Origin of the sequence: Shewanella alkalitolerans (genome assembly GCF_019457575.1) — a bacterium.
GTDB classification, from domain to species: Bacteria; Pseudomonadota; Gammaproteobacteria; order Enterobacterales; family Shewanellaceae; genus Shewanella; species Shewanella loihica.
Map to the genome: position 1 here is coordinate 3,971,495 of NZ_CP080422.1, position 115,343 is coordinate 4,086,837.

At 53.4% G+C, this 115,343-nt stretch carries 85 protein-coding genes, 3 tRNA genes and 7 rRNA genes (2 of these 95 running past the window's edge); 49 read left to right on the plus strand and 46 right to left on the minus strand.

Going from position 1 to position 115,343, the window contains the following annotated elements; all coding sequences use genetic code 11:
* The 4 genes from arfB to accC all read left to right on the plus strand — a co-directional run.
* Positions 1-214, plus strand: the 3' portion of a protein-coding gene (gene arfB / locus K0J45_RS17215) for an alternative ribosome rescue aminoacyl-tRNA hydrolase ArfB (protein WP_220043447.1). 197 nt of this gene lie to the left of the window's left edge; only the last 214 of its 411 coding nucleotides appear in the window; its start codon lies beyond the left edge, outside the window; the stop codon is at positions 212-214.
* Positions 215-330: 116 nt separating this feature from the next.
* Positions 331-783 (plus strand): type II 3-dehydroquinate dehydratase, encoded by a 453-nt coding sequence (gene aroQ / locus K0J45_RS17220; protein WP_011867159.1) that lies wholly within the window; start codon positions 331-333, stop codon positions 781-783.
* A 6-nt stretch (positions 784-789) separates the two neighbouring features.
* Positions 790-1,221 (plus strand): acetyl-CoA carboxylase biotin carboxyl carrier protein, encoded by a 432-nt coding sequence (gene accB / locus K0J45_RS17225; protein WP_220043448.1) that lies wholly within the window; start codon positions 790-792, stop codon positions 1,219-1,221.
* 54 nt (positions 1,222-1,275) lie between these two features.
* Positions 1,276-2,628 (plus strand): acetyl-CoA carboxylase biotin carboxylase subunit, encoded by a 1,353-nt coding sequence (gene accC, locus K0J45_RS17230; protein WP_220045347.1) that lies wholly within the window; start codon positions 1,276-1,278, stop codon positions 2,626-2,628.
* A gap of 73 nt (positions 2,629-2,701) precedes the next feature.
* On the opposite strand, the gene K0J45_RS17235 is transcribed toward accC, so the two are convergent.
* The 4 genes from K0J45_RS17235 to K0J45_RS17250 form a co-directional block, all read right to left on the minus strand.
* The gene (locus K0J45_RS17235; protein WP_220043449.1) at positions 2,702-5,899 is read right to left on the minus strand and encodes an HD domain-containing phosphohydrolase; all 3,198 of its coding nucleotides are present in this window, start codon (positions 5,897-5,899) and stop codon (positions 2,702-2,704) included.
* An 80-nt stretch (positions 5,900-5,979) separates the two neighbouring features.
* Positions 5,980-7,032, minus strand: a complete 1,053-nt coding sequence (locus tag K0J45_RS17240; RefSeq protein ID WP_220043450.1) for an MJ1255/VC2487 family glycosyltransferase — start codon at positions 7,030-7,032, stop codon at positions 5,980-5,982.
* A 25-nt stretch (positions 7,033-7,057) separates the two neighbouring features.
* Complete coding sequence (locus K0J45_RS17245) at positions 7,058-7,588, minus strand: phosphatase PAP2 family protein (protein WP_011867164.1); 531 nt, start codon at positions 7,586-7,588, stop codon at positions 7,058-7,060.
* A gap of 104 nt (positions 7,589-7,692) precedes the next feature.
* A complete protein-coding gene (locus K0J45_RS17250) occupies positions 7,693-7,947 on the minus strand; it encodes a YgjV family protein (RefSeq protein WP_011867165.1) in 255 nt (84 codons plus the stop codon).
* A gap of 335 nt (positions 7,948-8,282) precedes the next feature.
* On the opposite strand from K0J45_RS17250, the gene rraA reads away from it, so the two are divergent.
* A complete protein-coding gene (gene rraA / locus K0J45_RS17255; protein ID WP_011867166.1) occupies positions 8,283-8,768 on the plus strand; it encodes a ribonuclease E activity regulator RraA in 486 nt (161 codons plus the stop codon).
* 511 nt (positions 8,769-9,279) lie between these two features.
* On the opposite strand, the gene K0J45_RS17260 is transcribed toward rraA, so the two are convergent.
* Together K0J45_RS17260 and K0J45_RS17265 are read right to left on the minus strand one after the other, a co-directional pair.
* Complete coding sequence (locus K0J45_RS17260) at positions 9,280-9,600, minus strand: hypothetical protein (RefSeq protein WP_220043451.1); 321 nt, start codon at positions 9,598-9,600, stop codon at positions 9,280-9,282.
* A gap of 24 nt (positions 9,601-9,624) precedes the next feature.
* Positions 9,625-10,692 (minus strand): HEPN domain-containing protein, encoded by a 1,068-nt coding sequence (locus tag K0J45_RS17265; protein ID WP_220043452.1) that lies wholly within the window; start codon positions 10,690-10,692, stop codon positions 9,625-9,627.
* A gap of 834 nt (positions 10,693-11,526) precedes the next feature.
* Between K0J45_RS17265 and K0J45_RS17270 the strand changes: the two genes are divergently transcribed.
* The 11 genes from K0J45_RS17270 to hemB all read left to right on the plus strand — a co-directional run bounded on the left by K0J45_RS17270 (position 11,527) and on the right by hemB (position 21,921).
* Entirely contained in the window at positions 11,527-12,570 is a 1,044-nt protein-coding gene (locus K0J45_RS17270) for a formimidoylglutamase (protein WP_220043453.1), read from the plus strand.
* Between the two features lie 213 nt (positions 12,571-12,783).
* Complete coding sequence (ubiE, locus tag K0J45_RS17275) at positions 12,784-13,539, plus strand: bifunctional demethylmenaquinone methyltransferase/2-methoxy-6-polyprenyl-1,4-benzoquinol methylase UbiE (protein WP_220043454.1); 756 nt, start codon at positions 12,784-12,786, stop codon at positions 13,537-13,539.
* A 234-nt stretch (positions 13,540-13,773) separates the two neighbouring features.
* Positions 13,774-14,397 carry a ubiquinone biosynthesis accessory factor UbiJ gene (locus tag K0J45_RS17280; protein WP_220043455.1) on the plus strand — a complete coding sequence of 208 codons (624 nt, stop codon included), beginning with the start codon at positions 13,774-13,776 and terminating at the stop codon, positions 14,395-14,397.
* Complete coding sequence (gene ubiB / locus K0J45_RS17285) at positions 14,394-16,043, plus strand: ubiquinone biosynthesis regulatory protein kinase UbiB (protein ID WP_220043456.1); 1,650 nt, start codon at positions 14,394-14,396, stop codon at positions 16,041-16,043. Before K0J45_RS17280 ends, ubiB begins: the two co-directional genes overlap by 4 nt.
* Before the next feature lie 60 nt (positions 16,044-16,103).
* A complete protein-coding gene (gene tatA / locus K0J45_RS17290; RefSeq protein ID WP_011867172.1) occupies positions 16,104-16,334 on the plus strand; it encodes a Sec-independent protein translocase subunit TatA in 231 nt (76 codons plus the stop codon).
* Between the two features lie 6 nt (positions 16,335-16,340).
* Positions 16,341-16,739 carry a Sec-independent protein translocase protein TatB gene (gene tatB / locus K0J45_RS17295; protein WP_011867173.1) on the plus strand — a complete coding sequence of 133 codons (399 nt, stop codon included), beginning with the start codon at positions 16,341-16,343 and terminating at the stop codon, positions 16,737-16,739.
* 3 nt (positions 16,740-16,742) lie between these two features.
* A complete protein-coding gene (tatC, locus tag K0J45_RS17300) occupies positions 16,743-17,498 on the plus strand; it encodes a twin-arginine translocase subunit TatC (protein WP_011867174.1) in 756 nt (251 codons plus the stop codon).
* A gap of 111 nt (positions 17,499-17,609) precedes the next feature.
* Complete coding sequence (locus K0J45_RS17305) at positions 17,610-18,149, plus strand: hypothetical protein (protein WP_220043457.1); 540 nt, start codon at positions 17,610-17,612, stop codon at positions 18,147-18,149.
* Entirely contained in the window at positions 18,149-18,958 is an 810-nt protein-coding gene (locus K0J45_RS17310; RefSeq protein ID WP_220043458.1) for a TatD family hydrolase, read from the plus strand. Before K0J45_RS17305 ends, K0J45_RS17310 begins: the two co-directional genes overlap by 1 nt.
* Positions 18,945-20,813, plus strand: a complete 1,869-nt coding sequence (locus K0J45_RS17315; protein WP_220043459.1) for a sensor domain-containing diguanylate cyclase — start codon at positions 18,945-18,947, stop codon at positions 20,811-20,813. The genes K0J45_RS17310 and K0J45_RS17315 overlap by 14 nt, the downstream gene beginning before the upstream one ends.
* 91 nt (positions 20,814-20,904) lie before the next feature.
* Positions 20,905-21,921, plus strand: coding sequence for a porphobilinogen synthase (gene hemB, locus K0J45_RS17320; RefSeq protein WP_011867178.1), 1,017 nt, complete (start codon positions 20,905-20,907; stop codon positions 21,919-21,921).
* 75 nt (positions 21,922-21,996) lie between these two features.
* Here hemB and K0J45_RS17325 read toward each other — a convergent pair whose 3' ends face one another.
* The 6 genes from K0J45_RS17325 to K0J45_RS17350 form a co-directional block, all read right to left on the minus strand.
* Positions 21,997-22,557: a hypothetical protein gene (locus K0J45_RS17325; protein ID WP_220043460.1), complete on the minus strand. Its 561-nt coding sequence runs from the start codon at positions 22,555-22,557 to the stop codon at positions 21,997-21,999.
* 224 nt (positions 22,558-22,781) lie between these two features.
* Complete coding sequence (gene ubiA, locus K0J45_RS17330) at positions 22,782-23,642, minus strand: 4-hydroxybenzoate octaprenyltransferase (RefSeq protein WP_220043461.1); 861 nt, start codon at positions 23,640-23,642, stop codon at positions 22,782-22,784.
* A 117-nt stretch (positions 23,643-23,759) separates the two neighbouring features.
* The gene (uvrD, locus tag K0J45_RS17335; RefSeq protein ID WP_220043462.1) at positions 23,760-25,925 is read right to left on the minus strand and encodes a DNA helicase II; all 2,166 of its coding nucleotides are present in this window, start codon (positions 25,923-25,925) and stop codon (positions 23,760-23,762) included.
* Positions 25,926-26,083: 158 nt separating this feature from the next.
* Positions 26,084-27,019: an SPFH domain-containing protein gene (locus K0J45_RS17340; RefSeq protein ID WP_011867182.1), complete on the minus strand. Its 936-nt coding sequence runs from the start codon at positions 27,017-27,019 to the stop codon at positions 26,084-26,086.
* Positions 27,016-27,942, minus strand: a complete 927-nt coding sequence (locus tag K0J45_RS17345; protein ID WP_144202573.1) for an SPFH domain-containing protein — start codon at positions 27,940-27,942, stop codon at positions 27,016-27,018. Before K0J45_RS17345 ends, K0J45_RS17340 begins: the two co-directional genes overlap by 4 nt.
* Positions 27,943-27,971: 29 nt before the next feature.
* Complete coding sequence (locus K0J45_RS17350) at positions 27,972-28,433, minus strand: NfeD family protein (protein ID WP_220043463.1); 462 nt, start codon at positions 28,431-28,433, stop codon at positions 27,972-27,974.
* 300 nt (positions 28,434-28,733) lie between these two features.
* Between K0J45_RS17350 and K0J45_RS17355 the strand changes: the two genes are divergently transcribed.
* On the plus strand, positions 28,734-29,486 hold the full coding sequence (locus K0J45_RS17355) for an outer membrane protein OmpK (RefSeq protein WP_220045348.1): 753 nt from the start codon (positions 28,734-28,736) through the stop codon (positions 29,484-29,486).
* 76 nt (positions 29,487-29,562) lie between these two features.
* Here K0J45_RS17355 and udp read toward each other — a convergent pair whose 3' ends face one another.
* On the minus strand, positions 29,563-30,321 hold the full coding sequence (gene udp / locus K0J45_RS17360; RefSeq protein WP_220043464.1) for a uridine phosphorylase: 759 nt from the start codon (positions 30,319-30,321) through the stop codon (positions 29,563-29,565).
* Positions 30,322-30,764: 443 nt separating this feature from the next.
* On the opposite strand from udp, the gene K0J45_RS17365 reads away from it, so the two are divergent.
* Positions 30,765-30,980: an HP1242/YdcH family protein gene (locus K0J45_RS17365; RefSeq protein WP_220043465.1), complete on the plus strand. Its 216-nt coding sequence runs from the start codon at positions 30,765-30,767 to the stop codon at positions 30,978-30,980.
* Positions 30,981-31,046: 66 nt separating this feature from the next.
* Here K0J45_RS17365 and K0J45_RS17370 read toward each other — a convergent pair whose 3' ends face one another.
* Together K0J45_RS17370 and K0J45_RS17375 are read right to left on the minus strand one after the other, a co-directional pair.
* Positions 31,047-32,222, minus strand: coding sequence for a type III PLP-dependent enzyme (locus K0J45_RS17370; protein ID WP_220043466.1), 1,176 nt, complete (start codon positions 32,220-32,222; stop codon positions 31,047-31,049).
* Between the two features lie 223 nt (positions 32,223-32,445).
* Positions 32,446-32,901, minus strand: coding sequence for a hypothetical protein (locus tag K0J45_RS17375; protein WP_220043467.1), 456 nt, complete (start codon positions 32,899-32,901; stop codon positions 32,446-32,448).
* 231 nt (positions 32,902-33,132) lie between these two features.
* Here K0J45_RS17375 and K0J45_RS17380 point away from each other — a divergent pair, with 231 nt between their 5' ends.
* A complete protein-coding gene (locus K0J45_RS17380) occupies positions 33,133-33,966 on the plus strand; it encodes a mechanosensitive ion channel family protein (RefSeq protein ID WP_011867190.1) in 834 nt (277 codons plus the stop codon).
* A gap of 44 nt (positions 33,967-34,010) precedes the next feature.
* On the opposite strand, the gene K0J45_RS17385 is transcribed toward K0J45_RS17380, so the two are convergent.
* Positions 34,011-34,889, minus strand: coding sequence for a radical SAM protein (locus K0J45_RS17385; protein ID WP_220043468.1), 879 nt, complete (start codon positions 34,887-34,889; stop codon positions 34,011-34,013).
* Between the two features lie 295 nt (positions 34,890-35,184).
* Between K0J45_RS17385 and K0J45_RS17390 the strand changes: the two genes are divergently transcribed.
* Entirely contained in the window at positions 35,185-35,361 is a 177-nt protein-coding gene (locus K0J45_RS17390; RefSeq protein ID WP_258406130.1) for a hypothetical protein, read from the plus strand.
* Between the two features lie 155 nt (positions 35,362-35,516).
* On the opposite strand, the gene K0J45_RS17395 is transcribed toward K0J45_RS17390, so the two are convergent.
* Positions 35,517-35,969, minus strand: a complete 453-nt coding sequence (locus tag K0J45_RS17395) for a GNAT family N-acetyltransferase (protein WP_220043469.1) — start codon at positions 35,967-35,969, stop codon at positions 35,517-35,519.
* 383 nt (positions 35,970-36,352) lie between these two features.
* On the opposite strand from K0J45_RS17395, the gene K0J45_RS17400 reads away from it, so the two are divergent.
* The 7 genes from K0J45_RS17400 to K0J45_RS17430 all read left to right on the plus strand — a co-directional run bounded on the left by K0J45_RS17400 (position 36,353) and on the right by K0J45_RS17430 (position 44,853).
* On the plus strand, positions 36,353-36,649 hold the full coding sequence (locus K0J45_RS17400) for a c-type cytochrome (protein ID WP_011867194.1): 297 nt from the start codon (positions 36,353-36,355) through the stop codon (positions 36,647-36,649).
* 372 nt (positions 36,650-37,021) lie between these two features.
* Positions 37,022-39,088 (plus strand): transcriptional regulator NosR, encoded by a 2,067-nt coding sequence (gene nosR / locus K0J45_RS17405; RefSeq protein WP_434086970.1) that lies wholly within the window; start codon positions 37,022-37,024, stop codon positions 39,086-39,088.
* A gap of 52 nt (positions 39,089-39,140) precedes the next feature.
* Entirely contained in the window at positions 39,141-41,027 is a 1,887-nt protein-coding gene (gene nosZ / locus K0J45_RS17410; protein WP_144202555.1) for a TAT-dependent nitrous-oxide reductase, read from the plus strand.
* Between the two features lie 158 nt (positions 41,028-41,185).
* The gene (locus K0J45_RS17415; RefSeq protein ID WP_220045350.1) at positions 41,186-42,559 is read left to right on the plus strand and encodes a nitrous oxide reductase family maturation protein NosD; all 1,374 of its coding nucleotides are present in this window, start codon (positions 41,186-41,188) and stop codon (positions 42,557-42,559) included.
* A 4-nt stretch (positions 42,560-42,563) separates the two neighbouring features.
* Positions 42,564-43,532, plus strand: coding sequence for an ABC transporter ATP-binding protein (locus K0J45_RS17420; RefSeq protein ID WP_220043470.1), 969 nt, complete (start codon positions 42,564-42,566; stop codon positions 43,530-43,532).
* Positions 43,529-44,347 carry an ABC transporter permease gene (locus tag K0J45_RS17425; RefSeq protein ID WP_220043471.1) on the plus strand — a complete coding sequence of 273 codons (819 nt, stop codon included), beginning with the start codon at positions 43,529-43,531 and terminating at the stop codon, positions 44,345-44,347. Before K0J45_RS17420 ends, K0J45_RS17425 begins: the two co-directional genes overlap by 4 nt.
* On the plus strand, positions 44,347-44,853 hold the full coding sequence (locus K0J45_RS17430; protein WP_258406721.1) for a nitrous oxide reductase accessory protein NosL: 507 nt from the start codon (positions 44,347-44,349) through the stop codon (positions 44,851-44,853). The genes K0J45_RS17425 and K0J45_RS17430 overlap by 1 nt, the downstream gene beginning before the upstream one ends.
* A gap of 39 nt (positions 44,854-44,892) precedes the next feature.
* Here the strand turns inward: K0J45_RS17430 and K0J45_RS17435 are convergent, their stop codons facing one another.
* Together K0J45_RS17435 and K0J45_RS17440 are read right to left on the minus strand one after the other, a co-directional pair.
* Positions 44,893-46,509 carry a DHA2 family efflux MFS transporter permease subunit gene (locus tag K0J45_RS17435; RefSeq protein WP_220043472.1) on the minus strand — a complete coding sequence of 539 codons (1,617 nt, stop codon included), beginning with the start codon at positions 46,507-46,509 and terminating at the stop codon, positions 44,893-44,895.
* Positions 46,506-47,582 carry an HlyD family secretion protein gene (locus tag K0J45_RS17440; protein ID WP_220043473.1) on the minus strand — a complete coding sequence of 359 codons (1,077 nt, stop codon included), beginning with the start codon at positions 47,580-47,582 and terminating at the stop codon, positions 46,506-46,508. The genes K0J45_RS17435 and K0J45_RS17440 overlap by 4 nt, the downstream gene beginning before the upstream one ends.
* 110 nt (positions 47,583-47,692) lie before the next feature.
* On the opposite strand from K0J45_RS17440, the gene K0J45_RS17445 reads away from it, so the two are divergent.
* The 3 genes from K0J45_RS17445 (at position 47,693) to K0J45_RS17455 (ending at position 50,886) form a co-directional block, all read left to right on the plus strand.
* Entirely contained in the window at positions 47,693-48,628 is a 936-nt protein-coding gene (locus K0J45_RS17445; protein WP_220043474.1) for a LysR family transcriptional regulator, read from the plus strand.
* A 108-nt stretch (positions 48,629-48,736) separates the two neighbouring features.
* Positions 48,737-49,462 (plus strand): YebC/PmpR family DNA-binding transcriptional regulator, encoded by a 726-nt coding sequence (locus K0J45_RS17450; RefSeq protein WP_011867204.1) that lies wholly within the window; start codon positions 48,737-48,739, stop codon positions 49,460-49,462.
* A 392-nt stretch (positions 49,463-49,854) separates the two neighbouring features.
* A complete protein-coding gene (locus tag K0J45_RS17455; RefSeq protein ID WP_220043475.1) occupies positions 49,855-50,886 on the plus strand; it encodes a DUF4382 domain-containing protein in 1,032 nt (343 codons plus the stop codon).
* 102 nt (positions 50,887-50,988) lie between these two features.
* Here the strand turns inward: K0J45_RS17455 and K0J45_RS17460 are convergent, their stop codons facing one another.
* On the minus strand, positions 50,989-52,413 hold the full coding sequence (locus K0J45_RS17460) for an SO_0444 family Cu/Zn efflux transporter (protein WP_220043476.1): 1,425 nt from the start codon (positions 52,411-52,413) through the stop codon (positions 50,989-50,991).
* Positions 52,414-52,416: 3 nt separating this feature from the next.
* The gene (zntR, locus tag K0J45_RS17465) at positions 52,417-52,893 is read right to left on the minus strand and encodes a Zn(2+)-responsive transcriptional regulator (RefSeq protein ID WP_011867207.1); all 477 of its coding nucleotides are present in this window, start codon (positions 52,891-52,893) and stop codon (positions 52,417-52,419) included.
* Positions 52,894-53,191: 298 nt separating this feature from the next.
* On the opposite strand from zntR, the gene purH reads away from it, so the two are divergent.
* From purH to K0J45_RS17480, 3 genes are all read left to right on the plus strand, one after another.
* Positions 53,192-54,781 (plus strand): bifunctional phosphoribosylaminoimidazolecarboxamide formyltransferase/IMP cyclohydrolase, encoded by a 1,590-nt coding sequence (gene purH, locus K0J45_RS17470; RefSeq protein WP_220043477.1) that lies wholly within the window; start codon positions 53,192-53,194, stop codon positions 54,779-54,781.
* Between the two features lie 51 nt (positions 54,782-54,832).
* The gene (gene purD / locus K0J45_RS17475; protein ID WP_220043478.1) at positions 54,833-56,134 is read left to right on the plus strand and encodes a phosphoribosylamine--glycine ligase; all 1,302 of its coding nucleotides are present in this window, start codon (positions 54,833-54,835) and stop codon (positions 56,132-56,134) included.
* A gap of 288 nt (positions 56,135-56,422) precedes the next feature.
* Positions 56,423-59,425, plus strand: coding sequence for a hypothetical protein (locus K0J45_RS17480; RefSeq protein WP_220043479.1), 3,003 nt, complete (start codon positions 56,423-56,425; stop codon positions 59,423-59,425).
* Between the two features lie 109 nt (positions 59,426-59,534).
* Here the strand turns inward: K0J45_RS17480 and K0J45_RS17485 are convergent, their stop codons facing one another.
* Together K0J45_RS17485 and K0J45_RS17490 are read right to left on the minus strand one after the other, a co-directional pair.
* A complete protein-coding gene (locus tag K0J45_RS17485) occupies positions 59,535-60,341 on the minus strand; it encodes an SDR family oxidoreductase (RefSeq protein ID WP_144202533.1) in 807 nt (268 codons plus the stop codon).
* A gap of 89 nt (positions 60,342-60,430) precedes the next feature.
* Positions 60,431-63,004: a sensor domain-containing protein gene (locus K0J45_RS17490; protein WP_220043480.1), complete on the minus strand. Its 2,574-nt coding sequence runs from the start codon at positions 63,002-63,004 to the stop codon at positions 60,431-60,433.
* Positions 63,005-63,327: 323 nt separating this feature from the next.
* Here K0J45_RS17490 and K0J45_RS17495 point away from each other — a divergent pair, with 323 nt between their 5' ends.
* The 4 genes from K0J45_RS17495 to K0J45_RS17510 all read left to right on the plus strand — a co-directional run bounded on the left by K0J45_RS17495 (position 63,328) and on the right by K0J45_RS17510 (position 67,089).
* Complete coding sequence (locus K0J45_RS17495) at positions 63,328-64,029, plus strand: spondin domain-containing protein (protein WP_220043481.1); 702 nt, start codon at positions 63,328-63,330, stop codon at positions 64,027-64,029.
* Positions 64,030-64,035: 6 nt separating this feature from the next.
* Positions 64,036-64,767: a spondin domain-containing protein gene (locus K0J45_RS17500; protein WP_434086942.1), complete on the plus strand. Its 732-nt coding sequence runs from the start codon at positions 64,036-64,038 to the stop codon at positions 64,765-64,767.
* 97 nt (positions 64,768-64,864) lie between these two features.
* A complete protein-coding gene (locus K0J45_RS17505) occupies positions 64,865-65,593 on the plus strand; it encodes a response regulator transcription factor (protein WP_220043482.1) in 729 nt (242 codons plus the stop codon).
* A 2-nt stretch (positions 65,594-65,595) separates the two neighbouring features.
* Positions 65,596-67,089 (plus strand): sensor histidine kinase, encoded by a 1,494-nt coding sequence (locus K0J45_RS17510; protein ID WP_220043483.1) that lies wholly within the window; start codon positions 65,596-65,598, stop codon positions 67,087-67,089.
* An 8-nt stretch (positions 67,090-67,097) separates the two neighbouring features.
* Here K0J45_RS17510 and K0J45_RS17515 read toward each other — a convergent pair whose 3' ends face one another.
* Together K0J45_RS17515 and hemE are read right to left on the minus strand one after the other, a co-directional pair.
* A complete protein-coding gene (locus K0J45_RS17515; RefSeq protein WP_220043484.1) occupies positions 67,098-67,313 on the minus strand; it encodes a hypothetical protein in 216 nt (71 codons plus the stop codon).
* A gap of 177 nt (positions 67,314-67,490) precedes the next feature.
* Positions 67,491-68,555 carry a uroporphyrinogen decarboxylase gene (hemE, locus tag K0J45_RS17520; RefSeq protein WP_011867218.1) on the minus strand — a complete coding sequence of 355 codons (1,065 nt, stop codon included), beginning with the start codon at positions 68,553-68,555 and terminating at the stop codon, positions 67,491-67,493.
* Positions 68,556-69,032: 477 nt separating this feature from the next.
* On the opposite strand from hemE, the gene K0J45_RS17525 reads away from it, so the two are divergent.
* Complete coding sequence (locus K0J45_RS17525) at positions 69,033-69,503, plus strand: Rsd/AlgQ family anti-sigma factor (protein ID WP_011867219.1); 471 nt, start codon at positions 69,033-69,035, stop codon at positions 69,501-69,503.
* 109 nt (positions 69,504-69,612) lie between these two features.
* Here K0J45_RS17525 and acnB read toward each other — a convergent pair whose 3' ends face one another.
* Positions 69,613-72,210: a bifunctional aconitate hydratase 2/2-methylisocitrate dehydratase gene (acnB, locus tag K0J45_RS17530; RefSeq protein ID WP_220043485.1), complete on the minus strand. Its 2,598-nt coding sequence runs from the start codon at positions 72,208-72,210 to the stop codon at positions 69,613-69,615.
* Between the two features lie 413 nt (positions 72,211-72,623).
* Between acnB and hxpB the strand changes: the two genes are divergently transcribed.
* Positions 72,624-73,295 (plus strand): hexitol phosphatase HxpB, encoded by a 672-nt coding sequence (hxpB, locus tag K0J45_RS17535; protein ID WP_220043486.1) that lies wholly within the window; start codon positions 72,624-72,626, stop codon positions 73,293-73,295.
* 87 nt (positions 73,296-73,382) lie between these two features.
* On the opposite strand, the gene K0J45_RS17540 is transcribed toward hxpB, so the two are convergent.
* The 9 genes from K0J45_RS17540 to ampD form a co-directional block, all read right to left on the minus strand.
* Positions 73,383-75,437 carry a M13 family metallopeptidase gene (locus tag K0J45_RS17540; protein WP_220043487.1) on the minus strand — a complete coding sequence of 685 codons (2,055 nt, stop codon included), beginning with the start codon at positions 75,435-75,437 and terminating at the stop codon, positions 73,383-73,385.
* Positions 75,438-75,568: 131 nt separating this feature from the next.
* Positions 75,569-77,782 (minus strand): patatin-like phospholipase family protein, encoded by a 2,214-nt coding sequence (locus K0J45_RS17545; protein ID WP_220043488.1) that lies wholly within the window; start codon positions 77,780-77,782, stop codon positions 75,569-75,571.
* A 95-nt stretch (positions 77,783-77,877) separates the two neighbouring features.
* The gene (locus K0J45_RS17550; RefSeq protein ID WP_220043489.1) at positions 77,878-82,332 is read right to left on the minus strand and encodes an EAL domain-containing protein; all 4,455 of its coding nucleotides are present in this window, start codon (positions 82,330-82,332) and stop codon (positions 77,878-77,880) included.
* Positions 82,333-82,474: 142 nt separating this feature from the next.
* Positions 82,475-83,902, minus strand: a complete 1,428-nt coding sequence (gene lpdA / locus K0J45_RS17555) for a dihydrolipoyl dehydrogenase (protein ID WP_011867225.1) — start codon at positions 83,900-83,902, stop codon at positions 82,475-82,477.
* Between the two features lie 153 nt (positions 83,903-84,055).
* Positions 84,056-86,014, minus strand: coding sequence for a pyruvate dehydrogenase complex dihydrolipoyllysine-residue acetyltransferase (aceF, locus tag K0J45_RS17560; protein WP_220043490.1), 1,959 nt, complete (start codon positions 86,012-86,014; stop codon positions 84,056-84,058).
* Between the two features lie 11 nt (positions 86,015-86,025).
* The gene (gene aceE, locus K0J45_RS17565) at positions 86,026-88,692 is read right to left on the minus strand and encodes a pyruvate dehydrogenase (acetyl-transferring), homodimeric type (RefSeq protein ID WP_011867227.1); all 2,667 of its coding nucleotides are present in this window, start codon (positions 88,690-88,692) and stop codon (positions 86,026-86,028) included.
* A gap of 70 nt (positions 88,693-88,762) precedes the next feature.
* Complete coding sequence (gene pdhR / locus K0J45_RS17570) at positions 88,763-89,515, minus strand: pyruvate dehydrogenase complex transcriptional repressor PdhR (protein WP_011867228.1); 753 nt, start codon at positions 89,513-89,515, stop codon at positions 88,763-88,765.
* Positions 89,516-89,753: 238 nt separating this feature from the next.
* Entirely contained in the window at positions 89,754-90,605 is an 852-nt protein-coding gene (gene ampE / locus K0J45_RS17575; RefSeq protein WP_220043491.1) for a beta-lactamase regulator AmpE, read from the minus strand.
* Positions 90,606-90,661: 56 nt separating this feature from the next.
* Positions 90,662-91,207: a 1,6-anhydro-N-acetylmuramyl-L-alanine amidase AmpD gene (ampD, locus tag K0J45_RS17580; RefSeq protein WP_220043492.1), complete on the minus strand. Its 546-nt coding sequence runs from the start codon at positions 91,205-91,207 to the stop codon at positions 90,662-90,664.
* Positions 91,208-91,492: 285 nt separating this feature from the next.
* Here ampD and nadC point away from each other — a divergent pair, with 285 nt between their 5' ends.
* The 10 genes from nadC (at position 91,493) to mutT (ending at position 101,022) form a co-directional block, all read left to right on the plus strand.
* A complete protein-coding gene (gene nadC / locus K0J45_RS17585) occupies positions 91,493-92,371 on the plus strand; it encodes a carboxylating nicotinate-nucleotide diphosphorylase (protein ID WP_220043493.1) in 879 nt (292 codons plus the stop codon).
* 42 nt (positions 92,372-92,413) lie between these two features.
* A complete protein-coding gene (locus tag K0J45_RS17590; RefSeq protein WP_220043494.1) occupies positions 92,414-94,066 on the plus strand; it encodes a PglL family O-oligosaccharyltransferase in 1,653 nt (550 codons plus the stop codon).
* Positions 94,067-94,541: 475 nt separating this feature from the next.
* Positions 94,542-94,907: a prepilin-type N-terminal cleavage/methylation domain-containing protein gene (locus K0J45_RS17595; protein WP_220043495.1), complete on the plus strand. Its 366-nt coding sequence runs from the start codon at positions 94,542-94,544 to the stop codon at positions 94,905-94,907.
* Between the two features lie 128 nt (positions 94,908-95,035).
* A complete protein-coding gene (gene pilB / locus K0J45_RS17600; protein WP_220043496.1) occupies positions 95,036-96,742 on the plus strand; it encodes a type IV-A pilus assembly ATPase PilB in 1,707 nt (568 codons plus the stop codon).
* 35 nt (positions 96,743-96,777) lie between these two features.
* Positions 96,778-98,052 (plus strand): type II secretion system F family protein, encoded by a 1,275-nt coding sequence (locus tag K0J45_RS17605; protein ID WP_220043497.1) that lies wholly within the window; start codon positions 96,778-96,780, stop codon positions 98,050-98,052.
* A 38-nt stretch (positions 98,053-98,090) separates the two neighbouring features.
* Entirely contained in the window at positions 98,091-99,002 is a 912-nt protein-coding gene (locus K0J45_RS17610; RefSeq protein ID WP_220043498.1) for a prepilin peptidase, read from the plus strand.
* Between the two features lie 20 nt (positions 99,003-99,022).
* Complete coding sequence (gene coaE / locus K0J45_RS17615; RefSeq protein ID WP_220043499.1) at positions 99,023-99,628, plus strand: dephospho-CoA kinase; 606 nt, start codon at positions 99,023-99,025, stop codon at positions 99,626-99,628.
* An 8-nt stretch (positions 99,629-99,636) separates the two neighbouring features.
* Positions 99,637-100,371 (plus strand): cell division protein ZapD, encoded by a 735-nt coding sequence (gene zapD, locus K0J45_RS17620; protein ID WP_144202495.1) that lies wholly within the window; start codon positions 99,637-99,639, stop codon positions 100,369-100,371.
* Between the two features lie 48 nt (positions 100,372-100,419).
* Positions 100,420-100,632 (plus strand): DNA gyrase inhibitor YacG, encoded by a 213-nt coding sequence (gene yacG / locus K0J45_RS17625; RefSeq protein WP_041407493.1) that lies wholly within the window; start codon positions 100,420-100,422, stop codon positions 100,630-100,632.
* Positions 100,633-101,022, plus strand: a complete 390-nt coding sequence (gene mutT / locus K0J45_RS17630; RefSeq protein ID WP_220043500.1) for an 8-oxo-dGTP diphosphatase MutT — start codon at positions 100,633-100,635, stop codon at positions 101,020-101,022.
* 999 nt (positions 101,023-102,021) lie between these two features.
* Here the strand turns inward: mutT and rrf (K0J45_RS17635) are convergent.
* The 11 genes from rrf (K0J45_RS17635) to secA form a co-directional block, all read right to left on the minus strand.
* Positions 102,022-102,137: ribosomal RNA gene (rrf, locus tag K0J45_RS17635) — 5S ribosomal RNA — on the minus strand.
* Positions 102,138-102,260: 123 nt separating this feature from the next.
* A 23S ribosomal RNA gene (locus K0J45_RS17640) occupies positions 102,261-105,153 on the minus strand.
* 250 nt (positions 105,154-105,403) lie between these two features.
* Positions 105,404-106,946 (minus strand): 16S ribosomal RNA (locus K0J45_RS17645).
* Between the two features lie 1,605 nt (positions 106,947-108,551).
* Positions 108,552-108,667 (minus strand): 5S ribosomal RNA (gene rrf / locus K0J45_RS17650).
* Positions 108,668-108,676: 9 nt separating this feature from the next.
* A tRNA-Thr gene (locus K0J45_RS17655) sits at positions 108,677-108,752 on the minus strand.
* An 83-nt stretch (positions 108,753-108,835) separates the two neighbouring features.
* Positions 108,836-108,951 (minus strand): 5S ribosomal RNA (gene rrf / locus K0J45_RS17660).
* A gap of 123 nt (positions 108,952-109,074) precedes the next feature.
* Positions 109,075-111,967, minus strand: a 23S ribosomal RNA gene (locus K0J45_RS17665).
* Between the two features lie 245 nt (positions 111,968-112,212).
* Positions 112,213-112,288, minus strand: a tRNA-Ala gene (locus K0J45_RS17670).
* A gap of 52 nt (positions 112,289-112,340) precedes the next feature.
* Positions 112,341-112,417: transfer RNA gene (locus tag K0J45_RS17675), tRNA-Ile, on the minus strand.
* Positions 112,418-112,486: 69 nt separating this feature from the next.
* A 16S ribosomal RNA gene (locus K0J45_RS17680) occupies positions 112,487-114,029 on the minus strand.
* The 16S, 23S and 5S rRNA genes sit together here with 3 tRNA genes alongside, the layout of an rRNA operon.
* A 711-nt stretch (positions 114,030-114,740) precedes the next feature.
* Positions 114,741-115,343 carry the 3' portion of a preprotein translocase subunit SecA gene (secA, locus tag K0J45_RS17685; RefSeq protein ID WP_220043501.1) on the minus strand. Its footprint extends 2,121 nt past the window's final position, so only the last 603 of its 2,724 coding nucleotides appear in the window; the start codon falls outside the window, past its right edge; it ends in the stop codon at positions 114,741-114,743.

Sequence of the window (115,343 nt, forward strand, 5' to 3'; positions counted from 1 at the left end):
GAGCGGCAAGATCATCATCAAGTGTCAGGCCAGCCGCAGCCAGGATGCCAACCGTCAGACGGCGCTGGAACAGTTTATCGCCCTGGTGGCCAGCATCGGCCACACCGCCAAGAAACGTGTCGCCACCAAGCCGACCAAGGCCAGCCAGCGCAGGCGGGTAGATACCAAGAAACAGCGCGGCGCTACCAAAGCCCTCAGGCAGAAGCAGTTCTAATCTATCCTCTCTCTTTGCCTCACCTTGATTTTTGCTAACGAGACGCCAAAATCGCCGATAAGTGTGCTAAGTTGCAGGTATCTGACTTAAAAGACTGAATCCATAAGGTGTTGTGCATGAGTAAAGCGGTGAAAATTCTCCTGGTAAACGGCCCCAACCTCAACCTGCTGGGTCGACGCGAGCCCGGCCACTATGGTCATCACACCCTGGCGCAGATCGTCGAGCAGCTTAAGCTGCTGGCTGGTGAGCAAGGCGCCAGCCTGGATCATATTCAGTCCAACGCCGAACATGAGCTGATCGATGCCATTCACCAGAGCGACGCCGACTTCATCATCATCAATCCGGCGGCATTTACCCACACCAGCGTGGCCCTGAGAGACGCCCTGCTCGGCGTCGCCATTCCCTTTATCGAGGTGCACCTTTCAAACGTGCACGCCAGAGAGGCCTTCAGGCATCACTCCTACTTCTCCGACAAGGCGGTCGGTGTCATCTGTGGCCTGGGAGAACAAGGCTATCGCTACGCCCTGGACTCGGCCATCGCCCGCGTCAGAGCCGCTCAGGAGAAGTAGCCTGCCATGGATATTCGCAAGATAAAGAAACTGATCGAGCTGGTGCAGGCATCGGACATTACAGAGCTGGAGATCAAAGAAGGCGAGGAGTCGATTCGCCTCTGCCGCCAACCAGCCGTCTCGGCCAGCGGGCAAAAGGCTGGCGTCACCCTCGTGAGTTCCACCGACGCCGGAGAACCGTCCGAGCAGGAAGATTATGATGAGGAGACGCTGCTACGCTCCCCCATGGTGGGCACCTTCTATCTCGCCCCCGCAGTCGATGCCGCGCCCCTAGTCAAGTTGGGTCAGCGGGTCGAACAGGGCGAGCCCGTCTGCATCATAGAGGCGATGAAGATGATGAACCAAATTCAGGCGCCCCACGCTGGAGTGGTAACCGCACTTCTCTGCCAGAGCGGCGATGGCGTCGAGTTCGATCAGCCTCTAATGGTAATCGAATAATGATGATCAAATAGAGGCAGATCTAAATTCCAGGAGGCTAAGGTGACAGCTTTGATGCGTCGATTCGACAAGGTCCTGGTCGCCAATCGCGGCGAAATTGCCCTGCGCATCATACGCGCCTGTCGCCAGCTGGGCATCAAGACGGTCGCCGTCTACTCCAGCGCCGACAAAGATAGCGGCCACCTGAGGCTCGCCGACCAGCAGATCTGCATCGGCCCTGCCCCCGCCAAAGAGAGCTATCTCAACATCGCCGCCATCCTCGGCGCCGCCGATCTCGCCAGGGTCGATGCCATCCATCCGGGTTACGGCTTTCTGGCCGAAAATGCCGACTTCGCCCAGCAAGTCACCGACAGCGGCTTTCACTTCATCGGCCCCAAGGCCGACACCATACGCCTGATGGGCGACAAGGTGAGCGCCATCGCCGCCATGAAGGCCGCAGGCGTGCCGACCGTGCCCGGCTCAGACGGCCTACTGGGCGATAATGAGGCCCAGTGCTTAGAGGTCGCGGCCCAAATCGGTTACCCGCTGATCATCAAGGCCACCGCAGGAGGCGGCGGCAAGGGGATGCGGGTCATCGAGGATGAGGCTCAGCTGCTTGGGGCCATCGCACTCACCCGCCAGGAGGCCCAGGCCGCCTTCGGCAACGGCGGTGTCTACCTGGAGAAATATCTCACCCGGCCGCGCCATATCGAGGTGCAGGTGCTGTGCGACCATCAGGGCCATTGCATCTCACTCGGGGAGCGTGACTGCTCACTGCAAAGAGCTCAGCAGAAGGTGATCGAATCCGCTCCGGCGCCCGGGTTAACGCCCGAGCAACGCCAGCAGATAAGTCAGAGCTGCATCAGGGCCTGTCAGGCCATCGGCTATCGCGGCGTCGGTACCCTGGAGTTTCTCTATCAGGATGGCGAGTTCTACTTCATGGAGATGAATACCCGTATTCAGGTGGAGCACACCATTACAGAGATGGTCACCGGGGTGGACCTGTTAGTGCAGCAGCTGCGAGTTGCCCAAGGCGAGCCCCTCGCCTTACGAGAGTCGTTAATTCAGCCACATGGCCACGCCATCGAGTGTCGCATCAACGCCGAAGACCCCACCAGCTTCGCCCCCTCCCCCGGGCGAATAGACAGGCTTGTGGTGCCCGGCGGCCTGGGGGTGCGCTGGGAGTCCCACCTGTCCCCCGGCGCGAGTGTGCCGCCCCAATATGATGCCATGATCGCCAAGCTGATCGCCTGGGGCGACGACAGAGCCCAGGCGATTGCCCGCATGCGCACCGCGCTGGATGAGCTGGAGATCACTGGCGTTAAGACCAATGTGCCCCTGCTCAGGGCGCTGCTGGCCGATCCTAAGGTGCAGCAGGGAGAGACCTCGATTCATTATCTGGAAGAGACCTTCTTGCCTAGACGATAAGTGCCTGGAGCTACCTTTCTGCCTGAAAGATGAGTGCCTGCCAGGCTTCATTCACGACGCTAATGCCAACAACCTAAGCCGCCAGATACTTGTCGATATCTACCTCGTCTATCTGCTCCGGCGCCAGGTAACGCTCGGCATACTCCAGATAGATGCCGCTAGAGAGAAACAGCTTAAACACCTCGCCATCCACATGGCTGTCCAGCACCATCTTATGCAGGATATCGATGGCGACGCTCAGCGGCTTGGCCTTCTTGTAGGGCCTGTCGGCGGCGGTGAGCGCCTCGAAGATATCCGCCAACACCAGGATGCGCTCGGGGATCGACAGATCCTCGCCGGTAAGCTTTCTCGGGTAGCCGGTTCCCTTCAGCGTCTCGTGATGGGTGGAGGCATAACGGGGCACACGGGCCAGCTCTGGCGGGAAGGGCAGGTTTTCCAGCATCTTGATGGTGCTGGTAATGTGCTGATTGATCTTGAATCTGTCCTCGTCGGTCAGGGTGCCGCGGGAGATGCTGAGGTTATAGATCTCGCCCTGATTATAGAGCGCCTCGGGTACCGTCATCTTGATGCCAAACTTAGGATCGAACAGCTCGGGGCGGTGACGGGCGATCACATGCTGGGGCTTATCGGCCAACAGCTGCTCGGTCACCGGCAGGCTGACCTCGGCGGAAAATTCAGGATGATTGAGCTCCTCCACCGGCGACAGGCCGAGGCGATCATCGAAGTGGCGCTGCCAAGTGATTTGCGACAGCGCCTTTAACCTGTCGATATCGGCCTGCTCCATAAACTCGCCGCCCACGTTGGCCCCGGCAACAAAGGCAAAATCCTCCGTCAGCTGCTCGCGGCGCCGCTCAAGCTCCGCTCTATGTTTGGCCTCATGTTCTGGATCTGCCCGGCACTGCTCGAGACAGTGGATCTCAGCGTCGCGCCACAGCACCTCGAAGCGCATGCGCACCTCGTGGATGCGGTTATAGATCAGCTCCAGCTTGCTGCCCTTGTCCACGATATGCTCTGGCGTGGTGATCTTGCCACAATCGTGGAGCCAGGCCGCGATACGAAACTCCCTGTGTTCGTCAGCGTTATGGAAGCGAAACGCCTTGAAGGCAGGCAGATCCGATTTGGCCGCGTACTCGGCCAGCATCAAGCCCAGCTCGGGCACCCGGTTACAGTGCCCTGCGGTGTAGGGCGATTTGTCATCGATCGCCTGGGCGATCAACTTGATGAAGGCGTCCATCAGCGCCTTGTGGTCCTGCTCGTGCTGACGAATCGACTCTGACATATCCACCAGGGAGATCGCCAGCTCATCAATCTCCTTGATATAGGAGTCCACCTTGGTCACCTCGTCATAGCGGCGGAACTTCACCTTGAGGTTCTCCAGCGCCAGCAGTTTTATCGGCGAGATGATGGGGGAGGCAAACACCCAGGAAAACGGCAGCGCCAGCAGCAGGCAGAGGCCTGTGATGGCAATCGACTTCTTCACCTTATCCAGGCTGGACGCCAGCAGCATCTCCTGAGGCACCAGAATGGCAAAAAACTCCTGCTCGGCGGCGTGACTGCCGAGCGGCGAGACATAGACAAAACTGGGCTCGCCATTGAGCGAGATGGCGATAAGCTGCTTCTGCCGACTGGGATCGGCGGCGATATCGATCAGCGCCTTGTAGGGCACAGTGCCCTGCACATTGGCTGGGGCCACCTGCTGCCCCTCGGCAAACCACTTGTTACGTAGCGCCCGCACCTGCTCAGGGGAGATCTCGGCGATCGCCCTGTCGATAAGCGCAATAAGATCGGCGTTTTCCGGATGCATCACTATGCTCAACCCGGCGTGAATGTCGATGGGGGCGTAATCCAGATCCTCGTGAAACTGCAGGTCGTCGATGAAGTACTGCTGCGCCGTGTAGTGCAGCACTATGCTGTTATCGATGGCCGCAAACACCCGCCCCTCTTTCACCGCCTGCAGTATGCCCCGGGTCGATGACACCTCGACCACCTCTATCTGGGGAAAATACTGTCTGATGATGGGGATGATCGACCAGCCTTTGGGGATGGCCACCCGCCTGCCCGCCAGCTCGGCCACATGCTTTATCGGCGCTTGCCCAGGGCCGGTCACGGCGGCAAAGGGCATGCTCAGAAAGGGCTGACTAAAAACCCCAAGCGATTGATTGGCCTCGCTATTGAGCACAGAGTGCAGCAGGTTGATCTCCCGCGCCTTGAACTTGTCGACAAATTCCGGCCAGGTAAATCCATTGTTGTAGTTGATGGTCAGCCCCGTCATCTCGGCCACCAGATTCAGCACATCTATGCTGTAACCCATGGGGCGGCCGGCCACGGCAAAATCGATGGGCGGCCAGTCGGTCTCGTTAGAGGCGATAAGCGCCGGGGTATTGGCCACCAGCGTCTGCTCCTCTGGGGTCAGGGCCAGCGGCTTAGCCATGGGAATCTCCCCTTGAGTCGCCTGCTGACGGTTTGAGGCTACCAGGGCGCCGCTGGCGCGGTAGACATAGACCTCGCGCCCATCTTGAGTATCTCCCCTTCCCAGCTGCGCCAGATAGTCATCCAGGCTCGACAGGGCCACATCCACCGCCAGCACGGCGTCGCTACCCGGCAGGCGGATCGAATAGGTGATCCCCGGCGCCTGCAGGTTCTGAAACAGGTAGGGCTCTGTCTTAAACACCTTGTCCTGGCGAGCGTCGATAAACCAGGGCCGGATGCTGGCGTCGTAATCCGTGGGCTCCATTCGGCTGGCGCGCTGATTAAAGTCGGCATCTAAGTAATGAAAGGCGCGGATACGCCCCTGCCCCCTGCCCTGAATGCTGATGATCACCCAGCGATCTTCCAGGGAGGCCTTGAGCTGCCGCCGCACTATGGGATGGGCATCGAGATTCACCAGCTCGAACAGATCCCCATCTGAGCTGCCAAGATAGATGGCGTAGATGAACCTGGCCGAGCGCATCGCCTGGCTAAATACCTGCTTGGCCTCTTGGCTCAGCCCCATGGGGGTGTACAGGCCCTCGAAGTTAGCCACCAGCTTAGTGGTGTTGATCGCCTGACTGTCGAGCTGATTCAAGTAACTGCCTGTGCTGTCGGCGCTCTGGTTGTAAAGCTTGAGGCTGGCCTCGGTTGCCAGACGCTGGCTAAAATAATACTGCAGGCCGATGGCCACCACGGCGGTGAACAGGGTGGCGATGATAAAGGTGCCCACCACGGTAACGCGTATGGTAAGCCGCTTGGGTTTGGCTAAGGTGAGGCCCAGCATGCGGTGTCCTTTTCCCATGAGTATCCGACCCAATGAGTATAGTCAGAGATCCGCATGCCCCACGCTGAAAGTGAATTAACTCCCTAAAAAATCACACATTAGGGGCTTTTCTTGCGCCAGGACTCGGGCAATTCCACCTGCTGCCACAGCTCCTGACACAGCTGTTCGCCCTGATGCCAGTTACCCTGCTTGATCCAGGTCACCAGGGCGTCGCCCACCTGAGGATAGTCGATAGGCTCGGGCTTGGAGGCCCGTAGCCAACGCTTAACCGCTGCGGGGTCGAGCCACTTCATGCTCTCGGCCGCACCGAGCAGCTCAAGCGCCGCCACATTTGACAGTTGCTCGAACTGACCGTGTAGCGGTTTGACCAGCAGCTTCTTGCCCAGGGTCAGCGCCTCACTCGCCAGCTCGAAACCGGCACTGGCGATCACCCCACCGCACTGGGCCAACCTGGCCTTGAAGCCCTCACGGTTAAAGCCAGACCAGATCACATTGTCGGCGCACGCCGCAGGCGCGCCGGAGCCGTGAAAGACGTAGAAGCGATACTCGCTAAAGTCCTTGAGGAGCTGATGGATATCCTCAGGCGACTCGAACGGCAGATAGACCAAAATATCGTGGGAGTTATAGGCCACCGCCTCGCTCACCTCCACGAAGGGTGGCAACAGGGGGAAGCCGAAATGGTGCCAGTGGCAGCCCAGCGCCCTATCGACCGGGGCAAAGTAGTTGAGCAACATCTGATTAAACCAACCGTTGCCCACCTTAGGCACATCATATTGCAGCGCCGCCTGATGGCTCACCCCGATAGAGGGCACCCCCTGAATGCGCGCCGCCCAGGCAGAGACGGGCTCGAAGTCGTTAAGCACCAAATCGTAACCGCTGAGATCCAGGCCGCGCACGTCCCTCACCAGGGCGCTCACCGAGTTCTGCAGCGCCGTCTTGGCAATGCTGACGCAGCCATTTTGGGTCGCGAAGGTTAATCCGGCCTGGGTACGATACTCGCCGAAACACTGCATGTCGAAGTAGCGCTGACTGTCACGTCCCGAGAAGAAGAAATCGACATCGACCTGCTGATTTTTAAAGGCTTTTGCCATGACTCTGGCACGACTGAGATGGCCATTCCCTGTGCCTTGCACACCGTAAAGAATACGCATGTTTGTGCTGACTCCTGCTAGTGATTTATTGACCGACGAGAGGTAATGCCAGGTAGCAACTCGTCACGCCCAGAAGGGCACCAGCCAGAATATCCAGCGGGTAATGCACGCCCAAGATGATACGCGAAACACCGATAGCCGTGGCCCAAGCGAAGGCGAGCCAGGCGAAAGTGGGATAACACCAGGCGATGGCACTGGCCATCACGAATGCCGCGGCCGTATGGCCCGATGGCAGGCTGAACTTGTCTGACGGCTCGAAGGTCAGCATCAGGCTATCACCGCCGGGCAGCGACTGATGGCAGGGGCGCGTGCGCCGAATGCTGTTCTTCAGCACCAGATAGAGGGGCAACTCTATGATGAAGGCGGTGAGCGCCGCGTTGAACAGTGTCTCGCCGCGCTCATCGAGCAGCAGCAGGAGCACACACAGATAGAGATAATATGGTCCGTCGCCCGTGGCAGAGATGACTCTGGCCTTAGGGTTTAGACGGTAAGCCACGCCATAGGCGTTGATCGCGGCAAAGGCCTGACGATCGAACTTAGCTAAGGTCTGAAACATAAAAGGCTCCGGATCATGATGATATGATCAGGAGCCTAAAAACTCGCTATGACGCCTAGGTGACATCTAGCCTAAATATTTATGACAGCAAAGCTCGGCAGACACTAGGCCTCGGCGGTTTTACCCACCTGAGTCTTGGCACGGAACAGCTTCACTAGGTGATAGACGTTGATACAGGCAACAAAGGCATTCATGCCGGCAACCGGCCAGGCCGAGATGTAGATCCCGTAGATCACAAACAGTGCACAACCGGTAAAGTTAAGACATCTTAGCCAAACTATATCTTTCATCATCAAAGAGATAGCCACCATTACTGAGGCGGAATAGCCAATTAGTTCAATTGTGTTTGAAGCTTCCATAAGGCACCTTCTTAAGGCCCTCTGCCATCCATAAGCTAACTGGGGGATCCGTGCCCCTAAAGCAAGTTAAAGTTAAGTTAATCGTTACTGCCTACATGCTAACAAATTTAGCCCCAGCTTGTAATTAAAATACGTTATTTAATGACCTCGGTCATGTTTTTTGCACAATAAGAAAGCAATGTAAGAAAGATTACAACAAGTTAGCCAAACGCCGCTATTATCGCCAATAGCGTGAGTTATAACGCTTTTCTTTTTAAGAATCCCTTATATACTGGCTGGTAACAATATATTGCTGATTTATCCCAGTAAAATGCCTCTCTACAGGAGTATGACTTATGGAATACAACACCTCAGAACTTTGTGACACTTACATTGATGTGGTCGATGTTGTTGAACCCATGTTCAGTAATTACGGTGGTTGTAGCTCTTTCGGCGGTTCAATTAGCACCATTAAATGCTTCGAAGACAATGGATTAATCGCTGAGGTTCTGCAACAAGATGGCGAAGGCAAGGTATTGCTGGTCGACGGCGGCGGCTCCCTGCGTCGTGCATTGGTCGACGCCAACATCGCCGAGATCGCCGTGGCAAATAACTGGGAAGGCATTATCGTTTATGGTTCGGTGCGCGACGTCGACGCACTGGAAGATCTGGACATAGGCATCCAGGCCCTGGCCTCTATCCCTGTGGGCGCAGACGGCCATGGCGTGGGCGAACTGGAGATCCCGGTTAACTTCGGCGGCGTCACCTTCCTGCCTGCCGACCATATCTACGCCGACAACACAGGCATCATCCTGTCACCCGAGCCTCTAGATATCGATTAAGCTGATGCCCGAAATGGCATGATGATTTTGGCTAAGCTGTTTAGGCTAGATAAGTTAGCCCTAGCCTGAAAGCAAAAAGGACGACCAAGAGTCGTCCTTTTTTGTGGCCTATCGATGGCCACCCTTCTCTCACCGTAATAGGTATTGTCTGTTGCGGGTGGTGCATGGCAATAGCTATTTAAGCATCAACCCTAGTTGAAGTTTAAAAGGGTCCTTTAAACCATAACTTCATGGTGTACTTATCACCTGCGGTGAGCTTATGTGCAGGTACTGCTGAGGCACGCCACAAGTACATCCCTGTAGACTCTACCTCGGCGTCCTGCCTCGGAAGGCCTCAGCCGCACCTACACCCGAGTTATCCATCTCTTCGATTTGAGCTTACTGGATATCCAAACCCCATTAAAAGCTAAATCGTTTTTGGACAGAAACGCATTAGAATATCTGGTCAGTAACGCCGCCATAAACCGCGCGACGTCAGGAGCGTATTTAATGGCTTTGTTAAATGCTTTGCTCATTGTTGCATATAGTCTTTGAATTCTTGAAGGCTGTTTGCAATTTTAATTGCTGTATCTAGTGCCATGCCTATACACGGCATGTAAAACACCTCGTCTAATTCATTCACAACCAGAAGTTCACCGCCACCATTGCAACCGAAGGTTAGGAAGCCAGGCACATATTCAGCGAGCTGATAATCACGATTGAACTCTTCCAGTTCATCCGGGTGCCACAAGACATACCACTCTGGCTCTACTGAGAGCTCACCTTCGAGGAAGCCTTCATTTATCCAAGACTTCAGAACTTTTTTAATAGCGTCGATATTCATGTTTGCCATTTAACGCCCAACGAAACGGCGCATTTATACGTCCGACTTACTTTGCTTGTTAGGGGCATTCACGCCAATTAAGCTTTCTTTAACCTCTATGCCATACCAGCCATTTTGGATCATTATCTGGATTGAAAGTACAACCAAATTAAATCCATCTTGAAATAGCTCATAAGTACGCAACCAATCTTCATTTAGCCTTTTATCTATAACTTCATTTCTTAGTGGGTGATGCACCTGATACCCTCCATGAACAATGGAGCTTCGATAGTCATACATTGACCTCAATTTCTTCTTCGTTTTGGCTTTTTCTTTAGAATCTAGCTGAAGAAGAATGGAAAGCCTATTAATCAAGTTGCTGAAACCTTCCCCAACTCTAGTACCATAAATTGCTTCTAAAGCATGAAAAAGCCATACCACTGATGTCTCATCTACGTCTGATTTACAAAGATGCAATAATGAAAAGATAGCTTTTTCAATTGGTGATTCGGCTTTCTGTTTAATACCAGTATCTAAGTTATCATACCAATCTATTACAGAGCTGACCGGCAAACAAATTGGCGATGGGCGAACTCCATCTAATTGGTTGTATAGCGCCTCTTCAAAGTTATATGAGGAAAGAAGATACCGTTCACTCTCTTTTTCTCTTTCAGATATAAACCTTACATTGAGAAATTCACATGACCCTGGCAGCGAGAGGTTTGCAATCAAGAATATATCGTATAAGTATTTCTCAACAAAAAACCGAGGGTACCACTTGTATTCAGATACTTCGTTCTTACCTTGGATGCTGACTAAGAATTTTACTTTTGGCTCTTTGATGTCGAATCTATATATTTCCCATGCTGCTTCTCCATTTTCTTCAAGAAGCTTGTTAAACTCCCTTTCTCTTGTCTGCTGTTTTTTTAGTTCTTCAATAACTGGTGACCAATCAGTGTATATTTCAGCTGATACACCGTCATGTGTATAGCTTTTAGAATTAAGCCATTCGTTAATCTTTCCCCACAATTCTATTTCTTTTATGAAAATCTCATCCGACTGGCCATGGTCATTAGTTCGACCAATTCTTCCTAGATCAATGACGATTTCTTCTCGGATCACGCTAATCCCCTAACATTTTATTAGTGCGCATGCGCGTTTATCTCGTTGGACCAGTAAAAACGCTCACGGTTAACTATCTGTATAAAATGAACTTATCAGCATTTTGCTAAATATACCATCTGGAAAAACGCGCACATGTGCAGGATAAAAATCGTTCAAAATCCTTGTAATTTGAATATGACTGTGTACTTATCCAGTATTTTTGGTTGGGAAGTAGTGAATTACATCATGAGGGGGGAGCGATAAAAATTTCTAAGCCAGAAAGTCCGTTAGTTACAACTCCACCGATAATTTGGTAACTCATTTTGAGACAAAACTAAGCCAGCATTTTAAGCCACCAGACGTTCCCAACACCATCCAATCGAAGAGGCGTTAGATACCCAGTGTAAACACGATTTTGGCCTTCGAAATCAGGGATGATTTCGCAGAGCCCACATGGATGTGCTCGAACAACCTCCCTGTTTAAAGGCCAGTTCGGCATCCATGCCTCTCGTTCGTAAGCACGAAGCTACGCTTCACTCACCGTGCCAAAATAGTGTTTGCACATAAGGTCGTTCTTTCACATCCATGTGATCACGACATTGGTATATCCTTATACTGCACCCACCGCAGGTGATAGATTGCCATGAAGGTACGACCCTCAAACATCCATCCAACACCTATGCCGCTACGGGCTAACATTCGAATCCCATCACCAGTTGTTCAAGCTGAATCCCCCAAAATCTAATCCAAAAAACTGAAATTTGTGCAGCCCACAAAAAAATCAAACTTTTCTAAATTTTATCCATTAAAATTACCCCACCTTTGCATCAACAACAAAAAACAGAACCCATAATGCAAACCCTAATTCCATTTACCGCCGAGCGTTGTCAGGGCTTTGTCGCCAAGCGCGAGGGCGAAACCAAGATTGGCCAGACAATTCATTGTTATGAGGGCAAGGTGCCGCTCAGCGAGCAGCTGACAAAGGCCAAGGCCGACGGCGTGCGCTTCGTCATCCTTGGAATAGGCGAAGATATCGGCCCCAGGGCCAACCTGGGACGCGGCGGCGCCGTCGATGGTTTCGAGGCCGCCATGGCGCAGTTTTGCAACTTCCAATCGAACCAGTTTCTCGACGGCGGCCACTGCCTGGTGCTGGGGCAGATCGCCACAGACGATCTACAACTGCCAGAAGGCAGCAGCGCGCAGGCCCTGAGGGAGAATGTCGACAAGCTAGATGAGCGGGTGATACAGGTAATCGGCGAGATCATGGCGGCCGGCCTGGAGCCGATTGTGATCGGCGGCGGGCATAACAACGCCTATGGCCTCTTGATGGCCACCAAGCAGGCAACAGGTAAAATGGTAGCAGCGGTCAACCTGGATCCCCACTCAGATTTTCGCCCGCGAGAGGGCCGCCACAGCGGCAATGGTTTTAGCTATGCCGCCGCCAGCGGCGCACTGGGACACTATCATGTGCTGGGGCTGCACGAGCTAAAAAACAGTCAGCAGACCCTGGAGCAGCTAACGGCTTTCGGCGGCAAGTGGCACACGCTCCAGGCCATCTGGGTCAGACGCGAGACAAGCCTGGAGCAGGCGCTCAAGACGATAGTCGAAGACCTCAACGCCAGCGATCTGCCGGTGGCGCTGGAGCTGGATCTCGACGCCATCACTAACATGCCCAGCAGCGCCTCGACGGCGGCGGGGATCCCCCTGCTCGACGCCCTCTATTACGTGAATCAGGTGGCCAGCAAGACGCCGGCCGCTTACCTGCATCTGGCGGAGGCGGCGCCAAGCTGTCACGTGGCGGGTGTCGAGGCCGGTCGCCGGGAGACGGGCCAGAGCATCGGCGAGTTGATCTACGCCTATATCCAGGGACGACTGGCACAACACCCCCTGGGGTAAGTCACTCTGCGCATTTGGCATATTGCTAATATTGTGCTGTAATGCGCTCCTCGTTTTTGAATCTCTGGTTGAAACTCTGCGCTATCACGCATTTTTCAATTAATTGTGCACGGATTATTTACATCGATCACAGAGTGATAGACCAATGATTCAGCAAACTGAGTCAATCACTTACACTCGCGGTTAACAGCAGCAATAAACAGGAAGCCAGCAATGTCAGAGGGCAGCTCAAACAGTACCCACTTTGGATATAAGACGGTCGATGCTGAGAAGAAAGCAGACCTAGTGGCCGACGTCTTTCACTCGGTCGCCGCCAAATACGACATCATGAACGATGTCATGTCCTTTGGTATTCACCGTCTGTGGAAGCGTTTTACCATCGAGAGTGCGGGTGCGCGTCCGGGCATGAAGGTACTGGATCTCGCCGGTGGCACTGGCGACCTAACCGCCAAGTTTTCCCATATAGTGGGCAACACAGGTCAGGTGACCCTGGCTGACATCAACGATTCCATGTTGAAAGTGGGCCGCGAGAAGCTGCGTAACCGTGGCGTTGTGGGTAACGTCAACTATGTGCAGGCAAACGCCGAGGCGCTGCCTTTCCCTGACAACCACTTCGATATCATCACCATCGCCTTCGGTCTGCGTAACGTGACCGACAAGGATGCGGCGATCCGCTCTATGCTGCGCGTGCTTAAGCCAGGCGGTAAGCTGCTGATCCTCGAGTTTTCTAAGCCACAGCACGACCTAATGCGTAAGGTCTACGATCTCTACAGCTTCAAGGTACTGCCTAAGATGGGCGATATCATCACTCAGGATGCCGGCAGCTATGAGTATCTGGCCGAATCTATCCGCATGCATCCGGATCAGGAAACCCTTAAAGGAATGATGATAGATGCCGGATTCGAGCAGGTGGAATACACCAATATGACAGACGGTATCGTCGCCCTGCACAAGGGTTACAAGTTCTAATATTGGTTCCAATACCAATTCTTATATCGAAAGAGGCCCCGCACAGTTGGGGCCTTTTTGTTGTCGCCTTTTTGTTGTCGCCTACTTTGGCCGCCTCGCCGCAATCTCACTGAATAAATGACATTTTTACCTAACCCTTTTGTCGCCAGTTTAGTGTAGAATAGCGTCACCTTTGCGCCGTCATCAGTTGATGATGAGCCCAGCAGCCACAGATTCTCAGGTCTTAGGTAACGCATGAAACGTGAAATTGCATTGCTGATCTGTGCGGCCCTCGAAACCGCACTCAAAAAAGTGACTCAGCAGTCTCCCGGCGCCTACGCCAAACTCCACAACCTGCAGGGGCGAGTACTCTGCCTCGAACTCAGCCAACTGGGCTGGCCCATCTACCTGTTGTTTGCCAAAGAGATTCAAGTCTTTAGTCAGTATGATGGCGAGGTGACTACCAAGGTGTATGCCGATCTGACCACCCTCTATAAGCTCACCGAGGGCGCCAACCTTACCGAGCTGATCAAGCAAGACAAGCTGACCCTGGAAGGGGATCTCAACCTGCTACAGAGCTTTAGCCACTTCATGCAACAGGTGGAGTTCGACTTCGCCGAGCCCCTGTCACGTTACATAGGCGATGCGCCGACTCACCTGCTCACCGAGGGCGCCAAGCAGCTAAAACAACAGCTGAGTCAGGTACTGAGCAAGAGCTGGGATCATATGGGCCAGCTGGCCACAGAAGAATATCGCCTGAGCCCACACAAGATAGAACTTGTTCATTTTAGTGATAGAATCGAGCAACTTGAGGCAGATACCAACGCCTTGAGCCAACGGATTGAGCGACTCATAAACAAGGCAAACAGCAACAGATGACAATCAAAAGCATGCGGCGCGCATACCAAGTCGTAAAGACGGTGCTTCAATATGGTCTGGATGATCTTATCCCCGCTAAGCTCAAACCCTGGTATTTCAGGCTGCTACGCTGGAGCTTCTTCTGGTTAACCAACCAACATAAAGACAAGGTGGGCGGCGAACGTCTCAAGCTGGCGATGCAGGAGCTGGGCCCCGTCTACATCAAGTTTGGTCAGATGCTGTCGACCCGCCGGGATCTGCTCAGCGACGAGTGGGCCGAAGAGCTGGCCATGTTGCAGGACAGGGTGCCCCCCTTCGATTCCGCCATCGCCCGCGCCCAGATAGAGGCCGAACTCGGCGCCCCCATAGAGACCTATTTCGATAACTTCGACGACACGCCACTGGCCTCGGCGTCTATCTCCCAGGTACATACCGCCACCCTCAAGTCTAACGGCGAAGAGGTGGTGCTCAAGGTACTCAGACCTAATGTGGAAGAGAAGGTCCACGCCGACCTGCTGCTGATGACCCAGAGTGCCCAGGTGCTGGAAACCCTGCTTGGCCACGGCAACCGCCTGCGCCCCGCCGAGGTGGTAGAGGATTATCGCACCACAATCGAAGGCGAACTCAACCTCAAGCTCGAGGCCCTCAACGCCATCAAGCTGAGAAACAACTTCATCGACTCGGGCGCCCTCTACATCCCTAAGATGTATGAAGAATTTTGCTTTACCCGCCTGATCGTCATGGAGCGCATCTATGGCGTGCCCGTATCCGACAGGGCGGCACTGGAAGCCCAGGGCACTAACCTTAAGCTGCTGGCGGAGCGCGGCGTCGAGCTCTTCTTCACCCAAGTATTTCGCGACAACTTCTTCCATGCCGACATGCATCCCGGCAACATCTTTGTCAGTACCGAGCATCCGCAGGATCCTTTCTACATAGGGCTGGACTGCGGCATCATGGGCACCCTCACCGAGCAGGATAAGCGCTACCTAGCTGAGAACTTCCTCGCCTTCTTCAACCGCGACTATACCCGTATCGCCCAGCTCTATATCGAGTCGGGCTGGGTGGCGGCCGACACAGATCTAGTCGCCTTCGAGCAGGCAATCAAGGTGGTGTGCGAGCCCATGTTTAACAAGCCGCTGGATGAGATCTCCTTCGGCCACGTGCTGCTTGAGCTATTTCGCACCGCGCGCCGTTTCGACATGGTGGTGCAGCCACAATTGGTGCTGCTGGAGAAGACCCTGCTCTATATCGAAGGCCTGGGACGTCAGCTCTATCCTCAGCTGGATCTCTGGCAGACGGCCAAGCCTTTCCTGGAAAGCTGGATGGCGGAGCAGATGGGTCCCCTGGGCATGGCGAAGAAGATCAAGAAGCAGTTCCCTTATTGGACAGATAAGCTGCCGGAGCTGCCTGAACTTGTCTATGACAACCTGAAGATGGGTAAAAACTTCGTCAACAGTCAGAATCAGCTGCTGGATCGCTACCTGAAGCAGCAACAAAAAGCCCATAAAAGCAACTACCTTTTAATCACATCAGCAGTTTTAGTGATCTGTGGCAGTATTTTGTTTTCCCAAAACGCTACACTATGGGCCTCTTATGCTTGTATCGGCATCGGCGCAACCTTGTGGTTACTCGGATGGCGATCTAGACCAAAGAATCGCAAATTTTAGCTAGCACTAAATAACCAAAGGGTCATAATAGGACCAGTATTACATCAAGAGGAAAGTTACATGGGTGGCATCAGTATTTGGCAACTTCTTATCATTGCTTTAATCGTTGTTTTGCTTTTCGGAACTAAGAAATTGCGCTCTCTAGGTGGTGACCTCGGCGGTGCTGTTAAAGGCTTCAAGAATGCTATGTCTTCTGAAGATGAGAAGAAGGCTATCGAAGACACCAGCGCAGAAAAAACAGCTCAGACTGAAGAGAAAAAGACTGAGTCCAAGGATAAAGAACAGGCGTAATTCCTTATGTTCGACGGTATCGGCTTTATGGAGCTGCTGTTGATTGGTGTTTTGGGGCTGGTCGTACTCGGCCCCGAAAGACTACCGGTCGCAGTGCGCTCAATTACAGGCTGGATTCGTGCCATGAAGCGCATGGCTAACTCGGTAAAAGACGAGCTGGAGCAAGAGCTTAAAATTGAGCAGCTGCACGCAGATCTTAAGAAGGCAGAAAGCCAGGGGTTAAAGAACCTCTCCCCCGAGTTACAGGATTCAATCGATCAATTAAAAGAAGCAGCCCAATCTGTTAATCGTCCCTATAAGGTAGAAGATATTGCCACTGGCAGCGAACCCGCCAGCAGCGAGGCGAAACCTGCAGAGACCACGACAGCCAAGGCCAGCAATTCAACCGAAAAATCTGACGGGTAGTTCATGTCGCAACAGCAGCCGTTAATCAGCCACTTGCTTGAGTTACGCAACAAGTTGCTCAAAGCCATTGGCAGTGTCCTCCTGGTCTTTATCTGCTTAGTCTACTGGGCAAACGATATCTATCACTACATGGCCACGCCGCTTATGCAGGCGCTACCCGAGTCCAGTAGTATGATTGCGACCGATGTGGCCGCGCCCTTCTTTGCTCCCTTTAAACTAACGCTGATCCTGGCGTTTTTTATCGCCATTCCCTATGTCTTGTACCAGATCTGGTCCTTTATCGCGCCAGGCCTCTACAAGCATGAGAAGCGTCTGATGGTGCCGCTGCTGGCCAGTAGTACCATACTCTTCTACCTGGGTATCGCCTTCACCTACTACATAGTATTTCCCGTGGTGTTCGGCTTCTTCACCAGCGTGGCCCCCGAAGGGGTGCAGGTGGCGACCGATATCAGCAGCTACCTGAGCTTCGTGCTTAAGCTGTTCTTCGCCTTCGGTCTGGCGTTCGAGATCCCGATCGCGGTGATCTTGCTCTGTTGGGCGGGGGTTACTACGGTTGAAGATCTCAGAGCGAAACGTCCCTATATTATTGTCGGCGCCTTCGTGGTCGGCATGCTGTTAACGCCGCCAGATATCATCTCGCAAACCATGTTGGCCGTGCCTATGCTGATATTGTTTGAGGGGGGATTGATTGCCGCGCGTTTCTACAGTAAAAAGGACTCTGACGAAGACGAGCTCTCCGAGCAAGACAACGCTGAGTAATAAAACTGAACCTTGCTGCAAGCTATCCGGCAACGGATAGCTTGTCGTTATTTATTACCCCATCATCAGCCTGTCTCGCCGCGAGCCCTCCATAATAAAAAGGAACTCTATATGCGCTTAAGTTTTGCGGCACCGACCAGCTGGATAGCACTCTCTACTCTTCTCTTCTCACTCAACGCCTCTGCCGGTATCGAGCAGCAACTCAGCCAATGTGCGGCTCACCAGGACAAGCTCGACCGACTGATCTGTTACGACAACTTGGCAGCCAAGGTAGGCTATAAGTCTCAGGCCAACAGCCATGTGGCGCCCGTCTCTAAACCAGCTCCTGCAGCACAACCTAAGCCAGCACCACAGGCCGCTGCCGTCGTAGCCAGCACGCCGGCCGCATCGGAAGCCAGTTTCGGTAAGGTGCAGAAGGTGGAAAAAGTCGAACTGGATAAGGTGAACCTGACGGTGGCATCGGTGCAGAAAAACGCACACGGTGCACTGACCATCACCTTTGACAACGGCCAAGTATGGAAACAGAATGATTCTCGTCGCTTTCGACTCAAAGCCGGCGACAAGGTCTACATAGAGAAGGGTGCCCTAGGCTCTTTCCTGTTGGGTAAGGAAGATGCCAACGCAACCATCAGGGTCAAGCGCATCGACTAATGCCCAGCTACATAGACATAGCTGTCAACCTGGTTGGCAGCCCGTTAGAACAAGAATGTGACACGCTAATCAGTGATGCGGCGGCCCAGGGGGTTTCGCCGCTCATTGTTATTGGCTCTAGCCTAGATGAGAGCCAGCAGGCGATCGACTGCGCCGCCCGTTACCCAAACGCCCTCTACACAACCGCAGGGGTACACCCGCACCATGCCAGCGAGTGGGACGGCGCTAGCCGTGAACGACTCATACAGCTGGCTAGGCAGCCAGGCGTTGTGGCCATCGGCGAGTGTGGCCTGGACTATAACCGCGACTTCTCGCCCCGGCCGAAACAGCGCGAGGCCTTCGAGGCCCAGCTGGCCCTGGCCGTCGAGTTAGAGATGCCTGTGCTGATGCATGAGCGCGATGCCCATGAAGACTTTGCCGCCATACTGCAGAACTTTCGCCCGCAGCTTAAGGGCGCCCTGCTGCACTGCTTTACCGGCAATCGCGCCAGCCTGGAGCGCTATATCGAGCTGGATCTGCACCTTGGGATCACCGGCTGGGTGTGCGACGAGCGCCGCGGTCAGGAATTGGCCGAGTTGGTGGTCGACATTCCCGCCGAGCGCATCATGATAGAGACTGACAGTCCCTATCTGCTGCCCCGCAGCATGCGACCCAAGCCAAAGTCGAGCAAGAACAAGCCGCAATACCTGCCCTACATCAGCCGGGTCATCGCACAGTTCAGGGGCGAAACTGAGGATGCCTTTGCCCGTCAGGCCTATCACAACAGCTGCGCCTTCTTCGGCCTAGAAGCGGACTATGAGCCCCTTTAAGCTGTTGTTACTATTGATCACCCTGAGCTTCCCCGGCTTTAGCCAGGGGGAGTCGCTGCTGGCGGTCAATAAAAACCAATCTATGGAGCTCGCCTCCTGGCTCTATTATGTGCAGGACGATTCGCTGACCAGCCTGGAGCAGGTCAGTAAGTTAAGCTCCAGCCACTGGCAACGACTGACCCCGGAATTTAACCAGCACCTGGGGGTAGAGCCTTTCTGGGTCAAGATAAGCCTCTACAACGCCACAAATTCCCAGATGCGGCGCTATCTCAAGCTAGGTAACCCGCACCTGAATAAGGTCAGCCTGTACCACCTACAGACAGGTAAGCCGGCGGTATACCTGGAGATGGGCGACAGCTATCCGTTCAGCCAACGGCCCATCATCAACAACGATTTCCTCTATCGTTTCGAACTGGCGCCCGAGGTGGTACACACCTTCTATATTCGGGTCGATACCGAGGGCAGCGCCAACCTGCCCATCTCCCTGCTGTCACCGGACCATATCGTCAAGGCCACTGAGACTCAGTCCCTCTATCAGGGATTCCAGCTGGGCGCCCTGATGGCGATTGGCCTGTTTAGCCTGTTTATCGCACTCACCTCGCGCTCCTACAGTTACAGCTACTACTCTGGCTATGTCTTGTCGGTGACCCTCTTGGTGGCCAGCCTGCATGGGCTGTCGTTTCGTTATCTCTGGCCCAACTGGCCCGTGCTGCAGGCGGTGATGATCCCCATACTGATCCCGATCGCCCTCACCTTCGTGTTGATGTTTTCCGAGAAGGTGCTGCAGCTCAAGTACCACAACCTCAAGATGTTGAGGCTCTGTCGATACAGCGCAGCTACCGGGCTGTTTCTCACCTTAGTCACGCCATTTTTAAGCTACTCTGTGGCCCTCAAGGTCAACATAGTCGCCGTGCTGATCACCACCAGCATGTTGATGCTGATCGCCCTGCTGCTGAGCCTGCGAGGCCACAAGCTCGCCAGGCTCTACACCCTGGCCTGGTCGGGAATGCTCATAGGCTCCTTCGTTACCGCCATGATGTATCTGGGGGTCATCTACCTGCCCATCATGCATCAGACACCTATCATGGTCGGCCTGAGCTTCGAAATCGTCTTCATGGCGGCGGTATTGGCGATCCGCTACAACGACGAGCGTAAAGCCAAGCTCAAGATCCAGCAGGAAGCCTTGCTGCAGGCTCAGCGGATCCGTCAGGCACGGGAGGAGGCGCTGCAGGTCGAGGCCGACAGCAACGAGCGTCTGGAGCAGATGGTGCAGGAGCGCACGTTAGAGCTCGAGATCGCACTTCGAGAATTAAATGAGGCCAACCAGAAACTTACCGAACAAAACACGGTCGATAGTCTCACAGGCGTGAAAAACCGCGCCGCCTTCGAGAAACGCCTGCAGGCCGAAGGCCGCCTGAGTCGTCGTCAACAGACGCCGCTGGCGATCCTCATGATAGATATCGACCGCTTCAAGGCGATTAACGACACCTATGGCCACCTGGCCGGGGATCAGGCGCTCAAGACCATAGCCCAGGCGTTAAAGGAAAAATTAAGACGCCCAAGTGATCTGGTATCACGTTTCGGTGGTGAAGAGTTTGCTATGATACTGCCTAATACCTCCTGTGACGGGGCACTACAGGTGGCGGAGCTGATGCGCAGCACCGTCTGTGAGTTGCCACTGGCATGGGGAGAGCAGGCTATTCCGCTCACCATCAGTATCGGGATCTGCGCCGAAGTGATCGTCGATGATCAGCACACTCAGCTGCTGGTCGACCAGGCAGACAAGGCACTCTATCGTGCCAAGCATGAGGGCCGAAATCGCGTATGCGTCTATTCGCCCGAACTCGAAGAATAAAGTAACCGACTTAGTGGCTATGCCCCATCCACGGATGAGCTGTGAAGTGTGTAGCCCAATAAAGCAAACAACCCTAAATTAGGAGTCGAATGTGAACATCATTACCAGTGCTTTCCCTCAGCGCAGAATGCGCCGCATGCGTAAACACGATTTTAGTCGCCGTCTGATGGCCGAAAACCAGCTGTCGGTGAACGACTTGATCTACCCTATGTTCGTGCTCGAAGGTAATAACCGTACTGAGCAGGTCGCTTCAATGCCAGGCATCGAGCGCTACTCAATCGATCTATTGCTCAAGGAAGCGGAAGAACTCGTTAAGCTTGGGATCCCTCTGGTGGCCCTGTTCCCTGTGACCCCTGCCGAGAAGAAGACCCTGATGGCCGAAGAGGCCTACAATGCTGACGCACTGGCGCAGCGCGCGGTACGCGCCCTGAAAGAAGCCTTCCCACAACTTGGGGTGATGACAGACGTGGCGCTGGATCCCTTCACCACCCATGGTCAAGACGGCATCATTGACGAAGACGGCTATATCCTGAACGACATCACCACAGAGATCTTGGTGAAGCAGGCCCTGTCTCACGCCGAGGCTGGTGCCGATATCGTAGCGCCATCGGACATGATGGATGGCCGTATCGGTGCCATCCGTCAGGCGCTGGAAGCAGCGGGTCACGTGAATACCCAGATCATGGCGTATTCGGCCAAGTACTCCTCTAACTACTATGGTCCCTTCCGCGATGCGGTCGGCTCTGCCGGCAACCTCAAGGGCGGTAACAAGCACAGCTACCAGATGGATCCGGCCAACAGCGACGAAGCGCTGCACGAGGTCGCGCTGGACATTCAGGAAGGCGCCGACATGGTGATGGTGAAGCCTGGCATGCCGTACCTGGATATCGTTAACCGCGTCAAGACAGAGCTTGCCGTACCTACCTTCGCCTATCAGGTGAGCGGTGAGTATGCCATGCACATGGCAGCCATCGAGAATGGCTGGCTGGCCGAGAAGGCGATCGTGATGGAGTCACTGCTCTGCTTCAAGCGCGCCGGTGCCGATGGCATCCTGACCTACTTCGCCAAGCGTGCCGCCCAGTGGCTCAAAGAAGCCGATAACAAGTAAGGCTATCTCTTTAAAAAAGCCAGTGACGCGAGTCGCTGGCTTTTTTGTTTCTGCGCGTGAATTTTAGGATGACAGTTAACGGCTGGCGGCCAGCGCCAAGCCCTCATCGTCGAACAGCTGCTCCACCTTGACGATACAGGGCGCCTTGAGGGTATAGCGATTGCTGCGATAGGTGTAGTGATACTCGCTCCAGTAGATGGAGAGCCGCAGGTGGGCGTCGGGATGAAACTGATTCTGAGTATACAGGGCGCGGTAACAGCGGGCGCTGGGAAGATAACCTGAGTGATACAGCTTGATGGCTCGCTCATCCAGGCTGATCTCGCGGTAATCTATGCCATGCTTGGCCACGTTAGAAAACTGATAGTCGCCGTAGTGAAAGTTGCCCTCTACCACCTCAAGCTTGGCGCCTCTTACCAGCAGGTCGCTGAGCTGACTCACCTGAAGACGGCTCTGCGCGCAAAGCGTTACTAGGCCGCCACTGACGATCAGCACCAGGGCCCAGCGCCAGAGTCCCAGTGGCCACCAATGGCCAATCAGCAGACTCAGCAGCAAGATCCCCAGGCCGATACCCAGCAAGACCAGCTCATAGAGCTGCCACTCACCCACCTCAAACACCAGATTCGAATATGACATCATCCCTTGCCTCACCTCAACGCTGCGCCCATTGAGCTTTCCTGTAGCCTGAGCTATTGCGTTAAGTAAGTGTAGAAGGCGATAGCCTTCTTGGCTCGTCAGACAAGATGCTATAGGGAGATGATGTCAGTTTGGTGAACGGGCTAACTTGGCGAGACAGGCATTAAAAAAGCCATGACTCCGCTACTATAAGCAGTGCCATGGCTTTGTTTTTCATCCTAAAGACGTTAGATGAGGTAATCGGCGCCCAGAGCCACGAAGAGCACCATGCCGGCCCAGTTATTATTTAAGAAGGCCTGCAGGCAGGGGGCGCGCTCGCGGTCGAAGATCAACTTCTGCTGGTAGAGGCCGAAGCCGATGAAGGTGAGGATCCCCAGGGCGAAAACCAGGCCGCGATCGGCGCTGAGCCCCGCCATGATGAAACAGCCGAGGGCAGCCAGCTGAAACAGGCCGATGATCTGCCGATCGAAGCGGCCAAAGAGGATCGCCGTCGACTTGATGCCCACCTTGAGGTCATCGTCTCTGTCCACCATGGCATACATAGTGTCGTAGGCCACCGTCCAGCACCAGTTGGCGGCAAACAGCCACCAGGCTTCTACCGGCACTGTGCCTAGCTGCGCCGCATAGGCCATAGGGATCGACCAGCTCCACACCACGCCGAGGAACATCTGCGGCATGTTGGTGAAACGTTTGGTGAAGGGGTAGATGATGGTCAATATGATGCCGACGAAGGAGAGCTGCACCACCAGCGGGTTGAGCATCAGCACCAGGGCGAAGGCCAGCAGGCCCATCACCACGAACAGGATAAGCGCCTCTTTGACCGTCACCTCACCACTGGCCAAGGGGCGGCTCTTGGTGCGCTCCACATGGGAGTCCAACTTACGATCGGCATAGTCGTTGATGATACAGCCACAGGCGCGCATCACCACCACACCAATTACGAAGATGATCAGCACCTTAAGATCCGGCATGCCGCCGGCCGCCAGCACCAATGCCATCAAACATGGCCACAGCAGCAGGAAGGTACCTATGGGTCTATCCATCCGCGCCAGACGCAAATAGGCGTCCAATTTATCCCTTAAGCTCATTTTCTAGGCTCTCCTAACGACTGCTTTGGCCTTTCGATTTATGTGGGCAAGCTCATCAAAATACTCTGGCATTATGACTGACACCCTAAGAGTTTCAAGCGCTTTATCACCCCGGGTTTACAGGGTCTCGAGACGGGCATAGGCCACCACCAGCCACTTGCTGCCCACGTCGAGAAAATCCACCTGGACTCTGGCCTGGGCGCCGCTGCCCTCGAAGTTAGTCACCTTGCCTTCGCCAAACTTGGGATGATTCACCCGCTGGCCGATATTGAAGCCTGAATCGTTAAAGGCGGACTCGGCCTGACTGAATCTGTTGCTGCTCGCCGGCGCCGACACGCTGGTTCGCATGCGGATCTCCTGCACGTAGTCGCCAGGAATCTCCTTGATGAAACGTGACGGACGGGCATAGTTTTCCCGGCCATAGATGCGGCGCGACTCGGCGTAGGTGATATAGAGCTGCTTCATGGCGCGAGTCATGCCCACGTAACAGAGACGGCGCTCCTCATCCAGCCTATCGCCCTCATCCATCGCCATCTGGCTGGGGAAGATCCCCTCCTCGACGCCCGCCATGAATACCATGGGGAACTCAAGCCCCTTGGCCGAGTGCAGCGTCATCAACTGCACCGCATCGGTGAAGGCATCGGCCTGGCCCTCGCCCGCCTCGAGTGCGGCGTGGGAGAGGAAGGCGTTCAGCTCACCCATTTCTTCGAGATCTTCCGGCATCACGAAGGTGCGCGCCGCAGTGACCAGCTCCTCTAAGTTTTCCACCCTGGCACGGGCCTTCTCGCCCTTCTCCGCCTCATACATGGCCTTGAGGCCGGAGGCCTGGATAACATGATCTGTCATGCGATGCAGCGACTGCTCCGCAGTCTCCTGCTGCAGAGTAACGATAAGATCCATGAAGCCACGTACCGCATTGGCGGCGCGGCCGGAGAGCACCTTCTCATCGAGTAGGCGCAGACAGGTCTGCCACAGTGTCAGCTCCTGCTGGCGCGCCGTGCTACGCAGGATCTCCAGGGTACGGTCGCCTATGCCTCGGGTCGGCGTGTTGATGATACGCTCGAAGGCGGCATCGTCGTTCTTGTTGCTGATCAGGCGCAGATAGCCCATGGCATCCTTGATCTCCTGACGCTCGAAGAAGCGCAGACCGCCATAGATGCGATAGGCCATCCCCTTGTGCAGCAAGGCCTCTTCCAACACCCGCGATTGGGCGTTGGAGCGATAGAGGATGGCACAATCGCTGAGGTTACCGCCCATATCCTGCCAGTCCGTGATGCGACCCACGATGAAGCGGGCCTCATCCATCTCGTTGAACGCGCAATAGAGGCCAATCTTCTCGCCATCCTTGTCTTCTGTCCACAGCTTCTTGCCCAGTCGATCCGGGTTGTTGGCGATCAGCTCGTTGGAGGCGTTAAGTATGTTGCCGCTGGAGCGATAGTTCTGCTCCAGACGTATGGTCTGGGCCGCGGGGAAGTCCTGCAGGAAGCGGTGTAGGTTCTCCACCTGGGCGCCTCGCCAACCATAGATAGACTGATCGTCGTCGCCGACGATCATCACGTTGGCCGTACTGCCGGCCAGCACGCGGATCCAGGCATACTGGATGGCGTTGGTATCCTGAAACTCGTCCACTAGGATGTTCTTAAAGCGCTCCTGATAGTGCTCCAGAATATGGGGCTTGTTGAGCCACAGCTCGTGGGCCCTTAGCAAGATCTCGGCAAAGTCCACCAGGCCAGCGCGATCGCATGACTCCTGATACACCTGATAGATCTTCAGCAGATTCTGCTCAATGGGGAAACCACCGGCATCGATATGCTTAGGCCTCAGCCCCTGATCTTTCTTGCCATTGATATAGCCCTGGGCCTGGCGGGGCGGATACTGCTTCTCGTCCAGATTAAGGCTCTTGAGGATCCGCTTGATCAGCCTGAGCTGGTCGTCCGAGTCGAGGATCTGGAAACTCTGGGGCAAGTTAGCGTCTTGATAATGGGTGCGCAGCAGACGGTGGGCCAGGCCATGGAAGGTACCGATCCACATGCGGCCCATGTTGCTGCCGCTCACCTTCTCCACTCGCTCACGCATCTCGGCCGCGGCCTTGTTGGTAAAGGTCACCGCCAGAATAGAATAGGGACTCTGCTGCTCTACCTGCATCAGCCAGGCGATGCGGTGGGTCAGTACCCGGGTCTTACCACTGCCCGCGCCCGCCAACACCAGCATGCTAGATTGTGGTGCGCCGACGGCCTCGCGCTGTTTGTCGTTTAAGCCGTCGAGTAAAGAAGATACGTCCATTCTTGCCTCCAAAAAATCAGGCGGCAAGTATAACAGGAGGCGTTGCGCGATCCTACCGTCGACCACATCGCCATAGGTCATCCACACCTAGCCCAAGGCAATAAAAAGCCCAGGCAAGGGCCTGGGCTTTTGGGGTTCGTTAGGGTGCCAAGTGAGGATTAGTCCTTGCTCTCTTCCAGCCCTATGCTGTCCATCCAGTGATCGAAGTCCATCATGTTGCCCGGCAGCACTATCTTGTTGGCGCTGTTGGTCAGGCCGTCGAACTGCTTGAGGTACTGGGCACCTAGCTGCATGCGCACCACGTTCTTTCCGCCGGGCGCCGACACTACCTGAGCCATGCGCTCGATAGACTCGGCGGTCGCCTTGGCGATGGTGAGGATCTCCTCGGCCTTACCCTCGGCCTCGTTGATACGCTTCTGCATCTCACCCTCGGAGCGGTTGATCATCTCCGCCTTGACCCCTTCGGAGCGGTTGATCTTGCTCTGCTTATCACCCTCGCTCTTGGCCAGCAGGGCGCGGCGTTCACGCTCGGCGTTCACCTGCATCTCCATGGCGTTCTTCACCGTCTCGGGTGGCGCGATATTCTTGATCTCATATCTGTGTACCCGGATCCCCCAGGTAGCGCCGGCCTGATCTAACACTTCGACTACCTTGGCGCTGATCACGTCACGCTCCTCGAAGGTGCGGTCGAGATCTAAAGTGCCAATCACAGAGCGGGTGGTGGTCTGCGCCAATTGAATGGCCGCATAACGGTAGTCGGTCACCCCATAGCTGGCCTTCACGGGATCCATCACGGAAATATAGATAACCCCATCTACTTCGACGTTCACCTCGTCGCTGGAGAAACACTCCTGAGGCGGTACATCGATAGTTTCCTCTTTCAGGTCATGCACATAGGCCACCTTGTCGATGAAAGGCACCAGGGCATGGAAACCGGCATCCAGGGTGGTGTGATACTTACCCAGACGCTCGACGATATAAGCTGACTTGGTAGGCACCAGGCGGATCGACTGAAACAGCTTGATGATGAAGATGGCGAAGATCAGTCCCCAAATGCCCAGTACGATTAAATCTGTGTTGATATCTGCGATCATGCGCGACCTCCTTTTACCTGACCCACACTCTGAGTCACCTGCTCCATGCCCTCAAAGAAGCCTTCCAGCTTGGCCATCTCGGCCGGTACCACTGAAATATCGGCTTCGTTGAGTATCTTACCCAGCTGGGTGATGAACTGCTCCTTAAGCTGCATGTTCATCGCCTCGTTACCGCCCTCCAGTGCCAAGGCCTCTGAGACCATGGTCATGGCTTCCGCCTTGGCGCGGGCGACGATGGCGATCTCCTGGGCCGTACCCTTGGCCTCGTTGATCCGTTTCTGCTTCTCACCTTCCGATAGGTTAATAGCCTCCTGACGTTCCCCCTCTGAGAGGTTGATCATCGCCGCCTTCTCGGCGTTGGCCAGGGTGATCTCGGCGCGCTTGCTACGCTCGGCCTCCATCTGCTTCTCCAGGGTGTGGATCACCTTGTGAGACGGGGTAATGTTCTTGATCTCGTACCTAAGCACCTTGATCCCCCAAGGGTCAGACGCCTTATCGATCTCGCGCACGATAGATTCGTTGAGGCTGTCACGCTCGGAGAAGGTCTCACTCAGACTCAGCTTACCTATCTCGGAGCGCATGGTGGTCTGCGCCAGGTTCACCGCAGCGCGGCGATAGTCTTCGATACCATAGCTGGCCAGCTTGCCGTCCATCACCTTGAGATAGACCAGGCCGTCAACCTCCAGCTGAGTGTTATCCTTCGAGATACAGCTCTGTGGCGGCACATCCAGCACCTGCTCACGGGTGTCGTGGCGATAGGCCACGCGGTCGAAGAAGGGAATTAAAAAGTGAAAACCTGGCTGTAACACCACCCTAAACTTACCCAGACGCTCGATAACATGTACCTCGCGCATGGGAACGATCAACAATAGGTTATAAAGAATAAAGAAAACGAAGAGTATAAAAATGGTAAATTCGAACATAGATTCCATCCTGTAAAGTAGCAGCCAGGCTATGCCTGCTCTGTCAAAGGTTCAACGACCAGGGCAATATTCTCGCGGCAGATCACTCTGACGCGCGCGCCGATAGGGATCTCGCTGCCATCACCCAGTGCTGGCCATTCGCTTCCCTGAAATTCGACGCGCCCCTGCTGCTGTGCCGGGCCGATAACCGCCTTGACGACGGCAACTTGGTTATAAAGGTCAAACTCCTCATCGGTATTATCCACATGGGAATCACCACCCACCAAGCGCTGTGTCAGCTGACGAAAAGCCAGTAACAAGACGATAGCGGCGATGAACCAGAGCGTCAGGGCCTGCACAAAGCCTTCGACCCAACCTAGGGTCAATGCACCCGCCACCACCAAACAGGCGGCGCCCAGGAAAATAACGATACCGCCAGGCAGAATGATCTCGGCTAACATCAAGACTAAACCGACGGCAATCCAGATAAAGATAGGATTAGAAAACTCCATATTTCCCCCCTGAAATGAGAGTATCCCTGCCAAGACTATATCAGCTCTTTTCTCGCAATGCGACATATTATGTCATGATACAAATGTGACACAGGCAACAAACATTTAATTTACCTAGGTAAAAGACATTGTTTTGGAATTGGGCACAATGGCGAAATCCCGTATACTTGCGGCGCATAATTAATAGGGCGTGAAAATAAGCCAAAAGACACCTTGAGAGTGCCGCGATTGTTTTCAAATTAGCCCCAAATAGCGGCGTCAAAGGCTGCCCCCAAAAATAATGATAAAGGTAAAAAGATGATGAACAGGAAATGGCTTCTCCTCGCGCTAGTCGCCGCCCAGCCCGCGCTGGCCGATGATATGATCCAATGGTGGGACTTCAGTGCCACCGCCCTCTACGGCGACAAGTATGATCTGGCTCCTTCGGAGCGACAAACCACTATTACCCTAGAAACCGCCGGCGGCTGGAAATATGGCGACTGGTTCGCCTTTCAGGACTTCATCTACTTCAATGGCAACAACGGCGGCAAAGACAGCACCACCTATGGTGAGATCTCACCCCGCTTCAGCGCCAGCAAGATCTTAGGCAAGCCTGTGGGCGTAGGCGCCATCACAGACGTGTCACTGGCACTCACCTACGAAGAGGGCGAAGGCCCGGTGAAGAGCTTCCTCTATGGTGTGGGTCTCGACTTTAAGATCCCTTATTTCAGCTACTTTCAGCTAAACACCTATCGTCGCGACGCTATCAGCACAGGCAATCTGAGTGACGGCTGGCAGTTGACCCCAGTCTTTCGTATGGACTTCCCGGTAGGCCACTCGAACATCGTCTTCGACGGCTTTATCGACTGGGTATTCTCGGCCGACAACACTGGCTATGAAGAGAACTTCCACTTCAACCCTCAGGTTAAGTACGACCTGGGCGCAGCCATCTTCGGCGCCCACAAGAAAGATAAGCTATTCGTCGGTATCGAATACGATTACTGGAAGAACAAATATGGTGTTAAGGGCATAGATCAGAACACCTACTCGGTGATCGCCAAGTATCACTTCTAAGTTTTTGAGTATGCTTTGCTCATTAAAAAGGCGCCATCAGGCGCCTTTTTTAATCTCGCGAGTTCAGCAGCTAGGCTTAAGCCAGCAGTTTCTTCGCCGCCGCTACCACGATAGACACGGCACTGGTCTCGGTCTGCTTCATGGTCGCCTCATCAGGGATCTCCTGCTGAGTACGGTTAACGATCACACCGGCCACACACGCCGCGCGCCAACCTTGAGTCGCACACATGGTGAACAGAGTCGATGACTCCATCTCATAGTTGAGTACGCCCATTTCCTGCCACTCTTTCATCGAACCGGCAAAACGACGAGTCACACGACCCGTCACGGTATCGTAGCGCTCCTGACCTGGGTAGAAGGTGTCTGACGAAGCTGTGATACCGATATGAGGCTCAAGACCCGCTTCACGGCTCGCCGCCACCATGGCGGTTGTACATTCGAAGTTCGCCACGGCTGGGAACTCCATAGGTGCAAAGTGCAGACTCGCACCGTCTAGACGCACTGACGCCTGAGTCACGATCACATCACCCACATTAACCTGTGGCTGAATAGCACCTGTGGTGCCGACGCGCAGGAAGGTGTCGATACCCAGCTGTGCCAGCTCTTCCACGGCGATAGAGGTCGATGGACCACCGATACCGGTAGAGCAGACCACCAACGGCTTACCGTCGATATAGGCAAGGTAGCTGGTGTATTCGCGGTGACTGGCCAGGAATGTTGGATTGTCCATCAACTCGGCAATACGTTTCACACGCTCTGGGTCGCCCGGAACGATAGCAAGTGTTGCACCATCTAACATCTCTTTCGTCAGGCCTAAATGAAATACATCTGACATTGTGAAAACCCCTTTCAATTTTGATTATAAAATTCTTATAAAATGGACTTTAACCTAGTATGAAAGCCATTAAGGTTAACCTGATCACACTTTCCCCGCCAGTAGTTAGATAATTTGTTGTAATGAATTTACCAAAGCATTTCCGCTAGCAGCACTGAAAATATAGCAACTCCCACCTAGGCTGCCAGCCAGCCGGCAAAATTTATTACTTGGCCTGAGACATCGCCGAAAACCTGGTTTCACACCCAAATAAGAATGACAAAATAAGCTTGTATGACAACAGGTTAAATCAGCTGTAGTAAAGCGACGAAAACGAAGTCCCAGGCGGTGAAGTCGATCACAAAACCAGCAAACAGATCGCGCTAGGCTGAAACCATAGCAAAGGGAAATTAACCACTTTTGCTATGACCTCTCACCCATTTTGACCAAGAAGGACGGCCAATATGTTTCCAGAATACAGAGACCTGATCAGCGAACTAAAATCAAAAGACGCACATTTTCTTAAGATGTTTAACAAACACAACGAACTCGACGACGAGATTAAAGAGCTAGAGCAACATGCGGCCAGCGATTTCACCCCAGAGATCAAGGTACTCAAACAGCAGAAATTGCATATCAAGGAGGAGCTGCATCAGATCCTTAAGGCACACGACAAATAGTGCGGACATCGGCCATTAAAAAGGGCGCCTAGGCGCCCTTTTCTTATCTCTTAGAAATTCTATCTACTACAGATAGTAATCCTTCAGCGGCGGGAAGCCGTTGAAGCAGACCGCCGAGTAAGTGGTGGTATAGGCGCCGGCCGTTAGCCAGTACATGCGATCGCCGATGGTTAGATCTAACGGCAGGCCGTAGCTGTAGTGCTCATACATGATGTCGGCGCTGTCACAGGTAGGGCCGGCGATCACGCAGCGATCCAACTCACCCTGACGCTCGGTATAGATGGGGAATTTGATCGCCTCATCCATGGTCTCAATCAGGCCAGAGAACTTACCCACGTCGGTAAATACCCAGCGCTCCAACGCCGTCTGCGACTTCTTGCTGATCAGCACCACCTCAGACACCAGCACGCCGGCATTAGAAAGTAGCGAACGGCCAGGTTCCAGGATGATCTGCGGCAGCTGATCGCCAAAGTCCTCTTTGAGGAAGTGGGTGATCTGCTCGGCGTAGGTACCCAGCTCGTTGGTCTTGTCCAGATAGTTCGCCGGGAAACCGCCGCCCAGGTTGATCATCTTCAGCTCGATGCCATGCTCTTCACGCAGGCGCTCGAAGATGCTCTTCACCTTGGCGATGGCCGAGTCCCATGCTCCTATGTCGCGTTGCTGTGAGCCCACATGAAACGAGATGCCATAGGGTTCCAGCCCCAGCGTCTTGGCCAGCACCAGTAGCTCGAAGGCCATCTCATTCTGGCAGCCGAATTTACGCGACAGGGGCCAATCAGCGGTATGGGTGCCTTCGGTCAGGATGCGCACATAGACGCGAGAACCGGGGGCTTCCTCGGCGATCATTCGCAGATCGGCTTCGGAGTCAGAGGCGTACATGCGCACGCCACGCTCATAGAAGGCGCGCACATCTTTACGCTTCTTGATGGTATTGCCATAGCTGACTCTGTCAGGCGTCACGCCGATGTCGCTCACCATATCCAGCTCATAGATAGAGGCGATATCGAAATTGGCGCCACGGTCACGCAGCAGGGTCAATACCTCCTTAGCCGGGTTAGCCTTGACGGCATAGTAGATACTGGCATAAGGAAAGTTATGCACCATGTCATCATATTGTTTTGCAATGATTTTAGTGTCAATCACCACGAAAGGTGTCGGCTTATCCTGAGCAAACGCCTTGATACGCTCAAAGGTAGCTTGGTCATAATACTCATTAACATCAATCGCTTGAAATTGGCTCATCTCGCCAGTATCTCCGTAGCAGAATAAAAATAATTTAGCGTGATTCGGTTAAAAATCGCTGCGAAGTAAACGCTATTTTTTCGTCGAGATCAACGAATTTTTATGCTTAATAAATAAATTTTTATTCCAAAACAGACAGCCTGATTTTCAACGGGATAAAAGCCAAGCTAAGTTATTAATTATTAAAATGAATTCTGCTAGCCATCAGCTCACACTTTTCGCGCTATTTCACCGCCTCGAGCAGGGCCTTGGCCGAATCGACGCTCACTACCTTGATCACCTTGAGCCCATCCAGGGTGATCACTGTCGCCGTCTCCTTGTCACCGGGCAGCAGATGGGTCGCCTCCCCCTCCTGATCCAGGCCGATGGCGAAGTTGAGATCTTGCATCTTGGGGATGGCTACAAACTTAGCGATAAGCGATGGCATACCGCTGATGTCGGCCACATATCGCCAGTTCCCCGGCATGGGGCCCTCAAGGGACTCAAGTGCCTCCTGAATGATCTCGCCCCCCTTCATGCCGCGGCTAAAGAGTAAAATCTGGGTATTGCTGTTGAGCTCCCACACGGCTTGGTGTTGATCCGCTAGGGTGATTGCCTCGATACGATCGCCTGTGGTCAGGCTGCTGGCCAGGCTGGCGGCCGAAAACAACACGCCCACAGCCAAGATTAGCGCTTTCATAATGCCTCTTTCACTAAGGATTAGGTTACTTAGGGGTGAACTAGACTATATCTTATACTGGCCGCCATGCCCTCGGATGCGTGCCAATTGCTTGATATGCTTCACGCTAATGAGTGTCATGGGACATGAGTGAGATATTGGTTATCAAGCCATTGAATATTAAGTAACATACCCAGGTTGGATTCTATGCCCGCGCGATAGTGGTTCGCGGCAAATTTTAGGACGAATGTTATGAATGAAAATGGTCTGGAGCAGGAGCTGGCGCAACTGCAAAATGTCTACAACCTGTTGACCGAGTTTCTGGTGAAGTACAGCTTCCAGCTGGTCGGCGCGCTGCTTATCTTCCTCTTGGGGCTCTGGGTCGCCAACAAGATCTCCAACCTGGTGGCCAAGCAGTTTGAGAAGCATGAGATAGACATCACCCTGAGCAACTTCGTCTCCAATCTGGTGCGCATTCTCATCATAGTCATGGTGGGGGTTATCGCCCTGGGCAAGCTGGGGATCAGCATCACGCCCATGGTGGCGGCAATCGGTGCGGCCTCTCTGGGTGCTGGCCTGGCGCTACAGGGGATGCTCTCTAACTACGCGGCGGGCGTCACCATAATCGTCACCCGTCCCTTCGTGGTGGGCAACACCATAGAGATCCAGGGGGTCAGTGGTGTGGTCAAGAGCATCCACCTAGGACTGACCCTGCTCACCAATGAGGAAGGCGAGGTGATCAGCATCCCCAACAAACATATTGTCGGCGAAATCCTGCACAACTCCTTCAGCGACAAGCTGGTCGAGATACGCTTCAACATCAGCTACGCCAGCGATGCCAACCAGGTGCTGGCCATCGCCCAACAGGTGCTGGATGCCAACGAAGAGGTAAATCAGGAGCGTGCCCCTCAGATAGGGATCAACGGCTTCAACAGCATAGGCTTAGAGATAGGCCTGCGTTACTGGGTGCCCACCAATCGCTACTACCAGAACAAGTATCAGGTCAACCTTGAGCTGATCAACGCGCTGCGCCAGGCTGGCATAGAGATCCCCTGCCCGGTGCGCGAAATTCATATCGAGCGATAAAGTCATATCGAGCGCTAGCGCCGAAAACACCAGGCGGCGCTGGCCTAGAGGCCGCGCAGCCACTCCTGGCGCAGGGGCACCAGTCCCTGAATCGCCTGCTCGACCTGGGTCAACAGGCTCTGCTTGTCACGACCCAGTATCCCCTTTAGCACCAGGTAGTTAGAGGCGTGATCAGACCTGAATATGGTCTTCTCCAGCTCGAGTTCACCCAGCAGCAGCTGCATCTCGCTCAGCAGGCCATGCTGGTCCGGCAGTTTAAAATCGCCGTCGAATCCGGTGTCCATGCGCGCCTTGCCAAGGGGCAGAGTCACCACCAGAGTCGACAGATAGTCTGGCTGCGCCTCATTCATCAGGCGCGCCGAGTTGAGCGCGTGTTGCCTGGACAGCTCCACGCCCCCCAGACCATTAAGTATCATCACGGATGACTTCATGCCGGCGGCGCGTATGCGCTGCAAGGCCAGCAAGGAGGAGTCGAAGCTCTCGCCCTTCTCGATACGGACCAGCACCTCATCGTCCCCGCTCTCGCAGCCCACATACAGCAGGCTAAGCCCCAGCTCTCTGAGCCGGGCAAGCTGCGCATCCGTCTTATTACCTAGGTTGCGCGGCAGGCAGTAGCTGCTGATGCGGGTCACCTGGGGCAGATGCTCACGGATCAACAGACAGATAGCCTCCAAACGATTAAAGGGCAGGCTCATGGCATCGCCATCGGCGAGGAATACCCGAGAGATCGGCAGGTTTCGCTGGGCGACCCGTTGAATATCCTCTGCAATTTTATCGATTTTTTGTGCACGAAATTGCTTCTGCGGCGCGGTATACATGTCGCAAAAATGGCAGCGATTCCAGCTACAACCATTGGTGACTTGGAGTATGAGGGACTTCCACTCGGAAGGCGGCCGAAATAACGGCTCGATATAATTAATCATTTTATGCCTGTCTCAAAATGTGACCAAGATGTGAGCATTTTCATAATTTTTCGCTTTCGGGCCCACTTCTCGCCCCATAAATTGATCTCGTTCAATTAATGTTCAATTAAAGTCAGTAAAATGACTGACGTTAATCTAATTAAGATTAATCTTTTAAAACTGGCTGGCGGTGCCAGCACAGAAAGAAATATTGGCTACATCGGCCGACAAACGTGTAGATAATAACATGCAAATAGCACAGCAACTGCAAGACAGGCGAGGGAACGTCCTGCATCATGATGAGCATTGGAGCTCGATGAGTGCGGAACAAAAGATGGCCCTCTATAGCCTGCATCGATACGGGTATCGGCTGTTGTTTGTTCGCCATTTGCCTTCGGGTCCACTGGCGATCATCGCCCAACAGAGCCAGCTGTCGACCATAGACAGATATGGCGAAGTTGAACATGATCCTAAGATCCAACTCAGGGATTAGTCACCGACTCGGTGACTGACGAGCCTAACGGCTTAATTACCCGAACATAGAGGAGCACGCCCTGTGCTCCTCTATTTGCACGTCTCTATGACTCTTTCGTTAGGCCCATTCGTTAGGCCCTTTCATTACGCCTTTTGTGTAACCGTTGGCCTTAATCAGGCCTCCAGCAACATGTCGAGATGGGGAATACCATCCTCCAGATAGACCTCAGACACGGGTCGAAAACCCACCCCTTGATAGAAACCCTTAAGGTATTCCTGGGCGCCGATCTGAACCCCCTGGGCTGGCCAGTTCTGTCTGGCGATGGCGATCGCCTCAAGCATCAAGGGCTTGGCGACGCCCGCACCGCGAGCCGATGGCGCGACGATGACCCGGCCGATGCTGGCTTGGGGGTAACTCACCCCGGGGGCCAAGATCCTCGCATAGGCGGCTATCCGCCCCTGCTCATCCAGACCTAACAGATGACGGGTCTCAGCCAGGGTGTCTTTGCCATCCAGCTCGGGATAGGCACAGGCCTGCTCCACCACAAACACATCGACCCTTAACTTCAACAGCTCGTAGAGCCGCTCAAGGCTCAACTCGGCAAACGCCACACTCTCCCAACGCACTGCTATCCCCTCATTCGTTAATCCGGCGCCTATCGCCTTTTCTTCAATTACTTCTGCCTAGCCATTACAGATTAACCGCTTCGGCGGCCATCGACTCCCAAGTAAGCGTCTGGTCGGTATGCGCCTTCTCTGTAAGTACCTTACCGGTCCCTCTAAAGAGGCAGCAGGCTGTGACGGCCACCGCAAATTTCGGCGAGACTTGACCTCGGTCAAATACATGCATTATAAATACACCTAAGATTCACATGCCCAATTTAACCCATTCTAAACTAGGAAGCATTCGATTGACGCCGCCTACATTTAGATGACCTAAGTCGTCTGTCATCAGATATTGCGACAACAATTGTTCTTAAAAATAAAGAACTTATTCTAATGGAGTTCATATGAAAAAGATTGCCCTCATCGCTTTTGCAAGCCTAATGTCTCTGACGGCCCACGCCGGTGATATCGAAGCCGGTAAAGCCAAATCTATGCTTTGTGCCGCCTGCCACGGTGCCGACGGTATCTCTCTGGCGCCCATCTACCCTAACCTCAAAGGCCAGAAGGCTCAATACATTGAGAAACAACTGAAGGCCTTCAAGGAAGGTACGCGTCAAGACCCAGTGATGGCGCCTATGGCCATGCCGCTGACCGACGAAGATATTGCCAACCTGGCTGCCTACTTCGAGAGCCTCAAGTAAGCCCCTCTCGTCCTCGCAAGACAGCACTCTCCCAACAGGTCGCGCCCCGTCGCTCAGGTGACGCGGCCTGTCTTTTCCCTGTCTTTTCCCTGATTCTTCCCCCCTTCTAAAGCCAGTCGCCGGTGCCCAATTACTAGGTGATCGCCACCCCAAGTCGCCTTGTTTCAATGTGTGTCAAATTAACAAAATCGCGATTTATTTGATCTCAGTCACGTCATAACCATAAAGATGCATTTAGGATGCACTATAAATAACACTAGGTTGACACACCCTGGGACTGACTGTAGGAGCGTTCGAGTGGCAAGATTGATGCACCATGCGAGGCAAGCAAAATGGATTTTATTGACCCTGTTGGCACTCATGCTAGCACTTATGCTAGCCACGCCCAGCTATGCCCTGTTCGTTAGCCCGCCCAAAGATCCCCTGCCTATCCTGCATGAGCTGTTCCCGGAGGCGACACGCATCTCAGACAAGCAGGGTGAGCCCGCCCTGTGGACCATCTACAAAGATCAGCAGATCCTGGGCTATGGCTTCGAGACCAATGATATCGCCCGCATCCCTGCCTACTCGGGCGAGCCGGTCAACATCCTGGTAGCCATCGACCCAGAGGGTAAATACCTGGGTGCCAAGGTGCTGGAGCACCACGAACCCATCATCCTGGCGGGGATCCCAGAGAGCAAGCTGTGGAAATTTGCCGAGCAATATACCGGGCTGTCGGTCAAGGACAGGCTCAAGGTGGGCGGCAACGAGAAGGAGGGCATAGTCGCCATCGACGGCCTCTCGGGCGCAACCGTGACCGTCATGGTAATGAACGTCGCCATCACCAAGGCCGCCACCCAGGCCGCCATCGCGCTCGGGATAATCGAGCAGCAGGCCGACCAGATCCAGCCTATCTCCACCATCAAACAGGAACTCTTCACCTCGGCCAACTGGACCGAGCTGACCGGCGACGGCTCGATTCGCAAACTCTACCTGACCCGCAGCGCCGTCGACGACGCCTTCGAAGGTACCGCCGCCGAGGCGGTCGACAAGGCCAGCGACGATGAGAAGCAGGAGATGTTTGCCGAGATCTACTACACCCTGGCGGACATTCCCACCATAGGCAAAAACCTCTTCGGTGAGGCCGACTATCAGTGGCTGATGCAGACACTGCAGCCCGGCGAGCACCTGGTGGCCGTCATGGGCAATGGCTACTCCTTCAAAGGCTCTGGCTATGTGCGCGGCGGCATCTTCGATCGCATCCAGGTGCATCAGAAGGATAACGCCATCTCCTTCAGGGATCTGGACCACAACCGCATCAGCGATCTCTACATTCAGGGTGCCCCCAAATTTAACGAGATGTCAGTGTTTCGCATCGCCCAGCATCACGAGTTCGACCCAGGTAGCAGCTGGCAGTTTGAGCTACTGGTGCGCCGCCAGACCGGCCCCATCGACAGCATTTTCACCAGCTTCAAGGGGCAGTACGACCCGCTGGACAAGTATGTCGACACCCCGGCGGCCATAGTGCCCGAGCCGGAGCTCACCATGGTGCAGCAGATCTGGCATGACAGACAGCTGGAGGTGGTGCTACTGCTGATCCTCATGGGGGTCTTGCTGCTGATCCTCTTCTTCCAGGATATTCTGGTGCGCCACCCCACCTTTATGCACCGCCTGCGTCACGGCTTCCTGGTGGTTACCGTGGTGGTGATCGGCTGGAGCTGGGGCGGACAACTCTCTGTGGTCAACGTGTTTACCTTCCTGCACGCCCTGATGAAAGATTTCTCCTGGGATCTCTTCCTCCTCGATCCCATCATCTTCATCCTCTGGTGCGCCGCCGCGGTGACCATGCTGCTGTGGGGACGCGCCGTCTACTGCGGCTGGCTCTGCCCCTTCGGCGCCCTGCAGGAGTTGGTCAATGTCATGGGCCGCTACTTCAAGCTGCCGCAGGTCGAGCTGCCCTTCGCCGTGCATGAGCGCCTGTGGGCCATCAAGTACCTCATCTTGCTGGCGCTGTTTGGCCTGTCGCTGGACTCGCTGGCCATGGCGGAGCAATTTGCCGAGATAGAGCCCTTCAAGACCACCTTCTTGCTCAAGTTCGATCGCCAGTGGCCCTTCATCCTCTGGGCGCTGCTGATGATCTTCTCCAGCCTGTTTAATCGCAAGACCTTCTGCCGCTATCTCTGCCCGCTGGGCGCGGCCTTGTCGGTGAGCAACAGCGTGCGCCTGTTCGACTGGCTCAAGCGCCGCCCCGAGTGCGGTACGCCATGTAAGACCTGTGCCAAGGAGTGCGAGATCCAGGCTATTCATCCCAACGGGGTGATCAACATGCGCGAGTGCCACTACTGCCTCGACTGTCAGGTGACCTATTTCAACGAAGAGAAGTGCCCACCGCTGAAAAAACTGGCGCGCAAACGTCAGCAATACAAAGACCAAGAGATCCCAACGGTCACTGCCGTATAGGACGAATCAACACATATAAGTGCAGGTAACATAACTAAGATGGAGATGGACTATGCAAGATAACAATAACAAACCAGCCAACCAGTTGGAGAACGCTGGTCGACGCGAGTTTATGGGCAAGACGGCCCTGCTGGGGGCGGGTGCAGTGGCCGCCCCCATGAGCGCCGCCATGTTCGCCTCGATGGCCAAGGCCCAGGCGGCCGAGGCCAGTAACAGCCCTGTGGTTCATCCGGGCGAGCTGGACGAATACTATGGTTTCTGGAGCGGTGGGCACTCTGGCGAAGTTCGTATCATGGGCCTGCCCTCAATGCGCGAGCTGATGCGTATCCCGGTATTCAACATAGACAGCGCCACTGGCTGGGGCATCACCAACGAGAGTAAGGCGGTCAAGGGCGAAAGCGCCCACCTGATGGCTGGCGACGCCCACCACCCGCACATGAGCATGCAGGATGGTCGCTACGACGGTAAGTATCTCTTCATCAACGACAAGGCCAACACCCGCGTGGCCCGTATCCGTTGTGACGTGATGAAGACAGACAAGATGATCACCATCCCCAACGCCCAGGCCATCCACGGTCTGCGGGTACAGAAAGTGCCATACACTAAATATGTCATCTGTAACGGCGAGTTCGAGGTCCCACTGAACAACAATGGTAAGGAGACGCTGGAAGATGTCAGCACCTACCGCTCCCTGTTCAACGTGATCGATGCCGAGAAGATGGAGGTCGCCTTCCAGGTGATGGTAGACGGTAACCTGGATAACACAGATGCCGACTACGACGGCAAGTACTTCGCCTCGACCTGCTACAACTCAGAGATGGGGATGAACCTCAGCGAGATGATCACCGCCGAGCGCGACCATGTGGTGATCTTCAACCTGGCCCGCTGTGAAGCTGCGGTCAAGGCTGGTAAGTTCAAGACCTACAATGGCAACAAGATCCCCGTACTGGATGGCCGCAAGGGCTCAGATCTCACCCGTTATATTCCCGTGCCTAAGTCGCCACACGGCCTGAACACCTCGCCAAGCGGCAAGTACTTTGTCGCCAACGGCAAGCTGTCGCCAACCGTCTCTATCATCTCTATCGAAAAACTGGACGACCTGTTCGACGACAAGATCAAGCCAAGAGACGCCATCGTCGGTGAGCCAGAGCTGGGCCTTGGCCCGCTACACACGGCGTTCGACAACAAGGGTTACGCCTACACCACCCTATTCCTCGACAGCCAGATCGCCAAGTGGAACGTGGAAGAGGCGATTCAGGCCTATCAGGGCAAGAAGGTCAACTACCTGCGCCAGAAGCTGGACGTACACTATCAGCCGGGCCACAACCACACCTCTCAGGGTGAAACCCGCGACGCCGACGGCAAGTGGCTGGTGTCTCTGTGTAAGTTCTCTAAGGACAGATTCCTGCCCGTTGGCCCGCTGCGCCCAGAGAACGATCAGCTAATCGACATCTCAGGCGATGAGATGAAGCTGGTGCACGACGGTCCAACCTTCGCCGAGCCTCACGACTGCATCATAGTGCACCGTAGCAAGCTCAAGCCGAAGAAGCTGTGGACCCGTGACGATCCGCTGTTTGCCGATACCGTGGCCATGGCCGAAAAAGATGGCGTGCGCCTGATGATGGACAACAAGGTGATCCGCGATGGTAACAAGGTCCGCGTCTACATGACCTCGGTCGCGCCCAACTACGGCATGAGCGAGTTTAAGGTCAAGCTGGGCGACGAAGTCACGGTAGTTGTCACCAACCTGGATCAGGTGGAAGACGTGACCCACGGCTTCTGTATGACCAACCATGGCGTGCAGATGGAGATTGGCCCACAGGCCACGGCATCTGTCACCTTCATCGCCGACAAGCCAGGGGTACAGTGGTACTACTGCAACTGGTTCTGTCACGCCCTGCACATGGAGATGCGTGGCCGCATGTTGGTAGAAGCCTAAGTGAAATGCAGGCGTCTGATGCCCCCGCGTCAGGCGTCTGCCTTAACCAAGGGCTAGCGTATACAAAGCGATAAGAACCAAAACGATAGACGCCAGAGGTGTAACTGACCTTGAACCACAAGCCAAACAGATCCACCGCCAAATCCAGTCTCGCCATAATGGCATTGAGGCTTAGGCTAGCTCATGGCCTGGGGCGCTGCGGCCTACAGATTGTGCAGTTCTGTGGCTTGATTGCACCAAGCCTACTCTCTTTCAGCCTGCTCTCTTTCAGCCCGCTTAGCCAGGCCGCCTATATCGAGGTGAGTCCAGAGCAAGACCTACAGCAGGTGCTGGATAGCGCCAAGGCGGGAGACGATATTCAGCTGCAGCCGGGTCGCTACCTTGGCAACTTCGTCATCAAACAAGGGGTACGCCTTACTGGCGCTGACGACTATACCAGCATCATAGACGCCCAGGGCAAGGGCAATGCCCTGCTGCTGCAGAGTTCCAAAGTCACCATAGAGAGACTCAAGATAGTCAACTGGGGCGACGATCTCACCGCCCAGGATGCCGGCATCTATTCGGATCAGAGCGCCAGCGAACTCGTCATCAGAGAGAACCGCCTACAAGGTGACGGCTTCGGTATCTGGCTGCAAAAAGGCAAGGAGATCAAGGTTCACCATAACCGCATTCTGGGCAATCCGGCGCTGCGCTCCGCCGACAGAGGAAACGGCATTCAGCTCTCCATAGTGCAGAACGTCGAGGTCAGCGACAACGAGGTCAGCCAGACCCGCGACGGCATCTACATCATCTCCAGCCAACACAACACGATTAAAAACAACACCATGCATAATCTGCGCTACGGGATCCACTATATGTATTCCCACAGTAATCGCGTGCAGGACAACCTGGCCTACGACACCCGCGCCGGTTATGCCCTGATGAGTTCACGTCAGCTCACCGTGAGCGGCAACGAGAGCCGTGACAGCCAGGACTACGGCTTCCTGATGAACTTCATCACCTACTCGGAGATCAGCCATAACCGCATCTACCGGGTCTGGACCAAGCCGGAAAACAAGGTGCTGGGCCGCGAGGGCAAGGGGCTGTTTGTCTATAACTCGGCCTACAACAGCATCAATCACAACCTAATCGACACCGCCGAGATCGGCATCCACCTCACCGCAGGCTCGGAGCACACCAAGGTATTTGGCAACAGCTTCATCAACAACCCGGTGCAGGTGAAATATGTGGCCAACCGTCAAGCCGAATGGAGCCAGGACGGCAGAGGCAACTTCTGGAGCAACTACCTGGGCTGGGATCTCGACAACGACGGCTTCGGCGATCGCCCCTTCGAACCCAACGACGGCATCGACAAGCTTATCTGGCAATATCCTGAGGCCAAGATGCTACTGGACAGCCCGGCGGTGCTTATCCTGCGCTGGATTCAGACCCAGTTTCCCGTGCTCAAACCCGTGGGCGTCAAAGACAGTTTTCCACTCATGCAGGCGCCACCTCTGGCTGGCCAGCAGGCAGTAATCAATGAGGCAGAGTGACACAATGCAAGCATCTTCTCTTTCAAGGCCCATCGTCTCCCTGAGCGGCGTCGCCAAGCGCTACGCCAAGGTAACGGCCCTCGAACGTATCGACTTCGAACTCTTTCCCGGCGAAGTCATGGGGCTGTTCGGCCACAATGGCGCGGGCAAGACCACCATAATGAAACTGATCCTGGGGATCATCCCGGCCTCAGACGGTCAGGTAAAAGTATTCGGCCAGGACCCCCTCTCCAAGCAGGCCTTCGAGGCGCGCAAGCAGGTCGGCTACCTGCCGGAGAATGTCAGCTTCTACGATCAACTCACCGGCCGCGAGGTATTGCGCTACTTCGCCCGGCTCAAGTCTGTACCCAAACAGGCGATTACCCAGCTGCTGGAGCAGGTAGGCCTGACCCACGCCATGGACCGCCAGGTGAAGACCTACTCCAAGGGGATGCGTCAACGTCTGGGACTGGCTCAGGCCTTCCTCGGCAGCCCCAAGTTGCTGCTGCTGGATGAACCGACCGTGGGGCTGGATCCCATCGCCACCCAGGAGTTTTACGCCAGCGTCGATAAGCTCAAGAACGAGGGGGCCAGCATCATACTCTGCTCCCATGTGCTGCCGGGCGTCGAGCAACATATCGACCGTGCGCTGATCATCTCAGGCGGTCGCCTGCTGGCCAAGGGCAGCCTGAGCGAGCTAAGACAGCAGGCCCAGCTCCCCGTCGCCATCAAGACCCAGGGGCTCAATGGCGCCCTGAAACAGGATGCCCGCTTCACCCCCTATCTCATCGCCCCGGATCAGCTGCTGGTGCCCGAGCAGGAGAAGCTCGCCATCATACGTCAGCTAGTGGAGCTGGATCAGCTAGGGGATATTCGTGTCGAACCGGCGGATCTGGAACGTGTCTACCAGCACTACCTGGGTCAGCGCCCGGGAACGGCGCACAAAGGGGACAACGAAAAAGAGATTAGCCATCAAGGAGGGCAGATACAATGAATGCCATTCTCGCCGTCGCCATCAAGGAGTTTCAGGACGGGCTACGTAATCGCTGGCTGATCTCCATCACCCTCATCTTCGCCGTGCTCTCCCTGGGACTCAGCTACTATGGCTCGGTCGCCTCGGGGCAGTTGGGCACGGCGTCGCTGTCGTCCACCATCGCCAGCCTGTCGAGCCTGGCGGTGTTTCTGATCCCGCTGATCGCCCTGCTGCTGGCCTACGACAGCTTTGTCGGCGAGCAAGAGGCCGGCACCCTGCTCTTGCTGCTCACCTACCCCATCAGCCACACCCAGCTCTTGCTGGGCAAGTTTGTCGGCCAGGGCGCCATCATGGCGCTGGCCACCAGCCTAGGCTTCGGTAGCGCCGCTGTGCTGCTGGCCAGCCAGTCTGACGCCAGCGCCGTGCTGCAGAGCTTCGGCCTCTTCATCGCCACGGCCATCATGCTCGGCCTCTGTTTTATCAGCATCGCCTATGTGATCAGCCTGTCTGTGAGTGAGAAGTCCAAGGCCGCCGGGCTGGCGCTGATGCTCTGGTTCTTCTTCGTACTGGTGTTCGACCTAGCCCTGCTGGCGGTATTGGTCGGCATAGAGGAAGGGCTGAGTCAGCAACAGCTAGTGCAGCTGATGATGCTCAATCCGGCGGATCTCTTCCGCCTGGTGAATCTGGCCAGCCTGGATACCAAAGATATCAACGGTGTGCTGGCGGTGGCCATCAACAGCAGCATTTCGGCCGGCGGCCTATTTTCACTGCTGCTCGCCTGGGTATTCGCCCCGCTGACCCTAGCCGCCCTCATCTTTAACAGGAAGACACTCTAATGCGCCAAACCAAGCTTACCAATTCGCCACTTTTCATGGGTCTCGTCAGCCTCCTGCTGTTGGGGCTGAGCGCCTGCGGGCAAGAGAGTGAGCAAAACGCTATTCATGAGGCGGTGGCCATGGAGCACGGCGACGAGTGTCACCTGTGCGGCATGTTGATCGGTAACTTCCCCGGCCCCAAGGGGGAGCTCTATCTCAAGACAGAAGAGACGGTGAAAAAGTTCTGCTCCACCCGGGATCTGTTTAGCTTCCTGCTAGACCCCGAGTATCGCAAGCAGGTCAAGGAGATCTATGTGCACGACATGGCTAAAAGCCCCTGGCAGGCGCCGCTGGACAGCCACTTCATCGACGCCAGACAGGCTTGGTATGTGGTCGGTTCGAGCCAGACAGGCGCCATGGGCAAGACGCTAGCCAGCTTCGGTGAGCGGGAGGATGCCGAGGCCTTTGCCGCCGAGTTTGGCGGCCAGGTTTACCCCTTCGGACAGATCAGTCTCGCCATGCTCTAGACTCTCTTGCTCTAGCTCTAGCTGGCAAAGTGCTAACCACTAGGCGGCGTCGGGCTTAGGCTTGCGGATCATCAGCACGGCCACCACGGCCAGCATCAGCAGCACTGATATGATCAGAAACACATCGTTGTAGGCCTGAATATAGGCCTGCTGGGTCATAGCCTTGGCCAGCATGGCCTTGGCCTGCGCCTGGGCGGTTACGGGATCCGAGCCCGCCTGCACAAACAGCTGACTGGTCTGCTGCAGATATTGATAGGCCTGGCCGCTCACCGCTGCCACCGTCTGTTTCATGTCCGCCAGATGGGTGCGCGACTGATTGTCGATCAGGGTGGCCACCAGGGCGATACCGAAGGCGCCGCCGAGATTACGGATCACATTGAGCACGGTCGAGGCCGACGGCGTTTGCTGCGCGCTGATATGCATGGTCGCAATGATGCCGATAGGCACCAGGATGAAGGGCTGACCAAGGGCCCTGACCACCTGGGCCGCGATCATCTGCTCGCCGGCAAAATCCAACGTCATGTGGCTATTCATGTAGTAGCTCAGGGCAAACATGCTAAAGCCGAAGGCGGCCAGGTATCGCCCGTCGAATCTTTGCAGCAATCTCGGCACCAGGGGCAGCACCAACAGCTGAGGAAAGCCCATCCACATGATCACCTCGCCGATCTCCAGCGGACTATAGTCATGGATCTGCGACAGATAGAGGGGGATCATATAGATAGCCGAAAACAGCGCCATCCCCAGCAGAAAATAGGCCAGGGTCGACAGGGCGAAATCACGTTGCCCCAGTAGCCTGAGGTTCACCAACGGCGATGACTTTCGCAGCTGAATAAAGACAAACAGAGCTATGTTGATGGCGGCAACGATCGCCAAGTTCTGGATCAGCTCTGAACCAAACCAATCCTTACGGTTGCCCTCCTCCAGTACCACCTCGAGGCAACCCATGCCCAGCGCCATGGTGACTATGCCGGAATAATCGGCGTTTTTCAGCTTGTCCCAGTCGATAGCCTGTGGCCTCAAACCATAGGCCAACATGGCCATCACCAGCAGCCCGGGGGGAATATTGATATAGAAGAGATAGTGCCAGCTAAACTGCTCGGTGAGCCAGCCACCCAGGGTGGGGCCGATAGATGGCGCGAAGGTGGCGGTGACGCCAAACAGCGCCATGCCTGTGGCGCGTTTCTCCTCGGGGAGCAGTTCCAGGATGAGTCGAAAGGCCAGCGGGATCAGCGCGCCGCCGAAAAAGCCCTGCAGGGCGCGAAAGGCGATCATCGCCTCCAAGTTCCAGGCCAGCGAACAGAGGAAAGAGGCTAAGATGAAGGCCGCCGTGGTCCACAGCAGATATCGCCTCACCGACAACCCCTGACTCAGCCAACCCGATAGCGGGATGGCAATCATCTCGGCCACCAGGTAGGCGGTGGCGATCCAGGAACCTTCCTCCAGGGTCGCGCCTAGGCTGCCCTGGATCTCCTTCATCGAGGCGTTGGTGATCTGAATATCCAGGATCGCCATGAAGGCGCCTAGCAGGCCGGCAAACACGGCGACCCAGGAGCGAAAACTGCCGCGTTCATAGCCCTGGGGCTTAGTCGCCTGGGGAAGAACGACTTGCTCTGCTATCTCGGCAGGACTCTCTTGGGCGACACTTACGCTGCTCATTGGGTGGCCTTAACCGAAACCTGCTTACGATTACTGGCGATCACTGTGTCTTTCGGCGCGCCTCGGGTATCCACCTTCACCACGGCGCTGAGGCCGGGAACTATGTTGGTCTGGTCATCCAGATCCAAACGGATCCGCACCGGAATACGCTGCACTATCTTGGTAAAGTTACCTGTGGCGTTTTCCGCCGGCAACAGGCTGAATTTGGCGCCAGAGGCGGGTGCCAGGCTATCGATCACACCAGTAAAGCTCTGGTCGGGAAACGCGTCGAGATGAACCTGAACCAACTGCCCAGGCTGCATATGCTGGATCTGGGTCTCCTTGAAGTTGGCGGTGATCCACACCGCGCCATCCGGCACCAAACTGTAGAGCGACTGCCCCGGCTGCACATACTGGCCGGTCAGGGCGCCGCGCTTGCCAATCACCCCGGAGAAGGGGGCTCGAATCTGGGTATCGGCCAGCTGGATCTCTGCCAGCTCAAGGCCGGCCTTGGCCTGCGCCACCTGCGACTGACTCTGATTCAGCTGAGCATTCAGCACCGCCAGCTCGGCCTGCTTGGCCACCAGGGCCGCCTTGGCCTCATCCAGATGGCCCACGGCCGAATCGAAGGCGGCAGTCGCCTGATCCACCTCATCTTGTGAGCTGTAATCTCTGTGCTTTAGCTTGGTGGTGCGTTTGAGCTGCTGCTCGGCGCGGATCTTCTCCGCCTCGGCGCTGGCCACACCAGCGGCCGCCTGCCGTATGATCGCCTGTTGCAGCGTCACCTTGGCCGACAGGGTCTGCAGCTCTGCCAGACTGCTCTGCAGGCTCGCCTGACTCTGGCTCACCTTGGCACGGTACTGGTTCGACTCCAGCTCGGCCAGCAGCTGCCCCTGCTCCACATGCTGGTTATCTGTCACCTTAGCGGTCACCACATAACCTGGCACCTTGACACTGATATTAGAGATATCGGCCTCTACATAGGCGTTGTCGGTCGATTCGATAAATCGAACCTGACTCCACCAGTAGTAGCCTCCAACTACCACAGCCAATAACAGCAGCGGTAGCACAATAAATATGCGACGTTTTGACATCCAATCCCCACGGATAAACACCTTGATTAGTATTTGATAGTTTACTACTGTCTTATAATGTTTATTAGTCAGTTAAAAAATTACCAACTGTTTCACAGGTGTAACAATAGATGGATTTGAATCGTATTCAGATGTTCGCCCAGGTGGTGGACAAAGGCAGCTTCACTTCGGCCGCCAAGGCGATGGGACTCACCAAGGCGACGGTGAGCCGTAAGATCGCCGAGCTGGAGACTGATACCGGGGTGCAGCTCTTGTATCGCACCACCCGCGCCCTCAAGCTCACCGAGGCGGGAAGCATCTATTACAACAAGATCCAGCGGATTTTGATGGATCTGCAGAGCGCCGAAGACCAGCTCAGCGCCAGCCAGGAGACCATCAAAGGCAACCTTAAGATCGTCTGCCCGATAGAGCTGGGGCAGCTATTCTTCGGCCGCATCTTCGCCCGCTTTCTCGAGGCGCATCCCGAGATGACCCTGGACGCCGAGCTGACCAACCGCAAGGTCGACATGATAGAGGAAGGGATAGATATTCTGTTTCAGGTCTCAGATGTGCGCGACTCTAGGCTGCAATCCTACCGGGTGCTCAACACAGACAAATCCTTGGTGGCCAGCCCCGACTACCTGGCCCGCCATGGCACGCCAGCCACGCCGCAGGATCTGATCGACCACAAGGCGATTCGCCTCAAATCGACCCACATCGACGGTGGCTGGACATTGTTCGATGGTCAGCAGTGGATCACCATAGAGCCCGAGGCCCAGCTGACGGTCAACAATGTCACCCTGGCCCGTGAGGCCGCCATCGAAGGATTGGGGATCGCTACGGCGCCGACCCTGGTGGCCCAAGCCGCCATCGACGAGGGGCATCTTATCCCCCTGTTGACCGACTTTCCCATGGCGCAGACCGCCATCACCCTGAGCTTTCCCCGCCGCGCCTACCTGCCGCGCAAGTATCGCGCCTTCATCGAGTATATCTATCTGTCGCTGTTCGACCGCAGGCCCGGCGAGATACTGGAGATACCAGATTTCATCACCCCGCCCCAGCATTAGGGAGTTGCCGCGCCACAGTTTTGACAAAATAAGCAGCGGAGTCTGCAAAATCGTCGACAAAGCTGCTAACATTGGGCCAATTTTTTTCGCTTAAAGAGATATCGCAAGATGGGAAGAGCATACCAGAACCGCAAAGAATCTATGGCCAAAACGGCTGGGCAAAAGACGAGACTCTATTCTCGCTACGGCAAAGAACTCTATGTTTGCGCAAAGAACGGTGGCTTCGATCCTGACGGCAACCTGGCACTGCGCCACATGATCACCAAGGCTAAGAAAGATCAGGTTCCTGCTCATGTCATCGAACGCGCCCTAGAGAAAGCCAGAGGCGGCGGCGGTGAAGACTATGAAACGGCGCGTTACGAAGGCTTTGGCCCAGGCGGCACCATGGTGATCGTCGACTGTCTGACCGACAACGGCAAGCGTACCTTTACCGAGGTACGTCAGGCCTTCGTGAAGAACGACGCCAAGCTGGGTAGCCCAGGCACAGTTGGCCACATGTTCGATCATCAAGCGGTATTTGCCTTCAAGGGCGAAGATGAAGAAGCGGTACTGGAAGCCCTGATGATGGCCGACGTCGATGTGGCCGATATCGAGGTAGAAGATGGCATCATCAGCGTGTTCGCGCCAAACACTGAGTTCTACAAGGCCAAGACCGCCCTGAACGAAGCCTTCCCTGAGACAGAGCTTGAAGTGGAAGAGATCGCCTTCGTACCACAGACAATGACAGAACTCACCGACCCGGAAGTGATCGCTCAGTTCGAAAAATTCCAGGCCGCACTAGAAGATTGTGACGACGTACAAAACGTCTACCACAACGCCGACATCAAGGCCTAATTTAACGCACTCGTTTTTCGCATACGCAGAAACCGAATTAATGCCTCTTCGACCAGCCTATCTGGTCGAAAAAACACCTAGAGCGATTCGTCGAACCTATTGATGAATCGCTCTTTTTTTAGCCAGCCCTACCGTGATTTTCCCGTAAGTTTTTTGACTCTCGCCAAGGCCTTGGCGTTTAGAGTAAGTGCTCACCACCCTGGCAATTAAACTTTATTCATAGTGCACCTTTTAGCCCTGTTTTCGGTGGACTTGGGCGTCTGTTCGCCTATCCTTATAGCTCCACTTATAAAAGCAAAAGCAAGAATCAACCGCGCCGAGACTCGCTGCCTCCCCTTAGGGCATAGCGACTTTGGCACCATTGATTAACCAAGATGATAAACAGGTAACCTATGAAGTATTCAAAATCGATTATCGCCATAGCACTCACCAGCCTACTCGCCGCCTGTGGTGGCAGCGATGACACACCGGAAACGCCTAAGACGGGTGTCTTCAGCCTGGGAGTATCGGACAACCCTGCCGACGCTAAAGTCGTGAATATCGCCTTCAAACAGGTCGTACTCAAAGGTAGCGATGGCTCCCTGTCATTCGACGTCTCAGAAAACGGCGAGCTGAAACACGTCGACCTGCTGACGGTACAAGGCCAGGAGGTCGAGACACTGGTGAGCGGCCAGTCTATTCCGGTCGGCGAGTACCAGATGTGTATCTACATGCAAAACAGCGAAGTGGCCGACACCAACAGCTCTTACGTGAAAACCATGGATGACATGGACGCGGGTCTGGTCACCAACAGCAACGGTAGCTGTGGCGGCGTGGGCGCCGAAGAGGAAGGCACGGGTCGCCTCTTCTTCAACAAGGCCTTCACCATTGCGGCCGGCGTAAACAACTTCGTCGCCGAGTTTAACCTCTCTCAAGGCCTGCAGGCTCCCCACGGCAACAAGGACTACTGGACCCTTAAGCCTACCGCGGTACAGCTGGTTAACAACGCCGAAGTCGGCGCCATTCACGGCATGGTCGACGCCAGCGTGATGGCAGACTGTGAAGCCGCCGCCGGTGGTTCAGAGTTCAGCCCGGCCGTCTACCTCTACCCAACGGCGACCACGCTGGAGAACATGCTGGACTTCCGCCTAGAGGCCGACATCACCGAGCCGCAAGTGGCACCTATCGCCTCGGCCCGCGTCAACCCTGTCACCGACGAGACAGAAACCGTGGTGGGTTACGAGTATGAGTTTGGCTTCGTCGCTGCCGCTAACTACAGCCTGGGCTACACCTGTCTGGCACAGAATGACGATCCAGAAGTGGCCAACGGCCCACAGGATGTCGAAATGCCTTTCTTCATCCACGTGGATGAGCAGGACGTGACCGTTACCCAAGGCACCACCACAGAGCGTGACTTCGACGCTGCCGAAGTACCTGCGCCATAAGCCCTTGGGCTAAGCGTTTATTTGTGAAGTAACCAATAAACAGACAGCAAAAAGGCACTCTCATGAGTGCCTTTTTTATTGGCTAAATGCGCGATCTCAATATTAAGAGCAGCAATCCCGGCGCCACCAGTTTTTCGGCAGCTTGGCCAGCAAGACTTTGAGCATCAAAATCGCCAGTATGATCCCCGAGGCATTTACCACCAGGGAAGGCAGCAGGTTATGCTGCTCGCCCACCTGAGGCATCACCTCGAAACCAAAGGTCGCCACCAAGTAGTTCACCAAGACGCCCGATACCAAGGCCACACCCAAGACACCACCCAGGTAGCCATAGAGGGCGCGTTTACCCAGCTCCTTGGTTACCACCCCCAGGGTTGCGATATTAGTTGCCGGACCCGCCAGCATGAAGACCAGCACGGCGCCTGGCGATACCCCTGCCAGCAACAGGCCCGCGGCAATCGGCGTCGATGCCGTAGCACAGATATACATGGGCACAGAGATCAGTACCATCACCAGCATAGCCAAGATGCCATCGCCCCACTTGGCCATGAAATCCCCCGGCACATAGGTCTGCACCAGGGCCGCGAAGAAGAGACCGATCAGCAGCCAGACTGTGGTGTCACGCACCAGGTCAGTCGCCGCATAGTGCAGGCCCTTACCCATGCGCGCCAGCACCGAAGTGCCCTTGAGCTCACTGGCGACATCTTTGGTGGACTCGCAGCAACTCTCGCCCTGGGCAACACTCTGATTATCCGCCTTAGCACTCGAACAGCATGAGCTCGCCGCCTTCACCTCTTGCTTACTGCTGCAACATGAGCTGACCGGCTCGGGGGCCGCCTTGCTGGCGCAGCATGAACCGCTCGCGGGCTTCACCGACGTCGGAGCAACCACTGGCTTAACCAAGGCTTCTTGCTTGAGAATGGCATCTGAGCTCACGGGGCGCATCATCATGGGCGAGGCATCCTCCGTCATGCGCACAGGCGCACTCTGCTTGTCACCACAGCAGCTCGATGATTCAACCTTTTCGAGCGACTTTTGAGCTGGCTTACTGCTACAGCAGCTGCTCGCCTCAGCCTTGTCCGCCCCGTTTTGCTTAGAACTGGCCGAATGAGCCACTTCACCAGCCTTGGCTTCATCATCGTCACGTCCCACCAGCAGCCCGGCGACAATGGCGCTAGTGACCGCGGCTATGGGTCTGACAACCGCCATGAAGGGGCCGAGCAGCACGTAGGAGACGCTCACAGAGTCGATGCCCGTCTCAGGGGTGGACACCAAGAATGAGGTGGTGGCGGCCTTAGAGGCGCCCGAGCGGCGCAGGCCGACGGCGGCAGGGATCACACCACAGGAACAGAGCGGCAGGGGCGCGCCTAACACGGCAGCCTTGATAGTGGTCTTCACCCCATGGCCACCCAGCTGCTTCTGCATCCAGGTCATGGGCACAAACATCTTCAACATACCGGCAAGCACCAGACCCAGCAGCAACCAGGGCGCGGAATCGAGAAAAAGATCGATAAAATTAGATAACAACATAGGTTAACCCTTTAGCTTACAACTGGTTTTATATTCGGTTTCGCCGTGATCATGGCTGTGGTTTTCACACTTCACCTCGACATTAGACTCGAGCGCCTCCAGGATGGAGCAGTGTTCGGCGCTCTCCGGCCCACCACAACAGGCATCGGATAGCCGCTGCAGGGAGACGCGAAAATGATTCAGCTCGGCGATCTTCTCTTCCACATTGGCCAGTTTGATATCCACCATTCCCTTCACATCGGCGCAGGCCCAGTTGGACTTGTCCAGATCGATAGATAACAGCTCGGTGATCTCCGACAGGGTGAAGCCCACCGCCTTGGCCCTCAGAATGAAGCGCAGACGCTCGGCGTCCTGTTCTGTGTAGAGGCGGTAACCCGAGTCGCTGCGCATCGACGGCGATAACAGGCCATGTTTCTCGTAGAAACGCAGGGTATCGGCCTTGACCTCACACTGTTTGGCTAACTCTCCAATACGAAACATCTTGCCTCCACGGCGCCTTTTTCATTGCGATAGTGCCAGTATAAACCTTAGAGTTAAATCTAAGGTCAAGGGTTATTCTGCCGTAAATTGCAATCTGTTGCTTGTTCGCCATGGCGTATTGTGAAATCGCACAGAAAAAAACAGCATGGCACACAGTTTTACGGTAAAATACGCGCGCCGCGATGGGGAGTCGACTATTTGAGGGGCTTTTGGAAAGCAATACGCTTATGGTTAGCAAGCACTAACTGTTCTGTTTTCCGAAAGATCCTTAAAATAACCACTGGACCCTGTACCTAAAATGAATAATGCCAGACCTATTCGTCGCGCGCTGTTAAGCGTTTCTGATAAAACCGGAATCCTGGAGTTTGCACAAGCCCTGCACGCTCAAGGTGTTGAACTGCTATCTACCGGCGGCACCGCCCGTCTGCTAGCAGACAACGGTGTGCCTGTCATTGAAGTCTCTGACTACACGGGCCATCCTGAGATCATGGACGGCCGCGTAAAGACCCTGCACCCTAAAGTGCACGGCGGCATCCTCGGCCGTCGCGGTATCGATGAGATAGTGATGGAACAGAACGCCATTAAGCCTATCGATCTGGTTGCCGTTAACCTCTACCCCTTTGCCGAGACTGTGGCCAAAGAAGGCTGCACCCTGGCCGACGCCGTGGAAAACATCGACATCGGCGGCCCAACCATGGTGCGCTCTACCGCGAAGAACCACAAAGACACCACCATTGTCGTTAACGCCAAAGACTATGATCGCGTGATCCAAGAGATGCAGGCCAACCAGGGTAGCACCACGCTGGAGACACGTTTCGATCTGGCTATCGCCGCCTTCGAACACACGGCCGCCTACGATGGCATGATCGCCAACTACTTCGGCACCATGGTACCGGCTCACAGCCAAGACGAATGCCACCAGGATTCTAAGTTCCCACGCACCTACAATACTCAGTTGGTGAAGAAGCAAGATCTGCGTTACGGCGAAAACAGCCATCAGAGCGCCGCCTTCTATGTGGACCTCAACATCGACGAAGCCTCGGTTGCCAGCGCGACTCAGCTACAGGGTAAGGCACTGTCTTACAACAACATCGCCGATACCGATGCGGCGCTGGAATGCGTTAAAGAGTTCAGCGAGCCGGCCTGTGTTATCGTCAAGCACGCCAACCCTTGTGGCGTCGCCATCGGCAAGGATCTGCTCGAGGCCTACAACCGCGCCTACCAGACCGACCCAACCTCAGCCTTCGGCGGTATCATCGCCTTCAACTGTGAGTTGGATGCCGAGACCGCCAGCGCCATCGTCGAGCGTCAGTTTGTCGAGGTGATCATCGCACCAGTCGTTAGCCAGGCGGCACGCGACGTGGTGGCAGCCAAGGCCAACGTTCGTCTGCTGGAGTGTGGTCAATGGGCTACCAAGACCCGCAGCCTGGACTACAAGCGCGTCAACGGCGGCCTGCTGATCCAAGACAGAGACCAAGGCATGGTCGAGATGAGCGACATCAAGGTAGTGACCAAGCGTCAGCCCACCGAAGCCGAGATGAAAGATCTTATGTTCTGCTGGAAGGTGGCCAAGTTCGTTAAGTCTAACGCCATCGTCTACGCCAAAGATAGCATGACAATCGGCGTTGGCGCCGGCCAGATGAGCCGCGTCTACAGCGCCAAGGTTGCCGGTATCAAGGCTGCCGATGAGAATCTGGAAGTCGTAGGTTCGGTCATGGCATCCGATGCCTTCTTCCCGTTCCGCGATGGCATCGACGCCGCGGCGGCCGCCGGTATCAGCTGTATCATCCAGCCGGGCGGTTCGATTCGCGATGAAGAGATCATCGCCGCCGCCGACGAGCATGGCATGGCCATGGTCTTCACCGGCATGCGTCACTTCCGTCATTAATTTGCTTTCGCGCCTGGGTCACAAGCCCGGGCGCCGTTTTAAGGATATAGCATGAACGTATTAGTAATAGGTAGCGGCGGACGCGAACACGCCCTGGCCTGGAAGGCCGCCAAGTCACCCCTGGTCGAGAGAGTCTTCGTGGCACCGGGCAACGCCGGCACAGCGCTGGAGCCTAAGCTTGAGAACGTTTCGATTGCCGTCGAAGCCATCTCTGAGCTGGTGAGCTTTGCCAAGGAGCAGGCGATCGAGCTGACTATCGTCGGCCCGGAAGTGCCGCTGTCATTAGGCGTGGTCGATGCCTTCAACGAAGCTAAGCTACCTATCTTCGGTCCAACCCAAGGTGCGGCGCAGCTAGAGTCTTCTAAGGCGTTCACCAAGGACTTCCTGGCCCGTCACCATATTCCGACCGCGGCCTACTCGAACTTCACCGAGATCGATCCTGCCAAGGCTTACGTTACCGAAGTCACCGCCAACACTGGCTTCCCCATCGTCATCAAGGCCGACGGCCTGGCGGCGGGTAAAGGGGTGATCATCGCCCAGGATCAGGCCGAAGCCGATGCGGCTATCGAAGATATGCTGGCCGGTAACAAGTTTGGCGACGCGGGTTCTCGCGTGGTGATCGAGGAGTTCCTGAAAGGCGAAGAAGCCAGCTTCATCGTCATGGTCGATGGCAAGAATATTCTGGCCATGGCCAGCAGCCAGGACCATAAGGCCAGAGACAATGGCGACAACGGCCCAAACACGGGCGGCATGGGCGCCTACTCTCCTGCTCCAGTGGTCACTCAAGCGGTTCACGACTGGACCGTTGAAAACGTCATTCGACCAACCGTAGACGGCATGGCTGCTGAAGGTAATGTCTACACAGGTTTCCTCTACGCCGGTCTGATGATTGCGCCAGATGGCAGCGCCAAGGTACTGGAATACAACTGCCGCTTCGGCGACCCTGAGACTCAGCCTATCATGATGCGTCTTCAGTCAGATCTGGTCGAGCTCTGCCTGGCCGCCACCCGTGGCGAGCTGGACAAGGTGACCGCCGAGTTCGACAGCCGCGCCGCCGTAGGTGTGGTAATGGCTGCCGGTGGCTACCCAGATGCCTATCGCAAACATGATGTGATCGAGGGACTCAGCCTGGGCGGCGATGATGCCAAGGTATTCCACGCGGGCACTAGCATGAAGGATGGCCATGTGGTCACCAACGGCGGCCGCGTCTTGTGTGCCACCGCCCTGGGCCAAGATGTGACTCAGGCGCAGCAGCGTGCCTATCAACTGGTCAACGAGATCCACTGGGATGACGTCTATTTCCGTACCGATATCGCCTATCGCGCTATCGCCCGGGAAAACGAGCAGGCCTAATACCCATAAAGGGATATTCATGGAAAGTTGAGATCTAAGTCACGCTCTGTTTTCATGCAATAAAATCGCATAAAAGCACCTATACTCCATAAGGGTATTAGGTGCTTTTTTATACGACTCAATAAGTTAACTGCTAATCCCGAATCATGTATTAAAAATAGCCTGAATACATTATTTCTATACAGTAAAAACCACAATATTAGCATAATTCAATATTTTACCCTCATATTGCAGCAGAATATTCACATCTGTATACTCGCCGCCTCTGTTTTTTAAGCTGGAGGCTTAATGAGATACTTCATCCTGTTGTTCACCCTTTTACTTACCGCTTGTGGCGGAGGCGACTCGGACAGTCCTGCACCACAAGCCGAAAAACTAGCGCACCCTGGCATTAAAGTTCAGGAACTGGTGCAAACCTATGCGCCAGATCAGCGCCTCACCCCGGCCATCACGGGCAAGTTAGGCAGCATCAGCTACCAATTGGTTAACGGCGCCCCAGCCGATGTGGTCAAGATCTCTGCCGACAAGCAGTATCTCGCTATCCTCAATGCCGGCACCACAGAACTGATCGCCACAGATAGCGGCAACAGCCAGACCAAGCCGGTCAGCCAACGTTTTAGCATCAGCATCAATAAGGCGCCTCGTACGCCGCTACTGACTAACGATATCAGCCAGGGCTATGTCGCCGGCGCCCTGCTCTCTCCTAGCATCAGCGGTGTAAAAGGCAGCCTCAGCCTGATGCTGGCCGAGGGTCAGCCCGCAAATGTGGTGACAGTAGACGCCCAGGGTAAGATCACCGTGCTAGGCAGCGGCAGCGTCAAACTGCTGGCCAAAGATGATGGCGGCCGTAACTTCCAGGCCGACTCGCGCGAATTTCAGGTCAACATCTCGCCTGCCGAGACCGCCTTTGCCACCTATCAGAATATCGCAGGCAAGCCATTGATCTTTGGCGGTAAGCTACTGCCCGTCTACAGCGGCACCCCCACCACAGAGGCTCACTTCCAGCTGGTTGCAGGCGCCAATACTCAGGTGGTTCAGGTACACCCCACCACAGGGGCGATGAACATACTTGGCGCCGGTGAGACCCAGGTTGAGGTGCAGCAAGTCGCGCCGGCCAACCATACTCAGGTGCCAGTTCAACGCTTTAGCGTTCAGGTCGACAAGGCGCAGAACCTGGCCTTCAAGGCAAGCGATGTCACCACACGTTTCGATGCCGATAAGACGGCGAGCTTCGATGTCACCGGCGTCCAGGGCAAGCTGCATTACGCCATCAAGGCGGGCGCGGCCGAAGATGTCATCAGCATCACAGATGCCGAGCAAGGTGAGTTTAGCTTCCAGGGCGTCGGCGAGACTGAGGTCGAGGTAACCGACGCCGGTAACCACAACTACCTGAGCGCGACTCGCACCTTCAAGGTCAAGGTCGAGGCCATGATCGCTGGCTCACTGCAGGCAATCGATATCGATACCCAATATCAGGCCAATCAAACCCTGACGCCGCAAGTTGTCGGTGCCAAGGGCAAGCTAAGCTACAGCCTGACCGCAACCAGCGCCACCGATGTGGTCACACTGGACACCACAACCGGCCAGATGCAGGTGTTGAAGCCAGGCGAGGTGACGGTGCTCATCAATGATGATGGCGGCGAGCTTTGGACGGCGCAAACGCAGCAATTTACTGTTACCATCGCCAAGCAGGATAACAGCCTGTTTGTGGTGGAAAATAGCCGTGTGGACTTTGCCGCAAACGCGCCCTTCGTCCCTCAACCCAGTCATAATCAGGGCCAGGTCAGCTACCAGGTAGACAATGGCGGCGACGGCGTCTTCAGCCAGGATGCCGATACCAAGGCGATCACTATCGTCGCCGCAGGCCGAGGCTGGATCACCGCAACCGATGCGGGCAATGACTTCTATAATCCCGCCAGCAGCCGTTTCTTCGTCGATGTTGCGCCGCTATACGGTAGTCTGCAAATATCGTCCGTGCGCAGTCAATATGCGCCGGGCAAGACGATCGCTATTCCCATGTCGGGCGTCGTCGGCAGCCTGAGTCTGAAGCTACATAGCGGTCAGAGTGATGTGGTCAGCGTCGACCTAGCCAACAAGACCCTGACGGTTAAGAACGCGGGCAGCGTCACCTACATAGTGACAGACGACGGTGATGCCGGTCATCTATCGCAGAAGGCCGAGCTAAATGTAGTGATCGACAAGGGAGCCGAAAACCCTGAACTGGCACTCTCAAGCGAGTTGATCAGCGCGGTATACAGTGCTGGCACCAAGCTCAAGGCTCCAGGTGTCAGCGGTCGCGGTGTCGACAGTCAGCTCAGCTACTATGCCGATATCGCCTCGAGCAAGGTGGTGAGTCTCGACCTGACCAGCGGTGAGATGACGGTGCTGGCGGCCGGCACGGCGAAGGTGACTGTGATCGAGCAGAGCCGCAACTACGAGCGCACCCTACTCGACTTCAACGTCAGCGTGGCTAAGGCAGTTCACCCTGGCCTCAGCCTGGATGAGATCACTCAATCAGTGGTCTACTACCCGGACCGCAAGGTGTTACCGCCAGAGTTTACCAACGTCTTTGGTAACCTCACCTATGCCTTCGGTCTGCAGGTATCACCCGAGTATGCCGAGCTCACCTCGACGGGCGAACTCACCCTGCATGCCTACCCACGTTCTGGCGATAACGACTACTTCGACATCATAGTCACCGACGATGGCGGCAACAATTATCAGAGCACCAGCCTCAACTACAAGCTGTTCCTCAAGGATATCGAGCCAGGCCTTGGCGAAGAAGCCAGCCTGACCTTCGATGGCAGCGAGCTGCAGCTCGTCTCTCCGGCAGAGGTTGCCGCGGGCGATGTCTCCTACTTCACCGCCATAGGTGGACGTGGCGATGCCATCAGCAAGGATGGCGACGATGAACTGAGTGGTGGCTATACCACTATGCTGACACAGGTGTGTACCGACCCGGACAATTACAAGGGCTGCACCTTTATCACCCTGAGGCTGCAAAACACCAGCCTGTGTAGTGACGGCAGTCGAGTCGCCTATCCGCTGGCTTCCAGCAGTCGCTACACCTGCCCAGGCCTGAGTCAGCCGGTCAGCTCCGAGGTTAGCGTCAGCATGCATGACGAGGATCCTTACAACGCCTGGTTCGTTAATCCAGGACGTTTTAAGACCCTCAAGCCTATCGTGGTGACTCATTTTGCCAAGCCATATCGCAGCGGCGACATGGTCGAGGCGGGCGACGTTCAGGCCAGAGCCTGGTGGCTGATCAACCTGGATATCACCAAGGAATAAGCTCGACTTTACTCCTTATACAAAAAGCCCAGTTTAGACTGGGCTTTTTTATTGCTCTTCTGCTTTTACCTGAGACATTAGGAGCTAGGGCAGTCCTTAGCAAATCTAATCAATGTCCTGAGGCGATCGCCTTGCGGGCGATCTTGTCGATAAGGCCTGGGGCAATGATCTTAAACCAGCGACCCAAACGGCCCCGCGTCGAGGTGATAAGCAGTCGCTTACGCCCGGCAATGGCCGGCAGCATCATCTGGGCGCACTGCTCGGCGGTGATGATCTTAGCCTCCTGCATCGGGCTCTTACCGAGAGGCTTGCCCTGACCATCCAGGGCGCGCTTATGGATCTCAGACACCACGAAATCGGGACAGATATGGGTGACGGCCACATCATGTTCCACCAGCTCGATGCGCAGCGAGTCGAAGAACCCCATCACAGCATGCTTAGAGGCACTGTAGCCGCTGCGGGTAGGCACACCGGTGAGGCCCGCTACCGAAGCCACCACCACTATCTGACCACGACTGGCCTTTAGATGCGGCAGGGCAAAATGGGTCAGCATGGCCGGGGCCAGATAGTTAACCTGCATCACACGTTCGAGAATGGAGAGGTCTTCGAGCTCATCGAAGCGCGACCACATGGTCATGCCGGCATTGTTGACCAAAATATCCAGGCGGCCAAAATGGGCCACACAGGCATCGATGAGGCCTTGGCAGGCAGCGGCGTCGGTGACATCGGCAGGGATCACTAAGGGCGGCACGCTGGCGATGGACGAGAGCTCCTGCTGCAGGGAGTGCAATCGCCCCTGACTGCGGGCGGTGAGCACCAATCGACATCCCAGGGGCGCCATCGCCTTGGCCAGGGCGCGGCCAATTCCCTCTGAGGCTCCCGTGATGATAACGACCTTGTCGGCTAAAGTTTGCATCGAAAACCTAAGGTGTGAATGGATGGGTAAGCCACAAATTCACACACTTAAGCCCAAAGTACAAGCCTTAAAACGGGTCGATTATGGGGTTAGGCCATCAGCCGATGCACATTGTCGGTCGGTGTTGTGAGGTATTGATCCAAGCTCTTGGGACGCCCGATGGCATAGCCCTGGGCATAGTTGATGCCGATCGACTTGAGGCGCTCGATGATCTCCTGATTCTCCACGAACTCAGCCACCGTCTCTATACCCATCACGCGGCAGACGTCGTGTATCGATTTAACGATGGCATAGTCCTTGGCGTTGCTGGCCAGCGACTTGATGAAGCAGCCATCGATCTTCACATAGTTCACCGGCAGCTCCCGCAGGTAGCCGTAGGAGGCAAACCCGGTGCCGAAGTCGTCCAGGGCGAAGGAGAAGCCTTGCTTCTTCAGCTGATTGAGCATCTCCATCGCCCGGTTACGATTCTGAATCGCACTGGTCTCGGTGATCTCGAAACAGATGCACTGACTAGGGATGGCGAAACGCTCCAACTGAGCGATGATATAGTCCACCATGCCCTCGGCCCCCAGGCTGTTGGCCGAGAGGTTGATCGACAGACAATGATCCGTCCACAGCTCCTCATGCAGAGAGAGCCAGAGGAAAGTCTTACGTATCACCTCTTTATCCACATCAGTCATCAGCTTGAAGCGTTCGGCCGCGGCGATAAACTGCGCCGGCGCCAGGATACGCCCACAGGGTTCCTGGATCCTCAGCAGAACCTCCATGCGCTGTTTGCCCTGAGGCCCCAACGCCTTGATGGGCTGATAGTAGAGCAGTAGCTCGTTGTGTTCGATCGCCTGGGCGATACGCACCGCCCATTTGGGAGCGTTGCGCTGATAGGTGAGTTCCTTGTCCTTATCATCATAAAAATGCACCTGATTGCTGCCCTTGCGCTTGGCGGCGATACAGGCGATATCGGCATCTTTGAGCAGCTCCAGCGCATTGATATAAGGTGCCCTGGCCAATGCCACCCCGGCGCTGATCCCCACATGATAATGGCAGCCGTGATGCTCCATCACCTGTTTGCCGACGGCATTGATGATCTGTTTCACCTGCTGAGCCAGTGCCACCACGCCTAAGTCTTTCAGCGCCAGGCCAAACTCGTCGCCGCCCAGGCGAGCCAGCAAGCCCTGCCCCTCCAGGCTGGCCTGAATCGCCTTGGCCACCATCTTCAACATGGCATCGCCGGCGTTGTGGCCGCAGGAGTCGTTGATAAGCTTAAACTGCTCCAGGTCGAAATAGCAGATCGCCAGGGTCTGGGCATCTTCGGCAAAGGCTTGTAATCGCTCCTCGAAGGCGCAGCGATTGAGTAGGCCGGTGACATTATCGAAGTTTGCCCTGCGTCTGAGCTGATGCTTGAGCAGCTCCTCTTGGGTGATATCCCGCAGCACGATCACTGTGCCGATGATCTTGTTGTTCGGTCCCTTGAGGTTGCTGATGCTGCGCTCCATCAGCCTGGGCGTATGACTGGTAAACTTGACCTTGCTCAGCATGGGCGTCGGCGTACCGCTCGCCATGAAGGCAAACAGCGACTGATTCAGCTCGGGCTCGCTACGAAACACCTTATCCAAGTTCATCCCCACCGCAGATTCGGCCTTCACCTTGAGCAGCTGCTCCGCCTGGGGGTTGAGATAGATCACCTTGGCCCAGCTGTCGGTGAGGATCACCGCCTCGGCGATCGCCTCCAGGGTGATCTTGGAGCGCTCCTTCTGCTGGAAGATCCGCGCCAGCAGGCTGTTGACCTGCTCGGAGATCACCATAAATTCCGAGGTGCCCTTGGCCCGGATCGGTTGATAGGTCTTCGCCGTCGGATCCACCCGCGAGAGCTGACGCAATAGCTGCTTGAGGGGATCGACCACCCCATGGCGCAGCCAGAGGTAGCCCAGCAACAACAGCAACAGGCTGATGCCACCGATGAGATAGACCAGGGTCGCCGGACCGCTCTGCACCAGGCTGTCTCTCTGTGTCAGCTCGATATCTAATAGCAGCGAATGGTCACCGAGCAGGCTAGGCACCTCCAGGGTCACCCGCTGTGGCGATGTCTGCGCCAGCAGGCTCGGCGTGGTGGTCGCGAGCCTCAGTCCCGCCAGCGACGAATAAGCCTGATAGTGTTCGAATAATTGATTGTCGACCCGGCGCACCATCAGCAGGCGCCTGTTGTCAGACAGAGGGATCACGCAGGCCAGAAAACCTTGCTTTCCCTGAAGCAGAAAGCCGGTGCGAACGCCATCCAGAGTCAGGAGAGCGGGCCAGAGCGCATCGAGATCCAAAGCCAGGGTTTCCGGGCTGGGCTCTGCAAAAGCGCGAATGCCATCGTCCTCTACACCGTAGAGGCTGACATGGGCAGACAAGGCCATGGCATGCCAGGTCGCCGACAGGGTCTGACGCTGCTCTTCAGGCAAGAGCGCCATGGGCACGCCGTAGAGCTGGGCCAGCATCTCAAACTGCCCCAGATCTTCCTCGAGATGGTGGGCGATATTCTGCTGCGCCCGCTGACTCATCTCTTGGTGAAGATCGCTCAGGCGCAGTTCATACCAGGCATTTAACCCATAGGAGATGGCCATGATGGCGGGCAGGCAGAAGCCGGCCACAAAAACCACAATTTTCTTGCTAATGCGCATCTTGTCTCTGAGCCATCCTATCGGTGTCGCGTTTTGGGGCTAAGTTCGAATCGGCGAGGAAAATACCCTATTTGCCCTAGGGTTTAAACCGCCGGGCGACTGCCCGTTGCAAAACTAGCCAATAGCCTGCCTGCGGCGAGCGGCCGCTGCATTGACTTAGCGCAGGAATTGACGATTGAACGGTAATTCTAAGGACAAATTGGGAGCCAGTTCACCGCCAAACGTCAGTTGTGAAGCTTTTGTGATAATTTGGCGATACTTAAGTGAACTCCGAACGCCATGCTTGAAGCTAGGATTCGATCATGTCAATCAGGAGAACACCCATGACCCTACGCAAAATCAGCGCCGGCCTATTGTTAGCCGGTTTAGTCGCCACCCCAATCAGCGCAGCCGAACTCACCATCAGCATCAGCAACCTCACCCATGGCAATCACTTCACCCCAGTCCTCATCGCCGCCCATGATGCTCAGATGCATCTGTTCCAGGCAGGCGAACCTGCCACCAGCGCACTGCAGAAGATGGCCGAAGGAGGTGATATCGCCGATCTCGCCGCCATGGTTGACGGCGCCAGCGGCGTCACCCTGTCTAACCCGGCCGGCGGCCTGATGGCACCGGGGCAGAATGTCGCCAGCATCAGCTTTGACTCCCTGGCGATGACGCATCTGTCCCTGGTCGCCATGATACTGCCTACCAACGACGCCTTCGTCGGCTTGGACAGCTGGGAGATCCCATCCACGCCCGGCACCTATACCCTGAACCTCAACGCCTACGACGCAGGTACCGAGGCCAACGATGAGATCATTAATGGCGGCGGCATGCCAGGCGTGCCGGGGATCCCTGCGGCGCCGGGCGGAGATGGCGGCAGCAATGCTAGCGGCGTGGCCGACACCAGTCCCAACGACAAGGTGCATATCCACCCCGGCATTCTGGGTGATACAGACCCTGCTGGCGGCATGAGCGATCTCGACAGCCGGGTACACCGCTGGCTCAACCCGGTCGCCCGCGTCACCATCACAGTTAAGTAGGAGGCCATGATGAAACTGCAACAGCTCAAGAATGGCCTCCCCTTAACGGCGGCGGCACTCACTGTAGGGTTGATGCTCAGCGCCTGCTCAGACAACGACCATGATACGAATATGCCAGAGCCACCGGCACCGCCCGTGGAGCGCAGCTTTACCCTGACGGTGACCAACCTGACCGCGAATCAACCTATGTCGCCCCTCGCGCTGCTGGCAACCTCCAACGGCTATCATGCCTGGCAAAACGGCGAGCCTGCCAGCCTGGCGCTGGAGCAACTGGCCGAGGGCGGCGATCAGTCGGGCTATAACGCCGAGATGGACGGCATCAATATGGTCGTTAGCGGCGCAGGCATACTCCCTCCCGGGGCGAGTGAAAGCCTAACCCTGACCCAAACCGAGGCGGCAACTGCATCCCTGTCGCTGCTGACCATGCTGGTCAACACCAACGACGCCTTCAGCGGCCTGGACGCCATAGATATCAGTCATATAGCCGTGGCTGAGACACTTAGCTTCTACACCCCCGCCTATGACGCCGGCACAGAGGCCAACAGCGAACTCAAGGGAAGCATCCCAGGGCCGGCGGATGGTGGTGAAGGCTTTAATGCGGCCCGCGACGATGTGGATCGTGTGCACCTGCACCCAGGAGTGATCAGCCAGAACGATGGCCTGAGCGACTCTGTGCTCAAGGCCAGTCATAGGTTCGACAACCCTGTGCTCAAGGTAACCATTCAGCGCACCCGCTAGTAAGCCAGGTTAACCGACCAGCATTATTTAGCATCGACGAAATAAATTCCCTCTGGGCTGGGTCTACTGGATGTAGGCCAACTAGAGGGAGTTTGCTATGTCTGTGTTAAACGGTGACAGGACGCTAGGTGAAGGGCGTCGCATCTTGCTGGTCGAGGATGAACCGGATCTCGCCCGCCTGATCCGACTCAACCTGGAATCTCTGCAACATGAGGTGACCCAGGTCAGCACTCTGAACCAAGCCAGGCAACAGCTGCGCAGCAAGTGTTTCGATCTCCTGCTGCTGGATCGCATGCTGAGCGATGGCGATGGCCTGACCCTGTGCCAGCAACTGCGTCAGGAGGGCAAGAGCCTACCCTGCATGATGATCACCGCCAGAGACAGCGAGGCAGATATAGTCCTCGGCCTGGAGTCCGGCGCCGACGACTATTTAGTCAAACCCTTCAGCGTGTTGGAACTCAGGGCCAGGGTCAAGGCGCTGCTCAGACGCTCCGCTCAGCAGGCCGCCGACCAGTATGCCCTCACCTTTGACGAACTGGTGATCGACAGCAAGACGCGTGAAGTCACCGCCGCCAATCAGCCCCTGGCCCTCACCGCCAGGGAGTTCGATCTCCTCTACTACCTGGCCCAACATCCGCGCCAGGTGTTCAGCCGTATGCAGCTGCTGGAAGCCGTGTGGGGTTACTCCTATGCGGGTTATGAGCACACGGTCAACAGCCACATCAATCGCCTCAGGGCTAAGCTGGCCTGCTGCCCCAGTAGCAACGAGCTGGTGCAGACGGTATGGGGCGTGGGCTATAAGTTCGCCCCACCGGCGGCGCACTAGCCATGGTCAACAGCCTGTTCGGCCGCATCCTGCTGCTTGCCAGCGCCTGTGTCTTGCTGCTGTTTCTCGGCTTCTGGCAGTGGTTTAGCCTGAGTCAGCAACACAGCCAGCGGCTGGTGCAACAGTCCCTGCACAGGGAACTGGCGACCCATATGGCCGAAATAAACCCACTTCTGTCACAGGGGCTCACCTCGGACGCCGCCCTCAAGGAGGCCTTTCACGACCTCATGTTGCTGGGGCCCAGCTTCGAGATCTACACCTTAGACACTCAAGGCAAGGTGATCGCCTTCGATGCCAGGGAGGAGCAGATCAAGACCCACAGGGTGGACATCACCAAGATTCATTCCTTCCTCAAGGGTGATACCCTGCCAATCCTGGGCACAGATCCCAGGAGTGATGGCCAGCAGAAGATCTTCTCCGCCAGCCCACTCATAGGCCCAAATGGCACCCTCAGCGGCTACCTCTATGTGATCATCGGCGGCGAAGCCTTCGATAGTTGGCAGTCGCTTATTCAGGCCAAAGACCTGCCCGAGCGCTGGGGCGTCGCCCTGGGTGGCTGGGCACTGTTTACCCTGATCTTATTTGCCCTGCTGCTGCGTTACCTGACCCGGCCCCTCAATCGTCTCACCCAGGCCCTGGGCGAGCTGGAACACAAACCCATAGACCAGCCCCTCGCCCTGCCCCTGGCGCCGAGCCGCAGCCAAGAGATGGCCCAGCTCAATGGGCAGATCAATCGTCTGTTAGAAGAGGTAGCCCAGAAGCAGCGACAGGTCACGGCGCAGCAGGCGGCCAAGCAGGAGTTCCTGCTGCACCTGTCACACGACCTCAAGACGCCGCTGACCACCTTACTGGGATACCTGGATACCTGGCTGCTGAGCCCGGCCGATGCGCGCGACGACAGTCTGCTGCAGTACGCGGCCGCCTCGGGGCAGAAGCTACAGCAGTTGCTGGCGCAGATGCTCGAGTTGGCGGCTCTGGAGAACGGTCAGATCAAGGCGAACATGCGCCGGGTCTCGCTGAAGTCGATTCTCGATGAACTCAACCAGACCTTCACCCCCAAGGCTAAGCGGGCCGAGGTCAGCCTCCGCCTAGTCCAAGGTGAAAATGAGGGCAAGAGTGAGGGCGAGAGAGAGTTCCTCTATACGGATCCTCAGCTCATGAGCCGGGTGCTCAACAACCTGCTGGACAACGCCCTACGCCACACACCGCCGGGCGGTGAGATCGCCGTCTATCCCCAGACGCTGGCCTCTGGATCTTATCTGGTGATTCAGGACTCGGGCAGCGGCATGCAACCCGAAGCCATTGCCGCCCTGCAGCATACTCCTAGCCCAAGCCAACCCGAGCTCTACTATTGCCGGGGCGAAACGCTGCCGCAGCTAGGCGTCGGCCTGGCGATCGTCAGGCAGCTATTGGCCAGACTCGGCTGTCGTATCGAGGTGCAGAGTGCAACCGATCGGGGCAGCCGATTCATGATCGCACTGCCCCGATATCGATGAGGTGGGGTTTATTGCGGGGAGATCACCAGATGGCGGCGGAGGAAGGGGTACGCCAGGCTAGCCAGCGAGGCGAAGAGGCAGGCCCACATGACCACCACCAATGCGGCAACCATATATTGGCCCAGAATAGTGTCAGCGTTAGCAACATAGATATGGTGAATCCCATTAAGCAGACCGAAGAAGACTGCGAAACATATCACGCTGATTGCTATAAACTTTTTCACATCGAAATCCTTGTTTTTCCCTGACTGAATTCAGGTTAGCAGATGCTCTCCGATAATACACATTGGTTACTATTCGAATTTTTAATAGGTCTAGAGGGAAGGATTAACAGGGATTCACGGGCAAAAAAATAGCCAGTCGAGTTACCCCGACTGGCTAGCTTTCAAGCTTAATGCCACTTACTTGTGGTATTGCGCCGACAGTTCGTGAACTGACTTGATGAAGGCGCCGGCATGCTCTGGATCCACATGTTGGTGAATACCATGGCCCAGGTTGAATACATGGCCCGAACCTTCACCGTAACCGGCCAGGATCTGACGCACTTCTTCATGGATGCGCTCTGGTGAGGCGTAAAGCATAGAAGGATCCATGTTACCCTGCAGGGCAACCTTGTGACCCACGCGGCGACGAGCGTCGGCAATGTCCACTGTCCAGTCCAGACCCAGTGCATCACAGCCAGTCTCGGCCATCGCCTCCAACCATAGTCCGCCACCCTTAGTGAACAGCGTCACAGGCACCTGACGACCATCGGCATGGCGGGTCAGACCGTCGACGATCTTCTGCATGTAGCGCAGCGAGAACTCGCGGTAAGCGGTATGAGACAGGGCGCCGCCCCATGAGTCGAAAATCATCAGTGACTGGGCACCGTTGGCCACCTGTGCATTCAGGTACAGGGTCACGGCATCGGCCAGCTTATCTAGCAACATGTGCAGCGCCGCAGGCTCCGCATAGGCCATCTTCTTGATCTTCTCGAAGGTCTTGCTCGAACCGCCCTCGACCATGTAGGTCGCCAGTGTCCAAGGTGAACCAGAGAAACCGATCAGCGGCACTTCGCCTTTCAGCTCACGGCGAATGGTGCTAACGGCCTTCATCACATAACCAAGCTCATCTTCTGGATCCGGCACGGCCAGCTTCTTGATGGCATCAAGCGTATCGGTTGGACGCTCGAAACGAGGACCCTCACCGGTTTCGAAATAGAGACCCAGGCCCATGGCATCTGGCACGGTCAAAATATCAGAGAATAAGATCGCAGCATCGAGATCGTAACGACGAAGTGGTTGCAACGTCACCTCACAGGCCAACTCGGCATTGCGGCACAGTGACATGAAGTCGCCGGCTTGTGCGCGGGTTGCTTTGTATTCAGGAAGGTAACGACCCGCCTGACGCATCATCCACACAGGAGTCACATCAACAGGCTGTTTTAGTAAGGCACGTAAATAACGATCATTTTTTAGTTCTGCCATAAGGCTCTATTCCTACGCTTATTGATTTTCGCTGGGACAGTAGTTTAGCATTTACGCGAGTAAAGTAACCTCCATCGGCGCATTTATGTGACAAACGCCGCTTGATTATTTTTTTACCCCCTCGCGCTTTCACTCAAGGTTTGGCCTAGAGCGCAAATTGCTCGCCTCAGCCCTCAATTCGCTAGAAAAAAGTTGCACCCCCTCTTTGCCTTTGGTATAAAAAGTCTGCGCTAGCAAGAACAATCAAGAAGCTCGTCGCATCGAGCCCGCAAAAACTTTACTCGCCCAGCGATAGATTTCTATCGCTGGGCATTTTATTTCTACCCCTCTCATCGACAACGTCTCCGTCATTTTGTATACAAAACAAGCAGATTCGACCAGCTGAAAGATCGCCCGGATCGACTAAAAAATGGTTGATCAAAGCGGTATTTCTCACCTACATTAGAAGTCATAGAATAACTTGCGATGGGGACCATCATGCTAAAGCAATTGGAACGGGCCGAACAGAAATGGGGTGGCGCCAATACACTGATTGATCAATGGCTAAACCACCGTCGTAAGCTGCTGATTAACTACTGCCAAATCGCCGGGTTGCCGCCCTACGAGGCGATAGACAAGTCACTTCCCGCCTTCAAGTCGGTGAAAGAGTTCTGCGATCTTCTGGTGGATTATGTGTCCGAGGGGCACTTCGAGGTCTATGATCGAGTAGTCACCGCCTGCGAGAAAAACGGCGAATCCAGCCAGGCCTTGGCGCAGACCATAGTGCCTAAGATCAGCGAAACCACAGATATGGCCCTGGACTTCAACGACAAGTACACCAGTGCCAGCGACGACAAGATCCTCTATCAGCTGGACAAAGATCTCTCCTCACTCGGCGATGCCATGGAGACACGTTTCCAACTGGAAGATCAACTACTGGAAGTGCTGCACAGCAAATACTCGGCATAAACGACGAAGAGCAAGCGCCTAAACGCACTTTCCCTATCGCTGACATACAATAGCGCAGACAAAAAAAAGGCCAGCTAATCAGCTGGCCTTTTCGCGTTATCAATTTCGATTACACGGCAGACTGGAAGATCACTTCGCCCGCTTTTTGTGTGTATGAATCGATCTGGTCGAAGTTCAGGTAACGGTAAGTATCGGCTGCAGTCGCATCGATCTCTTTCGCATACTCTTGATACTCTTCAACGCTTGGCAGACGACCCAGCAGTGCGGCAACCGCGGCCAGCTCGGCAGACGCCAAGTAAACGTTTGCGCCAGTACCCAGACGGTTCGGGAAGTTACGGGTAGAGGTAGAAACTACCGTTGCACCCTCGGCAACACGTGCCTGGTTACCCATACACAGAGAACAACCTGGGATCTCGATGCGTGCACCGACACGACCGAAGATGGCATAGTAACCCTCTTCTGTCAGTTGATCGCGGTCCATCTTAGTTGGTGGTGCGATCCACAGACGGGTTGGTAGCGTCTTGGCGAACTTGTCTAGCATCTTACCGGTTGCACGGAAGTGGCCGATGTTAGTCATACAAGAACCAACGAACACCTCGTCGATCTGGGTGTCTTTCACCTGAGACAGGAGCACGGCATCATCTGGATCGTTTGGTGCACACAGGATAGGCTCTTTGATCTCGTTCAGATCGATCTCGATCACTTCGGCGTATTCTGCATCAGCATCGGCTGCCATCAATTCTGGGTTAGCCAACCACTCTTCCATCGCGGCGATACGACGCTCGATAGTGCGACGGTCACCGTAACCTTCGGCGATCATCCACTTCAACATCACTATGTTAGAGTTGAGGTATTCGATGATAGGCTCTTTGTCCAGCTTAATGGTACAACCAGCAGCACTGCGCTCGGCAGAGGCATCAGACAGTTCGAATGCCTGCTCAACCTTCAGCTTCTCAAGACCTTCGATCTCCAGAATACGACCAGAGAAGGCGTTGATCTTGCCTTTCTTCTCAACGGTCAGCAGACCCATCTCGATCGCCTTGTGCGGAATCGCATGTACCAGGTCACGTAGTGTGATACCAGGCTGCATTTCGCCCTTGAAGCGAACCAAAATAGACTCAGGCATATCCAGTGGCATCACACCAGTCGCAGCGGCGAAAGCCACCAGACCAGAACCCGCTGGGAAAGAGATACCGATTGGGAAACGAGTATGCGAGTCACCACCTGTACCTACGGTATCAGGCAGCAGCATACGGTTTAGCCAAGAGTGGATAACACCGTCACCTGGACGCAGCGACACACCGCCACGGTTCATGATGAAGTCAGGTAGTGTGTGGTGAGTGTTCACGTCAACTGGCTTAGGATAAGCGGCAGTGTGACAGAATGACTGCATGGTCAGGTCGGCGCTGAAGCCAAGACATGCCAAGTCTTTCAACTCGTCACGTGTCATAGGACCTGTGGTGTCTTGTGAACCCACAGAAGTCATCTTAGGCTCGCAGTATTGGCCTGGACGCACACCGGCTACGCCGCATGCCTTACCCACCATCTTCTGTGCCAGGGTGTAACCCTTGCCAGAATCGGCCACATCTTGTGGACGTACGAATACGTCAGAGGCTGGTAGACCTAGGGTCTCACGAGCGCGATCAGTCAGACCACGACCGATGATCAGCGGAATACGGCCACCGGCACGTACTTCGTCAAGCAGCACGTCAGTCTTAAGCTTGAACTCAGAGATCACTTCGTCGCTGCCATGTAGCTTAACCACACCTTCGTATGGGTAGATGTCGATCACATCGCCCATGTTCATCTTGCTTACATCTAGCTCGATTGGCAGTGCACCGGCATCTTCCATAGTGTTGAAGAAGATAGGAGCGATCTTGCCACCTAGACAGAAACCACCGGCACGCTTGTTAGGTACGAATGGGATATCGTCGCCCATGAACCAAAGTACAGAGTTGGTCGCAGACTTACGTGAAGAACCTGTACCCACAACGTCACCCACATAAACCAGTGGATGACCCTTCTGTTTCAGGGCTTCGATCTCATTGATTGGGCCTTTCACGCCCGCTTCGTCTGGTACTATGCCATCGCGCGCGTTTTTCAGCATCGCCAGGGCGTGCAGTGGGATATCTGGACGAGACCAGGCATCGGGAGCTGGTGACAGATCGTCAGTGTTGGTTTCACCCGTCACCTTGAATACGGTCAGGGTAACCTTGTCGGCCAGCTTAGGACGGCTGAGGAACCACTCGGCGTTCGCCCAAGACTCAACCACTTGCTTAGCGTGAGCGTTGCCCGCTTGCATCTTCTCAACCACATCGTGGTAGGCATCGAACATCAGCAGGGTGTTTGACAGCGCCTTAACCGCCAATGGTGCCTGAGCGTCATTGTCGAGTTGCGCAATCAGCGGCTCGATGTTGTAACCGCCCTGCATGGTACCCAGTAGCTCAACGGCGCGCGCCGCAGACAGGATAGGAGATGTTGCCTCACCTTTGGCAACCGCATCGAGGAAACCGGCTTTCACATAGGCCGCTTCGTCAACACCTGGTGGAATTCTGTTTTCCAGCAGGTCGAGGATGAACTCCTCTTCACCCGCAGGTGGATTCTTAACTAATTCGATTAATTCGGCCACTTGATGGGCATCTAGTGGCTTAGGGACTACGCCCTCTGCAGCACGTTCTGCGACGTGTTTACGATATGCTTCTAGCACGGCAACATTCCTCTTTGTTTGGCGTTCTAACAGCGAAACTGCACGTCTTCAATTCTGAAGCTCACAGTCAAGCAGGCTCAACCCGTATTTCCGGCCGCATTATACTACAGCTTTGCAAAAGTATGAATCAGATCACACTCTTAGAAGTGAGAAATTACCGGGATTTCCTAGGGTGCCCAGCAAATTAGCGCAGCCCTGAAACAAATGAAATTAGACAATAGTTTGAATAACAAACTAAGCGTTTGAAATACAATAAATTTCAAAGGCAACACAAATTCATTCCAAACGCATAAACCCGGCTCTCTCCTGAGAAAAAATTGCGCAAAAAAATTGCCTGGAGGCTCGTAAATACCCGAAGAATCCGCATAATATTCCACTTTCTCAACCAATATGAAGCAGCAAGAGCCATAACCATGAGCCAAATAAATTTAGCGGCGGTCATCTTCGATATGGATGGCGTGCTTATCGATTCCGAGCCGAGTTGGCAGGCCGCCGAATACAAGGTACTAAGCCAGCTGGGGCTACCCATCAGCCTCAGCGATACCGAGCAGACCACAGGGCTGCGCATCGACCAGGTAGTCGAGTACTGGTATCGACGCCACCCTTGGGAAGGCTATGACAATACAGCGACCGCCGAGGCGATAGTCACGCAAGTGGCCGGAGAGATCCTGAGTCACGGCGAGGCGATGTCCGGCGTTAAGGAGGCGCTCGAGGCTTGCAATCAGAGGGGACTCAAGCTTGGCCTGGCCACCTCATCGCCGACGCTTTTGATCGATGCCGTGATGCAGAAGCTGGCCATCAGAGAGCTGTTTGACGCCATCGAGAGCGCCGAGGCGCTGGCCCTTGGCAAACCCCACCCAGAGGTGTACCTCAACTGCGCCAAGGCCATAGGCGTGGCGCCTTCGCAATGCCTGGCGATAGAAGACTCCTTCAACGGCCTGATCGCCGCCAGGGCCGCCAACATGCACACTGTGGTGATCCCAGCGCCCCATGAGGCGAGCCAGGCCAGATGGGCCGCCGCCCACCAGCAGCTCGCCAGTCTCGATGAGTTTGCCGACTACCTGGCACAATCCGCCGCTAAATAACAGTAAGCCACTCGATTCTGACAACAAAAAGCCCATCCTAGGATGGGCTTTCGTTTGTTTAGATTGTACTTTTGTTAAAGTCTGGGATTACCAGATCTTCACGCGATCTTCTTCGCTCAGGTACATCTTGTCGCCCGCCTTAACATCGAATGCCTCGTAGAAGGCTGGGATGTTACGCGGCGTACCCATGGCACGGAAGTGGCTTGGTGAGTGCGGGTCGGTCAACAGACGACGTCCCAGCTCTTCGTCGCGATAGTTACGACGCCATACCTGTGACCAGCCGATGAACAGACGCTGCTCGCCCGTCAGGCCATCGATCACTGGCGCTTCTTTACCGTTTAGGCTCAGCTGATAAGAGCGCGCTGCCACCGTCAGACCGCCCAGGTCACCGATGTTCTCACCCAGTGTGAGGTCGCCATTAACAAACTTACCTGGCAGGGCTTCATAGCCAGAGTATTGAGCGCTGAGCTGAGCACCGCGCTTCTTGAACTCTTCTCTATCTTTATCAGACCACCAGTCTCTCAGGTTGCCGTCACCGTCATACTTGGCGCCTTGGTCATCGAAACCATGGCTGATCTCGTGGCCAATCACAGCGCCGATGCCACCATAGTTGATCGCATCATCGGCATCCATGTTGAAGAACGGCGGCTGCAGAATCGCGGCCGGGAAGACGATCTCGTTCATCACAGGGCTGTAGTAAGCGTTAACCGTCTGCGGCGTCATGTGCCACTCGGTGCGATCGATTGGCTTACCTAGCTTGTCCAGCATGGTCTTGTATTCGAAGTGAGCGTAACGCAGATAGTTACCCACAAGATCATCGGCCTTGATGCTCAGATCTGTGTAATCTTTCCACTTGTCTGGGTAGCCGATCTTGTAGTTGAACTTAGACAGCTTCTCTTGCGCCGCCACCTTAGTCTCAGGCGTCATCCACTCGAGCTCGTTGATACTGACCTCGAAGCCCTTGATCAGGTTATGGATCATCTTCTCCATGCGCGCCTTGGCTTCTGGCTTAAAGTGACGCTTAACGTACTCTTGACCTACCAGCTCACCGATCACCTGATCCGCAGCATCTACCGCTTTTTTCCAGCGCGGCTTCTGCTCTTCGATGCCCATCAGTGTCTTACTGTGGAAGGCGAAGTGCAGGTCGACCATCTCTTTGTTCAGCAGCTCGGCGGAGCTGTCCACCAGGTGGAACATCAAGTAGTCTTGCCACTGCTCGACGCTGAACTGGTTAAATTGCTTGCCAAACTTCTCGAAGAAAGAGGGCTGACGCACGATCACCTCGGTGACCTTGTTCATGTCGGCGCCGTTAGCAAACTGTGAATAATCGAAGTTGCTGACTGTCTTCTGCAGACCAGCGATATCCATCTTGTTGTAGCTCTTGTTGGCGTCACGTGACTCGGTGCGCGTCCACTGGCTCTCGGCCAGGAAGCGCTCGATCTCGGCAACGTTGTTCGCGGCGCGCTTGGCATTCGCGTAACCGGCAGCAGCCAACAGATCCGTCACATAGCTCTGCAGCGCGGCGCGGTTGGCCACGAACTTAGCATCGTCTTTCAGGTAGTAGTCGCGATCCGGCAAGGTCAAACCAGACTGGTAGAAGTAGACGCCATACTGGGTCGACTTCTTGGCATCGTTGTTCACATAGAAGCCCAGTGGCATCTGCACGCCAGAGACCAGCAGCTTACCCATCTGGTTGGCAACGTCTTGATGGCTCTTGAGGCCGGCGATCTCCGCCATAGGCGCCTTAATCGGCGTCACACCCAGCTGCTCGACCAGGTCGGTATTCATGTAACTGGCGTAGAAGTCACCCACCTTCTGCTCGTTAGAGCCTTCGGCCTTATTTGGCATGGCTGCCACTTCGTCGATGATCTCTTTCAGGGCATTCTGGCTCTGCTCATACAGCACAGAGAAGGCGCCGTAGTTAGACTTGTCGGCAGGAATCGGCGTGTTCGCCAACCAGTGACCGTTAACGCTGTAATAGAAATCGTCCTGATGACGCACCTGAGTGTCGAAGTTTTCCTTCTCAACGCCCGACACCTTTGTCGCTTGTACACTCTCTACCTGAGTGGTGTCATGGCTACCACAGGCGCCTAGGCCCAAGCCCAACGCCACGGCTAATGCCAAATGACTGACTTTTTTCATCTCGAATTCCCCGGTTTTTACGCTTTATTGTTTATCTTCAGGTTGGTTAAACCATTGCGAATGACACACTAACACCCCAGCCTGCTCGACTGTAGGGCGATTTTGTAACTTTGTATGACGCTTTAACCTGCCTACCAGTTCTTACCTAGGAAGAGGAAGACGGTATTTTCGCCATCGTCTGTCCAGCCATAACCGATAGCCGCCGGTCCTATGGCGGTATCTGTCCCCAGATAGAGGCTGCCGCCATAGATGAGATCATTCAGGCTGACGCTGTCGCGGATCGACCAGACGTTACCCGCCTCGAGACTGGCCCCCAGATAGAGGGGATAGTCAGTCATACCCAGCACGTCCCGGCCCAGATCGTATTGATAGATAAAGGCGCCGAACACCTTGTGAGGCCCGACCAAGGCATTTCTGTGGTAGCCAGACAGGTTGAGGAAGCCACCCAATTCGGAGACGTTGACGCTGAAGCCGCGCTCCTTATCTACTGTCGCCAGCGAGGCCTTACCCACGAAGGCATGATTGCCGACACTCAGGGCGCCGCGCCAATCTGCCGTGATCTGGAATGAGGTATCGGACGGATCTTCCCCAAAAATTTCGGGCGAGTGCTCACGGCGATAGTACATGTTGACCGTGACGCGGTTACCCGAGGTCGGAAAGCTAATGCTGTCCAGGTCATCGAAGCCAAATTTCAGATAGGCGCCGTAGGAGCTAAAATCGGCACGGCCATCAAGAATGGCATTTTCTAGGTAGCCGGTGTCGCCCACCAGACCCAGTTCCACCAGCCCTTCCTTGACGTAATTAAAGCCAATGCCCATCTCCGCGTGATACTTGACCTGATTGAGCTCCAAGAAAAAGTTGTTGCCCTCATACAGGGTCCAGTCTTTCTTCTCATAGCCCACCTCGGCGCGGGTGAAATAGTTCTGGTCGGAATCCAGCGGCACATACAGCTCAGAGGAGAGCAGCTTCTCATAGCCCAGACGCAGCTCGTTGCGCCATTCGCCGCCATAGGCGGTGATATCTGTCATGGTGTAGGCCAGATCAAGCGCAACCGCCGTATGCAAGGCAAGATCGTCTTCCCAGCTGAAGCCGAGCTGAAAATAGTTAGGCCCCCAGGACTTGGCCCGGGTCTGCAGTATCAGTATCCGCCCCTCTTCGGTATCGACAAACTCGGCGTTAACCCGCTCGAATTTATCCAAGGCGTAGACACTGTTGATCCCCTTCTCCAGCTTCGCCTTATCGACCACCTCACCCGGCTCTATGCCCAGGGTCTCTGCCAGCAGCTTCTCGCTCACCTTAGAGTTGTTGTCGAAACGTATGGCAACCACGGGGCGCGACAGGTTGTAGAGCCAGCCAACGCTGGCGGCATCCTTGTGGGCCTGGTAGGCGGTGTATTGCTCGGGAGTCACGGCCAGTTGCTTGAGTCTGCCCAGCTGCTCAGTGACGGCCACCTCGCCCAGGCGATAGGCCTCGGGCATGATGGCAAAGTCTGTGGTGCTGAGCTCGCCCACCTCGGGGCGGATCAAAATATCTTGCTCCGTCAGCAGCTGTTTCTGCCGCTCTGTGCTGGCATTGGTCAGCATGGTCGACAGCTGATTGAGTACCGCCACCGTGCTCTCCAGCTGATCCCGCTTCACCAATGAGGAGCCGATATCAACGGCGATGACGATGTCGGCGCCCATGGCCTTGACCACATCCACCGGCATGTTATTGGCGATACCACCGTCGACGATAATGCGTCCCTTATACTGGGCCGCCTGCAACGCGCCAGGAACCGTAGCCGAGGCCTGCATGGCATCCACCAGGCTGCCGCTGTCAATCACCACGGCGCCGCTGGTCTCGAGATCGGTCGCCACCGCACGATAGGGAATCGGCAGTTCATCGAAGTGTTCGAACTTATGCACCAGATCCGTCGAGTGTTGCAGCAAGATAGACATAGACTGGCCACGCAGCAGACCGTTAGGCACCTTCACCTCTTTGTCGCTGTAGCCAATATTGATAGGAATATTGAACCTGTCCCGCTGCTGCTTGCCGCGATAGCTGAGGGCCGCGCGGGGAATGGTATCCGAATAGCCGGCGTTCCAGTTGGAACCCATCATGATCTCTTCGATCTCTTCGGCGCTATAGCCCAGGGCATACATGCCGCCCACATAGGCGCCTATACTGGTCCCGGCAATGTAGTCGACGGGAATATGCTCCGCCTCCATCGCCTTAAGCACGGCGATATGGGCCGCCCCCTTGGCACCGCCACCGCTAAGCGCCAGACCTATCTTGGGGCGTTCTTCGCTCAGGGCTGGGGCTGAGAGGCTTGCCAGCAGCAAAGAGAATAGAAAAGGTTTCATCATCGGCGGTGCATCTTCCTTTGAAAAGAGGGACAAGATATTCTAGCAAACCTTTTAAAAAACAAGAAAGTTTGCACTATCACGCGATGAAAATGCCGCTACTGAGACTTGATGTAGAGGTATTTCTCAAACTCATCTATGGTCATCGGCTTGGCAAAATAGTAGCCCTGAATGATGTAACAACCACGGCTAAAGACCTGCTCTAACTGCTCCTGGGTCTCGACCCCTTCGGCCACCACTTTCAGCTTAAGGTTTCGGGCCAGCTCTATGATACTGCTGGCGATCGCCTGATCCGCCTCGTTAGTAGCGATATCGATCAGGAAGGAGCGATCGATCTTCAGCGTGCTGACATCGAAGCTGCGCAGATAGGCAAGCGACGAGTAGCCGGTACCGAAATCGTCGATCGCGACCTCTATGCCGATCTCCCGTAGCGCCTTAAGGTGATCTTTGGCCACATGCAGCTCTTTCATCAAAACGCCCTCGGTGATCTCCAGACCCAGCATCTTAGCTGGCATGCCAGACTCCTTGAGCGCCTGCTGTACGTCTTGAATAAAGTCGGGCTGCCTGAAGTGCACCGCAGAGACGTTGACCGACAGTTTCAACTCGCCGCCGAAATGTTCGGCCCACTTGGCGCCCTGCAGACAGGCCTGCTTGATCACCCAGCGGTCGATTTCGATGATCAGGCCGCATGACTCCGCCACCCGGATAAAGATATCGGGACGGATATAACCTTCCTTGGGGTGATGCCAGCGCAGCAGCGCCTCCATGCCCACCACCTTGTCGTCTTTGAGGATATCGATCTGCGGCTGGAAGTAGAGCTCAAACTCCTGCCTGTCCATCGCCTTACGCAGCTCCGCCTCTAACTTGAGGTGATACAGGGCCTCGGCGTTACGCTCGGCCGAGAAGTATTGGAAGTTGCCGCGCCCCTCTTCCTTAGCGTGGTACATGGCCTGATCGGCGTTCTTGATCAACACCTCGGGCTGCTTGGCATCATCCGGCCATAGGCTGACCCCGATACTGGTGGAGATAAAGAACTCACGACCATAGAGCTCGAAGGGCTTCTCTATCTGGCGGATCAGGGCCTCACACAGATGGTTGACCTCGTCGATATCCACCATGTCGCGCATCAAAATCACAAACTCATCGCCACCGAAGCGGCAGAGGGTGTGGTTTTCACTCACGCAGGATTGCAAACGGCTAGCGGCCTCCACCAGCAAGGCATCGCCCATGCTGTGACCGTAGGAGTCGTTGACGTTCTTGAAGCGATCCAGGTCGAGGAAGATCAGCGCCAGCTTATCTTCGGTCTGCTCGGCGCGGTGGATACACTTAGCCAGGCGCGCGGCGAATAGTGAGCGATTGGGCAAACCGGTCAGCACGTCATAGTTGGCCAGGCGGCGCAGGTCCGCCTCGGTCTGCTTACGCTCCGTGATATCTGAGAACACCGCCACATAATGGCTGATGTTGCCGCGATCATCTTTCATAGTGGACAGGTTCAGCCACACGGGGCAGATCAGCCCCTCGGCGCACTGAAACTCGTGCTCGCCGGTCCAGGTGATGCCCTGCTCCAGCAGGATGTTGATCTCATCGCTCCTGTCTTCGCTGCTGTGAACCAGCTGGGCAAAGTATCTGTCGATAAGATCATCGGCGCTCATCCCCAGAATCGACTGGGCCGCCTTGTTCGAGACCTTCACCCGCTCATCTGCGTCTAAGATAAGCACCCCTTCCGAGGTGTTGGCAAACGCCTGAGCCAGCAGCTTAACGTCATCTTCCAGCATTCGCTGCGTAGTAATGTCGGTATAGATACCGGCGACCTTCTTCACCCGGCCGCTAACGGGGTCGAACTCCAATGCACGGCCGCGTACCCGGGTCCAGCCCCAAGACTCGTCGGGGCGGCGGTAACGATAATCCACATCCAACCTGTCATCCTGCTTGGAAAGCAGGCGTTTCCAGGCGGTAAATACCTTTTCCTGGTCATCGGCATAGATGGGGAACTCATCCATCTTAAGCTCGAAGGCATCGCCCCTGTCGGGGAAATAGCCCCCACGGTTTTCCAGCAGGAAGGTTTCGCTCTCGCTGTGCCACTCCCACAGCTCTGAGTCACTGCCCCGTAGCGATTGCCGCAGCCTGTCCTCGCTCTCCTTGAGCTTCTTGTTGACCCGCCTGAAGGCGCCTATCTGCTTCTGACGCAGCAGCAGGAAGTAGAGCCCCACCAGCAAAAGCGAAAGCAGCAGCAAGCCTCTGAACCAGTCGTAGTTCCACCAGTAATCTTCGACCACGAAGCTGAACGAATAGGGGGTCTGCGACCAGACGCCGTTTTGCTCGCTGAGAATGTCTAAGGTGTAGTGACCATCCTTGAGGCCCGAGACGTTGACCTGGGACTGGCCCATCAGCTGTAAGTACTTGCTCTCCTCGGAGGCCTTGCCGCGGCGCAGACGATACTGCAGCTGAAACGGAATATCGGTCAGATAGTCGAGACTGGTCAGCTGGAAACTGATCAGGCGCGCACCGGGTTTTATCAGCATGCCCGCCTCGGGCACCAGCTTGGTCTCCGTGTTGTCCTCGTAGAATACGGAGACAGATTCCATCATGATGCCATCTTCCGCCAGGCGGTTACGCATCTGGGGCACATCCACCAAGGCCACCCCATCAGGGCTGCCGACATAGAGGCCGGCGCCTGGCTCATAGAAGGCGGCGCCATCGTTAAGCTCGTGACTGATCAGTCCGTCCTGCTTCTCGATAACCGTGATCCCCCCGGTGGTGAGATCTTGCCTCACCAGGGAGTTGGCACAGCCCAGCACCCGATAGCCCGGCAACTGCTCGATGAAATAGACGGAGCTACACTCCACCTGCCAGTTGTCGGTGAGAAAATAGGTCAGGCCCGTCTTGGGGTGATACTCCACCAACCCCTTGGGCGAGGTGCCGAGCCAGAGCACGCCCGAATCCACCTCTTTGATATAGCTGACGTCGACTGAGATGTTGTCATCGGCAAACAAGTCGATGCGCGAATAGAAGAGCCCCTTGCTATCGATATAGCCAAACAGGTTCTCACCGCCGATCCACAGCTTGCCGTCGGCCGCCCGGTAGATAGATCGCAGCGGGATCTGATGCAGGGTGCCGTCGACGCCTTTGACCTGCATACGAGTCGGCTCCAGGCTTCCCTTGTCCCAGTAGAACAGGCCCGTGGCGGTGACGAACCACCAGCGCGAGGTGATCAGAGGATCCTTGTAGCTGAAGTAGATCATCTTATTTTCGAGCGAGGTGCGCCCACCGCTGATCTCGGCGAAACGCATGGTCTTGCGCGCCTGCTTGTCGTAGATGAACAGGCCATTGGTGGTGCCCAGCAGCAGGCGCTGCTTGTCGAACGCGCTCACTGTGTAGACGCTGTCGTTGACCTCCATCTCGTCGGGCAGGTAGGTCTCACTCTTCTTGGCGTCGCGATCGACCTCGATAAGCCCCTTGTCTGTGCCCAACCACAGCTTATTTTGCTCGGCAAAGATACCCCAAATCATCTCGTTGCTAATCTGATAAGGGGCGTTGCGGCTAAAGTTGTCCAGCACGAAATCGGGATCGTCGGCGATGATCGCCAGGCCATCACCCGAGCCACCGACCCAGACCAAGTCGTTATCGTCCACCGCCAGGTCATAGATGTAATCGAGATCCGCCGCCAGCTTCAGTTCATTACTAAAGTGTTTTATCTCAAGGGTATCCGGGTGCCACTTGATCAGCCCCTCACGGCCAGACAGCCAGAGAAAGCCGAGCTTATCCTGAGCCATCTGGGTCACGTAGAAGGGGATCTGCTCTACCTTCTCCAGGGTTAATGAATCCGGGTAGACGCGATACAGACCGTTGCTCGAGCCCAGCCACAAACGCCCCGCCCTGTCTTCGAACAGGTTCTTTATCTGGCCCTGCTCTTCGGTCCAAGGGAAGATGCCTCTGAGCATCCCCAGGCTGTCTCTAAGCTGCAGCTCATAGCTCTTACCGACGATCAGCTGGGCATCGCCAAATTGCGACAGCACGAACCAAGGCATATCCGGGTCGCTCGGCAAGGCGCTGATAAAGGTGAGCGTCATCGCCTTATAGTCGAGTCGGTACAGCTCGCCGACATAGCTGAGCAGCACATAGCTACCATCTTTCTGGCGGGTGACCGCCTGCAGCCCGCTGGGATGAAACTCGGGAAACAGCTTGTCGCTGCCCAGCTGGACAAACTCATCTTTGACTATGTCGTACAGATAGGTGTTGGCATAGCTGCTGACCAGCAGATGTTGTTTACTCAGAGATTCGGTGAGATAGATATATTCGTCGGAGAGGCGGATATGGTTGGCGTCTTTGTCGATACGCCGCGCCTTGGTGTCGCTGATGCGATACAGCCCCTGCTCAGTGGAGAGCCAGGTATAGCCATACTCATCGAAGCTGATGTCGTTGACCGTGGCATTGTTGAGGCCATCGCGCGCACTAAAGACCCTCTGTACCAGATCGCCCGCCATACTTGGCGCGGTAAAGCCAATCATGAAAAGCAAACAGCCTAGTAAGCGTAACGCCTGGGTAAAACTCATAGAGGATCCCATCTCAGACAGACAGCACAACGGGGTTGGGGCATAGCGCGAGAAACTTATTATTGTTACAAAAATATAATATATAAGTTAGCCAGCCAAAAAAAAAGCGCTCAGTGAGCGCTTTTTCGGATTTCAGAAGCAATTACTTTTTCTTCTTTGCCTTAGGGTTTGGCAAATCGGTAATTGAACCTTCGTAGATCTCGGCCGCTAGACCAACAGACTCATGCAGTGTTGGGTGAGCATGGATGGTCAGTGCCAGATCTTCGGCATCACAACCCATCTCGATAGCCAGACCTATCTCGCCCAGCAGTTCGCCACCGTTAACACCCACGATAGCACCACCGATCACGCGATGAGTTTCCTTATCGAAGATCAGCTTAGTCATGCCCTCAGAGCAATCAGAGGCGATTGCACGACCACTCGCCGCCCATGGGAAGCTTGCTGTCTCGTAGGCGATGCCTTGCTCTTTGGCTTCTTTCTCGGTCAGACCAACCCAAGCCACTTCAGGATCTGTGTAAGCGATTGATGGGATCACCTTAGGATCGAAGTAGTGCTTCATGCCAGCAATCACCTCGGCGGCGACGTGACCTTCATGCACACCTTTGTGTGCCAGCATAGGCTGACCTACGATGTCACCGATAGCATAGATGTGTGGCACGTTAGTGCGCATCTGCTTGTCGACATTGATGAAACCGCGCTCATCGATGTTTACGCCAGCCTTGTCGGCGTCGATCAGCTTACCATTAGGTGTACGGCCAATAGCAACCAATACTGCGTCGTAGCGAACTGGCTCGGTCGGTGCCTTCTTGCCTTCCATAGAGACATAGATACCGTCTTCTTTCGCTTCAACGGCAGTCACCTTGGTCTCAAGGATCAGGTTGAATTTGTTCTTGATCTTCTTGGTGTAGACGCGAACGATATCTTTATCGGCAGCAGGGATCACCTGGTCGAACATCTCAACCACGTCGATTTCACTACCCAGTGATGAGTAAACAGTACCCATCTCAAGACCGATAATACCGCCGCCCATGACCAGCAGCTTGCCAGGCACTTCTTTCAGCTCAAGCGCATCGGTCGAATCCCAGATGCGTGGATCTTCATGAGGAATGAAAGGCAGTTGAATTGGACGAGAACCCGCAGCGATGATCGCTTGCTCGAAGTGAACCACTTTCACGCCGTCTTCGCCGGCAACTTCGATGGTGTTAGGACCGGTGAACTTACCCAGGCCGTTAACCACGTTCACTTTACGCATCTTAGACATGCCGCCAAGACCGCCAGTCAGCTGGCTGATAACACTCTGCTTAAACTCACGTAGCTTATCGAGATCGATCTGTGGCTCGCCAAATACCACACCGTGGTTTGAGATAGCCTTAGCTTCTTCGATCACCTTTGAAACGTGCAGCAGTGCCTTAGATGGGATACAACCCACGTTCAGACACACACCACCTAGGGTGCTGAAACGTTCTACGATAACAGTCTCCAGGCCTAAGTCGGCAGCACGGAATGCTGCTGAATAACCTGCAGGGCCTGCACCTAAAACCACTACCTGAGTTTTGATTTCGTTACTCATGTTTTCCTCTATTCTTTCTCATTGTGTTGGGAGGAATTCCGGCCCAACCCATTATGACGCCAGCTTTTTGAACGTTAGTTCTTGTAAGGTGGCCGCATTTTAACCTTTCAAGGAGTTAAACAAAAGGCTACTCATGGTGAGTAGCCTTCATCATTACAAAATAAGTGTGCGTATGTCGGACAGCATACTTGACAGGGTCACGCTGAAGCGTGCCGCCATGGCGCCGTCGATCACACGGTGGTCGTAAGATAAAGAGAGCGGCAACATTAACTTAGGCTCGAACTCTTTACCATTCCACTTAGGTTTAATTTCAGACTTAGAAACCCCTAAGATCGCCACGTCAGGATAGTTAACGATAGGCGTAAATGCCGTACCACCGATGCCACCCAGGCTAGAGATGGTGAAACAGCTACCCTGCATGTCGGCCGCTTTCAGCTTGCCGTCACGGGCCTTAACCGAGATCTCCATCAGTTCGGCCGACAGCTCTATGATGCCTTTCTTGTCGACATCACGAACCACAGGCACAACCAGACCGTTTGGCGTATCAACCGCCACACCAATATGGTAGTACTTCTTCTTGATCAGCGACTCACCGTCGGCGCTCAGGCTGGCGTTAAACACTGGGAACTGCTGCAGTGTCTTGGCAACCGCCTTCATCATGAAGACCAGAGGCGTGATCTTAACGCCAGTCTTCTGCTTGGCGGCAATCTCGTTTTGCTGCTTACGGAAGGCTTCCATCTCTGTGATGTCGGCTTCGTCGAACTGAGTCACGTGTGGAATAGTGACCCAGTTACGGTGCAGGTTAGGTCCAGATATCTTCTGGATACGGCTCAGCGGCACTTCTTCCACTTCACCGAACTTAGCGAAATCAACCTTAGGCGCTGCAATCACCTGCAGCCCCCCCTCACCGGCGCCCACGCTAGTGGCCGCAGAGGCTTTAGGACGAGACAGTTCATACTTGATAAAGGCCTGAACGTCTTCCTTGAGAATACGTCCCTTAGGACCAGTACCAGTTACCTGAGTCAGGTCTGCACCAAACTCGCGAGCCAGACGGCGAACCGCTGGCGAGGCGTGTACGGCACCTGTTACCGGCTTGCTACCGGCACTCGGGTGATGCGGCACAGGCGGCTTGCTCGCCGCAGGCGCTGGTGCGCTGGCTTGTGCAACTGGCGCAGGTGCTGCAGCGGCCGGAGCAGGAGCGGCAACAGGCGCACTCGACTGTGTCTCTATGGTCGCGATGACGCTGCCCTGAGAAACCTTGTCACCCACCTTAACGGTCACAGAAACCAGCTTACCGGCGAATGGTGCTGGTACTTCCATGGTGGCCTTGTCGGTTTCCAGGGTGATCAGGCCTTGGTCGGCCTCAATCACATCACCGGCAGCGACCAATACCTCGATAACATCAACGTCAGACGCGTCGCCGATATCGGGTACGGCGATCTCTTTCACTTCGATGCTGGCAGCGGCCGCTGGTACTGCTTCTGCACTTGGTGCTGGAGCCGCGCTTGCCGCAGGAGCCGCAGCTTCACCACCGCTCACTTCAAGCATCAAAACCAGAGAGCCTTGAGAGACCTTGTCACCAACGGCCACTTTCATCTCTTTCACCACACCGGCTGCAGGCGCTGGTACTTCCATGGTCGCCTTGTCGGTTTCCAGCGTGATAAGCCCAGTGTCGACATCTATGCTGTCGCCCACGGCCACCAGCACTTCAATCACGTCGACATCTGAAGCATCGCCGATATCCGGCACTGTCACTTCAATCACTTGTGCAGAGGCTGGCGCCGCAGCAACAGGCGCTGCCGGAACAGGCGTAGCCGGTGCTGCTGCAGGAGCCACTTCTGCTGCCGCTGGTGCAGGCTCGGCGGCCTGCGCCTCACCCGCTTCCATCATAGCGATAAGTGTACCTTCAGAGACGGTATCGCCCACGGCGACCTTGATCTCGGCAAGTTTACCGGCGAAAGGCGCAGGAATATCCATGGTCGCCTTGTCGCTTTCAACGGTAATGATCGATTCTTCGGCGGCGAGGGTATCGCCCACCGCAGCACAGATCTCGATAACCTGTACTTCATCCCCACCGATATCGGGGACTAAAACTTCTTTTAATTCAGCCATTCTCTATCCCCTTACGCGAACTGTGGGTTGATCTTGTCAACATCGATGCCGTACTCGGCAATTGCTTGCGAGAGTACTTCAACTGGCAACTCGTTGCGGTCAACCAGCGACTTCAGTGCCGCGATCACGATGAACTTAGCATCCACTTCGAAGTGGTGACGCAGGTTCTCGCGGCTGTCACTGCGGCCGAAACCGTCGGTACCCAGCACCTTGTAGTCGGTAGGAACATAGGCGCGTAGCTGCTCGCCATATATCTTCATATAGTCGGTGGCAACAACGGCTGGTGAATCGCTAGACAGCACCTGGCTGATGTAAGCCTGCTTAGGCGTCTCGGTTGGGTGCAGCATGTTGTAACGCTCTGCCGCCTGACCGTCGCGAGTCAGCTCGTTGAAGCTGGTCACGCTGAATACGTCTGACGAGATACCGAAGTCTTTCGCCAGCGCCTGCGCCGCCTTACGAACTTGTTCAAGGATGGTGCCACAGCCCATTAGCTGTACCTTACCCTTGCCGCTACCAGACACTGATTCCAGCTTGTAGATACCCTTGACGATACCTTCCTCGGCACCTTCTGGCATCTCAGGCTGAACATAGTTTTCGTTCATCGTGGTCAGGTAGTAGAAGATATCTTCCTGGTTTTCGCCGTACATACGACGGATACCATCTTGAACGATAACCGCAATCTCATAACCATAGGTCGGGTCGTAAGAGATACAGTTAGGGATAGTGTTAGCCAATACGTGGCTGTGACCGTCCTGATGCTGCAGACCTTCGCCGTTCAGGGTAGTACGACCCGATGTACCACCAACCATGAAGCCACGAGCACGCATATCACCTGCCGCCCATGCCATGTCGCCGATACGTTGGAAACCGAACATAGAGTAGTAGATGTAGAATGGGATCATTGGCGTATCGTTAACCGAGTAGCTGGTCGCCGCAGACACCCAAGAAGACATGGCGCCTAGCTCGTTGATACCCTCTTGAAGTACCTGGCCTGACTTGTCTTCGCGGTAGTAAGCCACCTGATCCGAGTCTTGTGGTACGTACTTTTGTCCTTCGTGAGCATAGATACCCACCTGACGGAACAGACCTTCCATACCGAAGGTACGCGCCTCATCAGGAATGATAGGGACAATGTTCTTGCCTATCTTCTTATCTTTCAGCAGCGCAGTCAGAATACGGACGAACGCCATGGTGCTTGAGATCTCACGACCGTTAGAACCCTTGAGGATAGAGTCAAAGATCTTCAGTGAAGGCACTTCGAGGTCTTCAGAGAACTTCTGACGACGAGCCGGCATAGAACCGTGCAGCGCTGCGCGGCGTTCCTGAAGGTACTTCACCTCTTCCGAATCTGGACCTGGGTGATAGAAAGGAATCTCTTCTAGCTTGTCGTCAGGGATCGGGATATTGAAGCGATCGCGGAAGTAACGTACGGCGCTGATGTCCATCTTCTTAACGTTGTGCGCGATGTTCTTACCTTCACCGGCATCACCCAAACCATAACCTTTCACTGTCTTAGCCAGGATAACGGTTGGACGGCCCTTAGTGTTCTTCGCATGTTGCAGTGCGGCATAGATCTTCACAGGATCGTGACCACCACGGTTGAGGCGCCAGATGTCGTCGTCAGACATGTTGGCGACCATCTCGGCGGTTTCAGGGTACTTACCGAAGAAGTGCTCACGGGTATAAGCGCCACCTTTGGCCTTACAGTTTTGATATTCGCCGTCGACGGTTTCTTCCATCAGCTGCAGCAGCTTACCGCTGGTGTCACGAGCCAATAGCGGATCCCAGTAGCGACCCCAGATGACCTTAGCCACTTCCCAGCCAGCGCCGCGGAATTCGCCTTCAAGCTCTTGAATGATCTTGCCGTTACCACGTACAGGGCCATCAAGACGCTGCAGGTTACAGTTAACGATGAAGACCAGGTTGTCCAGCTCTTCACGAGCGGCCAGACCGATAGCACCTAACGTTTCTGGCTCGTCACACTCACCGTCACCCAGGAAGCAGTATACGGTTTGCTCAGAACAATCTTTCAGACCACGGTCAGTCAGATACTTCAGGAAACGCGCCTGATAGATAGCCTGGATAGGACCCAGACCCATAGAAACTGTTGGGAACTGCCAGTAGTCAGGCATCAACTTAGGGTGTGGGTAAGATGATAGACCCTTGCCGTCGACTTCCTGACGGAAGTTAGCCAGTTGATCTTCGGTCAGGCGACCTTCGAGGAAAGAGCGCGCATAGATACCAGGAGCGATATGACCCTGGAAGTAAACCAAGTCACCACCATCCTTCTCGTTTGGTGCACGGAAGAAGTGGTTGAAGCAAACATCGTAAATGGTTGCACTAGAGGCGAAACTGGAAATGTGGCCACCCAGCTCAAGATCTTTCTTCGAACCACGCAGTACCATGGCCAAGGCGTTCCAACGAATGATGGCGCGAATGCGACGCTCCATCTCTTGGTTACCTGGCATATGAGGTTCCTGACCGGCAGGAATCGTGTTGAGGTAGGCGGTGGTCGCCTTATAAGGCAGATGTGTACCGTTACGACGAGCCTTGTCGATTAGTTTCTCAAGAAGAAAATGAGCACGTTCCGGACCTTCTTGCTCTAATACAGCTTGTAATGAATCGACCCACTCTTGAGTCTCTAACGGATCTAAATCTTGCAGCATATGTTCAGACATTTCGCAGTCCTTCCCTATATACATTAATTGTATGAATTGAATAATAAAAAGTGGCGGTTAGACAGACTGCCTACGCGCCACTCTTCAAACGGCGCAGACTACGCTGCAACCGGCTATCTTCTTCCCTCACAGACAACATCACTTCCTCAATGTAGCTTAGATGCTCGTTTGAGGCTTCTCTTGCAGCTTCGGGATCACGACGGACGATGGCGGCAAGAAGATCTTGCCTATGCTCGTTCGCCATTTTAGAGGCATCAGCTCTGCGCTTTAGCAACTCTAGGTTTTGCGCCACATTCTTATGCAGCACGGGAGATAAACTCAGTACCAAGTGCAGCATAGCCACGTTGTGTGAGGCCTCGGCAATGGCGCGATAAAAACACACGATCGCCTCTGCCTTCGCCTCGATGTCAGACGCAGCTTCTACCGCTTGGATTTTTTCTTTGATGTTTTGCATGTCCGCATCGGTACCCCGAAGCGCCGCAAAATAGGCCATCATGCCTTCAGTGGCGTGACGAAACTCGAGGAGGTCATACTGACTCTCGGAATCGCTGTGCATCAGCTCCACAATAGGATCAGCAAGACTCTGCCAAAGTTGCTCTTTGACATAGGTACCACCGCCTTGACGACGCAGCAGCAAGCCTTTTGCTTCTAACTTTTGAATTGCTTCACGAAGAGATGGTCGAGAGACTTCGAATTGCAGTGCCAATTCACGCTCTGGTGGTAACTTCTGACCCGGTTGCAGACTCCCCTCTAGGATCATCTGCTCCAGCTGATTCATGATCACGTCAGAAATTTTTGGCTGGTTGATTTTGCTATAAGCCATATGGCCCTCAGCTCCTATTGTAAATTGGTCTTACCAATTTAATTGACTGAGCGCACTTTATCAAATCACATTTCAGATGTCCAGTTCGTGATCTGCTTCATGTAAACTCACGATTTGTGAGAATAGCTTATATTTATGATTAAGGGGTCTGACCATTGCTCCAAGCACCCAAGGTTGGCATTAAGTAGAAGCAACGAAGCGAGTCAGGCGCTAAATAGCCACCGGTCTCGCCCAGTCCCTACACTACCACCCCGAAGATCGTCAGCAAAGAAAGACCGATCACGAGTAAGATAAAGTTTCGCTTACTCAACTGTAGCAAAGAGATGGTCGATTGGACGCAAATTGGTGTAGGTGAATTAAATTCAACTGTCTCTGCCGCCAGGGCAACCTCTGAGATCACATCTCGCGCCGGGCAGCGCCAGCACAGTGCCTGCTGTCGCCAACGGCTAAATGCCAGCGAAAAGTGGCCGCTAAGCACATAGCCCAGGGCGATCAGGCGGCTCGGCAGCCAGTCCAGCAGCATCAAGGCGGTATCCACTATGGGAAGCTCGGCGCCTCGGCTCTTGGCATCGTCAGAGAAATAACGCACGGTACAGTAGAGCACGGCACCGGCCGGTCCAAAGAAGATAAGGTATAAGGCCACGGCACCATAGAAGCGGTAGTTAAGCCAGGCAACCGTTTGCCCGACCTTCTCGCCAAGATCCTGCTCGGAAACAGCATTCAGTGACACATAGGGATCGAGCTCATCGGCAAAATGGTAACAAGCCTGGGCATCGCCGCGGCAGGCTGCCTGTATATACTGTTTGAAGACCTGACGCTGTTTGAGATGACTGAAACAGAGAATCGACACTCCGACCCAGAGCCCGAGGCTCAACAGCCCCCAAAACATGCCGGCCACGAACCAGGCCAGCACCTGCACAGCTATCGCAGGCAGAATCAGCGCAATCGCCATCATAAGGTCATTAGTTAGCTGCTTGCGGCCAAAGAAACTCTTGGCATACAAGGCTAATAGGGTTTCTAGCTGCCATGCCTGGGGTAATAGCTTGAGGCGCTCAATCATGATCGCCAACAATAAGGAAAACAGTGCCATCTTTCTCCCCTCTCCCTTCCATCTGATTATTGTGATTGTCGGTCAACTAAAAGGTTTTATTCAGTCACTAGGCTGGCGCGATATCTGTGCCAGTCGAAACTCTCGCCCGGATCTGTCTTACGCCCGGTAGCGATATCGCAATGCCCGACGATAAGATTTCTATTGAGCATAGGATATGCGTCAAACAAGACCAAGGTTAATTGCGTGAGCCGCTCATACTGCTCGTCGGTATAGGCGAGGCTATCGGTACCTTCAAGCTCTATACCTATGGCAAAGTCGTTACAACCCGTTCGCCCTGCAAACGAGGAGACGCCAGCATGCCAGGCGCGATCATCACAGCTGACATACTGCACCAACTCGCCGTCTCGCCGGATCAGAAAATGCGCCGACACTTCTAATCTTTGTAGGTCGCAAAAACTCTCATCGGCCTGAGTATCCAAACAACCTTGAAAAAGCTGGTCAATATAGGGCAAGCCAAACCGGCCAGCAGGCAGGCTGATATTGTGGATCACCAACAGGCTCACCTCTTTATCTGGTCGGGCATTAAAATGTGGCGAGACACACTGTCGACACTCTCGAATCCAACCTTTATGCAATGTCATGTTAGCCACAGACCAATCTACCTCCAAACAATATCAAGCCGTTAGCACTTTACCCCAATTCGGATGATAGCTGCTAGTCACACGAGAGCAATGATTACAAATCGGCACAAATTGCGTCTATCTTCACCGCGTAGCGCTAAATATCCCTGCTTTTTCAATCAGGGATTTGTTACTATTAACGGCATATAGCTAAGTGCTCGCAGCCTTTGAATCAAGAGAGATAACCCATTCGAGCCACAAGTGATGCGCTCAGGGAGTGCGGCGAGCCGCCATGAGGATAGAAAGATGCTGGAAAATGACATTAGATTAGCCGTCAAAGTCGCGCTCGAAGAAGATTTAGGTTTTCAGGCCGATTCAAATCTTACCGCCGAAGAAAAGTTAAGCCTGGATATCACGGCTCAGCTTATTCCAAGCGATAAGTATGCACAGGCTAGCTTAATCACCCGCGAAGAAGGGGTCTTTTGTGGTAAGGCCTGGGCAGAACAAGTCTTTAACCAGCTAGGTGGTGAAGTTGCCTTGCACTGGCATGTGGACGATGGCGATCTCGTCTTACCGAACCAAGTGCTTTGTGAAATGTCAGGTTCGGCCCGAGCCATCCTGACCGGCGAGCGCACCGCGATGAACTTTATCCAGACACTCTCCGGCGTTGCCACTCTAACCAAACTCTATGTCGACAGACTTGCAGGCACTCACTGCAAGCTATTAGATACCCGCAAGACGATACCGGGTCTACGCACGGCACAAAAATATGCCGTCACCTGCGGTGGTGGCAAGAACCATCGTATAGGCTTGTTCGATGCCTTCTTGATCAAGGAAAATCACATCATGGCCAGTGGCTCAATTGCCTCTGCCATTAATGCCGCCCGCCAGCTTGCCAGCGACAAGCTAGTGGAGGTCGAAGTCGAAAGTATCGATGAACTCAAGCAGGCGCTCGACGCAGGCGCCGATATCGTTATGCTCGACAATTTTGACGTCACCATGATGATAGAAGCGGTGGAGCTAAATAATAGCTATAGCGAAAACCAGCGGGTAAAACTCGAGGTGTCGGGCAACGTGACGCTAGACACCATCTCAGACTATGCCAAGACAGGCATAGACTACATTTCAGTCGGCGCCCTCACTAAGCACATCAAGGCTCTGGATTTGTCGCTACGCCTGAAATAAAGGTATAAAACAAAAATAACCTTACACACAAAAGGAACTTGCATGACAACTGCAACCCAACGTTATTTCTATATTGTTTTTGCCCTAATGTTTGCAGTTGGCATGCACTATTATCAGTACAATTATGGGGGGTTAGGATTAACTATTCCTGCAAATTTAGTAACTTGGTCTTTTGTTTCTATACTTATAGGCCTAGCGTTATGGCAATGTTCAAAAACTAATAAGATCTATTATTCAAAGCTACTCATAGCAACATCCATCTGTGTTTTAATATTGTTCATGCCTATCTTATACGGTAACAATGAACTACTAAAATATAGTGCACAACGTCTAACAGGATTAATTGCAGGATTAGTTTTTTTATTCTCATTATATCAGATTAATTTAGCAAAGAGTAATTTGAATCAGCTGGTACTATGGATTCTTGCTGGGGTAATAGTTGAGGGCATCATTTGTTTAGTTCAGGAATATGTTTTTATCGACCAAATTTGGCTTCAACACCCTCCTGAAGATCGTCCCTATGGTATATTCAAACAGCCCAATGTAGCCTCAACCTTTTTTGTTATGGGGATAGCATTATCAGCATATTTATTAGCTTACAACAAATACAAGTCAAAGTACTACCAACCTGTCATCTGCCTAGCATCTTTTTTAGCTTCTTGGATGGTTATCCTGAATAGTTCAAAAACGGCAACTATATCGCTCTTCATGGTATTAGCGCTATCTGCGCCGACACTTTACAAAAGATGCGGCGCTAAACAATTAAGAATGTGGTACTTATCCATACTAATAGGATTATCCGTACCAATGATAATAAACATCTTAGATAGAGGATACTCACCTAGAGAGCTAGTTGATAATATTAGACCTACATTATACACGATCTCATTATTATTAATTTCTAAGAATATTTTTACAGGAACTGGTTACGGTAGCTTTGGAATTAGTTTTCATAAAGCACAAGCAGACTATATAGAAAACCATGAATTTAAAGCAAACCAATTTGGATATAATGCAGGCCACCCTCACAATGAACTATTGCTGTGGGGTGTAGAAGGGGGAATCCTCCCTGTGCTTGCTCTATTATCACTAGCCTTATTTATATTAAGAAATTATTTTTCAAATGGCTGGAGAAAGGGATTATTTTTTACTGCAATAATATTCCCAGCAGGTTTCCACACTCTGACAGAGCTTCCTTTTTATCACTCAAGCATAGTATTTATCACTTTCATTTTCACATTATTTCTCATAGAAAAAACTATTTCACCTATTGAACACAAAATTCGCCCAGGATGGCTGGAGTTCAAGATTACTGCTATAACAATTCCTTTAGCAACGGTGATATTCATGATAACTGGAATGCAAACTTTAACCAAGCTCCATCAATTTGAAACAAGTGAATTCAATGACAACAAATACCTAACAGAAATAGTAAATCCCATAGCCATTGTTAACGGAATTGAATACGCCTGGTTTTTACAACCTTTATTACATAAAAAGAGTGATTTTACGTCAATCCGTTACTTTATTTCAGAAGTGGAAGCATTGTTAAAATACTGGCCTAGAGCCAAACTTTACAAGGAACTATCAGATGCTTATCTTCTTATAGGTGAAAAGCAATTAGCCATCCAAGCCTATCAAACAGGGAAAAGGTTGTTCCCATATAGTCATGAGTTCCAATCACCTCCCTTATAGAACAGCATGAATTGGCACAAGCTATAGCAAACAACAAATTTTTGACACCTCTACGAATTACGTCACTGGACGCAAAAATGTCAATAAAATGTTATAACCTAGAGGGCTCATTAAACACAGTTTTTAGACAAATAGCATTTTTATTAGCACTTTACGACGACTAGCTATTCCATTTTATGTAACTTTGTACTAACTTTCAGTACAAGGCGATATGGCCTTTTCGGCCAAGTTTGACTCTTTAAAGTTTTAAGTCGCAATAAAAAGGCTATAACTTTAAAGTGACCAATTCAGCCGAAACGATTTATTGTGATCTTTACTTGCACCACAAAAATTCATAGCTGTCAGTGCTAGTAGAAATCAGCGATAAATCAGTGTATTAAAAAGATCTAACGGTACATCTTGTGAGATTTGTGGTTGTCAAAAGTAAGTCGAATTTACTACGCAACCCTTTAAAATTCTATTGGAGAGTAAAATAATGAAAGGCATGAACAAAGGATTACGTAAAGACGCTAAGGGTTTTACCCTGATCGAATTGATGATCGTAGTTGCTATTATTGGCATTTTAGCAGCAATTGCGTTGCCCGCATACAAAGAGTACATCACAAGAAGTAAACTAAATTCGTGTCTAGGTGAGGCGACATCCGCGGTAAAAGCTAATGCTGCAGCACTCATCTCGGATATGTCTGCCCCAACATATACCCCAACGTCTTGCACTGCTAACCCAGGATTACCAACGACTTTAGCAACCCTAAATGCTGCATCTGATCTAACATTTACAGCACAAGATGCCGCTGGCACAGTTACATGCAGTATGGGTACTGCAACCTGTAAAGCAAACTAATCCATGTCGGAGCCAACATATAAAAATAAATTGTTGGCTCCTTTATTTTTAACGCTAACCACGATTTTTAAGTGACAAAGCTTAGTGTACACTGTACATATAATCCTCATAACGGAAGTAGGTACTAGATGCCAACGACGGGCTTACATTTAGGGCTATCTACCCTCTTTATTAATAAAGGCTTGCTGTCTCAAGAGCTGATGGCATCTGCAATTGCAAGCTCACGCCAGTCGAAACACTCCTTAGTATCTACAATCGTCGCCGAAAAACTTATCTCTGCTAGACAGATAGCGGAACTTTGTTATGAAGAGTATGGAACTCCATTACTCGACCTTAACGAATTTGACGTAAACAGCATTCCCGAAGATTTTCTCAATAAAAAGCTCATCGAAAAACACAGATGCCTTCCATTATTCAAGAGAGGAAATAGACTCTATATTGGCACATCCGACCCGACTAACATCGCAGCTCTAGAGGATTTCCAATTCAGTGCAGGACTCCATGCTGAAGCAATCTTAGTCGAAGATGACAAACTTACTGTAGCCATTGAAAAAGTATTAGAAGAAGACATCTCCGCATTGGACCTTGATGGAATTGATGCCGATGCGTTATCTGATATAGAGGTAACAGATACCGATAGGCGTCAGGAAGACCAAGGCGACTCTAGCGATGATGCTCCAATTGTCATCTATATCAATAAAATTTTAACCGATGCAATTCGTAAAGGCGCATCTGATTTACACTTCGAGCCTTATGAGAAACGATACCGTATTCGTTTTCGTATTGATGGCATCTTACATGAAGTATCCGAACCCCCTGTCAATCTAGCTGGTCGCATATCTGCGCGTCTCAAGGTGATGTCTAAGCTGGATATAGCCGAGCGCCGCGTACCTCAAGATGGTCGCATCAAGATGAAGCTATCACGTAGCAAGTCTATCGATTTTCGTGTTAGTACACTGCCCACCATCTGGGGCGAGAAAATCGTAATGCGTATTTTGGACTCTTCGTCCGCCCAGCTAGGTATCGAGAAGCTTGGATATGAGGATGATCAGAGAGCTCTGTACGAAGAGATGCTGGCCAAACCCCAAGGTATGATCTTGGTTACTGGACCGACAGGCTCGGGAAAAACAGTATCTCTCTATACAGGCCTTAATATTCTAAACACCCAAGAACGTAACATCTCTACCGCTGAAGATCCGGTAGAAATAAATCTTGAAGGTATAAACCAAGTTCATATCAATTTAAAAGCGGGACTCACCTTCGCCTCAGCTCTCCGCTCTTTCCTGCGACAAGACCCTGATGTGGTTATGGTAGGTGAGATTCGTGACTTGGAAACAGCCGAAATTGCAATCAAGGCTGCGCAAACCGGTCACTTAGTATTATCTACACTGCATACCAACTCAGCAGCCGAAACCCTGACCCGTCTCATCAACATGGGCGTTCCAGGTTACAACATCGCCAGTTCAGTCAATCTAATTATCGCTCAGCGCTTAGCCAGAAGACTCTGCACCGAATGCCGGCAACCGGAAGATGTTCCTGAACACGAATTACTGAATTTAGGTTTTACTCAGGCACAAATCGATAAAGGATTCACCGTCTATAAACCTGTTGGATGTGACCTATGTTCCGGCGGTTACAAAGGCCGTGTAGGTATTTATGAAGTAATGAAAATGTCAGATGAGATTGCTCGTACTATTATGGAAGGAGGCAACTCACTACAAATAGCCAATCAGGCAAAAGAGCAAGGAATGAGAGATCTTCGTGCTTCAGGACTAAGGAAAGTCATCTCGGGCGTAACTAGCATTGCAGAAATCAATCGTGTAACTAGCTTCTAAAGCAAGCAAACAAACAGGACTTCAAAGGACATTTCATGGCTACCGCATCGCTTGGTAAAACAACTACTAGAACAAAGAAGCAGAAAGCGACTAAGGCTCAACCTAAAGTTGTAACCTTCGAATGGCGAGGCACAAATCGTGACGGAAAGAAAACTTCGGGCGAATTAAGAGGTACTTCATCGGCTGAAATTAAAGCTCAACTAAAGTCTCAGGGCGTTAACCCCAAAGTAGTAAAAAAGAAGCCAGAGCCTCTATTTAAGCGTGACCCTAAGATTAAGCCAATGGATATAGCTATGATTACTCGTCAAATAGCTACTATGTTGGCAGCAGGGGTCCCTATCGTTACAACCCTTGAAATGCTAGGTAAAGGTCACGAAAAGCCCAAAATGCGAGAGCTATTGGGTACCATAGTAAGTGATGTTCAATCAGGTATTCCACTGTCAGACGCTCTTAGACCTCACAAAAGGTACTTCGACGATCTCTATGTTGACTTAGTCGGCGCAGGTGAACACTCAGGCTCGCTAGACGCTGTTTTCGATAGAATAGCAACCTATAGAGAAAAGGCAGAAGCTTTAAAATCAAAAATCAAAAAAGCAATGTTCTATCCCGCTGCAGTTGTCGTCGTAGCTATTGCAGTTACGACACTGCTATTACTCTTCGTTGTACCTCAATTTGAAAGTATTTTCGCAGGGTTTGGTGCTGAGTTACCTGCTTTTACACAAATGATCGTAAACCTATCTAGATGGTTACAATCGTCGTGGTATTTTTTTGTGATTGGCTTAATAGCCTTCGTTTGGGGATTTAAACGAGCCCACCTAAAATCTGAAAACTTCAGAAATAGGATTGACGAACTTGTACTTAAGATTCCTATAATTGGCGAAATACTTCACAAGGCTGCGATGGCAAGATTTGCAAGGACCTTAGCCACAACATTCTCTGCAGGTGTACCGCTCATAGATGGTCTCGAATCAGCTGCTGGAGCCTCAGGAAACTACGTCTACCGCAGTGCACTTACGAAAGTCCGCACCGAAGTGATGTCCGGCATGCAGATGAATGTCGCAATGCGTACCATTGGACTCTTTCCAGATATGCTTATCCAGATGGTTATGATTGGTGAGGAATCAGGCGGCTTAGATGAAATGCTCAATAAGGTGGCTAATATCTATGAAATGCAGGTAGATGATGCTGTTGATGGTCTATCTAGCCTAATTGAACCTATTATGATGGTTGTGATCGGTACGCTTGTTGGCGGTCTCATCATTGGTATGTATCTCCCTATATTCCAACTAGGAAATGTAGTGGGCGGCTAACCCTCAGTTTTTTCTAAATATAAGAATAAGATTTTTCAATGACTGAATTGCTCCAATTAATGGCTCAGTACCCTTTGCTGTTTGCCGCGATTTCCTTTGCCTTTGCCGCGGTCATAGGCAGCTTTTTAAACGTGGTGATTCATCGCCTTCCAGTGATGATGAAAAGAGAGTGGCAGCTAGAATGTAACCAATATCTTGATGAATACCACAACGCAACCGTTGCGGAAATTAAAGATAAATTAGCTCAGCCGATCGATGACTATCCAGAAAAATACAATCTTGTGGTACCTGGCTCTGCCTGCCCAAAATGTAAAACAAGCATAAAGCCTTGGCATAATCTACCAGTATTAGGCTGGTTGATGCTTGGAGGTAAGTGCGCTCATTGTAAAACACGTATCTCTGCAAGATATCCTGTCATTGAAGCCTTAACTGGATTAGCGGTTGCCTATCTGGCCTACCATTTTGGCCCAACTTGGCAATTTGTCTTTGCCACCATTCTGACCTTTGGCCTAGTAGCCTTAACAGGAATAGATCTCGATGAGATGCTGCTGCCGGATCAGATCACTTTGCCACTCTTATGGATTGGCCTACTTATAAACCTAAATGGCACCTTTGTCTCGATTACAGATGCGGTCATTGGCGCTTCAGCAGGCTATATGAGCCTTTGGAGCGTGTTCTGGGGATTCAAAATACTAACCGGCAAGGAAGGTATGGGTTATGGCGACTTTAAGCTATTAGCCGTATTCGGCGCCTGGTTTGGCTGGCAATTACTGCCCCTCATCATCCTGTTATCCTCCATTGTTGGTGCACTAGTTGGCTTGCTACTCATAGTCAATAAGAAGATCAATTCTGGCAACCCCATACCATTTGGCCCTTATATCGCCTTAGCAGGCTGGATAGCCATGATTTGGGGTGAGAAGATAGTAAATTGGTACCTATCTACCTTATAGGCGTTAGCTAAGAAAACATCATGTCGAAATTTGTTGTAGGCCTCACCGGCGGTATAGGAAGCGGCAAGACGACTGTCGCCAACTTGTTTGACGAATGGGGTATTGATCTTGTTGACGCAGATATTGTCAGTAGAGACGTTGTCGCCAAGGGGACGAAAGGGCTAACCGAAATTGCTCACCATTTTGGTCCAAGCGTCCTACTTGAAAATGGTGAGCTCAATCGCGCTGCTTTAAGAGAAAAAATTTTTAACGACCCATCTGCAAGAGAGTGGTTGAACAACCTCCTGCACCCGTTAATTCGGACGGAAATGTTAACACAATTGCAAAATGCGACCTCAGCCTACGCAATTTTAGTTGTCCCCTTGCTATTTGAGAACGGTTTAGATAGGTTAGTCAATTGCACTTTAGTGGTTGATATTTCGCCAGAGTTACAAATAAAGCGGACCACTGAAAGGGATGCTGTCGATGCGCAGCAAGTAAAAAATATAATAGCTAGCCAGGCGAGCAGAGACGAAAAACTATCTAAAGCCGATGATGTTATCGATAATCGAGGTGATATCTCGGCATTAAAAGAAAAAGTCGCTGCATTACATAATAAATACATAAAATTAGCCGCTCAGACTTGATAATCGTCATGAATGAATTGATCTATGAACAACCGCTAAACGAGAAGACTCGAAGCTACCTTAGGCTAGAGTACCTCGCTAATCAGGTGCAAAGTAATTTAGATCAAGATCATCAACATCGTTGTTTCTATCCGTTATTTTCTCTTTGTGAACTCACCGAACGTTGTGACTATCGCAGTGAAATTATAAAAGACATCGATAAGCAGCTCATAAACCTCAAAAAATGGCAGCACCTCCCCCACATCGATGAGCAGCAGGTAGAAGGCTATATCGATCAGATGCAAGAGGCGAGAGTTAAGCTAATCCGCTGTGAACGACCCGGTCAAAAACTAAAACAAGACAGATTTCTCTCAGCATTACGCCAGCGATTCGGCATGCCAGGTGCCTGCTGTAACTTCGATCTCCCCCAGCTACATTACTGGTTAGCCAAACCCTGGGAAGTACGCCAGCAAGAGTACAAGAACTGGACAGAACATTTCGAATGCCTGTTAACACCAATCAAACTACTGCTTGAGCTCACCCGTAAAACAACCGTTTATAACCCTGCAACGGCCACCGCTGGCTTTTATCAAGGGTCGAGCACTCAAGCCCTCTCACTTATCCGGGTGAAGATAGATCCCGCTCAGGGATGCTATCCCACCATCAGTGGCAACCGTAACCGCTACGCCATACATTTCGTCTTATTTGACCAGCAAAAACACTCAGACAGATCGATAGACTTTATGTTGGCAACCTGCACCTAAAGTGGTTTACCATAGCCGACTGTTAAAAATCGGCCAATGGGAATGATTATGCCAACCACTGTTAAATGCCCTACCTGCCAGAAAGAGGTGCTTTGGTCAAAAGAATCTCAATTTAAACCCTTCTGCAGTGAAAGATGTAAGCTGATCGACCTTGGCGACTGGGCATCAGAAAAGCACGCCATCCCAGTAAAACCCGAGTTTGATCCCGAAGCCCTAGATTCATTAGGCTATGAAGAAGCAGACTTTTTTAAGGACCACTAAATGAAACGTGTGCACGTCGCGGTAGGCATAGTATTCGATGAACAAGAGCAGATCTTACTTGCCAAACGCCCAGATCATCTACACCAAGGTGGGAAGTGGGAATTTCCTGGTGGCAAGGTCGAATCTGGTGAAACAACCTCCCAAGCGCTGATAAGAGAGTTAAGGGAGGAAGTTGCAATAAAAGTTACCTCAACAAGCCCCTTAATGGCAATTTCCCACGATTATCCGGATAAACAGGTATATCTTGATATCCATACAGTAAAATCCTTTTCTGGTGAAGCTCAGGGACTTGAAGGCCAAGAAGTTAAATGGGCTAGACTCGACGAACTCGAAGACTATGACTTTCCAGAAGCTAATACGCCCATCATAGAAAAGCTCCTCTCTTTATAGCAACGAATCCGAAAGCCCGAAAATTAGCTCGGGCTTTTACCCTCTCTTCCTAACAAATCACAATCACTATCAACACATCACTCCCCGAAGACGGAGCTTCTCGAATAATTACGATCAATATGAGATAAACGACTTATTACACCTATTTTTGATTAAAGATGTCCACCACTCACCCAACAAGTAGCCCCGACTCTAAGTAAACAGGCCTAATAATAATGGGTTAAACGTCAGGCAGACATTTTAAAGTCCCACATAGATTCTAATACCTATACTGCAAACGTTTTCGCTAAGAGCTTGAGAGCCTTGTTTGCCTGAGTAATCCTCACGCATGCGAAATACTATCGACTTCATAAAGTTAATCATTTTGTCGTCTCTTACTTTTAACATTAACAGCCGCGTATCGAGCAATAACAATGGGCTCAACCTATAAGCTCCTCTGTATTAGATTGAGAGTGAATAAATAAAAATTAAGGTTTTTCATAAAGTGGTGACAAAGTCCCGCTATGGATACGCAGCGTCCAAGGGTTTTGTAGCGCGAAGCCGCTAGGTGCGAGCCGGGAACCCGCTCAGTTGTGGGCGACCGCCATAGATGGCGGAAGTGTCGATATAGAAGGAGCATTTGTCGACCGACATCGAGAATTGGCACCTGTCATGGCTAGCTTCGAGCCAGACATCAACACTAACTCCCTTCTCTCTCTCATGTGAGCGTAAGACATCCTTTTATCAAGCGAAGCTTGATAGATGACAGGAGCGCGAAGCAGCTAGGCTGCGAGCTGAGGGTCTAATGAATCAAGAGAAAAGGCGCCTGTCATGGCCAGCTCCGCTAAAGCTTCGCGCTCATAAGCACATCGCTATCGCGATATTCGCCCTACTTCACATGGAAATGCACCTCACTGCGTTCGGGCTCTTTATATTTCCCATGTTCGAGTAGATATTTCAAAAGCTGTTAAACGAAAAAATCCCCAACACTAGGTGCTGGGGATTTATCGTTTATTAGGCGCCTGGAAATGACCTACTCTCACATGGGGAGACCCCACACTACCATCGGCGCGATTGCGTTTCACTTCTGAGTTCGGGATGGGATCAGGTGGGACCACAATGCTATGGTTTCCAGACAAATTTGGAAATTCGGAAAGCTGTACTCTTATTTAAGAGTCAATTTGAGTTCGCACTTCAATCAAGTACTTTTGTATTCTTTTGATTACGTAAAACCATCTTACGAAACCCTTTTGGGTTGTATGGTTAAGCCTCACGAGTCATTAGTACAGGTTAGCTCAACGCCTCACAACGCTTACACACCCTGCCTATCAACGTCCTAGTCTCGGACGGCTCTTTAGAGACCTTAAAGGTCTAGGGATGACTCATCTTAGGGCTCGCTTCCCGCTTAGATGCTTTCAGCGGTTATCGATTCCGAACGTAGCTACCGGGCAATGCCATTGGCATGACAACCCGAACACCAGCGGTTCGTCCACTCCGGTCCTCTCGTACTAGGAGCAGCTCCCTTCAATCATCCAACGCCCACGGCAGATAGGGACCGAACTGTCTCACGACGTTCTGAACCCAGCTCGCGTACCACTTTAAATGGCGAACAGCCATACCCTTGGGACCGACTTCAGCCCCAGGATGTGATGAGCCGACATCGAGGTGCCAAACACCGCCGTCGATATGAACTCTTGGGCGGTATCAGCCTGTTATCCCCGGAGTACCTTTTATCCGTTGAGCGATGGCCCTTCCATTCAGAACCACCGGATCACTATGACCTGCTTTCGCACCTGCTCGACGTGTATGTCTCGCAGTTAAGCTGGCTTATGCCATTGCACTAACCGTACGATGTCCGACCGTACTTAGCCAACCTTCGTGCTCCTCCGTTACTCTTTGGGAGGAGACCGCCCCAGTCAAACTACCCACCAGGCACTGTCCTCAACCCCGATTCAGGGGCCAGAGTTAGAACATCAACACTACAAGGGTGGTATTTCAAGGATGACTCCACGAGAACTGGCGTTCCCGCTTCAAAGTCTCCCACCTATCCTACACATGTAGGGTCAATGTTCAGTGCCAAGCTATAGTAAAGGTTCACGGGGTCTTTCCGTCTAGCCGCGGGTATACGGCATCTTCACCGCAATTTCAACTTCACTGAGTCTCGGCTGGAGACAGCGTGGCCATCATTACGCCATTCGTGCAGGTCGGAACTTACCCGACAAGGAATTTCGCTACCTTAGGACCGTTATAGTTACGGCCGCCGTTTACCGGGGCTTCGATCATGAGCTTCTCCGAAGATAACCCAATCAATTAACCTTCCGGCACCGGGCAGGCGTCACACCGTATACGTCATCTTGCGATTTTGCACAGTGCTGTGTTTTTGATAAACAGTTGCAGCCACCTGGTATCTGCGACTCCCGTCAGCTTAGAGAGCAAGTCTCATCACCAACAGGAGCGTACCTTCTCCCGAAGTTACGGTACCATTTTGCCTAGTTCCTTCAGCCGAGTTCTCTCAAGCGCCTTGGTATTCTCTACCCGACCACCTGTGTCGGTTTGGGGTACGATTCCTACTAACCTGAAGCTTAGAAGATTTTCCTGGAAGCATGGCATCAACTACTTCATCACCGTAGTGACTCGTCATCAACTCTCAGTATTAGGTACCCGGATTTGCCTAAGTACCCTACCTACAGCCTTAAACGCGGACAACCAACGCCGCGCTAGCCTAGCCTTCTCCGTCTCTCCATCGCAGTTAGCAGAAGTACGGGAATATTAACCCGTTTCCCATCGACTACGCCTTTCGGCCTCGCCTTAGGGGTCGACTCACCCTGCCCCGATTAACGTTGGACAGGAACCCTTGGTCTTTCGGCGAGGAGGTTTTTCACCCCCTTTATCGTTACTCATGTCAGCATTCGCACTTCTGATACCTCCAGCGTGGGTTACCCCTTCACCTTCAACGGCTTACAGAACGCTCCTCTACCGCACCAGCGCAAGCGCTAGTACCCATAGCTTCGGTGTATTGCTTAGCCCCGTTATATCTTCCGCGCAGGCCGACTCGACTAGTGAGCTATTACGCTTTCTTTAAATGATGGCTGCTTCTAAGCCAACATCCTAGCTGTCTAAGCCTTCCCACATCGTTTCCCACTTAGCAATAACTTTGGGACCTTAGCTGATGGTCTGGGTTGTTTCCCTTTTCACGACGGACGTTAGCACCCGCCGTGTGTCTCCCGAGTAGTACTCATTGGTATTCGGAGTTTGCAAAGGGTTGGTAAGTCGGGATGACCCCCTAGCCTTAACAGTGCTCTACCCCCAATGGTATTCGCTCGAGGCGCTACCTAAATAGCTTTCGAGGAGAACCAGATATCTCCCGGTTTGATTGGCCTTTCACCCCCAGCCACAAGTCATCACCGCATTTTTCAACATACGTGTGTTCGGTCCTCCAGTTGATGTTACTCAACCTTCAACCTGCCCATGGCTAGATCACCGGGTTTCGGGTCTACACCTTGCAACTAAACGCGCAGTTAACACTCGGTTTCCCTACGGCTCCGCTATTCGCTTAACCTCGCTACAAAATGTAAGTCGCTGACCCATTATACAAAAGGTACGCAGTCACGGTCTCAAGAACCGCTCCCACTGCTTGTACGTATACGGTTTCAGGTTCTATTTCACTCCCCTCACAGGGGTTCTTTTCGCCTTTCCCTCACGGTACTGGTTCACTATCGGTCAGTCAGGAGTATTTAGCCTTGGAGGATGGTCCCCCCATATTCGAACAAGATATCACGTGTCCCGTCCTACTCGTTTTCACCTAAAGTTAGTTTTCATGTACGGGGCTATCACCCTGTATCGCTGTGCTTTCCAACACATTCCACTAACACCCTCTAGGCTTAAGGGCTAATCCCCGTTCGCTCGCCGCTACTAGGGGAATCTCGGTTGATTTCTTTTCCTAAGGGTACTTAGATGTTTCAGTTCCCCTCGTTCGCCTCACTAAGCTATGTATTCACTTAGTGATGACACCTTATGGTGCCGGGTTTCCCCATTCGGACATCGTTAGCTCAAATGCTTGTTACTAGCTCGCCAACGCTTTTCGCAAGTTACTACGTCCTTCATCGCCTCTGACTGCCAAGGCATCCACCGTATACGCTTAGTCACTTAACCATACAACCCAAATGAGTTTCATCTGAGCTGCATCGCAACTAATGGTTTCAACTTTCGCCAAAAGAATACTCAAGTCACTTGATTAAAGTGTGTTTTGAGAACTCAATTATTTTCGCAATAACCTTTCGGTTATTACTATCAGCTTTCCAAATTTTTAAAGAACAAGCATCGTCGCTCGGACGTGCCACTCGCTCTAACAAGAACAAGTTATCTGTGTGAACACTCAACAAATATCAGTCAATCGTATAGGTAAGGAGGTGATCCAGCCCCAGGTTCCCCTAGGGCTACCTTGTTACGACTTCACCCCAGTCATGAACCACACCGTGGTAAACGCCCTCCCGAAGGTTAAGCTATCTACTTCTGGTGCAGCCCACTCCCATGGTGTGACGGGCGGTGTGTACAAGGCCCGGGAACGTATTCACCGTGGCATTCTGATCCACGATTACTAGCGATTCCGACTTCATGGAGTCGAGTTGCAGACTCCAATCCGGACTACGACCGGCTTTGTGAGATTAGCTCCACCTCGCGGCTTCGCAACCCTCTGTACCGACCATTGTAGCACGTGTGTAGCCCTACTCGTAAGGGCCATGATGACTTGACGTCGTCCCCACCTTCCTCCGGTTTATCACCGGCAGTCTCCCTAAAGTTCCCGGCATTACCCGCTGGCAAGTAAGGATAAGGGTTGCGCTCGTTGCGGGACTTAACCCAACATTTCACAACACGAGCTGACGACAGCCATGCAGCACCTGTCTCAGAGTTCCCGAAGGCACCAATCCATCTCTGGAAAGTTCTCTGGATGTCAAGAGTAGGTAAGGTTCTTCGCGTTGCATCGAATTAAACCACATGCTCCACCGCTTGTGCGGGCCCCCGTCAATTCATTTGAGTTTTAACCTTGCGGCCGTACTCCCCAGGCGGTCTACTTAATGCGTTAGCTTGAGAACCCAGTGTTCAAGACACCAAATTCCGAGTAGACATCGTTTACGGCGTGGACTACCAGGGTATCTAATCCTGTTTGCTCCCCACGCTTTCGTACCTGAGCGTCAGTCTTTGTCCAGGGGGCCGCCTTCGCCACCGGTATTCCTTCAGATCTCTACGCATTTCACCGCTACACCTGAAATTCTACCCCCCTCTACAAGACTCTAGTTGACCAGTTCGAAATGCAGTTCCCAGGTTAAGCCCGGGGCTTTCACATCTCGCTTAATCAACCGCCTGCGTACGCTTTACGCCCAGTAATTCCGATTAACGCTTGCACCCCTCGTATTACCGCGGCTGCTGGCACGAAGTTAGCCGGTGCTTCTTCTGCGAGTAACGTCACAGCTAACGGGTATTAACCGTTAACCTTTCCTCCTCGCTGAAAGTGCTTTACAACCCGAAGGCCTTCTTCACACACGCGGCATGGCTGCATCAGGCTTGCGCCCATTGTGCAATATTCCCCACTGCTGCCTCCCGTAGGAGTCTGGGCCGTGTCTCAGTCCCAGTGTGGCTGATCATCCTCTCAGAACAGCTAGGGATCGTCGCCTAGGTGAGCCATTACCTCACCTACTAGCTAATCCCACCTAGGTACATCCAATCGCAGAAGGTCCGAAGATCCCCTCTTTTCCCCCGTAGGGCGTATGCGGTATTAGCAGTCGTTTCCAACTGTTATCCCCCTCGACTGGGCAGTTCCCTAGGCATTACTCACCCGTCCGCCGCTCGTCAGCAAAGTAGCAAGCTACTTTCTGTTACCGCTCGACTTGCATGTGTTAGGCCTGCCGCCAGCGTTCAATCTGAGCCATGATCAAACTCTTCAATTAAAAGTTTTTGTGGACCTAAGTCCGACTCAATGAATTCTGATTCACATAAATGACTCGGAAGAATCATCTACATGTTTGTACATATTGCTATGAACACTCACTATCTCTAGTGAAACTAGATTTAGTAAATCATGCATTGAGATTTAAATCGTTTTCGATTAACTCAATACCTGTGAGTGCCCACACAGATTTCTTGTTTTATCTTGTTAAAGAACGTTTGCCTCATACTGGACTCCAGCGGGCTATGGGCTGCGTATTCTACGCTTCTCCCTGTCGGCGTCAAGCGCTTTTTTCAAAAGATTTTTAAGTGGTTAATTACTGTGCTTTCGCGTTGTAACTACCGGCTTAAAAACTCAAACCGCTTATCACCTTGACTCGACATTCGTTACCTACTCACTTGGTAAGTAGCGCCGTTTGCCGTGTCAGTGGGAGCGCATTATAGGGAGCCAAATCTTTTGCGCAAGCGCTTTTTTCAATAAAAATGAACTTATTTTTTATACCTGACATAAGCACACTCTTTACACCAATTACGCACAAAGTTATCCACAAAAGCGATAATTGAAGCACCGGCACAGGCTGGTCACCTCTTACCTTCAAACACAGTGAACTGGCTAACGAAAGAAACTTGAGCGCTGACACACCCAGGCCTTTATCTAAAAACAAGGGACTAGCGATTGCCTTTACGGCCAGAATAAACACCTCCTCGTCGCTTCTCAGGTAGAAATTAGGGCAACGAAGAGGTAAAGATAGAGATAGGCAATCTCCACATTGTCTTAGAAGGAGTTCTGATACCAGGCATGCTATTGAATTAAGAATGAGGTATCCACTAAGCGATTGACGTACTACCTACCATGAACGCCCAAAAACAGTAAGGAATGTAAATTAACTCTAGAACAGTACAAACAACTTAGCTCAATGAAACATTACGTTATTACGGTCAACTTAACTAAGGAGATGAAGAACTTTTTGGATCTTTAGCGCCTATCATGGACAGCTTAGGCCAAGCTCTCCATATCCTCCATCGTCTGCACCAAATTGCATTTGATCAACGCAAATGCTTATCTCCCATACCCCTGTAAATTATGAGCATGTCGATTTAGTAGTATCAATTTATTGATCTATCACATGAGGCGTAAAAAACCTGATTATCTAGCTCATCTTGATGGTTGGATCGTGAAGGTCCTGTGGCTAGGCTGCAAGCTGAGAAGCAAGAGAGCCCTGAACGGCGGAAGTGTCGGCATTGCAGAATGCATTATCAACTTCTGCATGGGATTGCACCTCACTCGTGAGGACGATTTACCTCCCCCATGTTCGAGTGAGATTCCTCGTTATTAGACGCCTGAAAATAACCTGCTCGGTTCGTGAAGCGAATACGCGGGGTGAAAGTAGGGCTCTTTGAATAAGCATTACTTAGCCTGACTTGAACACGGAGAAGCTATGCTTCGCTGCCTATGACAAGGCACATGGATGTAGCGAATGTCATAAACGCAGGATGCAGTTTATCACCACGCTCGGCAGCCGGTGACATCGGGGATAAGTTTTTCTCAGAGTGTAGAAAGCAAAAAGCCCTAGCGTTTTAGGCTAGGGCTTTCTGCTATATTAGGCGCCTGGAAATGACCTACTCTCACATGGGGAGACCCCACACTACCATCGGCGCGATTGCGTTTCACTTCTGAGTTCGGGATGGGATCAGGTGGGACCACAATGCTATGGTTTCCAGACAAATTTAGTGGTGCTGATACCCAGAATCGAACTGGGGACCTCATCCTTACCAAGGATGCGCTCTACCGACTGAGCCATATCAGCACAAAACTGTTAAATAACTATGCGTCTTACTCTAAATGCGCTTGGTTATTTTGCTTATACCTTAAAGGTTAAGCGAAATTAGTGTCTGGAAATGACCTACTCTCACATGGGGAGACCCCACACTACCATCGGCGCGATTGCGTTTCACTTCTGAGTTCGGGATGGGATCAGGTGGGACCACAATGCTATGGTTTCCAGACAAATTTGGAAATTCGGAAAGCTGTACTCTTATTTAAGAGTCAATTTGAGTTCGCACTTCAATCAAGTACTTTTGTATTCTTTTGATTACGTAAAACCATCTTACGAAACCCTTTTGGGTTGTATGGTTAAGCCTCACGAGTCATTAGTACAGGTTAGCTCAACGCCTCACAACGCTTACACACCCTGCCTATCAACGTCCTAGTCTCGGACGGCTCTTTAGAGACCTTAAAGGTCTAGGGATGACTCATCTTAGGGCTCGCTTCCCGCTTAGATGCTTTCAGCGGTTATCGATTCCGAACGTAGCTACCGGGCAATGCCATTGGCATGACAACCCGAACACCAGCGGTTCGTCCACTCCGGTCCTCTCGTACTAGGAGCAGCTCCCTTCAATCATCCAACGCCCACGGCAGATAGGGACCGAACTGTCTCACGACGTTCTGAACCCAGCTCGCGTACCACTTTAAATGGCGAACAGCCATACCCTTGGGACCGACTTCAGCCCCAGGATGTGATGAGCCGACATCGAGGTGCCAAACACCGCCGTCGATATGAACTCTTGGGCGGTATCAGCCTGTTATCCCCGGAGTACCTTTTATCCGTTGAGCGATGGCCCTTCCATTCAGAACCACCGGATCACTATGACCTGCTTTCGCACCTGCTCGACGTGTATGTCTCGCAGTTAAGCTGGCTTATGCCATTGCACTAACCGTACGATGTCCGACCGTACTTAGCCAACCTTCGTGCTCCTCCGTTACTCTTTGGGAGGAGACCGCCCCAGTCAAACTACCCACCAGGCACTGTCCTCAACCCCGATTCAGGGGCCAGAGTTAGAACATCAACACTACAAGGGTGGTATTTCAAGGATGACTCCACGAGAACTGGCGTTCCCGCTTCAAAGTCTCCCACCTATCCTACACATGTAGGGTCAATGTTCAGTGCCAAGCTATAGTAAAGGTTCACGGGGTCTTTCCGTCTAGCCGCGGGTATACGGCATCTTCACCGCAATTTCAACTTCACTGAGTCTCGGCTGGAGACAGCGTGGCCATCATTACGCCATTCGTGCAGGTCGGAACTTACCCGACAAGGAATTTCGCTACCTTAGGACCGTTATAGTTACGGCCGCCGTTTACCGGGGCTTCGATCATGAGCTTCTCCGAAGATAACCCAATCAATTAACCTTCCGGCACCGGGCAGGCGTCACACCGTATACGTCATCTTGCGATTTTGCACAGTGCTGTGTTTTTGATAAACAGTTGCAGCCACCTGGTATCTGCGACTCCCGTCAGCTTAGAGAGCAAGTCTCATCACCAACAGGAGCGTACCTTCTCCCGAAGTTACGGTACCATTTTGCCTAGTTCCTTCAGCCGAGTTCTCTCAAGCGCCTTGGTATTCTCTACCCGACCACCTGTGTCGGTTTGGGGTACGATTCCTACTAACCTGAAGCTTAGAAGATTTTCCTGGAAGCATGGCATCAACTACTTCATCACCGTAGTGACTCGTCATCAACTCTCAGTATTAGGTACCCGGATTTGCCTAAGCACCCTACCTACAGCCTTAAACGCGGACAACCAACGCCGCGCTAGCCTAGCCTTCTCCGTCTCTCCATCGCAGTTAGCAGAAGTACGGGAATATTAACCCGTTTCCCATCGACTACGCCTTTCGGCCTCGCCTTAGGGGTCGACTCACCCTGCCCCGATTAACGTTGGACAGGAACCCTTGGTCTTTCGGCGAGGAGGTTTTTCACCCCCTTTATCGTTACTCATGTCAGCATTCGCACTTCTGATACCTCCAGCGTGGGTTACCCCTTCACCTTCAACGGCTTACAGAACGCTCCTCTACCGCACCAGCGCAAGCGCTAGTACCCATAGCTTCGGTGTATTGCTTAGCCCCGTTATATCTTCCGCGCAGGCCGACTCGACTAGTGAGCTATTACGCTTTCTTTAAATGATGGCTGCTTCTAAGCCAACATCCTAGCTGTCTAAGCCTTCCCACATCGTTTCCCACTTAGCAATAACTTTGGGACCTTAGCTGATGGTCTGGGTTGTTTCCCTTTTCACGACGGACGTTAGCACCCGCCGTGTGTCTCCCGAGTAGTACTCATTGGTATTCGGAGTTTGCAAAGGGTTGGTAAGTCGGGATGACCCCCTAGCCTTAACAGTGCTCTACCCCCAATGGTATTCGCTCGAGGCGCTACCTAAATAGCTTTCGAGGAGAACCAGATATCTCCCGGTTTGATTGGCCTTTCACCCCCAGCCACAAGTCATCACCGCATTTTTCAACATACGTGTGTTCGGTCCTCCAGTTGATGTTACTCAACCTTCAACCTGCCCATGGCTAGATCACCGGGTTTCGGGTCTACACCTTGCAACTAAACGCGCAGTTAACACTCGGTTTCCCTACGGCTCCGCTATTCGCTTAACCTCGCTACAAAATGTAAGTCGCTGACCCATTATACAAAAGGTACGCAGTCACGGTCTCAAGAACCGCTCCCACTGCTTGTACGTATACGGTTTCAGGTTCTATTTCACTCCCCTCACAGGGGTTCTTTTCGCCTTTCCCTCACGGTACTGGTTCACTATCGGTCAGTCAGGAGTATTTAGCCTTGGAGGATGGTCCCCCCATATTCGAACAAGATATCACGTGTCCCGTCCTACTCGTTTTCACCTAAAGTTAGTTTTCATGTACGGGGCTATCACCCTGTATCGCTGTGCTTTCCAACACATTCCACTAACACCCTCTAGGCTTAAGGGCTAATCCCCGTTCGCTCGCCGCTACTAGGGGAATCTCGGTTGATTTCTTTTCCTAAGGGTACTTAGATGTTTCAGTTCCCCTCGTTCGCCTCACTAAGCTATGTATTCACTTAGTGATGACACCTTATGGTGCCGGGTTTCCCCATTCGGACATCGTTAGCTCAAATGCTTGTTACTAGCTCGCCAACGCTTTTCGCAAGTTACTACGTCCTTCATCGCCTCTGACTGCCAAGGCATCCACCGTATACGCTTAGTCACTTAACCATACAACCCAAATGAGTTTCATCTGAGCTGCATCGCAACTAACGGTTTCTACTTTCGCCAAAAGAATACTCAAGTCACTTGATTAAAGTGTGTTTTGAGAACTCAATTATTTTTCGCAATAACCTTTCGGTTATTACTATCAGCTTTCCAAATTTTTAAAGAGCGGGCTTAAAAAAGCCAAAGATAAATTCTGCATTTATCTTTGGCATCTCTAACCATAACTGCATGCTCTTTTTAAGAGCAAATGGTGGAGCTATGCGGGATCGAACCGCAGACCTCCTGCGTGCAAGGCAGGCGCTCTCCCAGCTGAGCTATAGCCCCATTACATGCAGCGAGAATAATACGTTTACCGAATCTTTTCAGTTGAAAAGATTGGTGGGTCAGAGTGGACTTGAACCACCGACCTCACCCTTATCAGGGGTGCGCTCTAACCAGCTGAGCTACAGACCCAACGTCATTCTCTATCTTCTATCAAGTAATCTGTGTGAACACTCAACAAATATCAGTCAATCGTATAGGTAAGGAGGTGATCCAGCCCCAGGTTCCCCTAGGGCTACCTTGTTACGACTTCACCCCAGTCATGAACCACACCGTGGTAAACGCCCTCCCGAAGGTTAAGCTATCTACTTCTGGTGCAGCCCACTCCCATGGTGTGACGGGCGGTGTGTACAAGGCCCGGGAACGTATTCACCGTGGCATTCTGATCCACGATTACTAGCGATTCCGACTTCATGGAGTCGAGTTGCAGACTCCAATCCGGACTACGACCGGCTTTGTGAGATTAGCTCCACCTCGCGGCTTCGCAACCCTCTGTACCGACCATTGTAGCACGTGTGTAGCCCTACTCGTAAGGGCCATGATGACTTGACGTCGTCCCCACCTTCCTCCGGTTTATCACCGGCAGTCTCCCTAAAGTTCCCGGCATTACCCGCTGGCAAGTAAGGATAAGGGTTGCGCTCGTTGCGGGACTTAACCCAACATTTCACAACACGAGCTGACGACAGCCATGCAGCACCTGTCTCAGAGTTCCCGAAGGCACCAATCCATCTCTGGAAAGTTCTCTGGATGTCAAGAGTAGGTAAGGTTCTTCGCGTTGCATCGAATTAAACCACATGCTCCACCGCTTGTGCGGGCCCCCGTCAATTCATTTGAGTTTTAACCTTGCGGCCGTACTCCCCAGGCGGTCTACTTAATGCGTTAGCTTGAGAACCCAGTGTTCAAGACACCAAATTCCGAGTAGACATCGTTTACGGCGTGGACTACCAGGGTATCTAATCCTGTTTGCTCCCCACGCTTTCGTACCTGAGCGTCAGTCTTTGTCCAGGGGGCCGCCTTCGCCACCGGTATTCCTTCAGATCTCTACGCATTTCACCGCTACACCTGAAATTCTACCCCCCTCTACAAGACTCTAGTTGACCAGTTCGAAATGCAGTTCCCAGGTTAAGCCCGGGGCTTTCACATCTCGCTTAATCAACCGCCTGCGTACGCTTTACGCCCAGTAATTCCGATTAACGCTTGCACCCCTCGTATTACCGCGGCTGCTGGCACGAAGTTAGCCGGTGCTTCTTCTGCGAGTAACGTCACAGCTAACGGGTATTAACCGTTAACCTTTCCTCCTCGCTGAAAGTGCTTTACAACCCGAAGGCCTTCTTCACACACGCGGCATGGCTGCATCAGGCTTGCGCCCATTGTGCAATATTCCCCACTGCTGCCTCCCGTAGGAGTCTGGGCCGTGTCTCAGTCCCAGTGTGGCTGATCATCCTCTCAGAACAGCTAGGGATCGTCGCCTAGGTGAGCCATTACCTCACCTACTAGCTAATCCCACCTAGGTACATCCAATCGCAGAAGGTCCGAAGATCCCCTCTTTTCCCCCGTAGGGCGTATGCGGTATTAGCAGTCGTTTCCAACTGTTATCCCCCTCGACTGGGCAGTTCCCTAGGCATTACTCACCCGTCCGCCGCTCGTCAGCAAAGTAGCAAGCTACTTCCTGTTACCGCTCGACTTGCATGTGTTAGGCCTGCCGCCAGCGTTCAATCTGAGCCATGATCAAACTCTTCAATTAAAAGTTTTGTGGACCTAAGTCCGACTCAATGAATTCTGATTCACATAAATGACTCGGAAGAATCATCTACATGTTTGTACATATTGCTATGGACTCTCACTATCTCTAGTAAAGAATTGCATTGAGATTTAAATCGTTTTCGATTAACTCAATACCTGTGAGTGTCCACACAGATTACTTGATAAATTGTTAAAGAGCGTTAGCACATCTCGGTGATTCCCGAGTGGCTAGGGCTGCGTATTCTACGCAATCCCTTGTTCGCGTCAAGCAGTTTTTGCAAACTTTTTGAGGCTTCACTTTTCAGTGACTGACCACCTTATCGCCTTGGCTACCAAGTGTTTCGACGCTGCGTTGTCTGCTTTGCCGTGTCAGTGGATGCGCATTATAGGCAGTTCTGATTTGGGCGCAAGTGGTTTTTTAAGAAAAATCAGACTTTTTTCGATCTTTTTAGATAGTCACATCATACGCACCATTTACCCCCAAAGTTATCCACAAATATCGGCATTTAGGCCAATTTTATACCTGCTGGTCATGGAACCTCGAGGATCAAAAAAGCCATCCTAAGGATGGCTTTTTATTATGCTTGGCTAAATCAGCCCACTTACTAAATTATGGCTTAGCTAATGCCTTTGCTTAACTAATGCTTTTGCTTAACTAATGCTTTTGCTTAACTAATGCTTTTGCTTAACTAAGCCTTAGCTCAACTTTGTCTTAGCTCAACTTGCCGTGGCACTGCTTATACTTACGTCCCGAACCACAAGGGCAAGGATCGTTACGGCCAACCTTCTCCCCCTCACGAACCACAGGCTGAGTCGCGGCCAAGGCTTGTGCCTCTTCTGCGCCGACTAGTGCTTCGGCTTCGGCGTGCTGATAATCGCGGCGCACCTTAGCTTCTTCCTGGCGACGACGCTCTTCCATCTCTTCGACATCAGACTGAGCCTGAACCTGTACCTTAGAGAGAATACTGATCACGTCATGCTTTAAAGATTCCAACATCTGCTGGAACAGCTCGAAGGACTCACGCTTATACTCTTGCTTAGGATTCTTCTGCGCATAGCCACGCAGGTGGATGCCCTGACGCAGATGATCCATTGCCGCCAGATGCTCTTTCCAGAGACCATCTAACGTTTGCAGCATGACGGCTTTCTCGAACTGACGTAGCACCTGGGCACCTACCATCTCTTCTTTTGCCTTATATGCCTTCACCCAGATCTCGACGATACGCTCACGCAGCGTCTCTTCGTGCAGGTCATCTTCCTTATCCAACCACTCCTGAACCGGCATTCTTAACGCGTACTCTTGCTCGAGACGCGT

Coding starts and splice junctions, on each gene's coding strand:
- K0J45_RS17435 (WP_220043472.1), bottom strand. CDS start 46,509: ATGAGCAGCGTAAGTGTCGCCCAAGAGAGTCCTGCCGAGATAGCAGAG.
- K0J45_RS17500 (WP_434086942.1), top strand. CDS start 64,036: ATGATGAAACTGCAACAGCTCAAGAATGGCCTCCCCTTAACGGCGGCG.
- zapD (WP_144202495.1), top strand. CDS start 99,637: ATGAATGAATTGATCTATGAACAACCGCTAAACGAGAAGACTCGAAGC.
- K0J45_RS17490 (WP_220043480.1), bottom strand. CDS start 63,004: ATGCGCATTAGCAAGAAAATTGTGGTTTTTGTGGCCGGCTTCTGCCTG.
- tatB (WP_011867173.1), top strand. CDS start 16,341: ATGTTCGACGGTATCGGCTTTATGGAGCTGCTGTTGATTGGTGTTTTG.
- accC (WP_220045347.1), top strand. CDS start 1,276: ATGCGTCGATTCGACAAGGTCCTGGTCGCCAATCGCGGCGAAATTGCC.
- udp (WP_220043464.1), bottom strand. CDS start 30,321: ATGTCAGATGTATTTCATTTAGGCCTGACGAAAGAGATGTTAGATGGT.
- K0J45_RS17455 (WP_220043475.1), top strand. CDS start 49,855: ATGAAGTATTCAAAATCGATTATCGCCATAGCACTCACCAGCCTACTC.
- K0J45_RS17445 (WP_220043474.1), top strand. CDS start 47,693: ATGGATTTGAATCGTATTCAGATGTTCGCCCAGGTGGTGGACAAAGGC.
- K0J45_RS17245 (WP_011867164.1), bottom strand. CDS start 7,588: ATGTTTCAGACCTTAGCTAAGTTCGATCGTCAGGCCTTTGCCGCGATC.
- K0J45_RS17380 (WP_011867190.1), top strand. CDS start 33,133: ATGAATGAAAATGGTCTGGAGCAGGAGCTGGCGCAACTGCAAAATGTC.
- K0J45_RS17400 (WP_011867194.1), top strand. CDS start 36,353: ATGAAAAAGATTGCCCTCATCGCTTTTGCAAGCCTAATGTCTCTGACG.
- accB (WP_220043448.1), top strand. CDS start 790: ATGGATATTCGCAAGATAAAGAAACTGATCGAGCTGGTGCAGGCATCG.
- purD (WP_220043478.1), top strand. CDS start 54,833: ATGAACGTATTAGTAATAGGTAGCGGCGGACGCGAACACGCCCTGGCC.
- lpdA (WP_011867225.1), bottom strand. CDS start 83,902: ATGAGTAACGAAATCAAAACTCAGGTAGTGGTTTTAGGTGCAGGCCCT.
- uvrD (WP_220043462.1), bottom strand. CDS start 25,925: ATGGACGTATCTTCTTTACTCGACGGCTTAAACGACAAACAGCGCGAG.
- K0J45_RS17545 (WP_220043488.1), bottom strand. CDS start 77,782: ATGATGAAACCTTTTCTATTCTCTTTGCTGCTGGCAAGCCTCTCAGCC.
- K0J45_RS17365 (WP_220043465.1), top strand. CDS start 30,765: ATGTTTCCAGAATACAGAGACCTGATCAGCGAACTAAAATCAAAAGAC.
- K0J45_RS17485 (WP_144202533.1), bottom strand. CDS start 60,341: ATGCAAACTTTAGCCGACAAGGTCGTTATCATCACGGGAGCCTCAGAG.
- K0J45_RS17350 (WP_220043463.1), bottom strand. CDS start 28,433: ATGGAGTTTTCTAATCCTATCTTTATCTGGATTGCCGTCGGTTTAGTC.
- K0J45_RS17420 (WP_220043470.1), top strand. CDS start 42,564: ATGCAAGCATCTTCTCTTTCAAGGCCCATCGTCTCCCTGAGCGGCGTC.
- K0J45_RS17510 (WP_220043483.1), top strand. CDS start 65,596: ATGGTCAACAGCCTGTTCGGCCGCATCCTGCTGCTTGCCAGCGCCTGT.
- K0J45_RS17385 (WP_220043468.1), bottom strand. CDS start 34,889: ATGATTAATTATATCGAGCCGTTATTTCGGCCGCCTTCCGAGTGGAAG.
- pilB (WP_220043496.1), top strand. CDS start 95,036: ATGCCAACGACGGGCTTACATTTAGGGCTATCTACCCTCTTTATTAAT.
- K0J45_RS17280 (WP_220043455.1), top strand. CDS start 13,774: ATGAAACGTGAAATTGCATTGCTGATCTGTGCGGCCCTCGAAACCGCA.
- K0J45_RS17425 (WP_220043471.1), top strand. CDS start 43,529: ATGAATGCCATTCTCGCCGTCGCCATCAAGGAGTTTCAGGACGGGCTA.
- K0J45_RS17495 (WP_220043481.1), top strand. CDS start 63,328: ATGACCCTACGCAAAATCAGCGCCGGCCTATTGTTAGCCGGTTTAGTC.
- K0J45_RS17415 (WP_220045350.1), top strand. CDS start 41,186: ATGGCATTGAGGCTTAGGCTAGCTCATGGCCTGGGGCGCTGCGGCCTA.
- nosR (WP_434086970.1), top strand. CDS start 37,022: ATGCTAGCCACGCCCAGCTATGCCCTGTTCGTTAGCCCGCCCAAAGAT.
- purH (WP_220043477.1), top strand. CDS start 53,192: ATGAATAATGCCAGACCTATTCGTCGCGCGCTGTTAAGCGTTTCTGAT.
- K0J45_RS17505 (WP_220043482.1), top strand. CDS start 64,865: ATGTCTGTGTTAAACGGTGACAGGACGCTAGGTGAAGGGCGTCGCATC.
- ampD (WP_220043492.1), bottom strand. CDS start 91,207: ATGACATTGCATAAAGGTTGGATTCGAGAGTGTCGACAGTGTGTCTCG.
- K0J45_RS17440 (WP_220043473.1), bottom strand. CDS start 47,582: ATGTCAAAACGTCGCATATTTATTGTGCTACCGCTGCTGTTATTGGCT.
- K0J45_RS17525 (WP_011867219.1), top strand. CDS start 69,033: ATGCTAAAGCAATTGGAACGGGCCGAACAGAAATGGGGTGGCGCCAAT.
- K0J45_RS17310 (WP_220043458.1), top strand. CDS start 18,149: ATGCCCAGCTACATAGACATAGCTGTCAACCTGGTTGGCAGCCCGTTA.
- K0J45_RS17375 (WP_220043467.1), bottom strand. CDS start 32,901: ATGAAAGCGCTAATCTTGGCTGTGGGCGTGTTGTTTTCGGCCGCCAGC.
- K0J45_RS17605 (WP_220043497.1), top strand. CDS start 96,778: ATGGCTACCGCATCGCTTGGTAAAACAACTACTAGAACAAAGAAGCAG.
- ampE (WP_220043491.1), bottom strand. CDS start 90,605: ATGGCACTGTTTTCCTTATTGTTGGCGATCATGATTGAGCGCCTCAAG.
- K0J45_RS17315 (WP_220043459.1), top strand. CDS start 18,945: ATGAGCCCCTTTAAGCTGTTGTTACTATTGATCACCCTGAGCTTCCCC.
- nadC (WP_220043493.1), top strand. CDS start 91,493: ATGCTGGAAAATGACATTAGATTAGCCGTCAAAGTCGCGCTCGAAGAA.
- pdhR (WP_011867228.1), bottom strand. CDS start 89,515: ATGGCTTATAGCAAAATCAACCAGCCAAAAATTTCTGACGTGATCATG.
- K0J45_RS17260 (WP_220043451.1), bottom strand. CDS start 9,600: ATGGCAAACATGAATATCGACGCTATTAAAAAAGTTCTGAAGTCTTGG.
- K0J45_RS17540 (WP_220043487.1), bottom strand. CDS start 75,437: ATGAAAAAAGTCAGTCATTTGGCATTAGCCGTGGCGTTGGGCTTGGGC.
- K0J45_RS17430 (WP_258406721.1), top strand. CDS start 44,347: ATGCGCCAAACCAAGCTTACCAATTCGCCACTTTTCATGGGTCTCGTC.
- aceF (WP_220043490.1), bottom strand. CDS start 86,014: ATGGCTGAATTAAAAGAAGTTTTAGTCCCCGATATCGGTGGGGATGAA.
- K0J45_RS17370 (WP_220043466.1), bottom strand. CDS start 32,222: ATGAGCCAATTTCAAGCGATTGATGTTAATGAGTATTATGACCAAGCT.
- nosZ (WP_144202555.1), top strand. CDS start 39,141: ATGCAAGATAACAATAACAAACCAGCCAACCAGTTGGAGAACGCTGGT.
- K0J45_RS17595 (WP_220043495.1), top strand. CDS start 94,542: ATGAAAGGCATGAACAAAGGATTACGTAAAGACGCTAAGGGTTTTACC.
- K0J45_RS17235 (WP_220043449.1), bottom strand. CDS start 5,899: ATGGGAAAAGGACACCGCATGCTGGGCCTCACCTTAGCCAAACCCAAG.
- tatC (WP_011867174.1), top strand. CDS start 16,743: ATGTCGCAACAGCAGCCGTTAATCAGCCACTTGCTTGAGTTACGCAAC.
- K0J45_RS17250 (WP_011867165.1), bottom strand. CDS start 7,947: ATGGAAGCTTCAAACACAATTGAACTAATTGGCTATTCCGCCTCAGTA.
- K0J45_RS17355 (WP_220045348.1), top strand. CDS start 28,734: ATGAACAGGAAATGGCTTCTCCTCGCGCTAGTCGCCGCCCAGCCCGCG.
- aroQ (WP_011867159.1), top strand. CDS start 331: ATGAGTAAAGCGGTGAAAATTCTCCTGGTAAACGGCCCCAACCTCAAC.
- hemE (WP_011867218.1), bottom strand. CDS start 68,555: ATGGCAGAACTAAAAAATGATCGTTATTTACGTGCCTTACTAAAACAG.
- K0J45_RS17325 (WP_220043460.1), bottom strand. CDS start 22,557: ATGATGTCATATTCGAATCTGGTGTTTGAGGTGGGTGAGTGGCAGCTC.
- K0J45_RS17390 (WP_258406130.1), top strand. CDS start 35,185: ATGAGTGCGGAACAAAAGATGGCCCTCTATAGCCTGCATCGATACGGG.
- hxpB (WP_220043486.1), top strand. CDS start 72,624: ATGAGCCAAATAAATTTAGCGGCGGTCATCTTCGATATGGATGGCGTG.
- K0J45_RS17460 (WP_220043476.1), bottom strand. CDS start 52,413: ATGTTGTTATCTAATTTTATCGATCTTTTTCTCGATTCCGCGCCCTGG.
- ubiE (WP_220043454.1), top strand. CDS start 12,784: ATGTCAGAGGGCAGCTCAAACAGTACCCACTTTGGATATAAGACGGTC.
- yacG (WP_041407493.1), top strand. CDS start 100,420: ATGCCAACCACTGTTAAATGCCCTACCTGCCAGAAAGAGGTGCTTTGG.
- rraA (WP_011867166.1), top strand. CDS start 8,283: ATGGAATACAACACCTCAGAACTTTGTGACACTTACATTGATGTGGTC.
- coaE (WP_220043499.1), top strand. CDS start 99,023: ATGTCGAAATTTGTTGTAGGCCTCACCGGCGGTATAGGAAGCGGCAAG.
- K0J45_RS17340 (WP_011867182.1), bottom strand. CDS start 27,019: ATGATCGCAGATATCAACACAGATTTAATCGTACTGGGCATTTGGGGA.
- ubiA (WP_220043461.1), bottom strand. CDS start 23,642: ATGAGCTTAAGGGATAAATTGGACGCCTATTTGCGTCTGGCGCGGATG.
- K0J45_RS17480 (WP_220043479.1), top strand. CDS start 56,423: ATGAGATACTTCATCCTGTTGTTCACCCTTTTACTTACCGCTTGTGGC.
- tatA (WP_011867172.1), top strand. CDS start 16,104: ATGGGTGGCATCAGTATTTGGCAACTTCTTATCATTGCTTTAATCGTT.
- K0J45_RS17610 (WP_220043498.1), top strand. CDS start 98,091: ATGACTGAATTGCTCCAATTAATGGCTCAGTACCCTTTGCTGTTTGCC.
- K0J45_RS17305 (WP_220043457.1), top strand. CDS start 17,610: ATGCGCTTAAGTTTTGCGGCACCGACCAGCTGGATAGCACTCTCTACT.
- K0J45_RS17240 (WP_220043450.1), bottom strand. CDS start 7,032: ATGCGTATTCTTTACGGTGTGCAAGGCACAGGGAATGGCCATCTCAGT.
- K0J45_RS17450 (WP_011867204.1), top strand. CDS start 48,737: ATGGGAAGAGCATACCAGAACCGCAAAGAATCTATGGCCAAAACGGCT.
- mutT (WP_220043500.1), top strand. CDS start 100,633: ATGAAACGTGTGCACGTCGCGGTAGGCATAGTATTCGATGAACAAGAG.
- K0J45_RS17590 (WP_220043494.1), top strand. CDS start 92,414: ATGACAACTGCAACCCAACGTTATTTCTATATTGTTTTTGCCCTAATG.
- K0J45_RS17345 (WP_144202573.1), bottom strand. CDS start 27,942: ATGTTCGAATTTACCATTTTTATACTCTTCGTTTTCTTTATTCTTTAT.
- K0J45_RS17270 (WP_220043453.1), top strand. CDS start 11,527: ATGCAAACCCTAATTCCATTTACCGCCGAGCGTTGTCAGGGCTTTGTC.
- ubiB (WP_220043456.1), top strand. CDS start 14,394: ATGACAATCAAAAGCATGCGGCGCGCATACCAAGTCGTAAAGACGGTG.
- zntR (WP_011867207.1), bottom strand. CDS start 52,893: ATGTTTCGTATTGGAGAGTTAGCCAAACAGTGTGAGGTCAAGGCCGAT.
- aceE (WP_011867227.1), bottom strand. CDS start 88,692: ATGTCTGAACATATGCTGCAAGATTTAGATCCGTTAGAGACTCAAGAG.
- K0J45_RS17550 (WP_220043489.1), bottom strand. CDS start 82,332: ATGAGTTTTACCCAGGCGTTACGCTTACTAGGCTGTTTGCTTTTCATG.